At 38.8% G+C, this 115,343-nt stretch carries 78 protein-coding genes, 1 tRNA gene and 2 pseudogenes (1 of these 81 running past the window's edge); 35 read left to right on the forward strand and 46 right to left on the reverse strand.

The window, feature by feature from the left end; genetic code table 11:
* Window positions 1–205: 205 nt before the first annotated feature.
* The 4 genes and pseudogenes from WAA15_RS19055 to WAA15_RS19075 all read right to left on the reverse strand — a co-directional run bounded on the left by WAA15_RS19055 (window position 206) and on the right by WAA15_RS19075 (window position 3,063).
* A pseudogene (locus WAA15_RS19055) lies at window positions 206–1,106 on the reverse strand (IS481 family transposase).
* Between the two features lie 137 nt (window positions 1,107–1,243).
* Window positions 1,244–2,133: pseudogene (locus WAA15_RS24590) on the reverse strand (IS256 family transposase); the annotation flags it as partial.
* 110 nt (window positions 2,134–2,243) lie between these two features.
* Window positions 2,244–2,531: a hypothetical protein gene (locus WAA15_RS19070; RefSeq protein ID WP_337044424.1), complete on the reverse strand. Its 288-nt coding sequence runs from the start codon at window positions 2,529–2,531 to the stop codon at window positions 2,244–2,246.
* A gap of 157 nt (window positions 2,532–2,688) precedes the next feature.
* On the reverse strand, window positions 2,689–3,063 hold the full coding sequence (locus WAA15_RS19075; protein ID WP_337044425.1) for a hypothetical protein: 375 nt from the start codon (window positions 3,061–3,063) through the stop codon (window positions 2,689–2,691).
* Between the two features lie 734 nt (window positions 3,064–3,797).
* On the opposite strand from WAA15_RS19075, the gene WAA15_RS19080 reads away from it, so the two are divergent.
* The 7 genes from WAA15_RS19080 (at window position 3,798) to WAA15_RS24595 (ending at window position 23,552) form a co-directional block, all read left to right on the forward strand.
* Complete coding sequence (locus WAA15_RS19080) at window positions 3,798–5,195, forward strand: hypothetical protein (RefSeq protein WP_337044426.1); 1,398 nt, start codon at window positions 3,798–3,800, stop codon at window positions 5,193–5,195.
* Between the two features lie 49 nt (window positions 5,196–5,244).
* The gene (locus WAA15_RS19085; RefSeq protein ID WP_337044427.1) at window positions 5,245–12,273 is read left to right on the forward strand and encodes a LamG-like jellyroll fold domain-containing protein; all 7,029 of its coding nucleotides are present in this window, start codon (window positions 5,245–5,247) and stop codon (window positions 12,271–12,273) included.
* Window positions 12,274–12,286: 13 nt separating this feature from the next.
* Window positions 12,287–15,793, forward strand: coding sequence for a hypothetical protein (locus tag WAA15_RS19090; protein WP_337044428.1), 3,507 nt, complete (start codon window positions 12,287–12,289; stop codon window positions 15,791–15,793).
* A 4-nt stretch (window positions 15,794–15,797) separates the two neighbouring features.
* A complete protein-coding gene (locus tag WAA15_RS19095) occupies window positions 15,798–16,916 on the forward strand; it encodes an endonuclease V (protein ID WP_337044429.1) in 1,119 nt (372 codons plus the stop codon).
* A gap of 56 nt (window positions 16,917–16,972) precedes the next feature.
* The gene (locus WAA15_RS19100; protein WP_337044430.1) at window positions 16,973–20,401 is read left to right on the forward strand and encodes a hypothetical protein; all 3,429 of its coding nucleotides are present in this window, start codon (window positions 16,973–16,975) and stop codon (window positions 20,399–20,401) included.
* A 20-nt stretch (window positions 20,402–20,421) separates the two neighbouring features.
* A complete protein-coding gene (locus tag WAA15_RS19105; RefSeq protein WP_337044431.1) occupies window positions 20,422–23,088 on the forward strand; it encodes a hypothetical protein in 2,667 nt (888 codons plus the stop codon).
* A 254-nt stretch (window positions 23,089–23,342) separates the two neighbouring features.
* On the forward strand, window positions 23,343–23,552 hold the full coding sequence (locus WAA15_RS24595) for a transposase (protein WP_442892818.1): 210 nt from the start codon (window positions 23,343–23,345) through the stop codon (window positions 23,550–23,552).
* Window positions 23,553–24,022: 470 nt separating this feature from the next.
* Here the strand turns inward: WAA15_RS24595 and WAA15_RS19110 are convergent, their stop codons facing one another.
* Window positions 24,023–24,964, reverse strand: a complete 942-nt coding sequence (locus WAA15_RS19110; RefSeq protein WP_337044432.1) for a ClpXP adapter SpxH family protein — start codon at window positions 24,962–24,964, stop codon at window positions 24,023–24,025.
* Between the two features lie 179 nt (window positions 24,965–25,143).
* Here WAA15_RS19110 and WAA15_RS19115 point away from each other — a divergent pair, with 179 nt between their 5' ends.
* Complete coding sequence (locus tag WAA15_RS19115; RefSeq protein ID WP_337044433.1) at window positions 25,144–25,455, forward strand: winged helix-turn-helix transcriptional regulator; 312 nt, start codon at window positions 25,144–25,146, stop codon at window positions 25,453–25,455.
* A gap of 165 nt (window positions 25,456–25,620) precedes the next feature.
* Here WAA15_RS19115 and WAA15_RS19120 read toward each other — a convergent pair whose 3' ends face one another.
* Entirely contained in the window at window positions 25,621–25,992 is a 372-nt protein-coding gene (locus WAA15_RS19120) for a hypothetical protein (RefSeq protein WP_337044434.1), read from the reverse strand.
* A gap of 213 nt (window positions 25,993–26,205) precedes the next feature.
* Between WAA15_RS19120 and WAA15_RS19125 the strand changes: the two genes are divergently transcribed.
* Window positions 26,206–27,081: a DMT family transporter gene (locus WAA15_RS19125; protein WP_337044435.1), complete on the forward strand. Its 876-nt coding sequence runs from the start codon at window positions 26,206–26,208 to the stop codon at window positions 27,079–27,081.
* 213 nt (window positions 27,082–27,294) lie between these two features.
* On the forward strand, window positions 27,295–29,481 hold the full coding sequence (locus WAA15_RS19130) for a S9 family peptidase (protein WP_442892814.1): 2,187 nt from the start codon (window positions 27,295–27,297) through the stop codon (window positions 29,479–29,481).
* Window positions 29,482–29,517: 36 nt separating this feature from the next.
* On the opposite strand, the gene WAA15_RS19135 is transcribed toward WAA15_RS19130, so the two are convergent.
* Both WAA15_RS19135 and rpe read right to left on the reverse strand, forming a co-directional pair.
* The gene (locus tag WAA15_RS19135; RefSeq protein ID WP_337044436.1) at window positions 29,518–31,260 is read right to left on the reverse strand and encodes a glycosyltransferase family 39 protein; all 1,743 of its coding nucleotides are present in this window, start codon (window positions 31,258–31,260) and stop codon (window positions 29,518–29,520) included.
* Window positions 31,261–31,275: 15 nt separating this feature from the next.
* Entirely contained in the window at window positions 31,276–31,944 is a 669-nt protein-coding gene (gene rpe, locus WAA15_RS19140) for a ribulose-phosphate 3-epimerase (protein ID WP_337044437.1), read from the reverse strand.
* Between the two features lie 169 nt (window positions 31,945–32,113).
* Between rpe and WAA15_RS19145 the strand changes: the two genes are divergently transcribed.
* Both WAA15_RS19145 and chrA read left to right on the forward strand, forming a co-directional pair.
* The gene (locus WAA15_RS19145; protein ID WP_337044438.1) at window positions 32,114–33,070 is read left to right on the forward strand and encodes an isopenicillin N synthase family dioxygenase; all 957 of its coding nucleotides are present in this window, start codon (window positions 32,114–32,116) and stop codon (window positions 33,068–33,070) included.
* A 98-nt stretch (window positions 33,071–33,168) separates the two neighbouring features.
* On the forward strand, window positions 33,169–34,350 hold the full coding sequence (chrA, locus tag WAA15_RS19150; protein WP_337044439.1) for a chromate efflux transporter: 1,182 nt from the start codon (window positions 33,169–33,171) through the stop codon (window positions 34,348–34,350).
* Window positions 34,351–34,377: 27 nt separating this feature from the next.
* Here chrA and WAA15_RS19155 read toward each other — a convergent pair whose 3' ends face one another.
* On the reverse strand, window positions 34,378–34,857 hold the full coding sequence (locus WAA15_RS19155; RefSeq protein ID WP_337044440.1) for a hypothetical protein: 480 nt from the start codon (window positions 34,855–34,857) through the stop codon (window positions 34,378–34,380).
* 287 nt (window positions 34,858–35,144) lie between these two features.
* Between WAA15_RS19155 and WAA15_RS19160 the strand changes: the two genes are divergently transcribed.
* Window positions 35,145–36,122, forward strand: coding sequence for a DUF4382 domain-containing protein (locus WAA15_RS19160; RefSeq protein ID WP_337044441.1), 978 nt, complete (start codon window positions 35,145–35,147; stop codon window positions 36,120–36,122).
* A 156-nt stretch (window positions 36,123–36,278) separates the two neighbouring features.
* On the opposite strand, the gene WAA15_RS19165 is transcribed toward WAA15_RS19160, so the two are convergent.
* Complete coding sequence (locus tag WAA15_RS19165) at window positions 36,279–37,709, reverse strand: sensor histidine kinase (protein WP_337044442.1); 1,431 nt, start codon at window positions 37,707–37,709, stop codon at window positions 36,279–36,281.
* Between the two features lie 300 nt (window positions 37,710–38,009).
* Between WAA15_RS19165 and WAA15_RS19170 the strand changes: the two genes are divergently transcribed.
* The 3 genes from WAA15_RS19170 (at window position 38,010) to WAA15_RS19180 (ending at window position 40,839) form a co-directional block, all read left to right on the forward strand.
* Window positions 38,010–38,975: a hypothetical protein gene (locus tag WAA15_RS19170; protein ID WP_337044443.1), complete on the forward strand. Its 966-nt coding sequence runs from the start codon at window positions 38,010–38,012 to the stop codon at window positions 38,973–38,975.
* Window positions 38,976–39,076: 101 nt separating this feature from the next.
* Window positions 39,077–39,979 carry a helix-turn-helix domain-containing protein gene (locus WAA15_RS19175; RefSeq protein ID WP_337044444.1) on the forward strand — a complete coding sequence of 301 codons (903 nt, stop codon included), beginning with the start codon at window positions 39,077–39,079 and terminating at the stop codon, window positions 39,977–39,979.
* Window positions 39,980–40,074: 95 nt separating this feature from the next.
* A complete protein-coding gene (locus WAA15_RS19180) occupies window positions 40,075–40,839 on the forward strand; it encodes an SDR family NAD(P)-dependent oxidoreductase (protein ID WP_337044445.1) in 765 nt (254 codons plus the stop codon).
* Window positions 40,840–40,891: 52 nt separating this feature from the next.
* On the opposite strand, the gene WAA15_RS19185 is transcribed toward WAA15_RS19180, so the two are convergent.
* Both WAA15_RS19185 and WAA15_RS19190 read right to left on the reverse strand, forming a co-directional pair.
* Window positions 40,892–42,553 (reverse strand): AMP-binding protein, encoded by a 1,662-nt coding sequence (locus WAA15_RS19185; RefSeq protein ID WP_337044446.1) that lies wholly within the window; start codon window positions 42,551–42,553, stop codon window positions 40,892–40,894.
* Between the two features lie 187 nt (window positions 42,554–42,740).
* On the reverse strand, window positions 42,741–44,228 hold the full coding sequence (locus WAA15_RS19190; RefSeq protein ID WP_337044447.1) for a glycine--tRNA ligase: 1,488 nt from the start codon (window positions 44,226–44,228) through the stop codon (window positions 42,741–42,743).
* A 254-nt stretch (window positions 44,229–44,482) separates the two neighbouring features.
* On the opposite strand from WAA15_RS19190, the gene WAA15_RS19195 reads away from it, so the two are divergent.
* Window positions 44,483–45,436, forward strand: a complete 954-nt coding sequence (locus WAA15_RS19195) for a helix-hairpin-helix domain-containing protein (RefSeq protein ID WP_337044448.1) — start codon at window positions 44,483–44,485, stop codon at window positions 45,434–45,436.
* Between the two features lie 26 nt (window positions 45,437–45,462).
* On the opposite strand, the gene WAA15_RS19200 is transcribed toward WAA15_RS19195, so the two are convergent.
* The 7 genes from WAA15_RS19200 to WAA15_RS19230 all read right to left on the reverse strand — a co-directional run bounded on the left by WAA15_RS19200 (window position 45,463) and on the right by WAA15_RS19230 (window position 55,656).
* On the reverse strand, window positions 45,463–45,972 hold the full coding sequence (locus WAA15_RS19200) for a hypothetical protein (protein ID WP_337044449.1): 510 nt from the start codon (window positions 45,970–45,972) through the stop codon (window positions 45,463–45,465).
* Between the two features lie 135 nt (window positions 45,973–46,107).
* A complete protein-coding gene (locus tag WAA15_RS19205) occupies window positions 46,108–48,495 on the reverse strand; it encodes a TonB-dependent receptor (protein WP_337044450.1) in 2,388 nt (795 codons plus the stop codon).
* A gap of 54 nt (window positions 48,496–48,549) precedes the next feature.
* Window positions 48,550–49,698: a DUF4249 domain-containing protein gene (locus WAA15_RS19210; protein ID WP_337044451.1), complete on the reverse strand. Its 1,149-nt coding sequence runs from the start codon at window positions 49,696–49,698 to the stop codon at window positions 48,550–48,552.
* Between the two features lie 27 nt (window positions 49,699–49,725).
* Window positions 49,726–50,859 (reverse strand): DUF4249 domain-containing protein, encoded by a 1,134-nt coding sequence (locus WAA15_RS19215; RefSeq protein WP_337044452.1) that lies wholly within the window; start codon window positions 50,857–50,859, stop codon window positions 49,726–49,728.
* A gap of 21 nt (window positions 50,860–50,880) precedes the next feature.
* Entirely contained in the window at window positions 50,881–52,023 is a 1,143-nt protein-coding gene (locus WAA15_RS19220) for a DUF4249 domain-containing protein (protein ID WP_337044453.1), read from the reverse strand.
* A 49-nt stretch (window positions 52,024–52,072) separates the two neighbouring features.
* On the reverse strand, window positions 52,073–53,113 hold the full coding sequence (locus WAA15_RS19225) for a DUF4249 domain-containing protein (protein WP_337044454.1): 1,041 nt from the start codon (window positions 53,111–53,113) through the stop codon (window positions 52,073–52,075).
* 149 nt (window positions 53,114–53,262) lie between these two features.
* The gene (locus WAA15_RS19230) at window positions 53,263–55,656 is read right to left on the reverse strand and encodes a TonB-dependent receptor (RefSeq protein ID WP_337044455.1); all 2,394 of its coding nucleotides are present in this window, start codon (window positions 55,654–55,656) and stop codon (window positions 53,263–53,265) included.
* A 308-nt stretch (window positions 55,657–55,964) separates the two neighbouring features.
* On the opposite strand from WAA15_RS19230, the gene WAA15_RS19235 reads away from it, so the two are divergent.
* Window positions 55,965–57,317 carry a M24 family metallopeptidase gene (locus WAA15_RS19235; RefSeq protein ID WP_337044456.1) on the forward strand — a complete coding sequence of 451 codons (1,353 nt, stop codon included), beginning with the start codon at window positions 55,965–55,967 and terminating at the stop codon, window positions 57,315–57,317.
* 103 nt (window positions 57,318–57,420) lie between these two features.
* On the opposite strand, the gene WAA15_RS19240 is transcribed toward WAA15_RS19235, so the two are convergent.
* Window positions 57,421–58,332, reverse strand: a complete 912-nt coding sequence (locus WAA15_RS19240; protein WP_337044457.1) for a hypothetical protein — start codon at window positions 58,330–58,332, stop codon at window positions 57,421–57,423.
* 465 nt (window positions 58,333–58,797) lie between these two features.
* On the opposite strand from WAA15_RS19240, the gene WAA15_RS19245 reads away from it, so the two are divergent.
* The 3 genes from WAA15_RS19245 (at window position 58,798) to WAA15_RS19255 (ending at window position 61,308) form a co-directional block, all read left to right on the forward strand.
* Window positions 58,798–59,490 (forward strand): response regulator transcription factor, encoded by a 693-nt coding sequence (locus WAA15_RS19245; RefSeq protein WP_337044458.1) that lies wholly within the window; start codon window positions 58,798–58,800, stop codon window positions 59,488–59,490.
* Window positions 59,487–60,863, forward strand: a complete 1,377-nt coding sequence (locus WAA15_RS19250; protein WP_337044459.1) for a sensor histidine kinase — start codon at window positions 59,487–59,489, stop codon at window positions 60,861–60,863. Before WAA15_RS19245 ends, WAA15_RS19250 begins: the two co-directional genes overlap by 4 nt.
* 226 nt (window positions 60,864–61,089) lie before the next feature.
* Window positions 61,090–61,308, forward strand: coding sequence for a hypothetical protein (locus WAA15_RS19255; RefSeq protein ID WP_337044460.1), 219 nt, complete (start codon window positions 61,090–61,092; stop codon window positions 61,306–61,308).
* Between the two features lie 57 nt (window positions 61,309–61,365).
* Here WAA15_RS19255 and WAA15_RS19260 read toward each other — a convergent pair whose 3' ends face one another.
* Both WAA15_RS19260 and WAA15_RS19265 read right to left on the reverse strand, forming a co-directional pair.
* On the reverse strand, window positions 61,366–62,178 hold the full coding sequence (locus tag WAA15_RS19260; RefSeq protein ID WP_337044461.1) for a mechanosensitive ion channel family protein: 813 nt from the start codon (window positions 62,176–62,178) through the stop codon (window positions 61,366–61,368).
* Window positions 62,179–62,256: 78 nt separating this feature from the next.
* Window positions 62,257–62,757: a molybdopterin-dependent oxidoreductase gene (locus tag WAA15_RS19265; RefSeq protein WP_337044462.1), complete on the reverse strand. Its 501-nt coding sequence runs from the start codon at window positions 62,755–62,757 to the stop codon at window positions 62,257–62,259.
* Window positions 62,758–62,957: 200 nt separating this feature from the next.
* Between WAA15_RS19265 and WAA15_RS19270 the strand changes: the two genes are divergently transcribed.
* The 4 genes from WAA15_RS19270 to WAA15_RS19285 all read left to right on the forward strand — a co-directional run bounded on the left by WAA15_RS19270 (window position 62,958) and on the right by WAA15_RS19285 (window position 70,293).
* Window positions 62,958–63,332: a winged helix-turn-helix domain-containing protein gene (locus WAA15_RS19270; RefSeq protein ID WP_337044463.1), complete on the forward strand. Its 375-nt coding sequence runs from the start codon at window positions 62,958–62,960 to the stop codon at window positions 63,330–63,332.
* A 52-nt stretch (window positions 63,333–63,384) separates the two neighbouring features.
* Window positions 63,385–64,122: a sulfite exporter TauE/SafE family protein gene (locus tag WAA15_RS19275; RefSeq protein WP_337044464.1), complete on the forward strand. Its 738-nt coding sequence runs from the start codon at window positions 63,385–63,387 to the stop codon at window positions 64,120–64,122.
* A 169-nt stretch (window positions 64,123–64,291) separates the two neighbouring features.
* Complete coding sequence (locus tag WAA15_RS19280; protein WP_337044465.1) at window positions 64,292–66,733, forward strand: glycoside hydrolase family 95 protein; 2,442 nt, start codon at window positions 64,292–64,294, stop codon at window positions 66,731–66,733.
* A 206-nt stretch (window positions 66,734–66,939) separates the two neighbouring features.
* A complete protein-coding gene (locus tag WAA15_RS19285) occupies window positions 66,940–70,293 on the forward strand; it encodes a ThuA domain-containing protein (protein ID WP_337044466.1) in 3,354 nt (1,117 codons plus the stop codon).
* A 112-nt stretch (window positions 70,294–70,405) separates the two neighbouring features.
* Here WAA15_RS19285 and WAA15_RS19290 read toward each other — a convergent pair whose 3' ends face one another.
* Entirely contained in the window at window positions 70,406–70,969 is a 564-nt protein-coding gene (locus WAA15_RS19290; RefSeq protein ID WP_337044467.1) for a hypothetical protein, read from the reverse strand.
* A gap of 222 nt (window positions 70,970–71,191) precedes the next feature.
* On the opposite strand from WAA15_RS19290, the gene WAA15_RS19295 reads away from it, so the two are divergent.
* On the forward strand, window positions 71,192–71,803 hold the full coding sequence (locus WAA15_RS19295) for a DUF4230 domain-containing protein (protein WP_337044468.1): 612 nt from the start codon (window positions 71,192–71,194) through the stop codon (window positions 71,801–71,803).
* An 11-nt stretch (window positions 71,804–71,814) separates the two neighbouring features.
* On the opposite strand, the gene WAA15_RS19300 is transcribed toward WAA15_RS19295, so the two are convergent.
* From WAA15_RS19300 to WAA15_RS19325, 6 genes are all read right to left on the reverse strand, one after another.
* Window positions 71,815–73,023 carry an acyl-CoA dehydrogenase family protein gene (locus tag WAA15_RS19300; RefSeq protein WP_337044469.1) on the reverse strand — a complete coding sequence of 403 codons (1,209 nt, stop codon included), beginning with the start codon at window positions 73,021–73,023 and terminating at the stop codon, window positions 71,815–71,817.
* Window positions 73,024–73,062: 39 nt separating this feature from the next.
* Window positions 73,063–74,283 carry a diaminopimelate decarboxylase gene (gene lysA / locus WAA15_RS19305; RefSeq protein ID WP_337044607.1) on the reverse strand — a complete coding sequence of 407 codons (1,221 nt, stop codon included), beginning with the start codon at window positions 74,281–74,283 and terminating at the stop codon, window positions 73,063–73,065.
* Between the two features lie 126 nt (window positions 74,284–74,409).
* On the reverse strand, window positions 74,410–74,793 hold the full coding sequence (locus WAA15_RS19310; protein ID WP_337044470.1) for a DUF3127 domain-containing protein: 384 nt from the start codon (window positions 74,791–74,793) through the stop codon (window positions 74,410–74,412).
* Window positions 74,794–74,889: 96 nt separating this feature from the next.
* Window positions 74,890–75,885 (reverse strand): DUF4249 domain-containing protein, encoded by a 996-nt coding sequence (locus WAA15_RS19315; protein ID WP_337044471.1) that lies wholly within the window; start codon window positions 75,883–75,885, stop codon window positions 74,890–74,892.
* Between the two features lie 11 nt (window positions 75,886–75,896).
* Window positions 75,897–78,290, reverse strand: coding sequence for a TonB-dependent receptor (locus WAA15_RS19320; protein ID WP_337044472.1), 2,394 nt, complete (start codon window positions 78,288–78,290; stop codon window positions 75,897–75,899).
* Window positions 78,291–78,461: 171 nt separating this feature from the next.
* The gene (locus WAA15_RS19325; protein WP_337044473.1) at window positions 78,462–79,340 is read right to left on the reverse strand and encodes a diacylglycerol/lipid kinase family protein; all 879 of its coding nucleotides are present in this window, start codon (window positions 79,338–79,340) and stop codon (window positions 78,462–78,464) included.
* Between the two features lie 82 nt (window positions 79,341–79,422).
* On the opposite strand from WAA15_RS19325, the gene WAA15_RS19330 reads away from it, so the two are divergent.
* A complete protein-coding gene (locus WAA15_RS19330) occupies window positions 79,423–80,742 on the forward strand; it encodes an alkaline phosphatase D family protein (protein ID WP_337044474.1) in 1,320 nt (439 codons plus the stop codon).
* A gap of 235 nt (window positions 80,743–80,977) precedes the next feature.
* Window positions 80,978–82,489 carry an McrB family protein gene (locus WAA15_RS19335; RefSeq protein WP_337044475.1) on the forward strand — a complete coding sequence of 504 codons (1,512 nt, stop codon included), beginning with the start codon at window positions 80,978–80,980 and terminating at the stop codon, window positions 82,487–82,489.
* A 12-nt stretch (window positions 82,490–82,501) separates the two neighbouring features.
* Here WAA15_RS19335 and menC read toward each other — a convergent pair whose 3' ends face one another.
* A complete protein-coding gene (gene menC / locus WAA15_RS19340; RefSeq protein WP_337044476.1) occupies window positions 82,502–83,587 on the reverse strand; it encodes an o-succinylbenzoate synthase in 1,086 nt (361 codons plus the stop codon).
* 119 nt (window positions 83,588–83,706) lie between these two features.
* On the opposite strand from menC, the gene lpxK reads away from it, so the two are divergent.
* Window positions 83,707–84,756, forward strand: a complete 1,050-nt coding sequence (lpxK, locus tag WAA15_RS19345) for a tetraacyldisaccharide 4'-kinase (RefSeq protein ID WP_337044477.1) — start codon at window positions 83,707–83,709, stop codon at window positions 84,754–84,756.
* Here lpxK and WAA15_RS19350 read toward each other — a convergent pair.
* On the reverse strand, window positions 84,746–85,396 hold the full coding sequence (locus WAA15_RS19350; RefSeq protein ID WP_337044478.1) for a hypothetical protein: 651 nt from the start codon (window positions 85,394–85,396) through the stop codon (window positions 84,746–84,748). The genes lpxK and WAA15_RS19350 overlap by 11 nt on opposite strands.
* Before the next feature lie 145 nt (window positions 85,397–85,541).
* Here WAA15_RS19350 and queG point away from each other — a divergent pair, with 145 nt between their 5' ends.
* Complete coding sequence (gene queG, locus WAA15_RS19355) at window positions 85,542–86,480, forward strand: tRNA epoxyqueuosine(34) reductase QueG (protein ID WP_337044479.1); 939 nt, start codon at window positions 85,542–85,544, stop codon at window positions 86,478–86,480.
* Here queG and WAA15_RS19360 read toward each other — a convergent pair.
* From WAA15_RS19360 to WAA15_RS19390, 7 genes are all read right to left on the reverse strand, one after another.
* Window positions 86,473–86,545 (reverse strand) — tRNA-Gly (locus WAA15_RS19360). The genes queG and WAA15_RS19360 overlap by 8 nt on opposite strands.
* 58 nt (window positions 86,546–86,603) lie before the next feature.
* A complete protein-coding gene (locus tag WAA15_RS19365; RefSeq protein ID WP_337044480.1) occupies window positions 86,604–87,227 on the reverse strand; it encodes an ABC transporter ATP-binding protein in 624 nt (207 codons plus the stop codon).
* Complete coding sequence (gene lpxA / locus WAA15_RS19370; protein WP_337044481.1) at window positions 87,217–88,017, reverse strand: acyl-ACP--UDP-N-acetylglucosamine O-acyltransferase; 801 nt, start codon at window positions 88,015–88,017, stop codon at window positions 87,217–87,219. The genes WAA15_RS19365 and lpxA overlap by 11 nt, the downstream gene beginning before the upstream one ends.
* An 85-nt stretch (window positions 88,018–88,102) precedes the next feature.
* On the reverse strand, window positions 88,103–89,494 hold the full coding sequence (locus WAA15_RS19375) for a bifunctional UDP-3-O-[3-hydroxymyristoyl] N-acetylglucosamine deacetylase/3-hydroxyacyl-ACP dehydratase (protein WP_337044482.1): 1,392 nt from the start codon (window positions 89,492–89,494) through the stop codon (window positions 88,103–88,105).
* A 34-nt stretch (window positions 89,495–89,528) separates the two neighbouring features.
* Complete coding sequence (gene lpxD, locus WAA15_RS19380) at window positions 89,529–90,587, reverse strand: UDP-3-O-(3-hydroxymyristoyl)glucosamine N-acyltransferase (protein ID WP_337044483.1); 1,059 nt, start codon at window positions 90,585–90,587, stop codon at window positions 89,529–89,531.
* A 133-nt stretch (window positions 90,588–90,720) separates the two neighbouring features.
* Window positions 90,721–91,956: an HD domain-containing protein gene (locus tag WAA15_RS19385; protein ID WP_337044484.1), complete on the reverse strand. Its 1,236-nt coding sequence runs from the start codon at window positions 91,954–91,956 to the stop codon at window positions 90,721–90,723.
* Window positions 91,957–92,147: 191 nt separating this feature from the next.
* Window positions 92,148–93,236, reverse strand: a complete 1,089-nt coding sequence (locus WAA15_RS19390) for a hypothetical protein (protein ID WP_337044485.1) — start codon at window positions 93,234–93,236, stop codon at window positions 92,148–92,150.
* 550 nt (window positions 93,237–93,786) lie between these two features.
* Between WAA15_RS19390 and WAA15_RS19395 the strand changes: the two genes are divergently transcribed.
* Entirely contained in the window at window positions 93,787–95,154 is a 1,368-nt protein-coding gene (locus tag WAA15_RS19395) for a vanadium-dependent haloperoxidase (RefSeq protein ID WP_337044486.1), read from the forward strand.
* A gap of 57 nt (window positions 95,155–95,211) precedes the next feature.
* On the opposite strand, the gene tsaD is transcribed toward WAA15_RS19395, so the two are convergent.
* A complete protein-coding gene (gene tsaD / locus WAA15_RS19400) occupies window positions 95,212–96,210 on the reverse strand; it encodes a tRNA (adenosine(37)-N6)-threonylcarbamoyltransferase complex transferase subunit TsaD (protein WP_337044487.1) in 999 nt (332 codons plus the stop codon).
* Between the two features lie 108 nt (window positions 96,211–96,318).
* Between tsaD and WAA15_RS19405 the strand changes: the two genes are divergently transcribed.
* Window positions 96,319–100,917, forward strand: coding sequence for a translocation/assembly module TamB domain-containing protein (locus tag WAA15_RS19405; RefSeq protein WP_442892815.1), 4,599 nt, complete (start codon window positions 96,319–96,321; stop codon window positions 100,915–100,917).
* Here the strand turns inward: WAA15_RS19405 and WAA15_RS19410 are convergent.
* The 3 genes from WAA15_RS19410 to WAA15_RS19420 form a co-directional block, all read right to left on the reverse strand.
* Window positions 100,914–102,233, reverse strand: coding sequence for a porin (locus WAA15_RS19410; RefSeq protein WP_337044489.1), 1,320 nt, complete (start codon window positions 102,231–102,233; stop codon window positions 100,914–100,916). The genes WAA15_RS19405 and WAA15_RS19410 overlap by 4 nt on opposite strands.
* 151 nt (window positions 102,234–102,384) lie before the next feature.
* On the reverse strand, window positions 102,385–103,800 hold the full coding sequence (locus tag WAA15_RS19415) for an inorganic phosphate transporter (RefSeq protein WP_337044490.1): 1,416 nt from the start codon (window positions 103,798–103,800) through the stop codon (window positions 102,385–102,387).
* 138 nt (window positions 103,801–103,938) lie between these two features.
* The gene (locus WAA15_RS19420; protein WP_337044491.1) at window positions 103,939–107,106 is read right to left on the reverse strand and encodes a PAS domain S-box protein; all 3,168 of its coding nucleotides are present in this window, start codon (window positions 107,104–107,106) and stop codon (window positions 103,939–103,941) included.
* A 388-nt stretch (window positions 107,107–107,494) separates the two neighbouring features.
* On the opposite strand from WAA15_RS19420, the gene WAA15_RS19425 reads away from it, so the two are divergent.
* Both WAA15_RS19425 and WAA15_RS19430 read left to right on the forward strand, forming a co-directional pair.
* Window positions 107,495–108,190 (forward strand): gamma-glutamyl-gamma-aminobutyrate hydrolase family protein, encoded by a 696-nt coding sequence (locus WAA15_RS19425; RefSeq protein WP_337044492.1) that lies wholly within the window; start codon window positions 107,495–107,497, stop codon window positions 108,188–108,190.
* A 41-nt stretch (window positions 108,191–108,231) separates the two neighbouring features.
* Window positions 108,232–109,794, forward strand: coding sequence for a phytoene desaturase family protein (locus WAA15_RS19430; RefSeq protein WP_337044493.1), 1,563 nt, complete (start codon window positions 108,232–108,234; stop codon window positions 109,792–109,794).
* A gap of 46 nt (window positions 109,795–109,840) precedes the next feature.
* Here the strand turns inward: WAA15_RS19430 and WAA15_RS19435 are convergent, their stop codons facing one another.
* Together WAA15_RS19435 and WAA15_RS19440 are read right to left on the reverse strand one after the other, a co-directional pair.
* Window positions 109,841–111,520 (reverse strand): N-acyl-D-amino-acid deacylase family protein, encoded by a 1,680-nt coding sequence (locus WAA15_RS19435; protein WP_337044494.1) that lies wholly within the window; start codon window positions 111,518–111,520, stop codon window positions 109,841–109,843.
* Between the two features lie 197 nt (window positions 111,521–111,717).
* Window positions 111,718–112,239 (reverse strand): dihydrofolate reductase, encoded by a 522-nt coding sequence (locus tag WAA15_RS19440; protein ID WP_337044495.1) that lies wholly within the window; start codon window positions 112,237–112,239, stop codon window positions 111,718–111,720.
* 189 nt (window positions 112,240–112,428) lie between these two features.
* Between WAA15_RS19440 and WAA15_RS19445 the strand changes: the two genes are divergently transcribed.
* The gene (locus tag WAA15_RS19445) at window positions 112,429–113,310 is read left to right on the forward strand and encodes an EamA family transporter (RefSeq protein WP_337044496.1); all 882 of its coding nucleotides are present in this window, start codon (window positions 112,429–112,431) and stop codon (window positions 113,308–113,310) included.
* 67 nt (window positions 113,311–113,377) lie between these two features.
* On the opposite strand, the gene WAA15_RS19450 is transcribed toward WAA15_RS19445, so the two are convergent.
* Both WAA15_RS19450 and WAA15_RS19455 read right to left on the reverse strand, forming a co-directional pair.
* Window positions 113,378–114,133 (reverse strand): hypothetical protein, encoded by a 756-nt coding sequence (locus tag WAA15_RS19450; protein WP_337044497.1) that lies wholly within the window; start codon window positions 114,131–114,133, stop codon window positions 113,378–113,380.
* A 131-nt stretch (window positions 114,134–114,264) separates the two neighbouring features.
* Window positions 114,265–115,343, reverse strand: the 3' portion of a protein-coding gene (locus WAA15_RS19455) for an iron-containing alcohol dehydrogenase (RefSeq protein ID WP_337044498.1). The gene runs 58 nt beyond the window's last position; 1,079 of the gene's 1,137 nt are visible here — the last part of the coding sequence; its start codon lies beyond the right edge, outside the window — the gene reads right to left on this strand; its stop codon occupies window positions 114,265–114,267.

The following is a 115,343-nucleotide window of genomic DNA, read 5'->3' on the forward strand; positions in this document are numbered from 1 at the left end:
CGGGGTTCTTTTTTTGCGTAATAAGCTGATATTTAATTACTTATCTCTCATAAGGCTTCCCTAAAATAGAAGATGTAAGAAAAAAGCATAAGAAACCTAGAAAATCAGCTTCTACATTAAAATGTGTCAATCAAAAGTAGGGTTGACGAAGAAGTTTTCTTTTTCAAACCCTCCTTTTTTGTGAGGAGGGATTCGAAAAAGAAAATTATTGTGTATAAATAATTAATCTTTCTCTAAGTACTTCATAAGGGGTTTTTCCATTTAATGCTGCATTAGGTCTATGACACAGGTACGCCTGCCGATTATAGAAACTCTCCCATTCTTGAAGCTTCTTTCGAATATCAATATCATCTGTATAATCAATAAGTTGGTAAAATTCCTGAGCATCAGTTTTATGAGAGCGTTCTACCTTTCCATTTAAATGCGGACTTCTGGGCTTAATATAGACATGTTGCATGCCTAAATCTTCGCAATACCACCGCGACGGCGGACCGTTGGAATTTGGCTTGAAACTCATGTCCATTGTCCGTCTGGACTGTATGTATTCTAAAAGGAAAACGCTCACGAACATAATCTATAAATTCGATCGCAGAAGCTTGATTGTGTTTTGGAAAAATCTGTAAAGCCCTGGCTCTGGTAGCATCATCAATAGCTGTGTACTGATATATTTTCTTCAATTTACCAGCAGGGTCTTTAAACGATAAAAACTTAACATCTACCTGAATACGATGCCCAGGAACCTGTTTTTCATATCTTTTAAATGGAACAATTGACCTTTTACGCTGGCTTTTAGGCAATTTATTTAACCCGTTTCTTTTAAGAACATAATAGACTGCTCCCTCTGAAACATGTATGTCATGATAACGGCTTAAATACCACATAATACGTTTTTGCCCCAAATGGTAGGTAGTTCTTAGATGTATTATTTTCTCTTCAATATGTTGAGGTGTACGAAGCTTTAAATTCACAGGACAAGGTTTATTATTAATCAAACCATTTTCTCCATGAGCTTCATAAGCACGTTTCCATTGATAGAAAGTCTCTCTGGAAACACCAAAATACCTACAAGCTTTAGTGATATTACCAATTTCTTTTGCGTAGTTCAACGGTCCGCCGCTGCGGAACTTTTAGTTTCCTACGAATATCAGAATGAGCTTTTGCTCTCATACTAAATCAAGTTTATAATTACTAATTTCTTAAGTTTTAAGTAATTAGTCAACCTTAGTCTTGATTTTCACAAATGTTCTTTATTAACTGCTTGATAGACTGGCTTTAAGTCGGAGATAAATTCTTTCTTTTCTTTTTCAGCGATATAGCGTAGAGAATTACGAATTTGATGCACTACACAGGTTTGAATTTGAGTTAAAGGGAAAACCGTAGCAATAGCTTCAGGGAAGCCTTTTAGCCCATCAATGCAGGCAATTAAAATATCTTCTACTCCTCTGGTTTTGAGGTCAGTAATAACTGATAACCAAAATTTGGAACCCTCTGTTTCAGATATATACATACCTATTAAATTCTTCTTTCCCTCTACATCTACGCCTAAAACGTTGTAAATAGCACGTGTAATTACACGCCCGCTTTCCTTGACTTTATAAGGCATACAGTCTAAATAAACAAAAGTGTAGACTGATTGTAAGGGGCGTGTACGCCATTCATTCATCGCAGGGATTACGGGGACACCTAGTCTTTGTCAATAATAGAAGATAATTGAGTAGCCGAAATCTCCATCTGGTACATCTCTTTAATGTACTCAGTAATATCTCTGGTGGATACACCACGACCGTAGAGGGCAATAACTTTATCTTCTAACTCCTCTGTAATAATAACCTGACGCTTAGGTAGAATCATAGGCTCAAACGTTCCAGCACGGTCACGTGAACCTTCTAAATCAAATTCGCCAGATAAGCTCTTTACTCGCTTGTTCGTTCTTCCATTACGTCGATTATTCTCTCCTAGTGATTTGGAATCCTTTAAATGAGCATCCATCTCACCTTGTAAGGCTGTTTCTAAAAAGTGTTTAAGTAAAGGTGCGAATATCCCTTTTTCGCCATTTAAAGCTTTACCTGCATACATGCCTTTAATAGCGTCTTTTTTGAACTCTTCAAAATTGAATTCTTCTGTAGTTTGCATAAAAAAACTGTGTTTAAAGTAAAATTAACATTTTTGTTAAATCTTTACATTGACACAGTTTAATTTACAGTCTCTATGAAAAAACTACAAAAAGTGCTGAAGCTTGGATTTTATGGGCCAACTGCCAAATAATTCTTAATCGATTGTGAAATATGACCAATATAATTTTTAAACATACTCTTAAAAGCATCTAACCATGCAAATGCTCGCTCTATAACATAACGATTCTGATAAAGTACCTCATCAAAATATTCATTTCTGGCATGAATTGAACCATTTCTTGTATTAAAAGCTATGTTAGCTTCGATTTGAGAATGTTTACAAATCTGTCTGCATTCTTGACTATCAAATCGCAGCGGCGAACCGCCCAGCATCTGCGTTAAGAAATAAACCTTCATTTCTAATATTGGCTTTCCTCAACCAACTTACTAAATGATTAAAATGCTTTCTTATATCTGCTAAATCATGATGTTCACCACTAATGGGATCTGAAATCGCTACTAAAATACCCTGATTATCAGGCAAATACAGAAAGTTTGTAGTTTCATCAGCCTTTCAAAATTGGAAACCTACTTTGCTGCCTCCTCTATTGGCTCTTGTTTGAGAACCATCCAATTGAATACTTGATAAGTCTAAATGACTTTTATGGCTTTCTAAAAGATGAACCCACATTCTTTCCCATGAACCATCCTTACACCATTTATTGAACGGGGTCGCCCGGCGATGATAGAAAACAGATTCATAACTGTAAGGCTCTTTAAAATACTTCTCTAATGGTAACTCTCGCCATTGACAGCCCGTTTTTAAACGATGAAAAATTGATAAAACTATACTTATTCGCTTTTCTTCTGTTAAGTTTTTACCTCGCTTACCAATACTCAGATAAGGCAAGATAAAGTCTTTAATCTTATCTTTGTTCAAGATGCTCATTTGATTTAGACTTTTTGTTCCGCAAAACAAAATTAGCTATTTCTTGAGCATCTATTCTTCTAAGAAAATAATATTAAACAAGTTCTACTTCCCAACTTTTAAGTTTGGTCCAAAAAATATTAAAAATTGCTTGAATCTTCGCTCATATTCAATTTTACAAAGGTTTTAACCATTTACGTTACGGATACATTTCAATGCATAGCCTTTTTTTACAATTGTATTGAACATATATTGCTGACTGATTAACTGAATTTTTGTTTCACAATATTGTGTAATATTTTTTAAGGATTGTCCTTTAAAAAAATCACATCTATTATTGCTTGCAAAGCTTTTTTGTCTTTACTTTGTTTCATCTTAAAATTAACAACACACCCTTTTAAGAAAAGCATTTATGTCTGTTACTATATTTGAAACCTGTAAATACTCTAAAGCTAATGGTTGTGACTAATACCAATCTTATCTTCAGTCATTTATTTATTGCAAAGTTTGATTTTTCTTAAATTCGACTCTTTTATTCGCTGTGATTATCGGTTGCAACTACTTGCACTTATGTTATCTCCAATAGAGTTGAAGTATGTGTTTCATGAAGAATTGTAAAATGTAATTTTTATGTAATCAAGACATTGAAAATAGCTGATAAGCTCGTCAGCGAATTGAAATGCCTGACTTTACATAAGCATTCATTTAAGTAGCTTATCTGTATCCTGAGCTGTGCGTAAGGAGTTGATGAAGCCTTGACAGGCACTGCACAAGTGACTGTGCCATATAGAAACCGATTTAAAAATGAAGTTTTAATTGATGGGAGAGCCAGCGTAAAAAGTGGCTCTTTGGGGGGAATCGGGTTTACAAACACTGCTAATAATTATGTAAATAGTATTGGCTCTATTACTGGTTCAGACAGCACTCAGGCCCATTTAGTTTTCAGAACAGGGACAGCAAACGCAAGCATGAATAGCTTGTCAGAAAGAATGAGAATAGACAAAGATGGTAATGTAGCCATCGGACTAACTACTGCGTTAGCGAAATTACATGTAGCGACCAATGCGACTTCAATAGCCGCCGTCCAGACTATTGAAACAATAGGTACCGGAGGTAGACCTTATACATTATATAGAGCTGAAAGTAGTAATTATGGTTATGTTGGCTACGGAATTAGTTCTTCGAATGTAATGTCTGTTTTTAATTATAAAAATGCAGCTTTACAATTTGGTACTAATTCAGCCCCAAGAATGAGTATAAGCGCAGACGGTAAGGTTGGCGTTGGTACGCTCGCTCCGGCTTACAAGTTAGATGTTAATGGAGATATCAGAGTAAATAAAGGTAGTGCAATAAGGTTTTTTCGTGCGGATAGTGCAACAAATGGACTTAATATATATTCAGCTAAATCAAATAATTTTATCCATTCAGTTACAGGCGGGCTAATTCATATAAGTAGCGCAGCAATAAGTCTTGATGCTACCTCTGGCCATAACTTTAGAAATTATGATGGCTCTAGCACTTTTATGACCATAAGTAATACTGGTAATGTAGGAATAGGGGTGGCGGCACCTACGAAACGTCTTGAATTAGGTGGTTCACGCTCTATTGCTTTTGATACTGGAGTTGGTACGATGAAAATAAAAGCAGATGTTGGATTTTGGGCTATGAATTATGGATTCAAAGGAAGCAGCGACACAGATTGGGGCGGGCTATGGGGGCACGGCAGTGCTGATGCGCTTAGCCATTGGAGTATTGGTAAATCCTATCTTGATAATTTTTTGGTTGTTAAAAATAATGGGCAGATTGGTATAGGAACAACTACTATACCCACCGATTATAAACTAGCCGTAGCCGGAAATATAATAGCCGAAAAAGTAAAGGTAAAAAAACAGGTAAATGGTGCTTGGCCAGACTATGTCTTTAGCCCTACGTATAAACTGCCTAGTCTTGAAGAAATAGAACAATTTACAAAGAAAAACAATCACTTACCCGAAATCCCCTCCGCCAGAGAAATTGAAAACGAAGGCCAAGATTTAGGTGAAATGAATCGACTGCTCTTAAAGAAAGTAGAGGAATTAACGCTGTATATGATAGAGCAGAATAAAGAAATAAAAGCGCTGAAATTAAAAGTAGAACAACTGGAGAAAAAATAAATTTTAGCAAAACAAGAATAAAATTGATTTGATTTTGACTACTAAAAGTATGAAAAACATTAAACCCGGACACTTATTCATTTCTCTTCTGGCTTTCTTATTTATGGCTAGTTTTACACGGCCGCTAAAAGAGCTTAAAGTTTTTGCTGAAGAAAAAATAAATTCTACTAATCAGACTTTGCAGGCCCTCAATTCTACCGGTAGTACATCTACTTCTATCGAATCTGTAACGGCATTTTCAATAGATTCAGAAAGGTTGCCATCTACAAGCAATAGTGCTATCTCAATTAGCAATATCGATTCCGTTTCAAAAAACACCGTCATTGATAATTCCAGAATCGGACAAGGCGTTGGTTCTATTAAACCATTGCCTGTAAAGTCATTACCAATTGCCGCAGATAAAAAAATCCCTCTTAACGAGCTATTAGGGTTAGATGAAAAAGAATATTATAAATATGATTCTGTAGCGCATACTTTCAGGAAAATTGAGAGTAATGAAAAAAACATGGTTTTTGACCCTGTTCGGTTCAGACTAAGTGCTAGCAAGGATTCTATAGCTATTGGTGAAGAATTTGAAATTAAAATAACGGCAGAATTTGTAGACGTGAACCATGCACTAATGTTTCAGTTTGAAGGCTCTAATGAGTTTACCTTAAAAATGCTTTTGCCTGATGGTTTTATACAGACCGGAGGAACCTATTATGATTTTGTACAAGGCAAAGTAACAAAAGAAAACCCAAGACAGGAGTTTGCAATTAGAGGATTCTTCGAAAAAGCTAATGAATTAAATGAGTTTAAGCTTTTAAGAGGTGCAAAAGGTGCAGGCATTAATGCATCATACTATGTAGCATCTAAAATTATTCAAAATGTGAAAACTCCCTCAGGGGTAAATACACTTACGGATAGCACTGTTAATTCTTCTATTGCTGCTACAGATTGTGATGTTTTGACTTTAGATGTATGGCAGCCTTACAGTATTACAGGTTATGAAACCAACAATATCTCTTTAGGATTTGAGGCATTGCAACATAATTCTAATTGTGCGTGGCGCTCTGAAATACGTTATATTTCCTTTGATTTGTATAAAAGAAGAAGCAATAACTCAGAATTGTTTTTGAAAAATGTAGAATATAGTATACCTACTTCGATAGGTACAATGATAGTTCCTGTAATTTTTAATGATAAGGAGTCCCTAAAAGATGGAGAAATAATAGTAGTTAAAAATATTTCCGTTGACAGTAAATATCGTTCAAAAATTTTTTGTAATACTGTAATTGACTCTTGGTGGCATCAATGTGATAACCGAAGTGCAGAAATGAGGTTTTGCCCAATTGTTCCCCAATTTAACTTGGAGGCTACTAAAGCCAGTATATGCAGTGGAGAGTCAACTATTATTACAGTTAAAGAATGTTTAAGTGGAACAATTACATGGAATACTGGACCTTTTGCACCAAATCAAAGAACTATTACTACCTTTAATCCAGGCACATATACAGCCACATGTAATAGAATTTGTACCACCCCCCCGAATGGTACACACGCAACAAGCTCCATTACAATTACCAGTAAAACAACTGCACCTACTCCAACACTATCGGCTACAGGCGTAGGCGCACCATATGCTTGTAATTCTTGGATTCTTTCAGTAAATGGATGTGATTCCTATAATTATGATATCAAATGGGAAAAAAAAGCTACGGATGGTTCTTGGAGTGAAATTATTGGGAAGACTGATTATCAAATGATCTTTAATGGAATAGAGGATCCAAATCCGTCAAGTAAGGCAGGATTCTACAGAGTGTCATGCTATAACGGTAGCAGTTGTAGTGGTAATGCGTCGACAGAATTCGAGGTGAAAACTTTATCTACTCCTGCAGCTCCAACAATTGTAGCTGATAAAACACTTATTTGTAATACTGATATTGCTAACTTAAGAGCAAGTGGATGTACAGGATTAGTCACTTGGAATACGGGAGCGACAGGCAATTTACTTCAAGTTGATAAAATAGGAAATTATACTGCTACTTGTTCTATTTCTTGCGCACCGACGAGTACTTCATCAAATTTAGTAATTATTACCTCTTGTAGGCCCACTATTAAAGCAGGAGAAAACCTACTTTGTTCGACAACATCTACGACGAATCTGACCTCCAAAGGTTGTTCTGGTGTACCGATTTTTGAAAAGTACAATGGTTCAACTTGGGATATGATAACTAATTCAATGAGTGTAGGAGTTGGAATTTATCGGGCAAAATGTAGTGTAAATGCTTCTAATAATGAGATTTCTGAGACAACTACTATAAAAACAGGTTCTTTGCCAGATGCACCTACATTATCTACCACCCAAACAAGTATTTGTGGTACAGGTGGTTCAGCAACTACAATGATTACAGCCCAAGGATGTTCTGAAACCACTAAGTGGTCTACTAAAGAGATTGGACCATTTATTAATATTACTGGCAATTCGGGAACTTATACAGCTCAATGCATACAGACATGTCCTGACGTACCTTTACCTAAAGAAAGTGTTAATTCAAATAGCATAAGTATTACCTATAGCCAGATTTGTGATTGTAATTCTATTGTCATTAAATCAAATGTGCCTGATAATACAATCTTTCGTTTTCAGAACCTTGTTTTAGAGGTACCATATATGACTGGAGTAAATTACTTATGGAATGGGCCGAATATCCCGTCTGGGACAGTACTTAATACTAATAAATTGACCATCCCGGGTATTCAGATAAATCAGGCAGGTGGCTATTCAGTTACAATGACCACTACTATAGCACCGATAACTACTTGTCAGAAAAGTATTTCAATACAGGTTTTAGATATAAATCCTTGCGGTACTACCTTTGAAACGTTTGCTTATGGTAACAGCCCGAGCGGGCAAGTAGGAGTAGGCGAAGAATTGAGATTAACATCAGGAGGTGGAGATAAATACGAATGGTCAGGCCCGAATGGTTTTTATAGTCAGGATCAATTTCCAAAAATACCTTTGGCTACATTGGCTAATAGCGGTCGTTATAACGTAAAAATAAGTAAGTGGATGACGGACCGATATTGTGATGATTTTAAGAATTTTGAAGTAGTAATTGGCGAGTGTAACTTCGCTGTTGGCGCTTCTTTTTCACAAACTACAGATAAATTTAATCTAAGTTTATGGTCAAATAAGTCTCTAAATGGAGCGGAGATTATCTGGAAAAATCAAGCAGGAATAGTCATTAATAATTATCCTGGCTGTACTGGTTGTGGTAATCCAACTATTGATAAAAATAATGATACCAGAGGCACTTACTACCTAACAGTTAAATTGCGTGGATGTGAAATAAATGACCAGATTAATGTACAATTTGTTGCTCCTGCTTCCTATAGCGGTCATCTGGATATTGCTACATGTTCTGAGATAAGAGGCTGGATTATGGATTCTAATAACCAAGGTTTATCACTTGATTACAAATTAACTATAAGAATAGCTGAAGCTAATGGAACAAATTCTACCGATTATTCACTTACAGTAAACGAAAATGGCAGTGGTTCTTATGTCTATTTCAATTATAAACCACTTGAAAAATATAGAAATGGAAAAAAATATATTGTTACTGTACTTGACCCTAACAATAATCCCATCCAGAATACAAGTAGCAGAAGTTTCCGTTGCTGTGCGATTGAGTTTAAAGGTGATTTCATAAACCCTGCTATTGAATGTATAGACGGAAAAAGAAATGTTACTGTTAACATCAAAGACGCGAAAGAGGATGCTTCCTATACCTCTGAATATAGTTTGGAAAAAGTTGTAAGAGACGAAGATGGAAATAGTAGCTATATTTCCTTAATCAATAATCAGGCATCAAATGTATTCAATGCGTTAGAATCCGGAAACTATAGAATCACTTACCGGCAGAGACCTCCTGATGATGCTGAAGGGTGTAAGATTACAACCGGAGTATCAGTAGTTTGTGAAGACCCTACTGTTGAATGCGAACCCCCGGTTATCACTGTTTTTCCGGGAGAAACCATACGGGAAGGAATGGGAATTCAACCTAAATTTTATGCGAGTGTATCAGGCCTACCAGCTACTACACCTGCAACTGCTGCAAAAGTATTACGTTTAGATGGTAGCGGAGCTGTGACAATCCCAGATTTAAGTAATCAGGTAACCAATATAACTGCTGAGATTTTAGTAAAACCAGACCTGGAAGTAGGTATTTCTGTAGGCGATGCCTCTGATGCCTCACGCCAACGGTATCTCTATATGGGCTATAATGCTTCTACAACAGATGCCATATTTCTCCTCTCTGTGGGTTCTAACGGGGTAAACGTAATAGAATTTGCCAATAATTTCCGGCGTGTAGCATGTTCTTACGAAGGAAGAATCACCGACTGGACACATATTGCAGTAGTTTATACTAATAATATTGCCTCTTTATACATCAATGGTGTATTAGTGAAAACCGCTCCTTCTGCTCCAGTCGGTGTACAAGGACCACTCAGGATATTAGGGCCAAATCATATTGGCACAGATAACGACAGAGGTTTTAAAGGATACGTAAAATATGCACGCTTTTGGTTTACATCCCGCACGGCACAGCAAATAAGTAATAATGCAACAAATACTGATTTACCTGGTAATACCACAGGCTTAAAGGGAACTTGGGTTTATGATGCATTTCCTGTGAATGGTGTAATTGCTAAACCAGACTATAACATAAAGCTTGAAGGGGAGGCGGCTATCGTAACCCTTAATGAGGCAGCCTCACCACCTGTTATGCCACAACTTACCTGGTGGCTTGATGGAGAACAGGTTGGCTCAGGCGACACATATACCATGCCTCAATCTTTAGTAAAAGAAGGTAGCTATACCTATACAGTAAAATATACAAAGCCGGATAATATAGTATGCGAAGCCACTAAAGTAATAACCGTAAACAATGCCGAACAATCAGATTTATCAGGATGCTACGTAATTAAAACCACGGCCACCTTTGGTGATTTTGAAAGTGGCCCGGGCTCAGTTTATGCGGCTTATCAACAAGGAGCGAACAACACAGTGAGAATACATGCCAAAGGTGATTTTGATGAGGATATCTGGAAACTGGAACATCAGGGCAGTGGGTATTATAAAATCATTAATAACTATGCCATTGATAAGATACTGGCACATGACAACAATTCTATAGCTCTGCTTAAAGACCGCCGGGTAGTTGATGATACCCAGATATGGAAAATTGTTGAAGAAGGTACCAATACAGGCAAGTTTAAAATTATACCTAAACTAAATGCAGACTACGCACTTGGCTATGCCGTAAACGGAGATTATATCAATGCAGACATGGCAGCTGGTACATATGTAACTAATAGTGCTAGCCAGTTATACAACCTGGAACGTACCGCCTGCCCCACACCGCCTAAACCTTGCGAGGTTGATAATAACATTGCCTACGAACGCTGGCTTAATGTAGGATTGAATAGCCATACCGAAACTACATGGAATGCCCTTGATGTAGCAGCCTATATTAAAACCAATCCGGTGGCAACCTATGCTACCCGGATAGCTCCCTCTTCGGTACAGGTGAGCAATGGTACAACACCTCTGTTTACTTCACCTGCAATACCTACAACTGATTGGCGTGAGTACAAGATCATTGGTAGGATAAGTGGCTATATATGCCCTCCAATAAGCGGACTTTATAGTTTCTACTTAAAAACCAACGAATGGGCCGCTTTATATATGAGTCCAGAAGAAAACCAGAATGCTAAAAAACTTATTAGTACACAAGTTGGCTATACCGAAGACTGGAATTTTGCCACTGCTGTTAAGCTGACACAAGGCAGGATGTATTATTTTGAGATTATTACGAAAGATATAGGCCCGCAGGAGGCAATTAACCATGATGCTTCGCTGGGATGGAGAACGCCGGGTTCAAATACTACAGTAGAAATGCCGCTTACCAATGTATCGTCTATTCCGCGAGATATGAAACCCTTGAAGAAACGAAGCATAGGGGAGTGTGTACCTCCACCACCGGAATTTACGGGTACTGAAAACCTGACGAATCTTTTCCCGAAAGACAAGATTTATGCCAATAACTGGGAGATAACCATCGAAAAAGTGAGCGGCGATAACGGCCTCTTCACAGGTCTTGGTACAACCTATGTAAAAAACAAATACCTGCAGGATACCAAAATAGTAGTGGAGTTCAGCGGCATCACCGTAAACGACGAATACGAATTGGTAAATGGCGTAGTAAAAGCCATCTACGACGAAACCAAAAGCAATATAGTAGACGTAACCGATGAGTTGAAGAAGGTAAAAAGCATGATAGAAGCCCTTGACGAGCTGGCTAAAATCACGTATGACAAAATTGGCGATGCTAAAAAACTGAAGCACTTCTTAGCTGAATTCAGAGAGCAAGCTGAAAAAGAGTTACCTGAAGCCCTACAGATTCAGGCTAATGCCGCTGCACAGGCAGTAGAAGATGCCGCTACTGCAAATCCTTTTAATCCAGCAACCTACACTGCTAAAATGGGTCTATTGCAAGAATTCAGAGACAAAAAGGATAAGTTTTTGAATAGTTATGTGTGTATTATTAAAAAGGCTGTTACACAATTGACCCAATCAGGTACCGATTACAATGAGACTGAAAAATACAACGCGTTTAAAGCTGCAGCTAACGCGCTGCAAATTGACCTTGATGAAATGGAACCAGCCGTTGATGAAACTTATGGGACATCTATTACAAAAATTGAAGGTAGTAATTCTACAACTATAGACGATCCAAGAATCCCAGCTCTTTTTGCAGCGGAAAGGAAATACAATGCATCTTTAATAGCTAAAGCATTCAAAGACGGTATAAATGATAATCCTAGTGAATTTGCTAAGAAAATAATTGCAAATTCTAAGAATCTGACCGAACATGTTTATTCAATCTTACCTGGCAATTGTTACGTAACCAACACGAGTTCTTGTACTTTTTCTACAAACGGTTGTGAAACTGATACAGTAAATTCTGTAAAAGGCGTATTTATAGATGCCATTACCAAAATATTAGACCAACAAATTTATAAACAATAAAGAGCAAAGATTCATGAAAAAAATAGTAAGCCTTATACCTCTATTGTTTTTGATAAACTTTTTATCGTTGGCAAGACCTATCGCCGATAGCCTTGATAATGATATTATTAAAAAGTATGTCGAATATGGTTCAAGTCAATTAAAACAAATGATTCTTCAAAATCATGAGAATGATTTAAGAGGAGAGTCATCTAAAAACAAATATATTATAAGATTTGATGATTTCTGGAAGATAACCTCTGGTGAAGGTTATTTTAAAGCAATTCATCCTATAAGCGGATTTAGAGATATTGAACTTAACATTTCACTGATTCAAAAAAATATAGTATTAAACAGTTTAAGTAAGCCACAAATTTATATTGGCCTTGACGGTTTTTTAGGGAATTTTTATTGGGGGAATGGCATAGTTCCAGGCAAGTATTCTTTTAAGGACTTAGAAAAGTTTGCAAGTGAAAAAAGCAAGCTCAATGTATCTCTTATAAAAGAAAACTATGAAAAAATTTATGAAGATATTTTTCGTCTTGTGGGTGTTACACCCGCCTCAAATAAAGGGATGATTGTAATATACAGCGGACTTGCTGTTGGATACGAATACGATGGAAGTATTACTACTCAGACACAAAGTTGGTTTTGTAACGCTACTCCTCAAAAAACGGTAACTGGTGCCGTAACAGAGTGGAACAAGATAATAAATGGAGTTTTTGATGGAACATTTTCCAGACAAATTAATAAAACAGATGCTATAACAATCTATAATAAACTTGATGAATTTTCAACTAGAATATTTAATGCACTAAATGGTAGTCTGGTAACGCTTGATTGTGAGAATATTAATGACGCGCAACAAAAAATACTTGAATTGCCTATTACCGAACCAGACAAAATGTTAAGTTTACTAAAGAGCATTAAGAGTAAATCTTGCTTTGCAGCATTTAACATTGAAACGAGAAAACATATTCTTAATACATTTAAAAATTCAAAAACACTTACTGACGGAAATACTTTTTATAATATTTTATTTGATGCAGGAGGAGAGGAAAATGTTGTAGTTGCAACACTTCGAACAGCAAAAGTTGATGACTATCAATCGTTAATTGATTACTTTAAAAGTAATAATTATGAAAACTTAAAATATTATTTATCTGAATTAAATAGTGACCATTTCTTTATTGGTGATAATAACTATTTTGAATTTGTAAAATTGCTTAGTGTGATGGTTGCTCAGCGAGCAAGTCTTGAAGATATTCAGGCAATTCCTTATGAAAGGACCTTTTTTTACACAGATGAAGAATTAAAGAGTGCAGGGTTTAATCCTTTTATTTCTACAACAACTACGGAATCAAGTTGTATAACGACTTTAAATAGAAGTTATTCTGAATTTAATGTATCACTTGATTTATTTCGAGATGCAAACGAAATTCCAAATGCACGAGTTATTACAAAAATATATAATGTTACTGAAACAACTTCAACAAACTCTTGCAATTCATCTATTGGTGATGATTCAAATACATCCAGAACTCTATTATCAGAAAGTTCTCCAGATTTTATAGCACCTTTTGATTTGGTATTTTTAACTCCTACTGATGGAACTGTACTGGGCGAGACGTTAAGTGGTGCAGATGAGCAAATATTAATGACAGGTATAATGCTTGCATGCATTAAAGATGGTCAGGATGCTCGATTTTTAAAAAATTACATAGTGAATGTTGCCTCATTTTTTGGAATCAAATCTAACATCAACACTATTACCTCACCTGCAAAATCATTATTTAGAAAATCAATAGCAGCCTTAGAAGCGGCTTGGACTACCTCCCAAACATTTGGGGTTAATTTCCCTTCATACAATACTTTTCTCAAAGATAATTTAGGGAATACGGGCTATAGCTTATATAATGAATTAGGATATATCTTCTTAGGGTATCATGTAGGCAGTTTTGGTGTCTCTAAAATTAGCCAAGCTTTGCCTGCCCAATGGCAAACTAAAGCACAGCAACTAAAGGATATTGCCCGAACGAAATTTAACGGAATGCGAACGGCATCAAAAGGGACACCTTATGAAGTTGCTGTAATGAACTTTTTTAAATTTGTTGAAAAACTCACTGATTATAACTTTAACCTGGGCGCAAACCCAACATTTAGCGTCCGCACAACGATAAACGCGCTTGATGATTTCAAAGCCAATGGCGGTTTTTTTCAGAAAATACCCGATGAAGCACTAAATAATAGTTTTGAGGCTTATTTAAATAAAATTGGTAGAACACTTGATGACGTACTCATAGATCCTAATAAAAAGAGCATTTATAATGCTTTTGCCAATGAAATTGCTATTGATGAATATACTATAAAAGCAATGGTTGGGTATCTTAAAAACCCAGCCACCTACGAAATTCAAATTATTGATAGCTACTTTAAGGCAAGCAAAGAAGCGCAAAGGGCCTACCAACTGAATCGTTGGTTTGCAAAAGGTTGGGAGCACTTAGCAACGAATGGCATGGGGGCGCATAATGCTGAAATTTTGAAAATTGAGTTTACAAGCTTACTCATTGATCATCACAAAATATTAAGTCCGGATCCTGTTAAACTTGAATTGATTTTTGGATCAATTAGTAAAGATTTAACTGGTAGTGGAGATGATTTTTTTAAGTCTTTGGCAAAAAGTGAAAACCGCTTTTTATCTAAAGCAATTTATAATACAGATGATTTAGTTTTACATTTAACCACTTTAAACCGATTCTCAAAGTATCAGGAAATATTTAATGAATTCAGGGTTGCTCTTAATGAATCAGAATTGAATGAATTCATTGCTAATTGTAAAAATATGACAGAATCTGAGCTGAGTATAACAAATTTAGTAAATGATATTCGTAATCAGCCAGTTTCGATTATTAAAACATGGAAAACGGAAAAATTTTTATTCAAAAAGAGTTATGTTGAAAAACCCGCCGAACCTATCAGTAATGTTAGTATAAATGCCCCATATCTTTCCCAGAAAAATGCAATTTTAGCAAAAATGAATGTTTTAACAACTCCTAATACAGCCAATTTACCAGCAGGTTCTGGCACAGCAGTGGCAGTTGGTGCGTATACCGATGACGCTGCGATTACATTAAGAGTAGAGACAAATGGAGCAGGATTTGGTGATAAAATAAACCATCCTGACTATCAAAGTTTAATAAATTCTATAGAATTTAAACCGATTAGAGCTAAAATCAACTTTCTCAATTGGATTAGAGAAGATCATGTGAAAGGCAGTGGAATGATGTTTAAAGATTTCCTAGGAAGTGGTATTACTGAAGGAAAGCTAACAGCAACTGGCTTATCCGGATGGCATGCTGAGGTTAAAACAATGGCAGGTCTTGCTCATGACCATATCATCCCTCAATCACAGTATCAAAAAATTGTAGTTATGGTAGGAAATATTAATAAAAATAATGGCCTCCCTTTTGTTAAATCAACTTTTTGTAGATGCCCGATGTGTTTTTATTTAACTGATGGTATAACCTTAATATGGGAATAATAGTATGAAAATATTCAAACAAGAAGATTTATTTTACGATAAAACAACTTATCAAACTTTATTAGGCGATGAGCCCTTTCATGGTATTAGCTATTACGATTCAAATTTAGACTATTATGAAAACGGGTTTTTAATTTTTTCTAGAAATTACTTTAATAAAAAGCCTATTGAAATGAGCTTTTGGTACGAGGGGAGTTCACAAGTTGGTTATCAGTTCTATTTTTCTCAGGATAAATCAAATGACTTGTACTTATCGAAATTCTTATTTTGGGATTTTAGTGTAGTCATAGAACGATTTACTATTGATTCTAAAGGACAGATAAAGAGTTATGGACATATTGATGATGAAGAAAATAAAATAAGTAAAGGGGAATGGTTGAATTATAGAGAAGATTTTAGTGATCCAAAGATGTTTGATTTTTTACCTTTCTATAATCAGCAAAACAAATTAAGGGAAAGGGTATTAGTTGAGGATGAGCTACCTGATGAAATAAGGCATATAGCTGGTGTAGATGTAGCTTATAATGAGTTTGAAGAAAAATTAGTGATAAGTATTGTAATTTTAAATGCGCAGACATTTCAGGTATTAGAAGAAGTTATTTACGAAGAGAATGTAAACTATCCTTATGTGCCAGGTTTACTCCCTTTTAGAGAGACCCCACCTGTAATAGCTGCATTTAAAAAGCTAACAATTAATCCTGATTTAATTATTTGTGATGGCTATGGTATTGCACATCCCAAAGGTGTTGGCATGGCCACTCAATTGGGTATTGAGTTAAATATCCCCACGATAGCCTGCGCACGAAAACGATTGATAGGCTATCATGATGAACCCGAACGTACAAGATCAAGCAATTCACCTCTGCAATTTGATAATAAGGAAGTTGGTAAAGTTCTGCGGACACAAGATGATAAGGAGCCGCTTTTTGTTTCAATAGGGCATAAAATAAGTATCGAAACAGCTTGCGAATGGATTTTACGTCTTACACCAACTGACCGACTGCCAGAAACAACAAAGGCTGCTTATGCCATGACTAGCAAAATCATGAAAGAGCGTACAGATTGGGATACGCCATTAGAATTTTATTTAGCGAAAATGAAAGAGCAGGAAAATGGAGTTTAGGCGATTAATAATAAAAATAAGCTAAACACTAATACAAAATAATAAGAAACTCGACCATGAGTAAACAATTAAATATATATCATAGCATTAGGCAAAGTATCCTTTGGATAGGGCTTGTTGTAGCATTCTTCAGTAATTCTTATGCAGGGAACAACGATGATTCTAAACCCAAAGACAATCAACCTAATGAAGCTAAAAACGTAAGTTCAGCCTCCCAGGCCGAAGCACTGCGTATGCAAAAAGCCATGAATAAAGCCTTATCCGGCCTTAATCTTGACTTTGCTTACGTAAAACCCGAGGTAATCATGCAGCCGCTTGTGGCTGATGAAACCAACGAAGCCAGAGAGCGGGCCATGACTACCTTTGAGAAGGTAAAATACATGAGTGAGCTAAGTGTGCTCAATACGGTATTGCCTATAGGTATTAAAGAAACCATTGGTAACACATCAGTAGAAGTAGCCATAGCCTCGCTTAATATATACCCTAACTACGCCGAGGTTACCATTTACTGTCGGATGCACTTCAAAGATAAAAATGCGCCTAATGGCGAACGGGATATTTTCTTTGGTGCACAGAATGTTAAAATCGGTAGTGGTGGTCTGATAGACGGTGCAGAGTTGGCATTATTGGGCGATGTAACGCTTCCATTCGGCGATCATTCATTTACATTCAAAGGCGGTTATGATGAAAAAACGGGCGCCTCTAAAAGTCTGACTTACATAAAAGTAGGCTGTAAGGGCTTCGAGTATGTGTCTATCAACGGGGTCATGAAATTCTCTCGTAATCAGGTGTTACCTTATGATGCCGCTAATCGGGTAGCTAAATCAACAGGTAACGTAGAAGTTGCGATACAAACCATAGCCAGCAGTCTGGATGATATTTTTGTAACAGTAAACGTACCAACCTTCTGTTTAAAAGGCAATGAAAAATGGGGCTATGCGGTTAGCCAGGCAACTTTTGATTTCAGCGATATAAGAGCAGTAAGCGGAGGCGTATATCCTAAAGTAGGTGGACAAGACTATTGGCAAGCTGTCGGTGAAGAAAAAATAGAAACATGGAAAGGAATCCATGTCAGAAAATTCGAAGTATTGTTCCCCAAAGAATTTGTCAAGAAAGGTAGCAAACAGATTTCAGCTGCTGCCAACAACCTGATTTTAGATAAAAATGGTATCAGTGCTCTGGCCGAAGTAAAAATAGAGGATGCCACAAAACCCTCTACTCTGGATGATGGACGTGCGGGTAAATGGAAGATGTCTATCAACACTTTCTATCTTGATGTAGTACTGAACAGATTCAACGGTGGCGGCTTAGGCGGAGACATCGTATTACCGGTACAGAATGCAAAGGTTAATCCATCGGGTGATTTAAACACCAATGGCCCCACTGAAGCGCCTGCACCAGATAAATTTCAGTATGCTGCAATTATTTATAAAGGAGGAGACATTGAGTTTTCTTTGAGTACTGCCTCAACTATAGACTTTAAACTGTTTGGGTTTGCGAAGGCCAAAATTGCTCCGGGCTCTGTGGTAAGAATGTCTGTAGAAGGAGGTAAAATTGTACCCTATGCCAAGCTGACAGGTAGCCTTAGTATAAGTACCAAAATAAGCAACGCCAGCGATAATACAGCTGCAGCGGATAATAAATTAGACGGTATTGTATTCAGGGACTTGGTATTACAGGATAAAGTGCCAAAGGTTTCGGTAGCTTATTTCGGATATGAAAAGACCTCCAGTTCTGCTAATTTCCCTATTTCAATAGACCAAATATCTGTTGCGCTTTATCCTCAGAATACAATTCCCACGGGGCAGGTCGTTTGTGGAAATCTGACAGCAACACCTAACAGGAGCTATGCGGTTATTTCTATCGGCAGTAGTGTGAGTCTGGATACGACTTTTGGCGGAAGCGCCTCATTTAATATCGTAGGGCACTTTGACGAAGATGAAGGCGAAGAGGAATCATACGTACAGTTTGATTGTATGAAACTGACGGATATGTGTATAAAGACCAATTTTAGTGTATTTACGCTGCAGGCTGGCTTTAAAATGTATAATGATGGGCCAAATGGTCCGAAAGGTTTTGAAGGGCAGATGGTTTTAGGCATTAAGAAGCCGGAAATGACGATTTGTGCTGCAGGGAGATTTACGAAAGACGCAAGCGGAAAAAGTTATTGGTATATTGATGGTGGTGTAGATGGCCTTAACATTAACATGGGTGCTGCAAAACTGACCAGTATTCAAGGGGGAGTATTTCGTAGAATGATTCAGAAACAGGATGGAACAACAAAGAATAGTGGAGGCTTTGTCTGTGCCGCCTGTAGTATTCCGAACGGAACTGGAAGTAACGGTGCAATCGGAATTCATTATGAGCCCGAGGATAGGATTTCTTTAGGCTTTAGAGCTGCAGTGGGTATTGCTGACGCAACAGGTAAGACATTTAATGGTGTAGCAGGTATTGAGATAATTTTGAACGAGCATTGGGGGTTAAGGAGTGTAGGCATCTATGGAAATGGAGAGTTTGCTCCTGCTAATCCTAAGAATTTACCAAAAGTTGGAGGAGGACTAGCAGATGCTTTAAACAAGGTTGTCAAAGAAGCTGATCTAATAGTCACAAATAGTGACATAGGTAAAAAGATAACAGATAGTGATCTGATAGCTAAAGCCACGAAAACTTTTAGTGACAATAAGCCTAAAGCAAAACCTAACAGAATAAGTTTTGACTTCGGATTTAAATTAGATTTAGATAAAGATAACGGAAGCACCATATTCCATGGTACGGCCAACGTATATGCTGATATAGCGAATGGTACATTAAGAGGTATCGGGCCAAATGGCAAAGCTGGCTGGATGGTGATGCACTTCGAGAAAGACAATTGGTATATTCATATTGGTAGTCCGACCGATAAAATTGGTCTGGCACTCAAGGCGGGGCCAATAGTTGCGAAGGTTGGAGCTTATTTCATGGTAGGGCATCAGATTCCGGCTCTTCCTCCATTACCACCACAATTGGTATCAATGTTATCAGGAGAACAGAAGGGCCAATTAAACAATGGACCAAATAGAGTGAATCCATCAGATCCGGCTTTAACTAGCGGAGAAGGAATAGCATTTGGCGCAGACTTAAGTATATCAACCGGAGATATTCAGGCATTGATTTTCTATGCAAGTTTCGATGCTGGAGTAGGCTTTGACCTGATGATGAAAAAACAAGGTATTTGTAATGTAGCTAACGGCGGAAACGGTTGGTATGCTTATGGCAGAATGTATGCATATATGCAGGGAGAGCTGGGCATAATTGTAAAAGTATTTGGCATAAAGAAAAAGTTTCATCTTATAAAAGGTGGTGCCGGGGTCATTCTTGAAGGTGGATTCCCTAATCCTGCCTGGTTTCAGGGAAGTGTTGCCGGTAGATATTCGGTGTTAGGGGGAGCAGTGAGAGGTAATTTTAATATGGATGTGAAAATAGGCAACAATCAATGCAGACTTTGATTTTAAAAATACAATCAGCAATGAAATCAAAATTTTTAATGGTATTAATTAGCACTTGTTTATGTGTGGGTAATTTATTCGCCCAAATTCAGACAAGCATTATGGCATATCCAAGCCAGTCTAACGGTTCAATTAAACTAAGGTGGGCTACGAATAATCCACAGATCTGGTTAACCGGAAATACAAAGGGGTATTATATAAAGCGTGAAAAGCTGGATAATAGTAACAATGTTTTAGCCACTGTATGGCTTAATGGTGGTGCTGCAATAATGCCATTGGCGAAAGGAGCAGATAGCTTGACAACTCCCTGGAAACCTTATTTTACTTATACGGTTACTAATGGAGATACAACGTATAATTATCCCAACCATGTAACTATGTTTGGGGCAATTTATGGTGAGGTTAGTGCATTTCAGAATAATATCACAAAGGTAACTGCATTGACCGATAGTACATCTACAACTGTACAATCGTCGTCCTACACTGGAAATCAGACAACTGATGATCCTATTGAAAGGCATTTTTCAGCAATTATAGCCTCAGAAATGAGCTTTGAAGCGGCTAAATTAGGTGGATTGGGCTATGAAGACAATACGGCTATATCTACTGAAAAATACAGATATTCATTATATGCTTCAACTGTTATTAATACTGCACCTACAGTAATTCAGACAACTATATGTAATTTCATAACCATTACAAATGTAATTCCGGCCAATGCAAATAGAACTGACAATTGCGAAGAAATAATTCTTGATGAAGGTTTTGAATCTGATCCGGTAAGTGGGAAAGAGTATATTGTTGACCCGATTATAGAAATTAACAACACAACAACATCAACACCTTCTGGTATTGATTCTCAGATTTTAGCAGTATCAGTCCCTGTATCATTTATTACCCCTCCTGAGGCTTTACCCGGTATTACTATAGAAGGAGATTTCAAGGCAGACGGATCAAATGTAATTAAGTGGAGTCTTCCTAGTACTACCCCTTTAAAGAGGTTCGATATACATAGAAAAACTGACTTAGAAGGGACATGGCAAAAGATCAATCCATCTCCTGTGTATAATTTAAATGATACTACTTCTTCAAATACAATATATTATACAGATTATACAATTGTTAATTCATTATCAAAAACTATGATATCAGGAGGGGACACTATAACAACTAAAGCAGGTCTTTCAAAGGATATTTTTAAAACTTATTATTATAAAGTTATAGGATATAATATCTTCGACGAATCAAGTAGTTTTTCTAATGAATCCTATGGCAGAGCTTTAGACGCTATGGAGATTTATCCAAGAATTAAAACTTATGCTTTAAATCAGGGTACTCCTAATTATCGGGTAGATTTGAATATTGATTTCTTTACGGGTATTGATTCTATACCAAATACGTTCAAAGGAGCAATTGTACAAAGCATTGAGTTACAGGTAAGTACAACAGGCCAACCGGATTCTTTTCAAAAAATTGCCGCCCCTGACTCCTCCGCAAATGTTCCCGTGTCAGCATTAACTCATGATTTTTTAATCCCTTCAACTCAAACAAATGTATTTTACTATCGTTTGAAAGCAACTTATAGCGGTGCAAGACAGCCTAATTATTCATCACCGATAATGATACAATTAGTCGATGATACGCCTCCGGCTCTTCCGACTATTAGTATAGTCTCTGGCTATCCTAAAATTGAAAATGGGAAAGTGAAAGTTAAATTGAAATGGACAAAAAATTCAGAAGCAGATTTCTCGGGGTATCGTATTTTTAGGAAAAACATTGCTACAGAAACTGCCATGAATATAACAAAAGAATTTACTGACGAGAGCGATACCCAACTCTATAATCCTGTTGCCATTAATAATGAGGTTTTTTTAGAGAATGAATTAAGCGCAACTTCTTTAAATAAGAAGATTTATTATCAGATAATGACGGTCGACAAACGTTTTAACCAATCGAAATTGTCAGATTCCATAGAAGTAATAAGGCCTAACCTTGTTCCGCCGGTATTACCTGTTTTCAATACGATTATTGACCCCCTTAATAAAACAATCTTTAGAGATAGTAGTGGAATTGCCATTGCAACTATTAAATGGTCTGTTTCTGCGGATCCCGATATTGATAAATACGAATTATTTAGATTTAATACAAAAAACTTTAATTTAACGGGAGCAACTCCAATTGCTACTTTTCTTCCTTCTAGTTTTTTAAATATTGAAGGAGACAATTTATTTCTGAAGTATTCTGACAAAACTATTCAGTTGGGAGCCACTTATGTTTATGTAGTAAGAATAAAAGATAAGTATCTGACAAGTACGGAGTTTATCTCAGAAAGACCTTTAGTTGTAGAAGTACCTATTATTATGAAAAATATTGCCTTAAAGAACCTCACCACATTTACACAAACCAACAGAAAAGACCCTGATTGGATAGAGCTGAAATGGACAATTGCTAATCCGACAGATGTATTGGAATATGAAATTTACAGGGGGGAATTTAAAGGAGATTTTGTGCCTGCTAATGTTGATGACAAAATAAAGGTAAGTTCTTGGAAAATACTTTCGCCAGATTATCTTAGCATCAAAGATAAAAACCTTACTGTTGGAAATTCGTATAGATATAGAATCAGGGCGAAATTTAAAAATGGCACATTTACCGACTGGAAATCAATTGATGAGGTTAATTTTTAGAATATAAATTTGGGTAATCCTAAAAATGTAATGCTATTTTAAGAGCCTGTGTAAAAATGTCTAATAAAAAATAACAAGAGCGTCCAATACTCACCAGAAAGCCCTTTCTTTGAAGCGACCAAACCTAAAAGAAAGATGTAAGTGACTTATAAGACTCTCATCGGATCGCCAAGGGGGTGGCAATTTATCAAAAAACACTAAGCTATACGAATAGAAAGTGAAAACATAGTTTGCTTACTATTTGGAATGCTATTTTGTATGTAGTAAAAACTGAATGTCAGTTACGGATGCTAACCAAGGCTGTTCCTAAATGGCAAATCGTTTACTACTGCTTAAGAAAATGGGTTAATTTGGCGGAATTTGACTTATTATTAAATAAACTCAAGGATAAAATTCGCATTAAAAAAGGTCAGAGTAAAGAGCCTACCATAGGAATGATGGATAGCCAAAGTGTAAGATGGTAATAATCGTTCGTTAAATGTAATTGACGGTAATAAGAAAATCATAGGGATTAAATGACATATACTAATTGATATCAATGGCTTTTTGATTGCTGGGATGGTAATGATAGCTAATATTCATGATTTTCATAACATATTCAAAAAATATTAAACTATACAAATAGGAGGCGAAAATATAGTTTACTTAGGCCATCCTTGATAATTGGTTTAAAGAGAGCAGATACATTAACAATCCAGTCTATAAAAGGTTGGATTCTTTGTTTTTTAGAAAATACAGTCTTTTTTGTACAACTTTTAGTAGCAAGTTTAGCGATTTTGAGGCTATCAGATTTGTGTAGAGAGACTGTAAATTAAAATGTGTTTAAAGTAAAATTAACATTTTTGTTAAATCTTTACCTTGACACAGTTTAATTTACAGTCTCCTAAAAAAAACATCGTTGAATATTCAAACCATCCACTCTAATCAATTAAATTTAATGAGTGCTTAACTCGAACTCACGTTCTTTTAAATGCCATATATTACCATTCTTTGTTTTATAGATGGATAATTTTTGTTCTGCCGTCAGGTTCTCTAGCTGTGTCTGGGTTGTTTCCAAAGTTTGTTCTGAAATTTCTGCCGCTTCTCTGAGTGTAAGCGTAGGATATTTCTGAAAAATTTTAAGGAGGTCTTTATAATAATTACGTTTTTCCACTTCTGGATATACATCTGTGATAGCTTTCTCAAAAACTGCATAGGGTTTAAAACCATAAACTGTTTCTGATTTTTGTTGTGTACCTTTCATAAACATTGTTGGGAAACCTCTTACTCCCATTTCTCTGGCTAATTCAAGGTCAGTTTTAAAAAGTGCGATTGCGTCTGACTCAAAATCTGTTTTTAGCTTTTCTATATCCAGTCCGACAGTTTTGGCAGCATTACTGATATTTTCCCATTTTGTAATATTCTTTTTTTCAAGAAAAACCATTTCTCTTAATTTACGCAAAAAAGCTATCGCTTTTGTTTCATCCTGAATCTGAGCTGCCTTGAAGGCAATAGAAGGCGGATACGAAGAGTGTAAAGGGTCTTCAAGCCACACATCGCCATTAATAGGCATATTGTAATAATGGCTTACTTCATCCCAATGATGGGCTACATCAGAAGGTTTGCTTATACCACCACTATTATAGCTCCAGTCGGGTAATAAGCCCCCCATTCTATATTCTACTTCTACTTCACTGCCATATTCAAGTTTTAGTTTTCTCAACTGCGGCTCAATGCCCCAGCATGTTGAGCAGATCGGGTCAGTAAAATATATTATCTTTACGGGCTTTTTTTGCGTTGCAATATTGATTTTGCTTTTTTCTGTTGTGTCAACGTTCGGAATTTCACATACGCCACTTTCGGGGTCGCACAGTAGGGGGTTATCTTTGTTAGTCATTTTATTATTATTTTGGGCCAGGCAAGTAATAATACCAAGCACGATTAGTATAAAAGAATATAAGTATTTCATTAATTGATTAGGTTTTGAGCATCTTTTTTTAATATTAATTGTTACAAATTTGTAAGTTGGTACAAAATTGAAAACAATTAAATCACCAGTCAATTAGTCAGAAAAACATGACCACCAGAAATATTCCTGAAAGTGAGATTACCTGCCCTGCTGAAGCCTTATTAAAAGCACTAACTGGTAAATGGAAACCCCAGATTTTTCGTCTGGCATTTCAAGGTCCGTTAAGATTTAATACATTGCTTCGGCAAATAGATGGGTCTAACAAGCAATCAATCGCAGTTGCTTTGAAAGAAATGGAAGAACAGGGGATACTGGATAAAAAAGTGATTCAGCTAAAGCCATTACATATAGAATATACGCTCTCGGCTAAAGGAAATTCATATATAGCCGTTTTCAGACAGCTAGAAGGCTTGATGTAAACTATATTCAGATTCTGGATTCTATTTTGTTATAGGAGGTCTACTAAATTTCTTCGTCAGTCCTACTTTTTATTGGTGCAAAAAAGCCTCCTTTAAATAGTACCGGAAGCTTTTCTGGCAACTATGTATCTTCTGTGAGTTGTTTAAATAGATTGTAATTTACTTCTATGGCTCAAATATCAGCCTTTCATCTTTTTCAACTACCGGAATTTCTTTCACAAAATCATCGTATCCTTCTTCACTTTCATGGGTGCTATAAGCACCATAGGCATCAAGTGTGTAGCCAATATGCCCATCATTTGATTCAATGATATAAAGAATTGATGATTCTGACGGACTCGATTCGCCCTCGAAACGATAGGTTTTGATTATTTTCAGTTGTTCGGGTTCATAAAACTTCTCAGAGTCAACAATTGAAAAACCTTTTTCAGTCCAACGGAATTCTTTATCAATACCTTTTTTTCTTAGCTTTTCTAAAATTGTCACCAAAGTGGTCATTTCAGTGCTTTTGTCGGAGTATTCTTTTTTCGGAATCATGTCTGTAATGTTTTATATAGGTAAACATTGCAATTATTATTCCTTGTACGGGTGCCTTGCAAACAGACTTTTTTTATTCAAAAATGTGATAATAAATACACAAGCAGGGCTTTAAGTGTAGAAAATTTTGCCAATACGAACCATTTGGGGAGTCTGTATGTATCTTAATTAATAAGGGTGTTGGTTCGGAGTATTTTTTGAGTTTAATAGCGTATGCGTCTTACATATCTGAAACTAATTATAACTGTATTTTTCTGGGGGTCTAACTTTGCAGCAGGTAAAATAGCTGTACAGTCATTCGGGCCTTATTCTACTGCATTTCTGCGGTTCAGCGTCGGGGCAACAATCCTGATGATTATGCTATATAATAATGAAAAAAAACTACCCAAACTCACCGTTAATCAATGGAAATGGGCAATAGTGTCAGGAGTACTAGGGGTAGTACTATATAATTTATCATTTTTTATTGGCATCCAATATATGCCAACCGTAAGAGCTTCATTGATTGTGGCTTTTTCGCCTATTACTATTACCTTAGGGAGTGCCATGTTTTTTGGTGAGAAGGTTACTGTCTTAAAATGGCTTGGTATTCTGGTTTCTATTGCTGGTGCTATGCTTGTAATTGTAAGGGGAGATTTCCATAATTTACTGGCGCAAGGTACTTGGGGTATCGGCGAATGGTTTATACTTGGGGCAGTTATTTCATGGACAGCCTATACATTGGTTGGTAAACTGGCTTTAAAAGCAATGCCCGCCCTCACACTAAGTGCTTTTTCTGCCTTAGTCGGATGTATTTTATTGTTTTTTCCTGCTCTGCAAAGTAATATTTTTGAGCGTATGGCTGTTGCTCCATGGCAGGCATATCTGGCTGTTATTTATATGGGGGCAGCTGCTACCGCCTTAGGATTCATCTGGTATTATGAGGCCGTCCGGCTAATAGGTGTTACTAAATCTGCTATTATTGGTAATCTTACGCCTGTTTTTGCCGTGCTAATAGCTGTTAGTTTTTTGGGCGAAAAACTAACTATTCCTACTATTATCGGTGGAAGTTTAGTACTTTTGGGGATATTACTCACGAATCGGAAGTAAAAGTAAAAGCGAAGGATATTTGATTTTCAATAATAATTTCACCCATTATGGGTGAGTTGCTGGAGAGTCATTAATTTATACCTTAGCATATTGTTTATCCTAAACTAAATTTTTGATACTTTGTAATAATTGTGACTAGCAAGCAATAGCCGGCAATTAATGCCTGTGTTGATGCCCCTCATTACAGTTATCGCAACTTTCATTCTCCAAACTATGTTCAGAAAACTCTTGTATTTCTGTGCTTCTATGATTATTCTGGAAGCCACAGCCCAGCCAGGGCAATCATCCAAATGGACTAAAGATGGTACGGGCTATTATTCGGCCGAACAACAGCAAATTATCAGATTTGACCTTACCACACAGCAAGCGCATGCCATCGTAAGTAAAGAACTCCTCACACCTAAAGGAGCTACTAAGCCTTTGTATGTTAAAGATTTTAGCTTTACTGACGACCAGAAAAAACTACTAATCTTTACAAATGCCAAACGTGTATGGCGTTACGAAACCAGAGGCGATTACTGGGTGTTAGACCTGACTACCAAAGAGCTAAAAAAGCTGGGAGCATCTCTGCCAGAAGCAACGCTCATGTTTGCCAAAGTTTCTCCCGACGGTAAAAAAGCTGCCTATGTAAGTAAAAATAATATTTATGTAGAAGACCTAGCCACAGGAAAAATTAAAGTTCTGACCTCAACAAATGGGACTAAAAAACTAATTAACGGTACATTCGACTGGGTATATGAAGAGGAATTTGGTTGCAGAGATGGATTCAGGTGGAGCCCCGATAGCAAAACAATTGCTTATTGGCAGATTGACGCGAACACTATCCGCGATTTTTATATGATTAACAATACCGATTCTACCTATTCGTTTGTTGTACCTGTTGAGTACCCTAAGGTAGGAGAAGCTCCTTCTGCTTGCAGAATAGGCGTAGTAGATATTGCTACGGCAAAGACTATCTGGATGAAAGTACCCGGCGATAACCGTCAGCACTATATTCCACGTATGGAGTGGGCGGGCAATGCTAATGAACTTATCTTACAGCAGTTGAACCGTAAGCAAAATCAGAGCAAAATTATGTATGCCAATGCTAAAACAGGCGCGGTTACGGGTATTTATGAAGAATCGGACGAGGCATGGATTGATATTCGCTCACGATGGACAGACGATAATCCGGCTGGTTGGGAGTGGCTCAACGGTGGAAAAGAATTTTTATGGGTAAGCGAAAAAGATGGCTGGCGGCATTTATATCGGATTTCAAGAGATGGCAAGAAAGAAACACTTATTACCAAAGGGAATTATGATGTTATTACTCCCGAACAGATAGACGAAGCAACAGGTTATATCTATTTTACGGCCTCACCAACCAATGCCACTCAAAAATATTTGTACCGTATCAAACTTGACGGCTCAGAAGAGGCACAAAAAGTGTCTCCAGCAATTGAGGAAGGCACACACGAATACCAGATTTCACCTACGGGTAAGTACGCTTTTCATAGTTTTTCAAACTATTATACGCCTCCCGCTACTGAATGGGTTTCATTACCAGAGCATCAGGTTTTAGACCCTAAAGATGATATTTTAAAAAGAATTGATGCTGAAAAGAAGAAAAAATCAACCATAGAATTCTTTAAAATAACTACTGAAGAAGGTATTGAAATGGATGGGTGGATGGTAAAGCCTAAAAACTTTGACCCATCGAAAAAGTATCCGATTGTTTTTAATGTATATAGCGAACCAGCTGCCCAAACGGTTGTAGACCGCTTTGGAGTAGGATATAACAGCCTTTACCGCGGAAACATGGCTGAAGATGGGTATATTTATTTATCGCTCGATAACCGCGGAACGCCTGCTCCTAAAGGTCGTCAATGGAGGAAGTCTATTTACAGAAAAATAGGAATTATTAATACACGTGACCAAGCATTGGCAGCTAAAAAAATTCTGGAGTGGCCTTTTGTAGATGCTGAGCGCGTGGCTGTGCATGGTTGGAGTGGGGGAGGGTCTTGCACCCTGAACCTGATGTTTCAGTACCCCGAAATATACAAAACAGGTATTGCCGTAGCTGCCGTGGGAAATCAACTCAGCTATGATAATATTTATCAGGAACGTTACATGGGCTTGCCGCAAGAGAACAAAGAAGATTTTGTTAACGGCTCGCCTATTACTTACGCTAAAAACCTGAAAGGGAATCTGCTTTATATTCATGGAACAGGTGATGATAACGTTCATTACCAGAATGCAGAATTATTACTGAACGAATTGATTAAACATAATCGCCAGTTTCAGTTTATGGCCTATCCAAATCGTTCACATGGTATTTATGAAGGTGCAGGAACCCGAACACACCTTAATACGCTCTTTACGAATTACCTGAAACAGTATTGCCCGCCGGGAGCAAAATAAATTAAAAACTCCCTCGACATTTCGTCGAGGGAGTTTTTAATATCGGTATGTAATTCCTTTGAAATCAAAAATCAGTTTTTCGCTACCGTCGGCCTTTTTTAATATGATTTTATCAGGCTCTTTGGGATTAACCCGCTGTATAATCTCAGAATCTCGTGGTAAATAGAAATTAGTAAGCTGGGCATCTACTACCGAAAAAGCTGGTGTATCTTGCCCGCCCGGCATGGCATCCTTGTGCGCGCAATAAATAACAGTATCACCTTTGGTATATAACTGTTGGATTCTGGAAGCTGCGAGCGTATAAGGATTGGCTACACGAGGGGCTGCAAAACTCATAAAGTATCTGGGCGGATTATCTTGCCAGATGTCCTGAATAATTCCGGTTATCAGGTATAATTGTACAGCCAGCAAACCTAACAATACATATTTTATTTGTGTGCCTAATAGCCATATTTGCCTGATAACATAAGCTACAAGGATAATTCCGAAGGCATAAGAATACCCGACATAACGCGGAATAATTCTGAATGTATTACCATCTTTCCATGAAAAAAGTATCAGAAAAACAAAAGGCAATACAACCAATAACACATGAAAAATTAATAGCGATGAAGTAGCCGATGTTTTATTCTTGAAAAGAAAAACTACCAGTAAAATCAAAAGACTCACATTGAGCGAAAGCACAAGAAACTGTAATCGGGCAGTTGAATAGACCACACCCGAAAGTATTACAAGTGTAATAATTGCTGCAAGTTTTATTTTCTCTGAACGTATCCATCTGAAACAAACAAAGCCGAGCAGAGGGCTGGCAAGAGCTATAAGTGTATTTTTCAGCCCTGACAAATGTAAATAAAGCCCTTCGCTGGTAATAAAAGCCGACGAAACCACATGCCTGAGTTGTTTAAGCATATTGGGTATTGTGGCTACTGATAGATAATCGTCAGGAGCGGTTTGTGCTAAATAATTATAAACTTTAACGCTGTTTTGTACGTAATCGAATAGCCATTGTCCGCCCTCTGATTTTAGCCATGCTATTACGCCTGCTACCGGAATCAACATAGAAAGACTAAGCCCTACCCACACCCTTATTTGGCGCACATAAATTAGTACATAGAGGCCATGAATGAGAAAAAGCGGAAATGTTGAAATATGGCAAAGCTCGCAGGCCAAAGCTGAAAGCCCATAATAAACATAAGTAGAAAAATATTTTTTGTTTGCCTTTTCGTTACTGATAATTTTCAGGAAAAAATGAGTAGCCAGTAACGCAAAGAAAAAAAGCATGGCGTAGTTACGCGCCACCTGAGAGTAATTGATATAAAATGGTGATACAGCAGCAAGAAAAGCCGATAATAAAGCTAACGAAACCGATTGAAAATGAGTACTGACAAACAAAAAAATCAGCCCAATAGTAAGTAAGTTAAATACTAATGACAAGATTCTGAGGTTTTGGTCATCAAGACCGAAAATTTTTGTCCAGTAGTGTAACGTATAAGTATACAAAGCACCATTACCAGTATCAACACGGGCAATGGAGTCAAAAAAGTCATGAATATTTTTTTCTGACCAGAACTCTTTTGGTGTAAAATAAGGGTTATCAGGTTTCCTGACAGAATTCTTCTGATTATTACCTTCATAACTCACAAACTGGCTTACAAAGAGCGAGTATTTTTCGTCACCGGCAAGCCCATGCGCACCTATATGATGAAAGCGTAACAAAAAGGCAAGTATTAATATACCTGCCAGAATAATATAACTAAATGTTTTGGTGAGCCTTGGCATAAGTTATAGCGCGAGTCAGAGGCTTGTCTCACAGATATTTTTTAAATCCTGAATGGTTTGAGTCGGGTTTGCCGAGCCAAATACAAAACTTCCTGCTACTAAAGCGTTAGCGCCTGCTTCAACCAATGCCTGCGCGTTGCTGGTAGAAACGCCGCCATCAATTTCTATAATGGTGTTTAAACCTTTTTCGGTTGCCATTGCACGAAGTTTTCGCACCTTTTCGTAAGTGTGGTTAATGAACTTCTGCCCGCCAAAACCAGGGTTTACCGACATAATAAGTACCATATCAATATCATGTAGAATATCTTCAAGTACATTTACAGGGGTATGCGGATTAAGCGCAACTCCGGCCTTGCAGCCTAAATCTTTTATTTGTTGCAAATTTCTGTGTAAATGTGGGCAAGCCTCATAGTGGATTGTAATAATTTCTGCCCCAAGTTTTTTGAAAGTCTCCACATAACGTTCGGGTTGCACAATCATGAGGTGTACGTCCAAAGGCTTTTTTGCATGGCGTTGAATGGCTTCCAGTACAGGCATACCAAAAGAAATATTGGGTACAAATACCCCATCCATAATATCGATATGAAACCAGTCTGCTGCCGAATTATTTACTAATTCTATGTCTCTCTGTAAGTTAGCGAAGTCAGCCGCTAACACCGAAGGGGCTATAATCGTATTTTTCATGCCACAAAGGTAGGTGATTTTTTATGAAAAAAATACTTTTGCCAGAAAGCTCTATTTAGCTGACGCATATAATAACAGGGCAGAATTAACAGTTTTTAAGAGAAACCAATGAAGTTTTTCAATTTGAACGCTAAAAAATACGTACTTTTGCCAAAAAATACTTCATCTCATGGAACAAGCATTGCTTGACGAAATACCGTCGTTAGACTTAGCCGATTTTACCTCAGGTGACCCTGAGCGTAAAGCTAAATTTGTACAAGAAATAGGAAAAGCCTTTAACAATATTGGTTTTGTTGCTATTAAAAATCATGGACTTACAGAAGAACTGAGAGGGAAACTATACGAGGCTGTACAGAAGTTTTTTTATCAGCCCGACGAACTGAAAACAAAATATGAATTTCCCGAACTGGCAGGGCAGAGAGGCTATGTTGGTAAAGGTAAAGAAACAGCAAAAGGTCATAACAGACCCGACCTGAAAGAGTTTTTTCATGTTGGTCAGCCCATTACGGAAGGTGATATGCCTAAGAATATATTTCCGGCAGAAGTACCCGAATTTGAAAAATATACCAGCGAAGTTTATCAGACGTTTGAGCAAACCGGAAAGACACTCCTCAGAGCTATTGCCCTATATCTGGGCTTATCAGAAGACTATTTTGAAGAAAAAGTAAAAAATGGCGATAGTATTCTGCGAGCCTTGCATTATTTTCCTATCGAAAACCCCGATGCCTTACCTGAAGGTGCCGTACGCGCGGCAGCACACGGAGACATTAACCTGATTACCTTATTGATGGGGGCTTCGGCCGAAGGCTTGGAAGTTTTAAGATTAGATGGAAAATGGATTCCGGTTACAGCCTTGCCCGAACAGATTATTATCAATGTAGGTGATATGCTCGACCGCCTCACTAACCACAAACTTAAATCTACCATTCATAGGGTAGTAAACCCGCCACGCGAGAAAATGAAAACCTCTAGGTTTTCTATCCCTTTCTTTATGCACGCTCGCCCTGAAACAGACCTTACCTGTCTGGAGAGTTGTATAGATGCTAACAATCCCCGACGCTACGAGAGTATGACCGCCGGTGAGTTCCTCGACGAAAGATTAAGAGAGTTGGGCTTGAAAAAATAAGGGTTCATAGCCAAAAAATTGCGTGTAGCACAGAAAGTGTAGTTTTTCTGTGCTATATTTATTTTCTTTACTATACGAAAACATATCATGTACATTTAATGAGCAAAACCCGCCAGATTCGATACCTCATTTTCCTGAAAGATGTTCTGATTCTTGCTTTGACTTGTTTCGGTGGGCCTCAAGTGCATTTAACTATGTTTTTGGAGAGATTTGTAAAAAAGAGAAACTATCTCACAGAAGCCGAATTGCTCGAATTACAGGCTCTCTGCCAGATTCTACCCGGGCCTACCTCAACACAAACCATCACGGCATTGGGCTTTCGCCTCGGCGGGGCTAATCTGGCTTATATTACACTATTTATATGGGTTTTACCCGGGGCAGTATTGATGACACTAGCGGCTTTGGGTGTAACCTATATTGAAAAAGGTCAGCTTGCAAACCTTACCCGATTCATAAAACCTATGGGAGTAGCTTTTATTATTTTTGCTGCTTTTTCGATAGGCATGAAAGTAATAAAAACCCACGTTAGTGTTTTATTAATGATTTTGGCTGCCGTTGCAGGGTATTTTTTTCCATCACCATATATTACACCTATCTGGATATTGCTGGGGGGGCTGGCTACTGCATTAAAATTTAATGAACATGAAAAAATGCAGAAAGAGCCAATTAAAATACAGTGGGGAAACTTCTTTTTATGGCTAGGCGTATTACTGTTTTCGGCTTCTTTAGGTGCTATTACACATTCATTGCCTATACGCCTTTTCGAGAACTTTTATCGGAATGGTAGTTTAACATTTGGGGGTGGGCATATATTAAAACCTCTACTTTACAATGAATTTGTAAAGTTTAAGCATTATTTGTCGGCCGATGAGTTTCTGTCAGGCCTGGCTATTGTAGAAGTAGTGCCGGGGCCTGTGTTCTCGATTGCTTCCTTTGTAGGAACGTTATCTATGCGTAACTGGGGAATCGGTGGCGAACTCATCGGAAGTTTTGTGTCAACAACCGGTATTTTTCTGCCCGGTACTTTTCTGATATTTTTTGTAATCAGATTCTGGAATCAGCTAAAAAAATACAGAGGCATACGGGCATCGCTGGAAGGCATAAATGCCGCTAGTACCGGCCTTACAGCCGCAGCGGCATTCTCTTTGTTTCAACCTATGTATGTGGATTTAGTTTCAGTTCTGACAATCATACTCACGTTTATATTACTGCAAACGCGTTATGTGCCAGTTTACCTGATTATTCTTGGTGGTTTATTCATGGGCTGGGCCAGTGCCTGAAAATGGTTGTGAAAGCCCCTGTGATACCTACTTAATGGCAAAACGAGCGGTAAAGGCTACGTCATCGAGCCATAAGCCCTGATACCCTATTAGGTTAATGGCAGGTTTCCAGTCAAGGCTTAGGTTGAGCGGTATTTCTTTAAATGTATATTCTAATCCTAAAACCCCATCTGCCCCGATAACCGTATTAGAGTTATAATTATCAAACCACGGATTTCCGTATCTGGCACCATCGCCCCAGACACCCACGTGCCCGCCAATACCATAATACCATCGCCAGCCGGCCGTCTGGAAAGCAGGAGCATGAATCTGGTATAAGCCTGTAATATTAATGCCTCGCCAACGTGAGTAAAGAATCCCCTCTACCGATTTTTTTTGCGTCATATTATATTTAACGCTTAGCCCATAGCCATAATTCAGACGTACACCTACACCTAGCTTATATTGTGCCGAAGCCCCCAAAACCGAAAAAATAATAAGCCCTGCTAGCAAAAAAATCTTCTTCATAAAACTGTTTACTGGTTAATAAATTAGTAATTAAAACAACGATTGTCGTATATAAACGTTAAAATCCTGTTCCATTTGTGGCTTCTTTGTATGTCATTCGTTTTTTGTAGAAGTTTTTTGAAATTTTGGGGAATAAAATCTACATCTGCCATTTAGGTAACCGGCTTATAGAAATGGTATAAAGTTTTTGCCTTTGAAGCCAGCTAACCTTATCAGATACATAATACATGAAGCATACTTGTACTTTTCATTAATTCTATTTTATTTACTAATTTTTTTTATTTGTTATGAAAACTTCAAGAATGTTTTTTGGAATGTTGCTTATTGGCGCATTAGGTTTTTTTCAGATGTCATGCGATGACTCGACAACCGACCCAGACCCAAATTCGCCCAAAGGCACACTCCGAATTGGTATTACTGACGCGCCTATTGATGCACCCGATGTTAAAGGTGCTTTTGTAACAGTGACAGAGGTAAAAATTGACGGCAAAACATTTGAGGGTTTTAAAGGGCCTAAAACTGTAAATCTTTTAGAACTACAAAACGGAAATTCTGCTAGCTTGTGCGATGGTGATTTTAGTGCGGGTACTTTCAATAAAATTACGTTAGTACTAGACTACGAAAAAGACCAGTCAGGAAATGCCCCAGGATGTTATATCCAAAAGACTGATAACACAAAACAAAAACTTCAGTTATCGGGCAGTACACAAAATTCAATTGACTTAAATACAAAAGAATTTATTGTGAAAGAAGGCACTGCAACAGACCTCATGCTTGACTTTGACCTTAGAAAAGCCATTAAGGCAGATAATAGCGGTAGCCAGACAACCTATTCTTTTGTAAGCTATAACGAGCTTCAATCTTCTATACGAATGGTTGAACGTACCTCAGCCAGTAATATAACAGGCAAAATAGATAACTATAATGCCACTACTATGGGTAATGTAGTTGTGTATGTATACAAAAAAGGAACTTTTAATCAGTCTACCGAAACTCAGGGGCAAGGTACAAGTCAGGTTCAATTCAAGAATGCCGTAACAAGCACAAAAGTGGACGCGAATGGCAACTTTAAAGCCGCATTTTTAGAACAGGGCGATTACGAAGTACATTGTGCCTCTTATAATAAACCATCGGGTGGTTTATTTGGGCTGATAGCTTTATTAGACCTTAACAGTAAAAATAGTATTGATTTAAAAAGTATCTCTGTGAAATCAGGTGCTGACGTAAATCTGGCTATATCAGTGAGTACTTTATTAGGTCTCTGATAAATAGCTGAGATATACTTTATAGCCATGAAAAAAATAAAACGTGTTACGCTGTTCGGAATTGTAACATATTAAAATCGAGAAGTAGTAAAGTCAGGTCTTTTAATGAGACCTGATTTTTTTATGTTATAGCCAACCATTTTTTGAACATATCTATCAATAAAGTAATTTCTGAATTTCTTCGTTTTTAACCACATGAGATGTTTTCGGAAAGAAAAGGTGAAATCTGGCTCCTTTGTCGAGCTGCCCTTCGGCAAATATAAAGCCGTTATGGTTGCCCATCACTCTTTTGCAGATGGCTAACCCAATACCTGTGCCGTCGTAGTCTTTGCGGCTGTGCAAGCGTTGAAAAATAACAAAAATGCGCTCGGCATAATTAGATTCAAACCCAATACCGTTATCCTGAAAACAAAGGTGGTAAAAAGTACTTTCCTCTCTTATACCTTCAATAAAATAAATGTCTTTACCAAGCATTTCTTCCGACGTAATTTCAATAAGTGGAGCAGTATCAGGCTTGGCAAATTTGATAGAGTTACTTATTAAGTTATAAAAGAGTTGCTTTAACTGAAAAGAGAAACCATGCACAATGGGGAGTTGTTCGTTAATAATGCGGGCATTTTTTTCTTCAATCAATACCGACATATCACTTTCTACTTCTTCCAGTATTTTATTCAAATCAATGGTGTCAAACTCTTGGTCATGGTGGTTAACCGTTCGTGAGAAAGTCAGTAAATCATCAATCAGTAGTTGCATACGTTCAGCCGATTTCTCAATTTTATCAAGCGAATCCTGCCCGTCCTGATTCAGCGTGCTGTAATGCTTTTTTAATAATATGCCGCTAAAGGCACGTATTTTACGTAAAGGTTCTTTTAAATCGTGCGAAGCCACATACGCAAATTGTTCCAGTTCTGAATTAGAGCGTTGTAGTTTGTCAAGGTTATTTTCCAAAGCCCGTTGAAAATTAATTCTTTTCCGAAGCTCATAAAGCAAAAACCCGAACGAAACTATCAGAAGCAAAGTTGAAAACAAAGAAAGAACAATAATATAAGCAGGCAGATTTTTGTCATTTTTTATTTTTAAAGCATACTTGTTATTGAGAATTTGTTTTTCGGCTAGTTGAAACAGGTTCATGCTGTTTCTTATTTCATCCATCTTTAATTTATCTTGTCTCAATATTTCGAGGTCAATCGGTTGTTTATCTCTGGCTAACTTAATGTTAGCATCTGTCATTTTTACTTTATCAGAAATAAGTTTTTTTATCTGATTAAGCCTTTTAACCTGTTTTTCGTTATGCTCCACTAAATCTTCGAGGTCATTAATGATTTTTCCGACCGAGCGATAAGCATCAAAGTAAGGGCTTAGAAATAGATTCCGGTTGGTCAGTAAGTAACCTCTCTGCCCTGTTTCCATGTCTTTCATTCTGGAAATCAGTTCTTCTCCTTTCATCATTACCTTGTAGTTCTTTTCAATTTCATCCATGTAAGCTAAAGTCTGATGAACTTTCACATAAGAGACAATTGTAAGTATCAGAAGTAAGATAATACAGGAGATAAACGAAATCGTTACGTATCTGAACGGTTTACGCATAAATATACAGGTTTATGTAGCAATGTAACGTTGTTAGGTATTAGAACGTAAAATATAAACTTTTAGTAAGTCAAAGTTAAACTTATGTCCTGTAATTTTCTGACAAATTTCTACAAAAAATCCTGAAACACCCTACTCTTAAGGAGATTAAACACACCTTTTGGGGAGAAATATCCCCACTTTGCTTGTCTAATTGCTACTTTTTTACGCTAAAAACCATTAAATCTACAATGGTACGCTTATTTTTTATTTAACAGCGTAGAAAAGATTTAAGTAAGTATACACACAAATATTATGGATATGGAACATTTAACAGAGTCACGGAAAAGAGCTTTTACAGGCGCATTGGTTGGAGCCTTAGCCCTAGCTACGGCGTTTGGGGTATATCAGGCGTATCGCTCAAGCGAAATATCTGACGAAAGAGATAAATTTACTATACAGGTAGATTCTTTATCGACAGTTAAGAAAAATCTGGAAGAAGAAATCAGCGGATTGACAAAAGATTTGAACGATGAAAGAGATGAAAATGCTGAATTAACTACCAAAACTGAATATATTAATGGTTTGCTGGCACAAAAAGAGCAGGTTTTAACAAAAATGAATAGAGAAACTGCCTCTTTGAGAAATCAGAACAAATCTAAGTCTGAGCAGCTAGCCATGCTCAATAACCAGATTATTGAACTGAATGACGTTAAAGCCTTGATGGAGAGAAATCTTGCTGACTTACAGGCTAACAATGCTACTTTAATTGCAGAAAATACTGAATGGAAAGCTAAATACGATGAGCTTCGGAATCAAAGCGAAATACTGAATACGCACATTGCTTCGCTAAACAAGAAAGTAGATGACATAATATATAGCGCACCAGCCGATAACTTTAGGGTAGAGGTACTGAAACCCAACTCTAAGGTAACAGCAAAGGCTAAAAAAGCGCACACACTTAAAGTTTCTTTCGTAGTACCAGAAATGGTTAAAACTAGCACCGAAAGTATGCAGACACTTTATCTGACGATTCTGGACGATAAAAATATGCCTGTAAAAGGAGCTGAAAAAGAAGTGAGTGTAATGCAAGGCGAAAAACTAATGCCAATTGCAGTACATGCTACACAAACAGTTGATTTTTCTAAGAATCCTCAAAACACAACTTTTATGTTTGATGTAAAAGAAAAATTAGCACCGGGTACTTATAAAGCAACAGTTTATACTAATAACGATTATTTGGGAACGGTTGAGTTCAAAGTAAGAAATAGTTTCTTGTTTTTCTAGTTCTTACTATATATTTAAAAGAGGCGATAGTTTCAAAATTATCGCCTCTTTTGTTTTATACTGTTGCCAGTGTGTCTATATTTGTATTTTGCAACATATACATGGAAATTGTTACGCTAGAAGATTTTTATAAAGATACTTCACAGCTAATACCTGAGGGTATTAATAAGGAAATAGGACATTTTAATATATTCAAGATTGATGAGCTTAATAAGTCACCTAAGAAGAATGGAATGCCTTATAATCGGAGGGCTTATTTTAAAATAAGTATTATTAGTGGCAGAAATAAAGCCGAATATGCCGATAAGGTGATTGATATAGAAAAGAATGCTTTATTGTTTGCTACTCCTAAAATACCATATCACTGGTTACCACAAGATGAAAACCAGTCAGGGTATTTTTGCATTTTTACAACTGAATTTCTGGCCCCTAGCAAGAGCGGGATGGTACTTGACGACCTGCCGATTTTTAAACCAGGAGGGTATCCGGTTTTTCAGTTAACTGATAAAGCCGCTGAGGAAATTACGGCTATATTCAAAAAAATGTATGACGAAATATCGTCTAACTATGCCTATAAATACGATTTACTACGAAATTACGTAATTGAATTAATCCATTATGGGCAAAAACTTCAGCCTTTGTCGGTATTATATCCGACCCATAATGCTTCAGCCCGTATGACTTCCTTGTTTATCGAGCTTCTCGAACGTCAGTTCCCTATTGAATCGCCACACCAGAAATTATCTTTACGTACCGCTAAAGATTATGCCACTCAACTGGCTGTGCATGTAAATCATCTGAATAAAGTTTTGAAAGAAAGTACTGGCAAAACAACAACCGATATTATTACCAGCCGAATAGTACAAGAAGCTAAAATACTGCTTAAGCAAACCGACTGGAATATATCTGAAATTGCTTATTCGCTCGGATTTGAAGAGATTGCTCATTTTTCTAATTTCTTTAGGAAACAAACTGGTTTTTCGCCCTTGAGTTTTCGTGCCTGAAACGAATGATTGATATTTGCAAATTTTAGATTGATGCTTGCAAACACACATTAAGGCATTGGCTATACCTTTGTGCCATTAATTTTAAATAATAAATGACACAAATGAACAAAATAGCTTTAGTTACCGGAGGGAGCCGTGGGCTAGGAAAAAACATGGCTTTAAGTATTGCAAAAAAGGGTATTGATGTAATTTTAACGTATCATAGTAAAAAAGAAGAAGCCGAAGCCGTGGTGAAAGAGATTGAATCGATAGGCCAGCAAGCGAGTGCGTTACAATTAAACACAGCCGATATTAGTAGTTTTGATACCTTTTTGGCCGAGCTAAAATCAGCACTACAAAATAAATTCAATGCCGAAAATTTTAACTTTTTAGTAAACAATGCGGGCGTAGGACTTCATGCCTCATTTGCGGAAACTACCGAAGAGCAATTCGATTATTTATTGAATATTCATTTCAAGGGGGTATTTTTCTTAACCCAGAAGGCACTGCCTTTCATGGCTGACGGTGGTGGAATTGTAAATATTTCAACCGGACTGGCTCGTTTTTCTTTTCCCGGATATGCAGCTTATGCTTCCATGAAAGGTGCAATTGAAACCTTAACAAGCTATCAGGCAAAAGAATTAGGTGCCAGAAAAATCAGGGTAAACATAGTTGCTCCGGGTGCTATTGAAACCGATTTCGGTGGCGGAGCAGTTAGAGATAATGCTAGCCTTAACGCACAACTATCGGCCCTGACAGCTTTGGGGCGTGTAGGCTTGCCTGATGATATTGGTGGGGTAGTTGCCTTTTTGTGTTCGGAAGAAGCCAAATGGGTAAATGACCAACGAATCGAAGTTTCTGGTGGAATATTTTTATAAAAAAGGGCTTGTTTCAGGGTTGTGTTGATAGATACCAACCCTGAAATATAGCTCATTCCCATATAATAGTTTCCATTTTATTATACCACGGTTCTAGTTTTGAAGCAAAGTCTTTCTCGATATTACTTCGTTTAATTTTCATGGTAGGGGTAAGTTTATTATTTTCTACTGTCCATGGGTCTTTCAAAATAACAATTCTTTTTACCCGCTCATAAGGCTTCAATTGAGGATTAAGACTATTCAAGGTGGCTTCCAGACTTCCTTCTATGGTCTTCGTAGGTGTTTCTTTTCCCAAATCTGATAATACTACCAACGCAACAGGTTGGGGTAAATGATTACCTACTACACAAATCTGTTCTATGAAATTATTGTTAGCAAAGCCAGCCTCAATTTGTGCAGGAGCTACGTACTCGCCTTTCGAGGTTTTGTACATTTCCTTTACACGGCCTGTTATTTTTAAATAGCCTTCTTCATCTACTTCGCCAACATCTCCGGTATGAATCCAGCCTTCCGAATCAATTGTTTCGGCCGTCATTGCTGGTTCCTTATAATAACCTGTCATGTTCCACTCAGAGCGAGTGCATATTTCATTGGTTGCGGGTAAAAGTTTTACCTCCATACCCGGATACAGCTTTCCTACCGTGCCATCTTTAATTTTCTCGCGGGGCATCATACTTACCGCACCCAGATTCTCCGTCATGCCGTATGCTTCCTGAATAATAATCCCGATATTTCTGAACCAACGAATAAGTTCTGCGGGCATTGGTGCTGCCGATGTCAAAATAATAACTGTATCGTTCAGCCCTAGCCCTTTTCGTATTTTGGTTTTAATAAAATTATTAAGCAAAGGTATTTTTAAAAGTAAATCCAGTTTTTTCTGCGATAGTTTTGATAATACACCCAATTGAAACTTTGTCCAGATACGAGGAACAGCCAGAAAATGGGTAGGTCGGGCAGCCGCTAAATTCCGAGGGAAACTTTCGAGCGTTTCAGCGAAGTAAACCGTAGCCCCCGAAATTGTTGCTGCTGATTCGATTACGTTACGTTCGGCAATATGGCAGAGAGGTAGATACGAAAAAAAACGAGGGTTAGGGTAATCAAGTTTGGTATAATTACGTGTGCTATATACCCCTGTGGCTACGGCTTTATAGGTAAGCATCACACCTTTAGGATTTCCGGTAGTACCAGAGGTATAAATAATGCAGGATAATTCGTCCATTTGTGGAATATAATCTTCTTCTTGGGGAGCGTAATTTTCCATGATATAATCCCACTGAATGTGTTGCGACTGTGGGTTATATGTGGGGAACGAAATACATTTTACTTCATGAGGAATCCCACCTTCTATGCTTGGAGCGTTATCTAGCTTACCTACAAACAAAACACTACAACCACTGTGGGTCATAACCTGATTGAGTTGCTCGGCCGTTAAAGTGGCATAGAATGGAACAGAAACATGGCCTGACATTAAAATGCCAAAGTCGGCGATGAGCCACTCGGCACAATTTTTTGAAATTAGGCCAATATTACTTTTAGGCGGAAGATTCAGAGATTTCAGGTAAGAGGCTATTTTTTTGGACTGAATGCCTACTTCTTTCCATGAAAAATCTTTATAAGTATCACCAAAGGGTTGTTTGAGGTAAATTTTATCGGGTTGGTTTGTTTCCCTGAAATAAAAATATTCTAACAGGGTTTTGTCTGGAGACAGTTCCATAGTAGTGTTTAGTTAACAGGTATGTGATAGAGGTTCTTTAAAAATAATATAAAAAAACGAGATTATACTCATTGCAAGAACTTATCAATAATTTTATTTACAGCAAGCCTCCGGTTAACAAAAACGGCATGAAAACATTGGTTGTTTCATGCCATTTACACTGTTACACTCACTCTTAATGAGCCAATTATATTTTCTCCAGTATGCGTTCCATTGATACTTCGTATCCGATTTTCTCTTTTAACTGGCTGATAGCCACACGCTCTTGCGTCATGGTATCACGGTAACGGATAGTAACGGTGTCGTCTTCCATTGTCTGGTAATCAACGGCAATACAGTAAGGAGTACCAATTAAATCCTGACGTGTGTAACGTTTACCAATAGCCCCACCATCGTCATAAATCGTTTTGAACGAAGATTGTAACGATTTTGCTATCTGTTCGCCTTTTTCGGCTAAGCCATCTTTTTTTACTAATGGTAGTATAGCTGCCTTAATAGGGGCAAGAGCCGGATGTAGTTTCAGATACGTACGTTCTTTTTCATTTTCTCCTTCGCCAACTATTTCTCTTGTAAAAGCATTACAGAAAACAGCTAGAAATAGGCGGTCGGCACCCACCGAAGTTTCGACTACATACGGGATATAATTACCATAAGGCTTGCCGTTAGCATCAAGGTCGGCATCGAAATACTGTTGTTTTTTCTTTGAAAGTTCCTGATGGTTACGAAGGTCAAAGTCGGTTCTTGAATGGATACCCTCAATTTCACGGAAACCGAAAGGGAATTCAAATTCAATATCTACGGCAGCATTTGCATAATGAGCCAGTTTTTCGTGGTCATGGAATTTAAGTTTTTCAACAGGTAAACCCACTGCCTTATGAAATTGCAAACGGGTTTCTTTCCAGTTTTTGTACCATTCCATTTCAGTGCCAGGGCGCACAAAAAACTGCATTTCCATTTGTTCAAACTCACGCATACGGAAAGTAAACTGGCGGGCTACAATTTCGTTTCTGAACGCCTTACCAATTTGTGCAATACCAAAAGGCACTTTCATACGGCCTGTTTTCTGCACATTCAAGAAGTTAACAAAAATACCCTGTGCAGTTTCGGGGCGTAAATAAATAAGGCTGGCATCTTCAGCCACCGAACCTACCTGTGTAGAAAACATCAGGTTAAACTGGCGTACTTCTGTCCAGTTGGCTGTTTTTGAAATAGGACAAACAATGTTTTCGGCAATAATTAAATCGCGTACGCCTGATAAATCTTCTGCACTTAACAGCCTTCCCATTTCAGCCAACAAAGCCTCAGCTTTTTCGGTTTGTCCGGCAAGTGTATATTCCTCTGCTTTTCCTTCCAGTAGTTGGTCGGCCCGATAACGTTTTTTGCTATCTTTGTTATCAATCATAGGGTCGTTGAAACCATCTACGTGGCCCGATGCCTTCCATGTAAGCGGGTGCATAAAAATGGCGGCATCTATACCCACAATATTATCATGCAGTTGAGTCATGGCTTTCCACCATGCAGCTTTAATATTGTTTTTTAACTCTACACCGTTCTGGCCATAATCATATACCGCTTGAAGTCCGTCATAAATCTCAGACGAAGGGAATACAAAGCCATATTCTTTGGCATGAGAAATAATATCTTGTAATGAATTTGTTAGTGCTGGTTTACTCATTTACGTATTTTATAAATTGTCCGTTTTACTATTTAGCTGGCAATAAACTTAAGTATTAAGATGATTAAACCCGTTAATCGTTTGGCTTAAACTGTTTATATGCCTAATTACCTACTACATAATTAGCTGTATTGAATAGCTATTTTGTATCATTATCAGGTAGTAGCAATTATATTTTTGCAAAATTAGCAAATACCTTGCAAATACATCGGCTATCTTGTTATTTTTGGAATATTTCCCAGAAACTTCTCTCAATGCAACGATTGCTAAAATTTATTCGTGACTCTTTAAGTATGTCGGCCGCTGAGGCCAAAGGTGTAGTTACAGCTTTTGTTTTAATTTTTATAGCTTTACTACTTATGTGGGGGGCTGATTATTTTTTTAGTCAGAAACAACCAAGCCTCACTATATCGTCGCCCAAATTACTGGATAGCCTTACTCTTAGCCTTGATAAACAAATAAGTACCCATCAGGAAAAGCGCAAGGCAGAATACACGACCGATAACCATAAAAATTATAAACTTTTTAATTTTGACCCCAATACCGCTACTGTTGCGCAGTTGCAGGAGTTAGGATTGCCTCAGTTTATTGCTGAGCGAATTGAAAAATATAGAAATAAGGGCGGGAAGTTCAGAAAAAAAGAAGATTTAGCCAAGATTTACGGGCTTTATCCTGAAACGTATGAAAGGTTAGAGCCTTTTATTATGTTACCATCGGCCGAAGAAGAGGCTGGCCGTACTCCACAAACTGAGGCAACATCACAGTCATTGGCTAACGAGAAAACTATTGTTGCTCCAGTTAAAAAGGCAGAAACAATAATAAAATTTGATTTGAATACGGCTGATACTACTCAGCTAAAAACAATACGTGGCATAGGCTCTGGATTTGCTAAAAGAATTGTCAAGTTCAGAGATGCTCTGGGCGGATTTGCTAACCCAGAGCAAGTAAGAGATACCTACGGCTTGCCACAGGAAACTGCCGATGAGTTATTGAAATATGCGTATATCAAAGAAAGTGTAAAGAAACTCAGGGTAAATCAGTTATCTATTACAGAATTTAAACACCCTTATCTGAAATTTTTTCAGGCAAAGGCTATTATTGCCTATCGTGAGCAGCATGGTAACTTTAAATCAATAGAGGATTTGAAGCAGATAAAAGTGCTGGATGAAGCCACTATTCAAAAAATTGAGCCTTATCTGGAATACTAAAATATAAAAGGGGCGAAGCCCCTTTGTTACCTTGTATTTTTACAAATCCTGACTGACTCTTCAAATTTCTGCACTATTTCTTTTACCAGACTTTCGTCGCGGGTGTGTAAGGTAAAATTAGTTTTACTGTCGTTGTCATCGTCTTTCAGGTTGAACGAGCCACTCAGCCCATTATCGTTGCCAAAGCCTAATTTCATTTTTAGCCTGTCGGCGGGTACTGCCAACCTTAGCTCGTAGCCGTCTTTTTCGGGTGTATATGAAATTCTTTGTACGTCTTTCAGAAGCCACGAGAGTGTCATGCCAAAATCAACGTCTTTATCATGGGCATCAATATTCATGTTCATCTGGCAACCTTTAAACTTGAAAGAGGGTACACTTTCTTTGTCATTGACTTTAAGGTTTTTGCTTTTCTCTTCTTTTACAAGTTTGTCTAATTGCTGGCTGAGCCATTGGGTGTTGCGTTCAAGTGTTTGTGCAGAAACCATATTTGCGCCCATTAGAAGAAAGGCAATAATTAATAACTGAGGCTTTTTCATAATTATAAGAAGATTAAAAGTGTTTCTTGATTACTAGATGCAAATACTTGCAAGATGGTTGCGCAGCAAAAAAATAAGTTCTCTGTTTCCAGAGAACTTATCAATAAATATTGCTAATTAATATGTTGTATTTGCTTACATGAATCTGAAATTGTATGATAATGATACAATTGGCGCACCAAATACCACCAATTTATAGGCCGAAACAGCCGTGCCTTGTGTACGGATAAATACTGAGTAGGCGTTTTTCTTCCCATAAATATTATAAACGGTAAAGGTCCAGTTGCCTTTAAAGCGTTTGTCTTTCATACTTGGCTGATAAATGTTCCATGCAAAGTCAAGGCGGTGGTAATCAGGCAGGCGGGCATTGTTACGTACGCCATAGTAAGGATAACTGGTTCCCTGATAAATAATGAATCCTTCTGGCATAGTAAACGGCCGGCCTGTGCTATATGAGAAGTTAAACGAGAAATCGTGGTGCTTGCCTTGATTGATAATAACCGAGGCATTGAACGAGTGCGGACGGTCATAGTTAGCAGCGTACCATTTGCCGAAGTTAATTTGCTCACCAACAGTATTACCCTCCGAAACAAGGTTCATTGAGCGAGAATAAGTATAGTTAACCCAACCTGTAAGTTCCCCTTTTTTCTTCGAGAACATCATTTCTATCCCATACGAGCGGTTTTTACCTTGTAGTAACTGGGTTTCTGGATTACCATTTAGCAGGAAATCGGCCCCTGGTTTATAATCAATAATATTGTTGGTTAAGCGGTAGTAGCCTTCCAGTGAAACCTCAAATATATTACCCGGAAAGTTATGGAATATACCTGCGGCCATTAATGAACTTACCTGCGGACGAATATTTATGTCGGAGGTTTTCCAGCGTGAAGTGGGTAGGGGAGTAGTAGTATTAGTAACCACCTGCATATACTGGCGCATGATATTATAGCCTACTTTGATAGAGGTTTTATCATCAAGCGAATATTTTAGGCCCACTCTAGGCTCAAAACCACCATACGACTTGATAACTTTTCCTTTGGCATAAAACACAGTATCGCGTACCGACAAGGCATCTTTTGGCTCGCCCGGGGCATAAGTTTGTACATCGGCAGGGCCTAATGCAAAGAATTGCGAGTAACGCACACCTACCGAGAATGTAGTTTTAGGCGATAAAGTAATTTCGTCTTCTATGTGTACGGCTGTTTCGAGAGAATGTTCTTTTGGTGTTTTTAAGGCTAACACACTGCGGCTTGTTCCGGGTTGAAGTTCGCCGGGTGATATGTTATATACAGTGCCGCTGATACCTGCTTCAATGTTATGTTTATTAGAATAATAATTAATGTTTGACTTAACCTGTTTGTAGTTAATATCTGATAGAAGCACTACTTTATTATCTGTATTAAGCTCTGGAAGCAAGGTCTTGGGAATATAATAAGCCGATACGGCCGTAGTTTGCAAGTTTAATTTTGGATTGATGGCATAAAACCAACGCGCCGAAAAACTTCTGCTTCGGTAATCGTATTGGGTTGAGGTAGCGTTAATATTCCCGATTCCACCAAGTAATTCAGTCTGGAAGAAATCTTTGCTATAATAGCTTGAAGCCGTAAAAGTATTTTTATTATTGATTCGCCAGAATACTTTACCCACTAAATCGGCAAAGTTAGCTTTGATGTCGTCTAGCTTGGGAGAGGCAAGGGGCAACAAAAAATCATTGTATGAAGCTCGCCCCGACAACATAACTCCGAGTTTGTCTTTAATAACCGGAATATCGAGGGTAAGGCGGTTAGATACCAGACTGATACCGCCGTTCATCTTGAATTTATCGAGCGAAGGCTGGGTTAAAGTCACATCCATCACGGCAGCGGCTCTTCCGCCAAAACGTGCAGGTGTATTCCCTTTATAAACTTCAACACCCGAGGCTGCTTCCGACGGGAAAGCCGTAAACAAACCAAACATGTGTGTGGGGTTAAAAATCGGAATGTCGTCAAGCAGAAGCAAGTTTTGGTCGGTAGTACCTCCTCTGATATTAACACCGTTCGAGGCTTCTCCGACGCTAGTTACACCCGGCAGCATTTGTAAGCCTCTTAAAATATCAATTTCGCCAATAGCGGCCGGTAATTTCCGAAGGGTTTTTACATTTAGCTGATTTACACCCAGTAGTGGTCGTTGCACATTGGCTTCGACTCCTTTGCTGGAAACGATAACTTCTTCAAGTTCGTTTTCGAGCCTGCCTAACGAATAATTGCGCTTAATGTCGGCATTTACTTTGAAACCATCTCTTAACGGCCGATAGCCCACAAACTTGATGGTTACGGCGTGGTCGCCATAAGGAATTGCCAAATCGAAAAAGCCGTTTTCGTCCGTCACTGCTCCGAACTTCCCGAAGTCAACGTTTATTGATGCTTTTACAAGCGGCTTACCATCAATTGTATCGCGCACGTATCCGCTAAAACGATAATACACCTGTGCTTGTGAGGCGATACTTAAGAGTAGAAATGAACTTATAATATAAAGTTTTTTCATTGTTAAGAATGATATCAATTGATGGTGATAAATAATGTTTTATTATAGTTTGTTTTATCTTACTGTGTCGACCCAACCCTCTGGTTTAATCTTTGTGCGGGTGTTACTTTCAATACACGGCACCAAAGGCGGGCGGTCTAGCTCGCCAGTACCCGAGGGTTCAAGCACAATAGTGTGGTCCAGAAGGCCAACAGGCATTGCCTTGTTATAGGCATTGTTGCGGCTAATCCAGTATTTAACTTTTTTGATACTGGTTACCATAAAAAAACCCGCAACAGCTTCATTGTCGTCGCTCATATTTTTAACATTACCGATTAAGGCCGCCGGAGGAGTATCTACCAGCCCCCCGCTGTTCTGTACTTGGTCGGCAATTAGTTTCATATACCTATAAGCCTCCGGCGAAATAGATTGTTGCTTTATTTCTATCAGGCTGCCATCTACCTGATAATAAGGTATTTTGGCTACCAGTTTTCCGGTTATGGTATTGCCATTTGAGTAAATATCGCTAAATACATTCAGGTCTCTGTTAAAGAATAAGTCCCAGCAGTTGCCATCACAGTAATAATCAAACTGGGTATTTTCATAGCCTTTTTCTTCTCTGCAACCCGGAGGTTGTTTGGAAGTTCCTGTTTTCTGATACCTTCCATTCTGGCAGGTAGTGCATACACTCTGTTTTTCCCATAACTTCCAGCTCCACATATAATTGTTTTTCTCGTTAGCGGGGTCAGGGGTATCAATATATACATAATTGGCAGGGTCGTAGTCGTTACCTCTCGGAACCCCCTTCAATACAAACTCATCATACACCTTTGTAATGTCAGCTACTTTAATCAATGTTTCTTTCCCTGACTGATACTGGCGACCGTCGGCACGCTGAATAAATAGCTGATAGCTGCTGCCCTGCTTCGTACGGAACGAGGCCGGCAACGAATACACACCACCAGTGCCTTCTGTGAACGCAATTTTATCCTTATTATCTACTAGTAATTCAACTTTAGCTTTTAATACCGGATTCGCGTAAGTACTTCCTGAATAGCTCGTCGATTCAAATATCTTGATTGTCTGTTGTTCGTCAAGGTCTGTTAGGGTTGCATCTACTGTCAGAATAATACTATTTTTATCGAACGACGCCGAAAAAGGTTCTACACAGGAGCAAACCCACAGAAACATGGCTAGTATTAACAAACTTTTGGCTTTGGTCATAGACTTTCAATATAATAGGGTAATAAGTTAATTTAACCATCCTTCGGGTTTGGTAGGGGTGCGGGTTTTGCTTTCGTCACATGTGACCATTGGTGGGCGGCTGATATCAGCACCCATTGGCTCGTAATTGACAGGATGCCCTAGTAACCCTATCGGGCTAGCTTTACCTTCTCCGTTTTCGCGGCCTAGCCAATAACGTTGTGTAACTACGCTTGTTACCATAAAGAAACCAGCTACTGGTTCGTCAGAATCGTTCATATTCTTTACATTCCCGACAATAGCAGCCGGAGGGGTATCAACCAAACTGCCGTTGCTTTGTACCTGTTCGGCTAGTAATTTTAAATATTTATAAGCATCTGAAGAGATGGATTGTTGTTTTATTTCTACTAATGCTCCATTTGCCGAGTAATAGGGTATCTTGGCTACAAGCCTGCCAATGAGGGGTTTCCCGTTTGTGAAGATATCGCTGAAAACATTCAGGTCGGGGTTATAAAAAATATCCCAGCAAGCACCTTTACAGGCATAGTCATAAATTACTTCGGAGTAATTAACCTCGCTTCGGCATCCGGGGGTGGGTGTAGTAAAATACCTGCCTCCGGTGCAGGTAGCACAGATAGCCTGCCGTTCCCAGAGTTTCCATGACCACATATAGAAGTTTTGCTCATTGGCTGGGTCATCGGTATCAAGATAAATATAATTGCCCGGATAATTACCATTGATGGTTGAAATACCATCGGTCTTGAACTCGTCATAAAGTTTTTTTATAGCCGGAATACGAACCAGACGTTCTATATTTGACTGATATTGTTTGCCATCGGATTTTTGAAAAACTAACTGATACGTGTTGCCAACCTGCGCATGAAAAGAAATAGGCAAAATATATACCCCTGCTGTTTTTTCGGTCAGCGTAACCCGTTCAGTACCATTAACCACAATTTCAACTTTAGCTTTGGTTATAGGCAAAGAGTACACCAAGTCTTCAGTACTGATAGATTCCGTCAGTTTAACGCTTTGTTCGCCAGCCAAATCAGTAATCGTAGATTCAACAGTTAAGATTTTATTGCCAAGCCGTTGACCTAAATCATAAGGTTCAACACAGGAATAAAAGAACAGACCGATACTTAATAATATAAACAGACTTTTAGCTTTAAGCATTTTCATAATTTTCTTATAAATTGTTTTTTAATCAACCCATCCGGCAGGCTTCACGTTTGTACGATACTTGCTTGGCACACAAGGTGCTTGTGGTGGTCTTGGCGGTTCTGGTGGTTCAGAATTAGGTTCATAATGGAGTTTATGCCCCAAAATTCCGATAGGAACAGCGTTTGTAACTTTGGCGTTTTCTCGGCTTAACCAATACCTGAAAGTTCGTACACCCGATACCATGAAAAAACCGGCAACAGGCTCTTCAGGGTTTGTCAGGTTTTTAATATTTCCAATAACTGCTGCTGGTGGAGTATCTACAAGGCTTCCGGTATTCTGAGTTTGGTCAGCTAATAATTTTAAATATCTGTAAGCCGATTCACTAACCGATTGTTGCTTTATTTCGAGCAATGCACCGTCTTGTGCGTAATACGGAATCTTGGCTACAAGCCGCCCTGTAATTGTTTTACCATTACTGAATACGTCGCTGAAAACGTTCAGCGTAGTGTTATAAAAGATATCCCAGCAATTACCATTACAGGCATAATCGAAAAAGGGAATTTCTTTAAAATTATCTTCTCTTACACAATCTCCATAAGGCGGAGGTGAAACATAATATCGGCCTCCAGAACATGATTTACAGATAATCTGTCTTTCCCACAACCGCCATGACCATACATAATTGTTTTGCTCGTTGGCGGGGTCTTGTGTATCCAGATATACATAACTGGCGGCATCATAACCTATATTGGTTTTCTGTCCGTCAAGCCGAAACTCATCATAAACCTTTGTAATTTGGGGTACGCTGGTCATGACTTCTTTTGCTGATTCATAAGCAGTACCATCTGCTTTTTTAAAAACGAGCTGATAGCTATTACCTACTTTTGCCTGAAAACTCAGGGGCAACGCATAAACGCCCGGATTTTTTTCGGTAAGCAAAACCCGTTCTGAGCCATTGACTATAACTTCTACTATTGCCGCCTTTACAGGAAAAGAATACGTGACGCTATTTCTTGTAACCGATTCGGTAATATTGAATGTTTGTTCGTCGGTAGTATTAATTATTGTAGCGTCAACGGTAAGAATTTGTTTTTCACCAGAAAACCCTATCTCAAAAGGCTCTATACAAGAACACACCCACAAACCAATAGCAACAATAAACCAGATTCTTTTAAATTTCATTATTAAATACGGATAATTAAAGCTATGTGCTGTTGCTCAAGTTAGTTTTTTATTCAATCCAGCCGTCTGGCATATTTGGTGTACGGGTTGGTCCATCAATACACGGGTACCTAATGCTTAAAGTGGTTGTTATAGGTGTACGGCCTAAAAGGTTCACTGGTATAGCCTTGCCAATGCCATTGGTTCGGCTCAGCCAATATTTCAGCCTTACTGCACTTGTTACCGAGAATATACCTGTCACAGGTTCGCTTGGGTTACTTATATTTTTTATGTTTCCGATGAGAGGAGCCGGAGGTGTATCTACCAACGTACCTGAAGTTTGCGTTTGTTCGCTCATCAGCTTAAAATATCGATACGCCTGTGCCGATACACTTTGTTGAGTAATCTCAAGCAAGGCTCCATCGAACGAATAATAAGGTATTTTGCCAATTAGTTTTCCATAAACAGGTTTCCCGTTCGAATACACATCACTAAAGACATTAAAGTTTTTATTAGTCAATATTTCCCAGCATTTGCTATCACAATAAAAATCGTAATAGTCGGTGTGGCAAATGGTCTGCTTCTCCCAGAGCTTCCATGTCCACACATAATTATTGTCTTCGTCAGGGTTATCTTTAAAGTCTACGTATACATAATTGGCTGCTAGCCTTTTTTCTCCTTCTTTTATACCTTCTGCTTCAAACTCGTCAAATATTTTATCAATTGCCGGAGCGCGAGTGGTTTTTTCTTCTGTCGATTCATAAATTGTTCCGTCTTGTTTCTGAAACCTTAACTTGTAAGTAGTTCCTGGCTGCACACGAAACATAAAAGGGAGGGCATAAACGCCTGCCCGTGTTTCATTCAGGCCAATAGTTTCTTTTCCATCAATAATTATTTGGACGTTCAGATTAGAGACCGGAGTGTTATAAATATTTTTAAAAAAATTGTTGGTTTCGCTTATTCTGATGGTTTGTGTGTCGTCGATGTCTGTTAAGGAAGCGTCTACTACCATTATTTTCAGGTTACTGGGCAGGTTCACTTCATAGGGGCTCACACAGGAGCCTATTACCAGTCCTGTTACAATGGCAAGTATTTTTACGAATTTAAGCATTGTAATATATAGACACAGACTAAATAAAAGGTAATTATGACAAATATAATTATTCAAAGAGAGTTTTGAAATTAATAATGTCACGCATACACATTTAATAGATGAAACCCCACAATGAGCCGTTAAAAACCCAGATTTGTACTTTTATATTAAAAATCTATCTGGAAACTTAGCACAGGCACAAAGCCGTTGCCTGTTTTGCGGGTTTCTAGCTGATTTGAAACGCTATTGTATTGTACGCTTGTTACGTTGATGCGATTAGTGGCATTTTGTACATCCAACGATACAACAGTAGCATATTTATTGCGGTTAGTTCTGTAAGATACCCGCCCGTCTATTCTGAAATAGGCAGGAGCCTGAGCCGCGTAGCTTTCTTCTTTAAGCATCACATACTTTTTTTGTTCTGCCGATTTAGCTACATCTAAAGGCGTATACCTGAACCCGCCGTTATAAATAGACCTTGCTCCAACCTGAAACACCGAGCCATTTTTAAAAGTAAACTCACGCCCAAAAGTGAGTGCCGTGCTGAAAATATCGTTGAAAGATGAATTGTAGGTTTTGCCGTCAATAGTCTGATATTTAGCATCGAACAGGGAGCCTGTCATTAACAAGTAGTACTTTTTTGAAAAAAATCTTTCGACAGAAACATCAATACCATAATTTCTGCCTTTGCCTTTGCTGACTGTGGGAGTTTCGGGGAAGTTCTCGGCATAGTTGAGCATCCAGTAATTAGACCCACTCATAGGCTCAACAGGAATTTTATTCAGGAACTGGTAATAAACCTCGGTTGAGAATTTCCATAGGCTGGGGGTAATATAGTTATAGCTCAGAATGAAGTGGTTCGACCGTGGTAATGATAGCTTTTTATTAGGCTGTGAAGTACTGATTACACCTGCAATTGTATCTTTTTTAGTATAAAAATAAGCACTCATGGGTAATAACTGGCTATATAAGCCATAGGCAAAACTGATGGTATGTGCATTAGCCGAACGATATTGCAAAGAAAAACGAGGCTCCAGTGAAGATGTATTATTCAAAAACAGATGCATAAAATGAAGCCCGGTGTTCAGGGTTAGCCCTTTAGCTAAATTATGTACTATCTGTGCATAAGCCTGCGCAGTTTGAGTGGTGCCATTTCCACTGATTGAAACCTGCCTGCCCGCGTTAAGTTGATTAATATCAGTAACCGAATTACGTGGTGCAGTTTCTTTAAAAAAATCGAAATCAATATAATTAAAGATAGCTCCTGCTTTCAGGCGTGTTTTGTTGGTAAACTTGTAATTATAAGCTACCGAACCTGCCAGACGAAACTCCTTGTATTGTTGTGTTTCGTATCTGAACCGTACGTCCTGTAAATTAAGGGTATCAGAGCTACGTTTGATTAAACTTCCGATAACCGCAACCACATATTTTAAGGATGATTTCTCGTTAATATTACTGGTGTGCGTGAGACCGAAAGACCCCATATTGGCAGGTCTTACGCGGTCTTCCCAATTATCAGACTTCCCCAGTACACGTTTTTCGGGGTCTTCAACCGGAAAATAGTGTTCTGTGCTTAGCCCGCCCAAACCAAAAAGTGTCGTGGTTTTTTTGCCGTCTTTACTATGAAAAGCCACATTAAACGATAAATCCTGAAACAGATTGGTTACCCGTTCGCCTACCAGATAAAAACCCATCTGGCTAAGTAAACCCAGTGTTGAATATCTGTAATTAAGCAGGTAGGATGACCGACCCTTAGTGATAGGCCCTTCGGTTGAAAAATCAAGACCCAATAAACCTATTTTGGTGCGATACTCTCTTTTTTGCTGGTTACCTTCTCTGAACCTGATGTCGAAAGCTCCAGTAATGGCGTTGCCATATTCGGCGGGCATTCCACCTGTAAAAAAATCGGAGCGGCTCAGAAGTTGCGCACTGAAAACCGTGATTCCACCACCTCCAGACCCGGGCTGAGCAAAATGGTTAGGGTTCGGGATGTCGATTCCTTCCAAACGCCATAAAATACCAAACGGAGAGTTACCGCGGACAATAATTTTATTCTCGTTTTCGTCGCGACCGGGTTTTACGCCGGGATACGCCAGTGCCATGCGCCCGGGGTCATTAACCGACGCCGGAATACGCTCTGTTTCTTCTACCGTAAACGAGCGCGCACTTACAAACGCCAGATCATTTACCGGACGGCTGGTATTTTGTGAGGCCGTTACTTTTACTTCCTGAAGGTCGCCGGTAGTTTCGTTTAATTCAATGGTTAGTACCACTTCTTTGGCAGAGTTAAGAATAAACTCTTCGCTTGAGTAAGCCTCATAGCCAATAGAGGTACACTTTACCGAACGGCGGCCAATGGCAACGTTCGGAATAGAAAAAGTACCTGATGCATCGGTAATGGCCCCCTGAGTTGTGCCTGCAACCTGTACAGAAGCACCCACAATAGGCTGGCGGGTGATACGGTCAATTACACTACCCCTGACCGACTGGGTTTTGTTTTGCGCCAGAAGTGTCGATAAACTGATAAACAAGCAAAAAAAGGTACTTAAAAGTCTTATCATAGTTTTGTTAGGTTTTCTCAGGGTTATTGTATTGGGTTTTTATGAATAGAAGTTAAATGTAATAAATATTAGAAGTTTATGAAAAAGACATAACCCCATAAGACAAAAAAAAAGATTTATTTAGAAGGGTTTCTGAAAAAACGAATACCATTCAGGGTCTTTGAAATACTTTTGTGAGCGGAATAAAAAACAAAGCAATCATGAGCTAGAACCTATCTCAAAGATATTTTGGTGGTATTTAATCAAAATAGTGTGAAACCTCTTTGAAGAAACTTATCTTTAGCCCTCTAAACCAATCTACCTTCATCATGAAAAAAATTCTATGTTTATTATTAACTTATTTTGTGTTTCTGGATGTGTTTGCCCAACAGAGTGGTGCGCATATTTTGTCAGAACGTGAACGAGCTACTGTGATTGACGAAATACTGGAAGACAGAATGACAAACCTCCTGCCGCAATTAATGAGAAAAGAAGGCATTGATATGTGGATACTTATTTCAAGAGAATATAATGAAGACCCCGTGATGAAAACCATGTTGCCATCGGTATGGTTATCGGCTCGCCGGCGAACTATTATGGTGTTTTTTGATAAAGGCGTAAAAGAAGGAGTGGAGCGGTTTGCCATTGCCCGATACGATGTAGGCAACTTGCTAAAAGGAGCGTGGGATTTAGATACAAACCCCGACCAGTGGGATGCACTCGTGAAGGTAATCAAAGAAAAGAATCCTAAAAAAATCGGGTTGAATTTTTCAAAGTATTATGCACACGCCGATGGGCTTACTTATACCGAGCATGAGGAGTTTATGGAAAAGTTACCCGCCGACTTACAAAACAGGATTGTTTCGGCCTCTAATCTGGCTGTGAACTGGCTTGAAACCCGAACCGAAAGAGAAATGACAATATACCAACAGATTTGCCGGATTTCTCATGAAATTATACAAGAAGCCTTCTCCGATAAAGTCATTCAGCCCGGAATTACTACAACCGATGATGTTGTGTGGTGGATGCGCCAGAGAGTAACAGATTTGGGGCTGGATACATGGTTTCATCCGACGGTTGATATTCAACGGAGTGATAACGATGGCTTTGACCACCTACGCACTTTCTCGAAGCGCCCACAAAAACAGATAATCATGCCCGGCGATTTGCTCCACTGTGATTTTGGTATTACGTATTTACGGCTGAACACCGACCAGCAGCAACACGCCTATGTACTCAGGCCAGACGAAGCAGACGTACCTGAATACCTAAAAAAAGCCTTTAAGCAAGGTAACCAGTTGCAAGATAACCTTACCTACAACTTTAAAGCCGGCCTGACGGGTAACGAAATTCTGGCTAATGCCTTAGCCCAGTCGAAAAAAGATGGTTTGAAAGGAACCATATACACGCATCCTATCGGAAACCACGGGCATGCCGCAGGGCCAACCATTGGTATGTGGGATAATCAGGGGAAAACCATCGGTAGTGGCGATTATCCGCTTAATTTGCGAACGGCTTATTCAATAGAATTAAATGTTTCGGTTGATTTACCTGAATGGAAAAAACCTATCAGGATAATGCTTGAAGAAGATGGTTTTTTTGATGAAAAAGGATTCCGCTACATTGATGGTCGTCAGACAGAGATTATTCCAGTTCCGCGGCCTTTGAGGGGTGTAAAATAACCTCTTCATAAAAGAAATTGGTAAAGATAATTGCAATCTTTACCAATTTTGTCAATATGAATCCCAAAGCTAAAATACGCTGTTTTTTAAATTGCCAGAACTCTTATTTTAAACGGAACTCAACCTTTCCAACAAATACTTTTTCCGTAAAAAGCTCGGCTATATATACACCTGATTTCAGTTTTTCATCCAGTTTATATCTTAATGTTACACGTTGAGGGTTATTAGTAAAATCAACGGCTTTTGCCAAGTGTACTGTAACAGGGTTCATGACACCTTTTAAATCTACATTAACCAATTTAGCCTTTGCGTCCTTCAGGGGCTGTTGCGTAATATCTTTCAGGCTTAGGTAAACAATTTCGTCTGCGCTTCCTTTGGCTCCTTCGGGCAGGTCAAACATAATAGCTATTTCGCGCGCCCTGCGCCCTTTAACGGTCAGATTTTCCTTTCTTCGCATCACATCGACCCGAAAGGCATTGGCACCTAATAAGGTTGTGGTAGCCCCTGACTCTTTGGGTAAATAACTATTAGCGGTTCTATCGTCGTTCTGCCGTTTCAGGTCTTCATTTTCTCTTGTTAGCCTGTTGTTGTCAGCCCTGAGTTGTGCATTTTCCTGCTTTACGAGAGCTAATTCGTTACTCAAGGATTCTCTCAGTTTTTTCAGTTCGGTTACCTGATTTCTAAGGCTATTTAACGACTGATTATCTTTTTGTAAGCGACCTATTACCCTGTCTTTTTCTGCCAGTTTCTCATTGATGCTATTTAACGAAGCCGAAAGAGACTGGTTATTGGCTGTGGCTGCTTCAAGTTCTGCCGAAATGCTCTGTAATTCTTTCTGAAGATTATCGCGTACTACTTTAAGCGAGTCGGTACGCTTGCTAAGTACCTCATTTTCTTTTTTTAACGAACCTCCCAAGCGCCAATGGTAACCACCCCATAGTAGCGAAAGCAAGAACAAAATGCTAATAGCAGCGGCATAGGTTTTGGTCTGATGTTCTGATGGTTGTTGATTCATTTTTTTATAGATTTAGGAAAGCTGAATAATAAACGTATAGCGCTGCGAAGTTAAGTATTTTGTAAAAAAGCAAGTAAATAAAATAATGATTTATACCTGTTTTTTTCTTAACGGAAATCGTTTATTATCAAAAAGTAGTTTCAGTAGCGGGATATTCTTAACCGCATTACAATTTTAAGGCATAATTCTTTTCAGACCTGAAAATGTACCTTAATTCTTCGTTAGAAAAAAATTAAAAAAAAATAAACAGTTAAAATAAGACTTCAAGGCGTTGTATCTTTGGCTAAGAGTAATTCGTATATGAGTCCTGTAAAATAGTTCCAGATTCAATATCAGGTAGTTTTTTTACTCAACAGCACACTTTTAAGGCCACTTTGTTGACTGATATTAATAAAAAATTTATATATTGGAACATAAAGCAGGGCTTGCTCTGAAACTGAATAATAATAAAGCTTGTGAATGGAAATGTCGGCAAAAAAAATTCTGGTCATTGAAGATGACCAACGTATAGCACAATTATTAACGCGTGGACTGACTAACAAAGGATTTGAAATTGAGGTAGCTTATAACGGTACACTCGGGTTAAGACGTGCAGAAGCAGTTGATTTCGACTTGATTATTCTGGATATTAACCTTCCTGAAATGAACGGGTTTGAAGTATGTAAAAGCATTAGGTCGTTCAAACCTACCCTCCCGATACTTATGTTAACAGCCATGAGTGAAATTGAGGATAAAATTGAAGGTTTTGAAGCTGGGGCCGACGATTATATTGTGAAGCCTTTTGATTTCAGAGAACTATACCATAGAGTTCTTGTGGCTTTAAGACATAATAATACAGAGCCTGAAAACATAGGTAACTCGGTACGCATTGCCGATTTGGAGATTTTTCTGGATAGTAAACTTGTGAAAAGGGCAGGTAAAGAAATAAGGCTTACCGCACGCGAGTATGACTTCTTGTTGTTTTTAGTCAGAAATCAAGGCAGGATTATTTCTAAGCCAGAAATTGCAACCAATGTGTGGGATATTCATTTCGATACAGGTACTAATGTGATAGAAGTGTATATTAATATTCTGCGTCGTAAAATTGACAAAGGTTTTGAACCTAAACTGATTCATACCCGCCCCGGATTAGGGTACATGATTAGAGAGAGCGCATGAAAATACAAACAAAAATAGCCATTCAGTTTTCGATAATTGTAGCTAGTTTATTGTCATTGTTTTCATGGATAATCTATGAGCAGTCTGCCATGTATCGCGAAGAAGAGTTTTTCGAGCGGCTCAAAAATAAAGCACTTACTACGGCTTCGTTTTTTATTAAAGTTGATGAGATTGACCGTGCCTTACTTCGCATTATCGATAAGAATACGCTTACTACCTTAAATGAGGAAAAAATCCTGATTTTTTCTGATACAAATGAATTGCTTTATAGCAATATCGATGATATTGTGATTAATTATGATGCAAAACTTCTGGATGAAGTAAGAAAGGCAAAATATATTGAATTTACTGACAAACCCGAAAACGAATCGTTGGGGTTGGTTTATGACCTGAACGACCAGCATTATGTAGTGTTGGCTTCAGCATACGACAAATTCGGAAGAAGTAAGTTAAGGAACCTTCGTGATACCTTAATTACTGGTCTTATTATCGGGATTCTGATTACGATATTATTAGGGATTTTCTTTGCCGGAAACGCATTGAAACCAGTTAATATGTTTATCAGTAAATTAAGTACGATTACGGCAAATAATTTGCGTCAGCGCATTGAAGGGCATGATAGCAAAAACGAGATAGGTTTGCTGGCTTCGGCGTTTAACAAGATGCTGTCGCGGCTCGAACAATCTTTTGAATTGCAGAAAAGTTTTGTCTCGCACGCATCGCATGAACTTCGTACGCCACTTGCAGCCTTAAAATCGGAAGTAGAAATTAGTCTTGAAGAAAACCTAAGCATAGAACAACACAAAGGCATACTACGCAATATCCGTCAGGATATTAATCGTCTTATTAATCTTTCAAATGACCTTTTGCAAATTGTCAGGCCCTTTAAATCGCCATTGATTAATTTTGCAGAGGTTCGTATTGATGACATTATTTTTCAGGCACAAGATGAGCTAAGCCTTAGTAAACCCGATTACCGTATTATTGTAGAGTATGCGCAGGAACCTGAAAACGAATATTCGATTATTGTTTTTGGTAATGAGGCATTACTGAAAACGACCTTTATTAACCTGATAGATAATGCCTGTAAGTATTCGCCTATGCAACAGGCTGTAGTTATAATTGACTTCACTAAAACTCATACACTTGTGAGTATCAAGGATGAAGGAATCGGGATTCCGGCAGAAGATATTTCTAATATTTTCGAGCCTTTTTATCGTTCAAAAAATGCGCTTAATATTTCAGGTTTTGGCATAGGACTTTCGGTCTGTAATAAAATTGTAGAATTGCACAAAGGCAAAATAAGTATTGATAGTAAGCTGAATGAAGGAACAAAAGTTGTAGTGCAGTTGCCTAATGCCGATAATAACTGAGAATCACCTTTAATAAGGCTAAATACAATAATATTGTAGGTAATAGAAGATACTTTGGCCTTGCCCGACGGAATACCATTCCGTCATACGCTTGCACCAGTTTTTTATAAAAAAATCTTTAATTCCCATTTAATTTCTGTTTATGATGGTTTTAATGAACAGTGCTGACCTTTGATGCAGAAAGTTCGCCAAACAGGAGAACACATCCATTTAAACTACTAAGCACATGAAAAAATCAGTTTTGTTAGCAGCATTAGCAGTTGCTACACTTTTTGCACCAGCACTTACCTTTGCTAAAGGAGGAAACAAAAAACAAACCCCTAAAGCAGAAAAACAACACGAGAAATCAGCAGCTAAAGTAGAAAAGAAAGAAGCGAATAATGAGCAGAAAATGGCAGATGGCTCGAAAAAACACCATCATAAAAAAGGTAAAAAAGCAGCATAAGGTTTTTTGAAACGCAATAATAGGGGGTGCCTCACAGTAGGGCAGCCCCTATTATTTTTATATTCTGATACCTTTAGCATCAAACTGTTTTTTGATAGAGAAAAGCAGGTCCGACTTCATGGAAAACGCCTTAGTAGAAGATTTGCACCAGACACTGAGGCGCAGTGTAACCCAGTTGTCAGCCAAGTCAACCACCTGAACCTGCGCAGGAACAATATTTCTGGCCTTAACTTCAGAAATATCAGATTGTTGCGGGTCATAAAAATCAGGATGGCTCATAGCAATTTGCTTGAGCAAATCCATAGCAGCTTCAAGGTCTTGCGTAATAATTTTTATGTCGATCTGATTACAAACCTTATCGTCAATAATAGTTGAGTTTATCACGTAGTCGCGGGTGATAACAGCATTAGGCACTATGATGTGCCTGTTTTCAGCATTATTAATGACTGTGTACTGAAGCGTGATGTCGGCCACTATGCCATGATTCCCGTTTGGTAACTGAATGGTGTCACCGATGCGAAAAGGCTTGTAGATAACAATAAAAATACCGCTCACAATGTTTCCGAAAGTTTGCTGAGTAGCCAAGCCAATCACAACCGATAAAATTCCTGCGCTGGCCCACAAGGTAGTAGCCAGTTTCTCAAGACCCGGAATCAGGTGTAAGATAACAATAATAGCTAAGCCAAAAATAACAAAGCTAATAGCATTTTTAAGAAAACTAAAAGTAGTAGGATTGATACGGATATTAGCCGAAGTGATTCTTGCATAGCGGTTCAAGCCCTTGCGCGATAGCTGCGACAAAACCAGCGCGCCAATCAAAATCAGAACAATGCTTACCGAATGGAAGAAGTCAAGAAAGAAACCTTGCATAGTATTTGTGGATGTTTTTGATGCCACAAAAATAAACTAACCCTCCATAAATTACTAATATCTACTACTTTATAGTGCTTATTCTTTCGCCGAAACCACTTTTATTGATACAACTTCCCGTATCCAGCGGGCGTGTTTTTTATCTTTTGGTACTACCAGACGGAAAGGCCCCTCACCCTTAGGCAAAGGTTTGCCATCAACTTTATCAGCCAGCAAAATAATCTGGTCAGTAAATTCAGAGTCAAGTTCAGGCAATGCAAACACCACCTCATACCCATCATTTGCTTTTATAAGCAAGTATTTAGTCAGGTTTTTGCCTCTTAACTGGCCCCCAAGCGGAGTACCAGCCTGTTTCAGAATTTCAGCTACCAGCACACCACTGTAAAGGTGTTCTTTGCCGTCTTTATCTTTACCCGTTACTTCTGTTCTTGGTAAGTTCATTAAATCTTTTTCAGAAAGTGTCAGAGGTTTTTCAACTTCGCCCTCAACTTTTAGCATAGAAGCCGTCTGAGCAAAAACAGCGTTAGCTAGAAATATAAAAGTTAAAAATGATGCTAATAAGCAGAAGTGTTTTTTCATGAATCTTTGAATTTAATGATTGAAAAGTATATGAAAGAGATTTTTGTAAGGATTTGAATCGTTATGTTTTTTAAAATATAACGATTCAAATATAAATGGTTTTGCAGTAAAGACCATAAGTGCCGAAGTTTTTAATTCATGTCTGTTCACTTTCCGTTATTTTTGCCAGAGCCATTCATATATTATTTATCTTGAACAATATGCAAAATCTGGTGGAAAATCCTGAAAATATCAGAGTTGCCGGAACAATCTGGATTGAACGGGCCGACGGTTCGGAGCGTTTTCTGGGGAAAGGACGTATTCAGTTATTAGAGCTAATTATTGAGCAAGGTTCTATTTCAAAGGCGGCACAAGCCATGAATATGTCATATAAAAGAGCTTGGGATTTAATTACCTCCATGAATACGCAGGCAGCAAAGCCATTGGTGGTTACTCAAGTAGGCGGAAAGCAAGGTGGTGGAGCTTCGGTAACAGACGAAGGGGTTCGGGCTATAAACGAATACAAAGCCTTGCAACAACGCTTTCAGGAGTTTATGGCACTGGAAACTGAAAAATTAACTAATCGCCGCCAGTAGAAAGGGGTCAGATATAGATATTGCGCTATATTTGTAAAAACATAACGATACGATGGATTACACTTTTCTACTTTTACTGCTTGCGCTAGCTCTTGTAGCATTTCTTTATTCATCCGTAGGACATGGAGGAGCAAGCGGGTATCTGGCAGTAATGGCACTGGTAGGCATAGCCCCCTCCATGATGAAATCGTCAGCGTTGGTCATGAATCTGGCAGTTTCCTTATTTTCATTCATAGGGTTTTATCGTGCAGGGCATTTTAAGTTTAATTTGTTTCTTCCGTTTGCATTGGCTAGCATACCTATGGCCTATTTGGGCGGTACAATGGTATTGCCCGATAGTATCTACAAAAAAATTCTGGGCGTTTGTATTCTTATTTCAATAGCACGATTGCTTTACCAGTTTAAGGGAGAAGAAGCCTCTAACAGACCCATTCCTTTGTGGGCTGGCTTGGTTTCGGGTATGCTCATAGGGCTGGTTTCGGGAATGATAGGCATTGGTGGAGGTATTATTTTAAGTCCGCTCATGTTACTGATGCGATGGGCAAAATTAAAAGAAACAGCCGCGGTATCGGCATTGTTTATATTTGTTAACTCTTTGTCGGGTTTATATGGGCAGTTGTCAAAAGGCGGAATCCACCTAACACCAGATTTACAATGGGCGGTAGGAGCCACTATTATTGGCGGTTTACTAGGCTCGTATTTTGGTAGCCAGCGTTTTAATGTTCCTACACTTCGGTATTTATTGGCAATAGGCTTGACAATAGCTTGTCTGAAACTATTTTTAACCTGAAAGCCCGTTAAATTCCTTCCATAGCAGATGAAAAATATTGGATAAATAAGAAAAATCTAATTTCGTATTACTATCTTTCAATAGGAATACTATCTTTGTTCGCGAATGTTGTGTTATTCTGACACATAATAAAGCGTTTTTCATTCCTCAACCCCCTTTAGCCACTCGTATGAAAAAAATTATTGTGCTGCTATTGATGCTTTCTACGGCACTGCAAGCCCAACAAGGAAACCTTAAATTATGGTACAAACAACCTGCAAATACTGTCTGGACGAAAGCATTACCTATTGGAAACGGTCGGATAGGGGCCATGGTTTACGGAAATGTAACAAATGAAACCCTGCAATTAAATGAGTCATCGTTTTGGTCGGGTAGCCCTAGCCGGAATGATAACCCCGATGCATTAGCTGCATTACCGGCGATTCGTCAGCTTATTTTTGAAGGTAAAAGTCAGGAAGCTCAGGATTTGGCACAGAAATCTATTATTGCCAAACGCGACCACGGCCAAATGTTTCTGCCAGTTGGGGCTGTAAAATTAGCATTTCCTACACACGAAAAATATACCGATTATAGGAGAGAACTGGATATTGAGCAGGCTATTCAAACCACCACCTATCAGTCAAATGGCGTAAAATACACCCGTACAACCTTTGTTTCTATTCCTGATCAGGTAATGGTTATTCGGTTGAATGCCAATAAACCTAAAAGTTTGTCGTTCAGTGTAGCCATGAGTAGCCCCTTTAAAAAAGATGTAAAGGCTACAAAAAACGCTGTCTGGATGTCGGGCTTAGGTAAAGACCACGAAGGTGTAAAAGGAGAAGTCCGTTTTCGGACCATTACAAAAATATTGGCTAACGACGGAAAAACAATTAAAAATGATACCAGCCTGACTGTTGAAAATGCTTCGGCAGTTACGTTGTTAGTATCAGTGGCTACAAACTTCGTGAATTATCATGACATCAGTGCTGATGAAACAAAAAGAGCCGAGGCTTATATGGCTAAAGCCGAAAAAATACCCTACACTATTTTATTTAATAACCATATTAAAGAGTACCAACGTTTGTTTAAGCGTGTAAAGCTCGATTTAGGTACAACAGAGGCCGCAAAGCTACCTACCGACGAGCGTCTTAGTGCCTTTGCAAAAGGCAACGACCCCGCGCTGGTATCGCTGTATTTCCAGTTTGGCAGGTATTTACTCATATCTTCTTCACGCGCAGGAGGGCAACCAGCCAATTTGCAAGGGATCTGGAATGGCTCTGTGAATCCGCCGTGGGATAGTAAATATACTATCAATATTAATACTGAGATGAACTACTGGCCGGCCGAACTGACTAATCTGGCTGAAACCCACGAACCTTTGTTTGAGATGGTACGTGAACTTGCAGAGACGGGGGTTACAACTGCTCGCACTATGTATGGAGCCAGAGGTTGGGTTGCACACCATAATACCGACTTATGGCGTATAAATGGTGCGGTCGACGGTGCTTTCTGGGGAATGTGGCCTATGGGAGGAGCATGGCTGAGCCAGCATTTATGGCAACATTATTTATATAGTGGCGATAAAGCCTTTTTGCAAAAAAATTATCCTATTCTAAAAGGTATTGCCACTTTTTACCACGATTTTCTGGTAGAAGAACCCACTAATCACTGGTTAGTTGTTACCCCTAGTACTTCACCCGAAAACTCACCGGCGGGCCGTCCGAAATCTTCAATTACTGCCGGAGCTACTATGGATAACCAACTGGTATTTGATGTATTCTCTAATTTTATACAGGCTGCAAAAATTTTAAAGACAGATGCAGAGTTTGCAAATCAGGTACAAGATAAACTGCAAAAAATGCCTCCTATGCAGATAGGACAGCACGGGCAATTACAGGAATGGCTCGAAGACCTCGACGACCCTAAAGACCAGCATCGGCATATATCGCATTTGTATGGTTTATACCCGTCAAACCAGATTTCTCCTTATCAACACCCCGATTTGTTTGCCGCAGCGCATACCTCACTTGTTTTCAGAGGCGATGTTTCCACCGGTTGGTCAATGGGCTGGAAAGTAAACTGGTGGGCCAGATTAATGAACGGAAACAGAGCATATAAACTTATTACCGACCAGTTATCGCCTGCCGAAGTGCCGGGCCGACAGGGTGGAGGAACTTATGATAACCTTTTTGATGCGCACCCACCGTTTCAGATTGATGGTAATTTTGGTTGTACTGCTGGCATTGCCGAAATGCTTATGCAGAGCCATGATGGAGCAATTGAATTGCTACCTGCCTTGCCAAATGTATGGGCCGCGGGCAGCATTAGCGGCTTAAAAGCCAGAGGGGGCTTTGAAATTGTAAAAATGGTTTGGAAGAATGGCAAGCTGTCGGAGTTAGTTATTAAATCAAACATAGGCGGAAACTGCCGCTTACGTGTACATAATACGCTTACATCGACCACACCTTTGAAAAAAGCCAAAGGCAAAAACCTTAACCCTTTCTATCAGACTGCGGCTATTAAAGAGCCTATAATTAAAGTCAAAAATGATGTGAGCATGACAGGAGAGGTGCTTACTTATGATTTCGCTACACAGGCCGGAAAAACATATACCTTCAAAGCTGGCAAATAGCATATTGCTACAAGCTGATTAAAACTTTATAAACTCGTACAGAGGTTTATCCCGACAACGACCATAAATTGTCGGGGTAAACCTTTCGTGTTACGTCAATAGAATCTTATATTTTATCCCCAAAAAATACTTTTTAATGTACTAATGACGCTTATTTTTGGCTTTTTGATTACATTTGCTTTCCATAAAAAATATGAGTAATTCTAATGAAAAGACAGTTTAATCCTATCCTTACGCTGGTGTTCTTGCTGGTTAGTGCATTTACTTTTGCACAACAGAAACGAATACTGGTTTTTTCTCTTACAAAAGGTTTTCATCATGCTTCAATTAAAGAAGGAAATCAGTTTTTTCTTGATTTAGGTAAAAAACAAGGTATTGTTGTTGACACAACTACCGATGCTACCAAATTTAATGAAGCTAACCTGAAAAACTACAATGCGGTTGTGTTTCTAAGTACAACCGGCGATGTGCTGAATCCTGCCCAACAAGCTGATTTTGAACGTTATATTCAAGCAGGTGGTGGATACTTCGGTATTCATGCTGCCTCTGATACTGAATATAACTGGCCGTGGTATAACGACCTGATGGGCGGCTATTTCGCCAGCCATCCGGGTGGTCGGGTATCAAATGTGCAAAAAGGGAAAATGATTACCCTCGACAAAACTTTTCCAGCGTCGGCGCATTTTCCTGACACTTTCGAGAAAACCGATGAGTTTTATGATTTCAAATCTTTGAAAAAAGATATTCTGAAATTTATTGTAAGAGTTGATGAAAGCAGTTACGAGATGGGTAAAATGGGTGACTTCCACCCAATGGCATGGTATCATGAGTTTGATGGTGGTAAAGCTTTTTACTCAAACTTTGGCCATACGCCTGAAACTTTCAGCGAGCCATTAATTACCGAGCATTTCTGGCAAGGTTTAAAATGGGTAATGGCTAATAAACTCGATTACTCAAAAGCTCGTTCGGTTCGCGCTCCTGAAGAAAACCGTTTTGAGCGTATTACTTTGGCAAGTAACCTTAACGAGCCAACCGAGCTAGCCGTATTACCTAACGGTAAAGTAATTTTTGTAGAGCGTAAAGGTGCGGTAAAAGTTTGGAATCCGGCCACTAAAAAAGTGAAAGTTGCAGGGCAAATGCCTGTTTATACAAAATTTGAATATGGTTTGATGGGCGTAGGTGCTGACCCCGACTATGAGAAAAACCATTGGATTTATATGTACTATACTCCTGACGAAACACGTGAAGCTACCAAAGATAATTTCTTGTCGAGATTCGTCTATGACGACAAGAAAGATACAGTAGTGATGTCGTCAGAGAAAGTTTTATTGAGAGTATTCGTGAAACGTGATGAATGCTGCCATACGGGTGGTTCTATCGATTGGGACAATAAAGGAAATCTGTTCCTTTCGACAGGTGATGATACCAACCCTTTTGCTTCGGATGGATATGCTCCTATTGATTTTCAACAAGGCCGTGAGGGGTGGGACGCGCTTCGTTCGTCGGGTAATACCAACGATTTACGCGGGAAAGTGCTAAGAATTAAACCAGAAGATAACGGTACTTACAGCATTCCTGAAGGTAACTTGTATCCGGTAGGAACCGACAAAACACGCCCTGAAATTTATGCTATGGGTATGCGTAACCCTTACAGAATTTCAGTCGATAAACGCAATGGTTATTTGTACTGGGGTGATGTAGGCCCTGATGCCGGAAAAGGTAACGATAAACGAGGCCCCGAAGGCATTGTTGAGTTTAATCAGGCGCGTAAACCGGGTTTCTTTGGCTGGCCAATCTTTACAGGTGATAACTTTGCTTATAACCACTATAATTTTGCTACCAAAGAATCAGGCGAAAAATACGATGCTGCCAAGCCTATCAACGATTCGCCTAATAATACAGGTCTGAAAGAGTTAATGCCTGCTACTAAAGCATGGATTTATTATGGATATGGTCCTTCAAAACAATATCCTGAATTTGGTAAAGGCGGTTGTAACCCAATGGCTGGCCCTGTTTATTATTCAGAAGACTACACTAATAATCCGAAGAGATTCCCAAGTTATTTTGATGGTAAATTCTTTGCTTACGAATGGATGCGTGACTGGATTTATCTGATTGATATGGATAAAGACGGAAATTACAGAGGAATGGAAAGATTCATGCCTAGTACACGTTTTTACCATCCGATGGATATGGCTTTCTCAAAAGATGGTCGGCTGTTTGTGCTTGATTATGGTATGAACTGGTTTGCTCAGAACGAAGATGCAACACTTTCAGTAATTGAGTATAATCCGGGTAACAGAAAACCTGTAATTAGCTTATCAGCCGATAAAAAAGCAGGAGCCGCTCCGTTAACTGTGGCTTTCTCGTCGGCCGGAACACTCGATTACGATAAAGATGCCCTGAAATATTCTTGGAATTTTGGTAAAGGCTTACCTGTTAATACACAGCCGAATCCGAAATTTACTTTTACCAAACCGGGTGAATATAATGTCGTGCTGACAGTAACTGATGCCGCTGGTAACAAATCGTCGCAGACTACTATTATTAAAGTAGGTAATGCTGAACCAAAAGTTAATATTGCCGTAAACGGTAACAAGACTTTCTTCTTCGATAACCAAAAAATCAATTATGATGTAAAAGTGACTGATAAAGAAGATGGTACACTAAGCAAAGGTATTGACCCTGAAGATGTAGTAGTAAATATTAATTATCTGGAAGGTTATGACAAAACCATGCTGGAACAAGGCCACAAAGAGAATATGAATTTTGCCGCTGGCAAACGTCTTATTGATTTAAGTGACTGTAAAGCCTGCCACTCGGTTGATAAAAAATCAATTGGGCCTGCTTATATGGACGTAGCGAAAAAATACCGTCGCGGCCAAACCGCTATTAATCAGTTAGCCGAAAAGGTTATCAAAGGTGGTGGTGGTGTATGGGGAGAACAAGCAATGGCTGCTCACCCTCAGTTATCGATGTCTGATGCCAGAGATATGGTTGACTATATTCTTTCATTGAACGATACCAGAAGGGCTTCTCAACCTGTTTCGGGTGCTTATGATGCCGCAGCACACAAAGGCAAAAAAGAAGGTGCTTACATTATTCAGGCTACTTATACCGATAAAGGTGGTAAAGTAATTGGCCCATTAACTACTTCTGAATCAATTGCTTTGCGTAGCCCTAAACTAAAAGCTGTAACTTATGATGAAGCAAAAGCTGTATCGAAGTTTACAGTTGAACAATTAGGGGGCGATGTTGCCGTTGCTACCGACAACGATAGTTACCTGGCCTTTAAAGGTATTGACCTGACAGGTGTCAAAACTATTATTATCGGAGCATTCTCGCAAAAAGGTATGACCGTCGGCGGAAACATTGAAGTAAGACTTGGCTCACCTACGGGAACCGTAGTAGGCACAGCCGAGGTGCAGGAAGCAAGTATGGCACCAATCAAAATAAAAGTAGATACTGCCGGAGAACAAAATATCTATTTTGTATTCAAGAACGCCAAGCCTGAAGGCAAACCTTTATTTGCAGTAAATACCATTGAATTTGTAAACTAATTGGTTTTAAAAGTTATAAAGAAGGGAAGTGCCTGCAAAGACACTTCCCTTTTTGTATAATTCAAATGAGCTTTTGTAGATAGAAATAGCTAAGATTAATTATACCAGATGCCTATATTTTGTTAGTTCCAGCGAATGAATCAATAATCTGTAAAATAGATACAAATACAGTTACATAAGAAGCAATACTGTAAACAAATCTCATATACCATTTATCGTAGAGAAGATAATCTTTGAATTTTAGCCAGACAAGATAAACCGTTGCAGCTAAAGTTAGAATCCCCAGATAAGAATTATAGTCGGCTATTTTTTCAAGTACAAAACAATATCCATAGCATAGTGCTGTCAGAATTAACGTATATTTTACACTTCTTCGCAAGGGGGTTGAAAGTTTAGAGTAATAATCACTCCTGATTACGTCACCATATTCATTAACGGTATCTACTCTGCCATGATGTACAAATGTATTTCGTTCTCTGTACTCTTCCCATTTCTGGTCAACTTCTTCCCTGAAAGCCCGTTCGTTTTCATTAAACTTTCTTCTTTTATCTTTATTAAACCTGAATCCGGTTACCCACATGAGCCAGATTGCCCATACTGTAAGGCCCAGCCCCCAATTTAAAATGGTTTGCAGAGCCAGAAGAAAAAAATTATCGCTGTGGAAGTTAAAGTTCATATTTGTAATAGGGTTATAGTTAGTAAGAATCTTTTATAAACTTGTGTCAATAATAAAAATAGATTTGTAGCTAATCAAAAAAACTTATTATAAGGTAGGTTATATATAAAATACTGATAGTAAGTTAAATAATATAGTTTTTGGATATTAAATATTTTTATCTTTGATTACGAAACCAGCGGGCTTTAGTTTCGTCTTAACCTAAACAAGTTTATTCAGAAGATGGATTTTGTGTTATTTATATTGGCTCTTGTAGTTGGAAGCATTGCTGCATGGCAGGTTTTTAACTGGATTTACGGAAAGAAGATTCGTGATAACAGGGAGCAACTACGCCGTGAGTCGACGCTTTTGCTGGAGCGTATAGAAAAAGTATTTAAAGTAGTTGTTGCTGAAGGATACTTTACAGAGATTTATGACCATAGTAGCAGGAAGGATTTCTGGGGATTATTTAAAATCAATAAAAAAGCCTTGGTAGTAGTAAGGGCAAAAGTATCGGTTGGGTTCGATTTTGGCAAAATGAAAGTAAGGCGTGACGAAACCACCCGAAAGTTATTGGTAGAAGCATTTCCGGTAGCCGAGGTGTTGTCAATAGATACTGACTACAAATTTTATGACATTGACCATGGCTGGCTTAATAAATTCAGCCATGAAGATTATACCAATATTCTGAACGAAGCAAAAAAGCTAATGCAGGAAAAAGCGATGGAAAGCGATTTACCCAAAATTGCTAATCGGCAGGTAGAACTTATGATGAGCCAACTGGCAGCAGCCGTAAACTGGGAAATAGAGTTTAAGCTCTTGGGTGTTTCGAGTATGGGTGCATTAGCAGAGTAAATGAATGAAAGTTAAAAAGCCGAAATACCTGTAATAGCATTTCCTAGAATAAGCAAATGGATGTCGTGCGTGCCTTCGTAAGTAACAACCGACTCGAGGTTCATCTGATGACGCATAATCGGATACTCGCCTGTAATACCTAGCCCACCATGTATTTGTCTTGCTTCGCGGGCAATGTCGAGAGCCATAGCTACATTATTACGTTTGGCTAATGATATATGTGCAGAAGATGCTTTGCCTTGCTGTTTTAAAGTACCCAAACGCCAGCAAACAAGTTGTGCTTTGGTAATTTCTGTCAGCATTTCGGCTAGTTTCTTTTGTGTAAGCTGAAAGCCCCCGATAGGCTTACCAAACTGTATGCGTTCAAGCGAGTACTTACGGGCCGACTCATAGCAGTCCATTGCGGCCCCTAATGCGCCCCATGCAATACCATAGCGGGCATTATCCAGACACGAAAGTGGTGCTTTAAGCCCATCAGCGTCGGGCAATATATTGCTTTTAGGAACCCTCACATTATCAAATACAAGTTCGCCGGTAATACTTGCCCTTAACGACCATTTACCATGAATTTCAGGTGTACTAAAACCCTCCATGCCCCGTTCTACCAGTAAGCCTTTAATGCGGCCTTGTTCATTTTTAGCCCATACCACTGCTACATCGGCTTTAGGGGCATTCGATATCCACATTTTAGAACCATTCAGAATCACGTGGTCGCCATCGTCTTTAAAATTACTAAGCATCCCACTCGGATTTGAACCAAAATCAGGTTCGGTCAAACCGAAACATCCCAGAAATTCGCCGCTGGCAAGTTTAGGCAAAAATTTACGTTTTTGTTCTTCACTACCATACTTGTAAATAGGAAACATCACTAAAGAGCCCTGAACCGAAGCCGTAGAACGCATGCCAGAATCGCCTCGTTCTATTTCCTGCATCATTAAGCCATACGAAATGTAATCAAGCCCTTGCCCACCATATTCAACCGGAATTGTCGGGCCAAATACACCAAGCTCACCAAACTTCTTTACTATATGCTCAGGAAAAACACAACGTTGGGCAGCATCTTCAATGATAGGCGAAATTTCACGTTTAACAAATTCCCTAACGGCCGAACGAATCATTTTATGTTCTTCGGTCAGCAGGTCATCAATACTGTAAAAGTCCGGCGACTCGAAGTCGTCCTGCTTGTTTGAGCGATGGAAAGTTTGTTCAGAAGCGGTCATGATGAAGCGTCAATAATTACAGTTTCAAATGTAGAGAATCTATACTTCAACTACAACCTGATTTTTTAAAATATCTTCCATTGTTTCTCGCTTCCGAATCAGTTGGGCGTTGCCATTATAAATCATTACCTCAGCCGGACGAAAACGTGAGTTATAGTTAGAAGCCATAGAGAAACCATAAGCTCCGGCGTTTTTAATCACGATAATATCGCCTTCATGTACAACTGGCAGGTCACGGTCTTTTCCAAGTGTATCTGTTTCGCAAATGTAACCTACAATATCATACTTTTCTTTTTCGGTTCCGTCAGGGTTAGAGCCATTCAGAATTTCATGATAAGCATCGTACATCATGGGTCTAATCAGGTGGTTTAATCCTGAATCAACCCCAACAAAATTACGTGCCGGATTATGTTTCACTACCGTAGCACTAGTAAGCAAATACCCACACTCACTCACCAGAAACTTACCCGGCTCGAACCACAATTGCACGTCTTTACCGTATTGTTGGCAAAAATCATTAAATACCTTTACTACTCCTTTACCTAGTTTTTCCATATCGGTTACGTGGTCATCTTCTCTGTAAGCCACTTTAAAGCCAGAACCCAAGTCGATAAATTCAAGATTCGGGAAGTATTGAAAAGCCAGGCCGAACAACTTTTCGGCAGCCTCAATAATAACATGAGCATTCTTGAAATCAGAGCCTGTATGTTGGTGCAACCCTACTACCTGTAAATCATATTTCTGTACAATGTCGTAGATTTCGTTTGCTTGCTCAATCGAAATACCAAACTTGGAATCTTTATGGCCTGTTGAAATTTTCAGTGTGCCTCCTTCCATGATATGCGGGTTAATGCGCAAGCAGATAGGAAACGTATTGCCATAGGTTTGTCCGAATTTTTCGAGCAAAGGCAACGAGTCCAAATTCATTCGTAAGCCCATCGTTACAGCCTCCTGCACTTCTGAAAAAGCTACGCCGCTGGGTGTATACTGAATTTGGTTGGGTTCGTATCCAGCCAGAATCGCCAAATGAGCCTCTTGTATCGAAACCACATCAATATCTACTCCATTCTTACGCATTAGTTTCATGATATTGATATTGGTTAATGCTTTACAGGCATATTTTATTTTGAGGTTTGTACCTGCAAATGCTTCACGCATGGTGCTGATTTGTGCCTCAATTTTATTGCCATCATACACATACAGAGGGGTTCCGAATTGCTGGGCTAATGACTCAACTGTAAAATTCTGGATAGAGAACATAGGTGTTTCTGTAAAAACAGGTGTTTGAAATTGAAATAAAGAAGTATATCTGATTTTAAGCATACTAGCGAGTTAGCAGAAGCACTTGAAGGTTTTATTTGCTAATTCGCTAGTAAAAGAGTGGTATTAAAAGGGGAGGTCGTCCTTACTATCGCCGCCAGAAGCAAGAAACTCAGAAGAAACTGCTCTGGAATTTGTTTCAGGGGCAGCAGGAGGGGCATAGTAAGGAGTTTCGGCTGTTGATGCCGATGCCTCATCTACTCTCCATGCTCTTACATCGGTATACCAACGCCCGTTAAACTCACGGCTTTCAATATCGAACGATACCGTAACTTCTTTACCTACTGTTAGCATATTTTCACTGATTTTATCACCCCATGCCGAAATACAAACTTTTTTAGGGTATTGTCCGTCGGTTTCGATAACAAAATCCTGTTTTTTCCAGACACCATTTTTTCCTTGTCCGGTTTGTAAAGGTAATAGCTGTATAATTTTACCTGTGATTTCCATCTTTGATAAGTTTAATTAATATAATTCATTGCTTGCTGTGGCAAGTTTTGGGGGGCAAAGATACAAATCATAGGGCATAAATAAAACCGGAGTTGTTTAATAAACTACCTTTAAAACCGATTTATTTGATGCTGCAAAACAACCTAATCCGTTTTTGACATTCGAGAAGATAGGTACGGGTTCGGCAAAGGGGTTGTCGTCCTGACGGTTGTTGTTTCTTACAGACCGATGATAGTTATAGTAGTTCTTGTCGGTGTTAAGTACCTCAAGTGTAACAATACTTTTCTGACCTCCGAATTTTACAGGATATGTTTGCCCGTTTGCCCGCACAATTTCCGAATAAAGGCTTACAATTCCTTTAGGTGACTCAATGGTTTTGCCATCTCGGTTGAGGTCGCTCTGATAAAGCTCATGCGCCACATCTTCTGTCCAATAGCCGTTATACCTGATAAGTCGGGGGTTGTAAACATACTGATTTCCACGTGCTTCTGGTACTAACATTGTTGCCAGTACATTTATTTTGGTAGAGTAGTAGTTAGGCTGGTCAGTAATATCCTGCCATTTAAAATTTATATTAAAAGTTTTTACTACTCCTTCGCCTTGCCCAACAGATGTTGTGTCAATCTGATATTCCGTAATCGGAGCTACCTCAACAGGAACAGTGCAATTGGCTTCTATTTTGCCAAGTGTTGCTTCGGCTGTTAGGGTGTAGGTTTCACCTGCTTTAATCGGAAACCTGCGGGCATCAATCATATATACCGCATCGGTTTTATTGTAAGGAATTACAACTGAATTCTGCTTGGAGTCAGACAAAACTACTCTGGCATTATCAACAGGCCCACCAGTATAAAAAATAGTGTCTTTGCCAACAATGGTGTAGCCAAAACCATTGTTTGTGTATACACCCAGTAACGGGCTTGAGGTGGTTAGTTTTACAAGAATTACGGTATCTTGTGGCGTAATATAAGAGTGCATAACCAGTTTTTGTGCGCCTCGTGGGAGCTTACTTTCAGGCACAGTTGTAATGAGGCTATCACAGGCCAATAAGCCTGTTAGCATTCCTATCAATAATATTTGAATACAGTATCTCATAGTATGTATTGTCAGAATTTAAAGTTGTAGGAAAAAGCCGGCACTATCGGAAACAACGAATATTTTTTCAGAACCATTTTGGTTTGCGTAGTAGTACCAGTAGTTGATACCTCCGAATCGATGTTATAAAAGAAAGGATTTTTTCGGTTATAGGCATTATAAACACTAAATTCCCATGTGCGTTCGTGGCGTTTCAGTTTCTTATGAAACTGTATGCCCAAATCGAGCCGATGGTAAGCCTCTGCTCTGAAAGAGTTTTTGTCTCCATATTCGTTTACCCGCTGGCTACCCCATGTAATGCGGTCTACTATGGTAGGCGGCCTCCTCGAATTATTAAAGCGGTCAACGTAAGCATTATAACTCGATACTGGTAATGTAAGAGCATTGCCAGTACCATAAACCCATGTGCCTGATAGGGTAATTTTCGGGCTGATTTCATAGATGCCAACTACTGAAATATCGTGTCGGCGGTCATATTTAGGGTAGTATTTTTTGCCGAAATTCAACTCTGGAAACTGCCATTGTGTCCACGAAAGTGTATAACCTACCCAACCCGAAAACGTTCCTACCTTGCGCTGTAATAAAAATTCTCCTCCGTACGACCAGCCTTTTCCGGCCGTTACGTTGTCTTCCCAGCTTACTTCTTGCGCCCCTAATCCATCCAGACTCAAAAAAGTAGAGCCTTCTTTATAGGCCAGGATATTATGCATAATTTTATAATATCCCTCAATGGTTAAAGTAAGGTTTTGCTTGGGTAGGTCTTTGGCTATTCCGGCAGCTATCTGCCGCGAATTCTGTGGGGCTACTTTTCGGGTGGTAGGTACCCAGAGGTCGGTTGGTAAGCCAATGCCCGTATTAGAGAGTAAATGCACAAACTGGTTCATTTCGGCATAAGATACTTTTGCCGAAAGGTCTTCGGCCAGTTTGAGTGCTGCCGAAAAACGTGGTTCGGGCCTGAAATAGCTTTTTTGCTGAGCCAGAAAATAACTAAGCCGTAAGCCCAAATTCACTTTAAATTTATCGGTTATCTTCCAAGTGTCTTCACCGTAAACTCCTGACTCCAGTACATCAATCGGGTTTGCGGCTTTATCCAGATTGAGCTGGTTGCTTCTGAGTACAATAGCCGACGGAATAAACCTGTGCCTTGTAGCGGCTATTCCCATTCGGATTGAGTGCCTGTGGTCAGGGAAAAAATCAAAATCGCTTTTCAGACCTATGTCATTAATAATAGAATTGTATTTAAGCGTAAAGTTATCGCTCGATTGTTGGGTATCACTAAAAAAACTACCAATACCGAATTGATACCGGCTCAGGATAAAAGAGGTATTGGCAAAAAGTTTTTCATTAAACAAATGGTTCCAGCGAAGTGTTGCAGAGCTGTTCCCCCAGTTGAGTTTTGATTCGTTATTGCTGGTAGCATCTTTTGATTCGGCATAGAAACGGTCTTGCCCAAAATAGCCACTGATATAAACTTTATCTTTTCGTCCGAAATCATAATTGAGTTTGGCATTAAGGTCATAAAAATAGTAGCCGCCCATATCTCGGCTTTCCCCGCTCGACTGAGACGCAATAAAAGGTTTGGCAATTACATCGAGGTAAGTTCTACGGGCTGAAATCAGAAAAGACGATTTCCCTTTTTTTATTGGTCCTTCGAGTGTCAGTCGGGAAGAAATCAAGCCAATTCCCCCTTCGCCATGTAGTTTTTCTTTATTGCCTTCTTTCATATTAAGGTCAATAACTGAAGACAAACGCCCGCCGTATCGGGCAGGGAAACCACCTTTGGTTAGTTCTACGCTTTTGAGGGCATCGCCATTGAAGGTAGAAAAGAAACCAAATAAATGGCTGGCGTTATAAACAATGGCATCGTCCAGAATAATCAGGTTCTGGTCGGCACCACCACCTCTTACATAAATGCCCGACTGCCCTTCGGAACCTTTTTGTACACCGGGCATGAGTTGCAATACTTTTAGTACATCTTTTTCCCCAAGAAATGCAGGTATTTTTTTTATTTGTTGCACAGGTAAATCAATCTGGCTCATCTGGGCGGTTTCACTCACTTTTTCTTCCTGTTTTCTGGCCGATACAACTATTTCCTGTAATTGGTTAGCTGGCTCAAGTATTATATTAAGCTCAGTACTTTGCCTGAAACCGATTCTTTTTTCAATGCGCTGGTACCCCACAAAAGAAAAAATAAGCGTAACAGAATCTTGTGCCGGAAGCGTAAGAGAGTAAAACCCATAAGTATTGGACGTAGTAGCTACCGAAGAATTAGGTAAATAGACATTTACGCCAATGAGTTGTTCCTGACTACCTTTTTCGCGGATGTATCCGCTTACTGTAAAACGAGTCTGAGCAAAAATACTGAATGAAACACAGAAGAAAAGCAAAGTATATAGTAACTTCATAAGAGTGTCTGTCAATTAGAAACGGCAGTTCCGATTTCATTGCATAACGTTTAAACAAGAAATATTATTGAGTTTTAAAAGGAATTATGGGCTTTACAGGCAAATCAACAGGAAATAAAAAGCCTGTAAGCTAGAAAAATTATAATCAAAAAGTTTATGCGCAGCCTTTAATCAAACAATCATTCTGAGTTTATTTGCCATTACTTCTATCGTTAGCGGAGTCTGGCATTTTATTTCGCCATCGACCACGAGTACCGACGGATTCGCATCAATACGTATTTGTTTGGCCTTACGGTAAATAACCAACGAGGAATGAATATGCTTGCCTGAAAAAATAAGCGGAAACAACCTGAGAAGATGATAGAACCGAACGTGCTTGATAACCAGCACATCCAACAGGCCGTCATCCAGCAAAGCCAGTGGAGCAATTTTCATGCTTTTACCTGTGTGTTGCGTATTGCAGGCAAGCACAAAGCTGAAATTGCCAGTAAATAGTTCGCCATCTACCTGAACGTTTCCTTTAAAAACAGGGTTTCGGAACAAGTGAATCAACGCCGCTATTGTATAACGGGCTGTACCAAGCCACCTGAGTTTTTCAGCACTCTGATTTATAGCCGACACTAGCCCCCAACCCATAACATTAAAGCCATATATTGGCTGAGTGTCGGAAAAAAACATCCTGAAAATATCAATGTCTTTGCTGGAGCCTTCTTGTAGTTTTTGTAGTGAAGTAGCCCAATCAAGGCTATCAATATCATGATTAAAAGCATTGCCACTACCACACGGAAACAACATAACCGGAGGTAGGTTTATCTGAGTACCTATGGCATTGGTTATTTCGTGCATGGTGCCATCGCCACCCAAAACAACAATTTTTTCAAACAATGAAAGGTCAGTATTTTGTAAAAAGTCACTCAGATGACCCTTATACTGACTGATAACAGAAGTATACTCGTAGCCTTGAAGGTGTTGTCTTAAATAATCGCTTGCAGCAAGGCTTTTGCCCGAACCCGAATAGGGGTTAATGAGCAAAAGAATCTTTTTAGGCATTTTTACAAAAGTTTAATATAGGGTTTGTTTAGAATAGATTAAATTTGTTGGCTTGTACTCTTCATCTTTAACACCTAATATTATGATAAAAAAATTACATCTACTATTATTCCTTAGTATAATTAGCGTTTCGGTTGGTTGGGCGCAAATACAGTCGGGGCCTATGTTGGGGTACTCCGAAATGCGCGAAGTGTTACTTTGGGTACAAACCAAAAAAGAAGCATCCGTAAAATTTGTTTACTGGGATAAAGAAAAACCTAATGTAAAATATTCGACAGACGAGTTCAGAACCCAAAAAGCCGACGCGTATGTGGCCAGACTAATAGCAGACGAAGTACTACCCGGTAAAAAATATGGCTATGAGGTATGGGTCGATAAAAAGAAAATAGCAATCAGTTATCCGCTCGAATTTCAGACTCAAAGCCTTTGGCAATGGCGTACAGACCCACCTGCCTTTAAGTTTGCAGTTGGTAGCTGTGCATACATTAATGAGCCAGAGTTTGACCGCCCCGGCACACCCTATGGCTCTGAATATGAGATTTTTACCAGTATCTATAAATCAAAACCTGATTTTATGCTCTGGGGAGGCGACAACCTCTATTTAAGAGAACCCGACTGGAACACCAAGTCAGGAATTCTGAAACGTTATACACACACACGCTCATTGCCTGAAATGCAGCCCCTGCTGGCTAGCATACATAACTATGCGATTTGGGACGACCACGATTTTGGCCCAAATGATGCCGACAGAGGCTTCGTAAGTAAAAAGCAAACCCTTGATGCCTTTAAACTTTTCTGGGGAAATCTGAATTATACCTTTCAGGACGAAGGCGTAACAGGCTCGTTCCAATGGGCTGATTGCCAGTTTTTTCTGATGGACGACCGCTGGTGGCGAACACCTAATGACCGTATTACTGGTAACAGAGAATATTTTGGGCAAAAACAGATTCAGTGGTTAGTTGATGCCCTTAAGTTTTCGAATGCTCCGTTTAAATTTGTTGTAGTAGGGGGGCAGGTTGGTAATCCGGCCAAAATATTCGAGAACTTTGCCAATTATGAAGAAGAAAGAAACCAACTGTTCGACCTGATTGCCAAAGAGAAAATACCGGGTGTTATCTTTATCAGTGGTGACCGCCACTGGACGTCTCTTTGCAAAATTGAGCGGCCGGGTACTTATCCTATCTATGACTTAACTGTTTCGGCATTAACGTCGGGGCCATCAAAACCTGTAACAGAAGAAGCAAATACACCGTATGTGGAAGGCACAAGCGTAACAAAACATAATTATGGCTTGTTGGAAATTTCAGGAAAACGTACCGATAGGGTCTTAAAAATTAACGTATTGGATAAAGATGGCAAGGAACTCTGGACAAAAGAAATTAAAGCCAGTGAGCTAAAATAAGTTATTTGCTATAAAGTACAGGCATCTCTGACGGACACTCTTCTGTGTTGGTCAGAGATGCTTGTTTTTTTATGCTGCTCTTGAAACATAAAGCCATTATTTCGTTAAAATCTTTGTTTTGGGTATATGGTGGCACAGAATATTTATTTTATCGATAATCTTCTTAACTTGTGCCGATAACACAAAATCAGGAAATTATATTGATTGACGCACCGCCTTTAAAAGGATTTAAAAAATGAGCACACAAACAGAAAATAAAGATTTACTCATAAAGAAACTTCAGGAAATTGATAATAAAGAAGCCTTTCTGAGATTTTTTGTGCTTTTACAGGAGCTTATCGAAGTAACAAATCTGGGTATTGATGACCCCCGAATTGCCTTTACTACCCGAAAAGATAAGGCCATTACGGCCAATATTAATAATTACGTGGCTTTACATTTACGTCGTAAAAAAGGAATCTGGTTTGATATGCTTTTTTGTAAACGGCACGAACAACTCTTTACCAAGTACAAACTCATTCAGTTATCAAGCCTGAATAACCCTGAATATTTCTACGCCAATATCCCTTTTGAGCAAAAGCATATTATTGATGATATTAAAATAAGAAGTGCATGGCAGGAGTGTCTGGAAGAACTGAAATCAATGGCTGTTTCAAGCCCCAGAAAAGAAAGGCATAACCCCTATATTTATCAGATTGCTGAAGACGAAAATCTCAGGAATGAGTTGTTCTGGGAGGTTGACCACCCTGACAAACCATATATCCCTGCCGACATTCCCATGCAGGAACTAAATGAGGATACACCCATTTACGTTACCAGACCTGATATTCCGTTGAATCTGGTATATTATGGCCCTCCGGGTACGGGCAAAACTTTCGAAGCGCAAAAACTGGCTAATCAGTTCGGTTCAACATTTATTACCTTTCATCAATCGTATAGCTACGAAGAATTTATGGAGGGGCTGAGGCCATCAACCCGAAACGGACAGGTATATTATGAAGTGGTTAAAGGTGTTTTCTATAAATCATGTCTTGAGGCACTGAAAAAGGCTGGTTATCAAAGTTTTTCAGCTTGTATGGATGATACAAAAGAGAATCGGACCAAAAAATTCAATAAAGCCGAATGCCAGCTACTAATTATTGATGAGCTAAACAGGGCCAATATCTCAAAAGTGTTTGGCGAACTTATAACGCTGATTGAGTCAGACAAACGTTTGGGTAATAGCAACGAACTTTCAGTTGTTTTGCCATATTCGCAAGAGCGGTTTGGCATTCCGGCAAATCTGTATATTGTGGGCACCATGAATACCACCGACCGTTCGATTGCCTTGCTTGATTTAGCTCTTCGCCGGAGGTTCGAGTTTCAGGAACTTATACCACAACCTTATATTTTAAAAGAACACGACGGCATAGACTTTGAAAAACTGCTTAATAAAATAAACCAACGTATTGAGTTTTTACTAGACCGTAACCATACAATAGGGCATGCTTATTTTATAGATATATATTCAGGCGAAGCTCTGGTGAGGGTTTTCATTAGCAAAATTATTCCACTATTGCAGGAGTATTTCTACAACGACTGGGAAAAAATACGGCTTATTCTAGGGCCGGAGATTATTCTTCGCGAAACAATAAGAACGAAAGATGTATTCGGAACTAACCTCGATAATTTTGAAGATGAAAGTTTTAAGTATAGAGTTAATCAGGATATTCAGCCCGAGATGCTTAAAAAGCTGTATATAGAGTAGATATTTAGATTTTTATTCTATCAGGCTTAAATCCCATGCCTTGCTGGTATCGTACCGTAGGGAGCCATTTGCCATTACTAAGGGGCTGTCAATATTGTTATGATACAAGCCTCCAGTTCCTAAACCCTGAGGCAGCGTATTTTTATATTCGGCAGTAAACTGGGCAATCGCATTGAGGCCTATGTTCGATTCAAGGGCCGAGGTTATCCACCAGCCTATTTGTAAGCGTGAAGCAATCTCAATCCATTCGCGGCAATGCTGCAAGCCACCCAGAAGTGTAGGTTTCAGGATAATATATTGCGGGCGTATTTTTTTCAGTAGCTGCATTTTTTGTACATAATCGCTCACGCCAATAAGTTCTTCGTCGAGCGCAATAGGTACAGGGCTACTTTTGCTCAGATTTTCCATTACCTCAACCTGATTCGCTCTAATGGGCTGTTCAATACTATGTAGCCTGTATTCGGCTAATTGTGCCAGCTTTTGAGGGGCTTCTTCTGACGAAAAAGCTCCGTTAGCATCAACCCGTAAGCTGATTTGTTCAGGACTGAAACGTTCTCTGATAGAAGCCAGAATGCTTAATTCATCCTGAAAATTAATAGCCCCTATTTTTAGTTTAAGAGTATTAAAGCCAGACTCCAGTTTTTCTTCGACCTGATGCACCATAAAATCTTTAGTTCCCATCCAGATAAGCCCATTGATAGGAATAGATTTTCTTCCGTTTACAAAGTCATTATCAAAAATGATACGCTTACCTCCGTTCATAATATCAAGTAAGGCTGTTTCAAACCCAAATTTGACGGCAGGAAAACGGTCATCGATAAGCTGTGAAAGAATAATGTTCAGATTCCACGGAAAAACCTCTAAATCGAGGCTGTTAAAGTCTTCACAGATTTGATTGAGTATATCTGCTAGGTCTGGAGTGTAATCAATACTCAGGCCGTGCAATGGGGCAATTTCTCCCAAGCCAAAAACCGTCGGATTTTCGGTATCAACTATTTTCAGGAAGAAAGTCTCTTTTTCAGTATAAACCCCTCTGGAAGTTCCGGCTTCAAACCTGAACTTTAGTAAGTGTTTAGACCATTTAGCTTTTAGCCCCATCGAAAAATGCTTAATTTTGGCAAAAGTACAGAAAGTTTTATTTTTTATGTTACAGATAAATCAATTTGTGCTATTTTCTTAATAGAAAGTCTAAAAATTGATGATTTAAAAGCTAGCTCATGCGTTTGGTATTTAGTAGGATTTTAAAAATCGTATTGTTTCCACTTACAGCGTTGCTTACTGGCATAGTATATGTCAGAAACTGGCTTTACGATACTGGTTTACTGAAAAGTAGCCAGCCTGAAGTTTTTACAATTAATGTAGGTAACCTTAATCTGGGTGGTACAGGTAAAACCCCTCACGTAGAATATCTGGTTAAATTATTGGCCGATTCCTTCAAAACAAGCATACTAAGCAGAGGGTACAAACGCAGTACAAAAGGTTTTCTGATTGCCGATAATACAGCTACTGCCCACAGCATTGGTGATGAACCCATGCAATATTATCAGAAATTTAGTAATAAAGTTAATGTAGTAGTATGTGAAGACCGTGTGGCAGGTGTGGCTGGGATTCAAGCAAAATTCCCTGACAATCAGTTGGTTATATTAGATGATGCCTTTCAGCATCGTAGAATTGCCCCGCATTTTAATATACTTCTTTCTGATTATTCACGTCCCTTCTATCAGGATTATCTGGTGCCTGTGGGCAAGCTCAGAGATATTCGCCAAAGTGCGAAAAGAGCAAATGTAGTTATTATAACAAAGTGTCCTGAGTATGTTTCTTCGCAGATTATACAGGAAATGATTGCTAATATTAAGGTATATACTACTGAAAATACGCCTGTATTTTTCTCAAAGATTCGGTATAATGCCATTTGTGGCTATAACCATGCAGAAGTTTTTGAGAAAAAAAGCCCCTGCATGGTTGTAACAGCTATTGCCAAGCCAGAAGTGTTTTGGCAGTACTTGAATGCACAAAGTTTAACGATTGAAAAAACAGTCGATTTTCCCGACCATTTTGCCTTTACCCGCAATGAGGTTGACAATCTTTTGAATCAGGCTTTGGGCAAACAGATTATTACCACCGAAAAAGATATGGTAAAACTTAAACCCTTGCTAAATGAGGTTGAAATCAGACGCTTTTTTTATGTGCCTATCGAAATAACGCTCGAAAACACCGAAAAATTTAACCAGTTAGTGCTTGAAAACATCACTACTTTTATTTCATGAAATATCTGATTCCTATACCCAAAGACGGACTTGCACTAGCACCTGTATTAATATTAAAACCGTTAAAGGTTTTTCCCCAACTGTACATAGCATTCAGGTTTATCAAAGAGGTATTGCCTTCAATGGCGAATCTGTCGCTAATCAGATAAATAACTCCTGGCCCTACCCCCAGATTTAAGCCAACAGTGCTTGGCCCTTCTTGTTTAATATCCATATCTGGTAAATCTCTTTTATAGCGTGTACTACTAAAGCCTGTACTTATGCTACCGCCATATTGTATCGAAATCCCTAGTTTTTCGGTAAGCATTTTATAGTTTGTCAGAAATAAACTAGCTGAAATATTATTTGAAAACATTCTGGTAGAAGATGATATATCTGCCGAGCTCTTATAATTGTAATAGGTTGTCGAAATACCATAGCTTAAAGAATAAGTAATTGAGAAATTATCTTTTTTAAAATAAGTAATCGATGGAGCTATGCTTACCTGAAAGCTAGTTGCTTCTCCTTCATTCTTTTCTGCTTGTGTTTGAAGACTAAAATAGAAGCCCCCACCAATAAAACGTGTACCTTGTGGAATAACCTGTGCAGAAGTTGTCAGTGCGAATAATGAGACACAGAAAAAAGATAGTAATTTTTTCATAAAATAAGTTGTTTATTGTACGTATATATGGTAATAATGCTTAGCAAAAGTAATTATTATATTTTACTACGCTAATTTATTTTAAGGCTTGTTGCGGATGTAAGAGCCTTAATGCCCATAAAAACAATTTATTGTATATTTGTATATGCTTCCATCTTATGCAGAAAAATACGCCCACCTGATTAAAACCAAAGCTAAGGAATTAGGATTTGATTTTTGTGGTATCTCTAAAGCTGATTTTCTTGAAGAAGAAGCTCCGCGGCTAGAGGCTTGGCTAAACAGAAATTACCACGGAAAGATGGCTTACATGGCTAATCATTTTGATAAACGCCTCGACCCTCGTAAACTGGTCGAGGGGGCAAAATCTGTTATTACGCTCATTCTGAATTATTACCCCGATAAAAAACTGCCCGAAACGCCAGACTCTCTCAAGTTATCGAAATATGCTTATGGCAAAGATTACCATTTTGTAATAAAAGATAAGCTCAAAGACCTGATGGATACTATCTCAGAGGAAATAGGGGAGGTAAACGGAAGAATATTTGTCGACTCGGCACCTGTGATGGATAAGGTTTGGGCCAAGAAAAGTGGAGTGGGGTGGGTAGGTAAGCACACAAACCTGATTAATAGGCAAATTGGGAGTTTCTTTTTTATTGGTGAAATTATATGTGACCTTGACTTGCAGGCCGATACCGCTATAAAAGATTATTGCGGAACCTGTACCCGTTGTATTGACGCTTGCCCTACCGATGCAATTATTGAACCTTATGTGGTAGATGGAAGTAAATGTATTAGCTATTTCACGATTGAGTTAAAAGAGGCTATACCCGATGAAGTTAAAGGCAAGTTTGAAAACTGGATTTTTGGCTGTGATATTTGTCAGGATGTTTGCCCATGGAACTCATTTGCGAGGCCACATCGTACCCCTGAATTTGAATTGAACCCTTTATTAGAAAACTTCAGCAAAAACGATTGGGAAGAAATTACAGAAGAGGTTTTTCAGGAAATTTTTCGGAGGTCGGCTGTAAAAAGAACCAAACTAGAAGGTTTAAAACGGAATATGGCTTTTGTAAAAGAGCGATAGACGAGATTCGAACTCGCGACCTTCGGCTTGGGAAGCGGACGCTCTACCAACTGAGCTACTATCGCTTATCTTATGCAAATATATTGACCAACATTTATTTTGTCAAGACTTTGCATTGGGCATTTATTGCTTCAAATCACGTATATCAATAATATTTTTGCAAAAAGCGTATTCGTTGGGCTGGTTAGAACAAATAATTAGCAGGCGGTCTGGTGTATGTTGCTCAACTTGCTTTAAATACCATTCGCTAGCTTGGGCATCAAGGTTTGAAGTTGGCTCATCAAGCATAATAATAGCACTGTCAGAGTAAAATGCTAGCCCTAGCTTTAGCCGTTGTTTCATGCCCGAAGAGAAATTTTTTACTTGTTTATGCTGGTGAGGGGCAAGCTGTATTTGTTCAAGAAACTGTGAGGAGGACAATTGATTTTTCAGTGGTTTGAATTTCTGATGAAACTCAACTGTTTCTAAGAGTGTAAATTCTTCTACCAACTCAAGATACGGAGCAGCAATGACAATTTCTTTGTAAATATCGTCAATCTGAATTTCCTGAGCAGCAGCAGAACTGTAAGTTATTTTCCCTTCGGTTTGTGGTAATACCCCCGCAATAACCTGTAAAAGAGTGGATTTTCCGCTACCATTAGGGCCAACAAAAGTGTAACTGTTATTAGCCGAAAAGGATAAATTTGTATTGCGAAAAATCCATTCGTTACGGAACTTCTTACCAATATTAGCAAGCTCAATTTTCACTATCTACTACTTTTTTTGCAGGACTTCTGATGATTCCTCTTTCAGAGTTAGAAATAAAGTTCAGAATTTCATCACGTTCAGGTGTAGCCGGAAACTCCAGCTCTACTTGTGTGATGGCATCGCTATTATTTAAGCCTTTCAGATAAATATAACGGTAAATATCTTGTATTTCGGCAATTTTTTCGTCGGTATGGCCACGTCTTCTTAGCCCTACTGAGTTAATACCTGCATAAGAAAGCGGCTCACGTGCTGCCTTAATGTAAGGAGGTACGTCTTTTCTGATTTGCGAACAGCCACCAATATAGGTGTGTTTGCCTATTTTTACAAACTGTTGCACGGCCGACATCCCACCGATATTGGCGTAGTCGCCTACGGTAATATGCCCTGCTAATTGCACACAGTTTGCCAGAATTACGTTGTTTCCTACAATACAGTCATGTGCAATGTGGGCGTAGGCCATAATAAGGCAGTTAGAACCAATTTCAGTACGGTATTTGTCTACCGTTCCACGGTTTACGGTAACGCATTCGCGTATGGTTGTGTTGTCACCGATGATAGTTACGGTTTCTTCACCTTTGAATTTTAAATCCTGAGGCACGGCAGAAATAACTGCCCCCGGAAATATCTTACAGTTTTTTCCGATTCTGGCTCCTTCCATAATAATGACGTGGGAGCCAATCCATGTTCCTTCTCCTATTTCAACGTCTTTATTTATTACAGCAAAAGGCTCAACAACAACGTTATGCGCAATTTTAGCGTCAGGATGTATGAAAGCTAATGGTTGATTCATATTTTAGAGATAGCTTTGTAAATGGTAAGCTAAAAACAAAAACACGCAGACTTACAGCTTTTGCTCGTGGTTTGTAGCTTTGGAATTATTTTGCTTTTTTAACTAATCTGGCTGTCATGTTTACATCGCATACCAGTTTTTTCCCTACCCATGCTTCGCCGTGCATTTTAGCTACACCCAATTTCATAGGTATAAGTAGCGAGCATCTGATAATCAGGGTATCACCCGGTACAACATTATGGTAAAAACGACAGTTATCAATACTTACCAGATAAGGCCAGTATGATTCTGGATTTCCGGTAGAAGTAAGTACCAGAACACCGCCAGTTTGGGCAATAGCTTCAATTTGCAACACACCGGGCATAACAGGGTTGTCGGGGAAGTGTCCTGTAAACTGAGGTTCGTTCATGGTAATATTTTTTATACCCACTACTGTTTGGCCATCGAGATAAACGATTTTATCAACAAGCGCAAACGGGTAGCGGTGGGGCAAAAGCTTAGCTACTTCGGTTAAAGTATATACAGGTGGCAGGTTGGGGTCATATTGCGGCGCACTTTTAGCTGAGTCGAGCATTTGTTTTTTAATTTTCTTGGCTAACTCAACATTAGGGGTGTGTCCTGGGCGTGCTGCCAGAATATGCGCTTTAAGCGGGCGCCCTACCAGCGCAAGGTCACCCATTACATCAAGTAACTTGTGTCTTGCCGGCTCATTAGGGAAACGAAGCGGAGTATCGTTCAGAATACCCGTTTGGCCTACCTTAATTTTAGGTTTATTCAGTAATTTTGATAGATTTTCTACTTCTTCCTCAGTAACTTCTCTATCAACAATTACCACCGCATTATCAATGTTTCCACCTTTAATTAATCCTGCATGAAATAAGGCCTCCAGTTCATGTAAGAACACGAAGGTGCGGCAAGGAGCAATCTGCTCTTTGAATAGCTCAATGGCATGTAGCTGTGCATGCTGGCTATGCAAAATAGATGAATTGTAATCAACCATTGCCGTGAGCCGGTAATCATTTAGTGGCAAAGCTGCCAGTTCAATGTTGCGTTCATCATTACGATAATGAATGGCTTCTGTTACTTCATAGTAATTTCTTAGGGATTGTTGTTCTTCAATTCCGGCTTCTTCCAGCATTTCAACAAATTTAATGGCGCTACCATCCAGAATCGGAATTTCGGGGCCATCAATCTGTATGATAACGTTGTCAATCTGAAGCCCTACCAATGCTGCCAGAATATGCTCTGTTGTATGTACGCGCACACCTTCTTTTTCCAGAACAGTACCGCGCGAGGTATCAACTACATAGTCAACATCGGCTTCTATAATAGGTTTATTATCTAGGTCGATTCTTTGAAATTTATAACCATGATTAATAGGTGCGGGTAGTATAGTAAGCGACACGGTTTTACCTGTGTGCAAACCTACACCTGTAATTGAAACTTTCTTTTGAATGGTTTGTTGTTTAACGTTCATTGGCAAATGGTCTTATTTTCCGGTTTTCAGCTATTTATACATCTGATAATACGCCCTCTGTGAAAAGCTCTTCAAGGCGTTTCTCAAGTTCCCTGACTTGTTTTTCTAATTGTGGGAGTTTCCTGAAAATAGCAACTGACCTTAAATAGTCGTTTAGTTCAAAGGCTGGAGTGCCCGATATAGAAGTATTTTCTTTTTTTATACCTTTCGTAACGCCTGCTTGTGCGCCAACTTTTGTGCCATTGGCTACTGAAATATGGCCTACTACACCCACTTGGCCCCCAATCACACAGTTTTCGCCAACGATAGTTGAGCCAGCCACACCAGTCTGCGAAGCAATAACGGTGTTTTTACCTATTTCAACATTATGGGCAATCTGAACAAGGTTATCAATTTTGACACCCTGACGAATAATTGTTGAACCCATTGTGGCGCAGTCAATAGTAGTATTAGCTCCTACGCTTACGTTATCTTCAATAATTACGTTTCCTAACTGCGGAATAGTTTTGTAAGTGCCATCTGCTTGGGGCGCAAAGCCAAAACCATCGCTACCAATTACCGCTCCGGCATGTATGGTGCAATGCTTACCAATAACTGTATTACTATATATTTTTACACCAGCATAGATAATGGTATTATCGCCTATTGTTACGTTTTCGCCAATATAAGCCTGCGGGTAAATCTTTACGTTATGGCCTATTTTTGTGCCTTTCCCGATATATGAAAAAGCACCCTGATATAGTCCTTCGCCGAGTTCTACGTTTTCGCCTACAAAAACGGGCTGTTCAACCCCCTTCTTGGAAAAATTCAAAATCTTCTGGTACTCTTCAAGAAGTTGCGTAAAAGAATTATAGGCATTTTCTACAACAATAAGTGTAGTAGAAATTTCTTTTTTTGGTACAAAATCACGCCCGACAATTACAGCCGAAGCCTTTGTTGTATAGATGAAAGGCTCATATTTAGGGTTTGCAAGGAACGAAATATCTCCATCATTTCCTTGTTCAATCTTTTCTAACTTGCTGATTGTCAAGGATTCATTACCTCGAATTTCACCATTTAATAAATGAGCTATTTGCTTTACCGTAAATTGCATAGGATACTTAACTGTTGTTTCAGCTTTGGGTGAGTTACTATTATTGCACTTTAAACTCTATAAAGTTTCGGCAAATAATTTTTGTCGAAAATATTCTTGAAATAATGCAAAAATACTCTGTAATATGGCAAATTCATTGCAAATATACATTTTTGCCCCAACATACATAGTATTTTTTCACGATGTTGCTTAATGCCTTAATGGCCGGTAAATCGGAGGCATCGGCAATATCAACCACTTCTTTATTTTTTGTACAGATATAAATGGTTTCGTCGCCGCGCACATAGCCTTTATTGCTTACATCGCCTTCTGTAATAAAATAACTTAATTCTGTTTCAGAAATGCCTTTTTCAAGGAGTGCCTGTTTTAATGAACTAATGAGTGGCTCTTCAATTGGTTTGTTAGAGATTTTAATTTTGAACAAATTCCTGTTCAATAAATCCTCACAGATGGTTGATAAAATTTTATCAGAATGAAACCGCCAGTTTTTTACACATGCCCAAATGTCGTAATCGTCTAAAAGTGTAAACGATTGCAAATAACTATCATTGTTCTGAAAAGCGGATAAGCTGACGTTTTCCTTTAAAAAAACTGATAAAGCCGGCCCTGCAAACAATTCTTGCCCCTGGCTCATTAATTCGCGTGCCCTTCTGATAATCTGAATCAGCATGGTTTCGGCACAAATGGCAGTTTTGTGTAAGTAAACCTGCCAGTACATTAAGCGGCGCGCATTCAGAAAATTCTCGACACTTAACAAGCCTTTTTCTTCAACTACTAACTGGTTATCAACTACATTAAGCATTTTAATGATTCTGTCCACACCAATGGTTCCTTCGGCTACCCCTGTAAAGAAGCAGTCACGGGTAAGATAATCCATCCGGTCCATATCTAACTGGCTTGAAATAAGCTGATGGAAAAAATCACGCCCATAAGTACCATTAAACATTTCCAGAGCCATCGACAAACGCCCGTTAAACTCATAGTTGAGTTTTTGCATAATCAATGATGAAATATGCTCATGATGCACATCTTCCAGAATAGTATATTCAAGCACATGCGAGAAAGGGCCATGGCCAATGTCATGCAGAAGAATTGCTATTTGTGCGGCTTCAAATTCATCTTCTGATATAGCATGCCCTTTTGACTGTAACACCTGCAAAGCCTGATACATCAGATGCATGGCTCCCAAGGCATGATGAAAACGAGTATGCAATGCACCGGGGTATACATACTCGGCCATCCCTAATTGTTTTATACGACGTAAACGCTGAAAAAAAGGATGCTCGATTAAGTCATAAATTAAGTCAGAATGGATTGTAACAAACCCATAAACGGGGTCGTTAAAAATCTTTCGTTTGTTGACAGTCATTGAGGTACTTTGGTAGAACGTTGTTTTAACGCTATACTTTATTTTGGGTGAATTTACTAATTAAAATTCAATAGTGTTTGAACAAACAACATAAACAAGACGTAATTAGTTATCAAATGGATGGAAATATTGATGAAATTTTTTAGAACGGTTAAATATTCATCTGGAAGGGATAGAAAGAATAACTTAGCCTATAAAAAATATCTTTGGTAGCACTTGGCTATTAATGCAGTAGTGTAAGCATCAGACTGCCATATTAGCAAATTTCTGAGTAGAGTGCCTCCAGAAAAATATACCCCACCCTCCCAATAGCAAGTGTTATCTTTTTTGATACGCTTCGACTCCAGAAAAGTAAAAGCTTTTTTGATGTTTTCATCAGGAATTGCAAGACCTTTTAATTTTAAATCGAGCATTGCATGTAGTGCATAGGCAGTAGACTGAATAATATCTTTGTTGTTTAACCACGCGTTACTTTCAAAACTGCCGTCAGGCTTCTGAGTATTTATTATATATGTAGCTGTTTGTTTTGAGGCTTCCTGAAGTTCGTTAACCCCGTTATAATATGCCTTTGCAATAGCAAAAGCAATATGATAATTATTCGGATAATAAACTCCAGCACTATGCCATTGTTTGTTTTTTATGCAATGCTCAATAATTTTTAAAGCTCCTTTTTTGCCGATACTTTCATTAAGTTGATTGGTAATTGCCAGATAACTCAGTACATTACTATTAACAACCACATCGACATCGTTGGCTCCAAAGGGAATCCAAGGTTGGTAAGCAACAGGATACCCTGAACTAAATGGTGTAAAAATGAGCATTAATGAAAAATAAGAGGTAACAGGATTCCAGAAATTATATTCATATTCAGGATAATGCCATGTAAGATACGCCCCTGAATTTTTAGGAGAAGGTAAGAGAAAGTTATACCAGTTTCGGTTTTTTCGTTTAAAATCAAGGTATTCATCAAATCCGGCATAAGAAATTGCTTTTACAGAATCTTTAAAAATTTTATTGTGGTAAAATACGGCTGAATTAGCTAGTGCGGTATCGTCGGCATCTTCAGGAACATTAGCTGTTTTATTGATAAACCTTGAGCCTAACCGATAAGTTGTAGGTCGGCGTACCAATAACTTAGGGTCTTTGCCTATTAACTTAAGTTTTCGGTTAGGGGGAAGTAGTTTCCAGAAGTTGTAACGATTATTTGTTTCATAACTTTGAATTTCATGAAAGGCTTTAATTAAAGTGGGCTTTAATATATATAGAGATGTATCTTTCAAGTAAATTTCTGATAGAAAATTATGAACAGCAGATATATTAAAACAATTTGAATCACGGGCTTTTTGTTTTCGGCCAATAAAAAAATAAGGTTCTGTTAAGTTCATATAAATGGGCCACTCGCCAGAATATTGTTTGCCAGCAATAGTTGAGTCACACTGGTTCTGAATAAGGAAATTAAGCGACTCTTGAAAAATCTGCTGAGGCGTTGTTTTTTGAGCAAGGCTAATTATTGAACTAAGCAATAAAAAAAAAAAAATATTATATACTTTTTTGGTAGTTGCTATGTGTATCATTCGAGAAATTATAGCCAAAGCATTAGATATTTGACATACTAAAAAACTGATTAGCATTTTAAGCAAAACTGGAGTAAGTTAAAAATATTTCTTGTTTTTTATATTTAAAGGAGCATTATTATTTGTTACATGGGTTTTGTTAAAAATTAACTCAGATTAAAAACTAAAAAATATGCATTATTTAATGGGCTTATTTTGTAAATTTGCGTTTAATAAATTGTGTTTTTTCGAGTTGTGTTTCATACTACCCACCCTTATGTTTAATAAATCTTTCCTCTTGATAAGCGTAGCCGTGGTTGGCTTGCTTATAAATGCCTGCAAACCTAAAGGTAATGGTGCTGATGCTAAAGTATATAATGCTAAAGCCGCCGACCCTGAATTGTATCACCAGTCAGTTGAATTATTAACCGATGTTATTATTCATGATATTTTCAAGCCACCAGTAGCCAGCCGTATTTACGCCTATTCAAATTTGGCCGGATACGAGGCCATGGTTCCTGGTTTTCCAGACTATGAGTCGCTTGGAGGTAAATTAAAAGGTTTTTCAGCAGGCCCACAACCTGAGAAAGGTCAGGATTATTGTTTCCCGCTGGCTAGTACCAGAGCTTTCCTGAAAGTAGCACGTACACTTACGTTTTCTGGAGATTTTTTTGATAAGTATGAAAAAACTTTCTATGCCAAATACAAGGAAATGGGTGTTCCTGAAGACGTAATGGAACGTTCGATGGCCTATGGCGATAGCGTAGCTGCCCATGTAATACGTTACTCTGGCAAAGATAAATACAAACAAACACGTGGTATTCGGTTTACTGTAACCAACCTGCCAGGTACTTGGGTTCCTACACCACCCGCTTATGCCGATGCCTGCGAACCTGAGTGGAACAAAATCCGTGCATTAACGTTAGACTCTGCCTCACAGTTTATGCCGCCGCGCCCTCCGATGTACAACCATGATAAAAACAGTGAGTTCTGGAAAGAAACCAGAGAAGTATATGAAATAGGTAAAAAACTGACTGAAGAACAAAAACGCATTGCATGGTTCTGGGATGATAACCCCTTTGTGATGAACGTAATGGGCCATGTGATGTTTGCTAATAAAAAAATGACACCCGGAGGCCACTGGCTGGCTATTCATACCACGGTTTCACGTAAAACCAAAGCATCGTTCGAGAAAAGTGTGGAAGGCTACGCGCTGGGTTCAATTGCCCTGCTTGATGCCTTTATTTGTAGCTGGGATGAAAAATACCGTAGTGTGAAAGTACGCCCTGAAACTGTAATTAATGCAGAACTTGACCCTAAATGGCAACCATTCTTGCAGACACCGCCATTCCCTGAATATACTAGCGGGCATAGTACTATTTCTGCAGCAGCAGCCGAGGTATTCAGTTTTGTACATGGTGATAACGTTACCTTTACTGACTCAACTGAATATAAACATGGGCATGGAGTTATGTCGTTTAACTCGTTCAGAGAAGCAGCCTTAATGGCAAATATAAGCCGCCTTTACGGAGGTATTCATTACCGTTCAGGTTGTTTTGAAGGTAATAAATGTGGTGTTAAAATAGGGCAGCAAGTTTTAAGAATTGCCCAGACCAGAAGAAAAGAAAAAGTAGCAGCCAACTAAAATAGAAGCCCTCTGGAAAATACTTACCAGAGGGCTTCTATTTTTAAAACCAGCACATTACCAATCCATGCGCGGAAGTGGGCTTACCTCTTGCGAAGTAAATTCGCCTTTCTGATATTTAAAATATGCAGCCATGGCAATCATGCCAGCGTTATCAGTACAATATTGAAACTGAGGTATATAAACCCGCCAGTTTTCTTTCTCTCCTAAATCTTGCAAGGCTTTTCTTAAACCCGAATTGGCCGAAACCCCTCCGGCAATAGCAACATCTTTTATGTTTAGCTCACGAGCGGCACGGCGCAATTTCTGGAGTAACATTTTAATTAATGTTTGCTGCACACTAGCACAAATATCAGCTATGTTTTGCTCAATAAAATCAGGGTTCTTTTCAAGATTACTCTTTAAAAAGTACAAAATAGAAGTTTTAATTCCGCTGAACGAAAAATTATATTTAGGCATTTCCGACAAAGGAAACTGAAATGCCTCAGGGTTACCTTGCTGTGCATATTTATCAATCAATGGCCCACCCGGATACGGAAGCCCCAGAAGTTTGGCTGTTTTGTCAAACGCCTCACCTACGGCATCATCCTGTGTTTCTCCGATTACCTCCATGTCCAGATAATCTCTGACAAGTACAATCTGGGTATGCCCGCCACTCACGGTCAGGCAAAGAAAAGGAAACCTTGGAGCAGGAGCATCAATAAAATGTGCCAGTACATGCGCTTGTATGTGGTTTACCTCAATAAGCGGAATACTAAGCCCAAGAGCCATGGCTTTGGCAAACGAAGTACCCACCAATAATGAGCCTAAAAGGCCGGGACCACGTGTAAAAGCTATGGCATTTAGTTGATTTTTTGCTATATTTGCTTTTTTTAAGGCATTTTCAACTACTGGTAAGATGTGTTGTTGGTGGGCGCGTGAGGCCAATTCAGGCACAACACCTCCAAAACGCTCATGAATTAGCTGTCCGGCTACAATGTTAGAGCATATTTTACCGTTAGAAATAACAGCTGCTGACGTTTCGTCACACGAGGATTCGATGGCTAAAATATTCAAAACCTAAGATTAAAATTTTGTGTTTTTAAATTTTCAATAAACTTCTGTTGTATTAAAACACAAAATTAGTGTTCAGTAATTCACTAATTCATTAATTAAGCAATTATTTTGCATCGGGCAGTTAAAATATCGGCCAGAATATTACTTAATCTTATTCTCGTTTTATTTATGGGAGTAATGATAGTATTTTATGCCCTGCAATTGCCTTTCATTCAAACCCGCACCATTCAGAGGGCTACTGAGTATCTTTCTACAAAATTAGGGTCAAAAGTAACCATAGGCAAAGCCAAACTTACATGGTTCGATGAAATTACGCTCGAAGATGTAACTATATATGACCACAAAAACCGTGAAATGATTTTTGTAGAAGAACTATATGTAAACTCTAAGTCGAATTTTAATTTTGACTGGAACACTTTTCTGACTTTTGATAACAACCTCGACTATGTGATGGTGTTAAGCCCACGGGTAAAATTAATCTATGAACCTGACGGCGACCTGAATATCGATAAGTGGATTGCCAAAATAGAAGAACTTACTTCGTCGAGCCCGCCTGATACTACCAAGCCCCGTATAGAACATAATATTCCGTTTACCATAGACGAAGCCTACATTCAGGGTGGAACCTTCACGTTGCAAGACCCCGAAGAGGAGCGTTTCCCGAAAGAGGAGTTTGACTACAACAATTTTACTGTGCATGAGGTCAGAGGTACAGTAAAGAATTTCTTTATTCAGGGCGATACCATCACTTTTGGTCTTAATAGCCTGAAAGGTATTGAAAAACGTAGTAATCTGGAAATAAAAGAGCTAAATACCAATTTTTTCTATTCAAGGCAGCACCTTCGTTTCGATGACCTATATGCCAAGATTAATAATTCTACATTAAAGAAATCGGTACATTTTAATTATCGTACCCCGCGCGATTTTAAAGATTTTAATGAAAAAGTAGAAATGATTGGCGACCTCTATAACTGTGAGATTGATGCGCAGGATTTAGCTCGTTTTGCTACTGATATGTATGAATACCATGAGAACTATCTGCTCAATGGTGGCTTTAAGGGAACTGTTCATGATTTCAGAGTGAAAAATTTTAACCTGAAATTTGGGAAAAACAGTTATCTGGATGGAGAAATAGCCTTTAAAAATATGCCCGACCTCAGAAAGGCCGTTATGGATTTGAACTGGAAACCTTCACAGATTGATGCCCTTGACGCACGCCAGTATGTGGGCGATTCTCTTTTTACAAAGCATGTGTATAAGTTCGGAGTAGTGAATTTTGCAGGTATTTTTAAAGGGCTTTATAATGATTTCATGACCGATGCCTTTGTGAAATCGGACATGGGTATTGCCGCGGGAAACATCTCTATGAAAATTCCGGCTAGTAAGGCAAAGGCTACTTATTCGGGGTCTTTAATGGTTGATGAATTTGATTTGGGCAGACTGGTAAATGAAGATAAAATTTTGCAGAAAATGTCCTTTTCGGGTGAAATCAAAGGTAAAGGTTTAACCATAAAGGATGCTCTGCTGAATTTCGATGGTAAAGTGCAGCATATATGGTTCAATGGATACGATTTTAAGAATATTGCGGTTAATGGTGCTATGAGCCAATCTCTTTTTGATGGGCGCATAAGTGTAAAAGATACAAACCTGACCTTTGATATAGGAGGCAAGATTGATTTCGCTAAGGAACTTAATAAGTTTGATATTTATGGTGTTGTTCAGAATGCCAATCTGAGGGCCTTAGGCTATGCCAAAAACGATGTAAAATTACGCTCGGAAATCAATCTTGATTTTCAGGGAAATGAATTAGACAACTGGATAGGGCGGGCGCAGTTATTACACACTGTTTTGCAGTATGACAAACGCCTGCTAGGCATTGATTCCGTTTTTGTTACGTCCGAGTTGGTTGATAATACCCGTAAAATAAGCCTTTTATCAGAGTTTTTCAATATTGATGTAACAGGCAATTTTACGCCTAGTCGTGTAATTAATGATGTAACACGTTTCTCGGATGAATACGTGCAGTATTTCGTTGACAGCGAGGCCGAACGCCTGAGTTATTATGAGGGTATGCCCTACAAATACTTACCAGAAAAATATAGCCTCGATTATAAAATTCTGTTTAAAAAATCAGACCCATTCTTCGCTTACTTTTATCCTGACTTATATATTTCGCCTAATACAGAGCTTGGAGGGCAGCTTAATGTCAGAAATACAGTTGAGCTTTCGCTTGGGGGCAAAATAGATACCCTAAGGCATGGGAGTATGGCTTTCTATAAAAACGAACTGGATTTTAATACTTCAAAAGAAACAACTTCGCCAAAAATTCTGGCTTCTCTTGTTTTTAACTCCGAAAAACAGAAACTCGGTTCTATGGCACCTACCGAAAAACTACAAATAGGAGGTGATTGGGGGCAGTCGAACCTGATTGAATTTGATGCCAGAATCAAACAGCAGAATAGTTCTGATAAAGCACAGGTATTTGGTAAACTTGCTTTTTTGAAAGATGAAATCGAACTTACCTTTAACCCGAAAAATACAAGACTCGATTTATTGGGCGAAACTTGGTTATTAAGTAAAAACAACCTGATAAACTTCTATAATAACGATATATGTTTTCAGGATGTAGCCATTTCAAACAAAAAGCAAAGTATCTCTTTAAATGGCTATTTTTCGCCTGATAGCGTGAAAGAAGCCTATGTAAAGGTGCATGATTTTGATTTACAAACCCTCAAGCCTTTGTCGGATGTTGATTTGAAAGGGATTGTAAACGGGCAGCTAATGTTGACCGATATTTACCACGATGGGCTTGTGACCAGTCAGTTTGAAATTGATACCCTTATATACAAAAGTAGCCTGATAGGAGCCGTAGCAGGGAAAGCACTGTGGGATAATCTGGAAGAAAAACTTAAAATAAACGGTAATATACTCAGGAAGGGGAACGAGATTTTTAAACTTTCAGGTACCTACGACCCCAAAAACGAACGTAATTCGTTAAGCCTGAAAGCTAATTTTAAGAAAGCGAATCTGGAAATTTTCCAGTCGTTTGTCGATGATATTTTTTCAGATTTAGGCGGTTTCGGTTCAGGAACCCTCAATGTTAGCGGAACCCCCGGCGACCCACATATCAGAGGCGCAATTGCCATAGAAAAAGGAGTTTTGCGTATTAATGAACTAAATTCATTTCTTTATTTTGACGATGAACTGAATTTTAATGAAGAAGGCTTCGTAGTAAGAAAAGGCTTTAAAGTACGAGATGCCTTAATGAATGGGAATGAAGCCGAAATTGAAGGAGGTATTTTTAATGGTGGTGGCGGAAACTTCATGTTAGGCATTCATGCTTATATGCGTGGCCGTGAAGGTTTTAAAATCATGAATACAACCATTGAAAATAATGAAGATTTTTATGGCGTAGGTATGGCTACCGGAGACTTACACATCACGGGTAGTTTAAAGCATGTGGCTATTACAGGGAACCTGACTAGTAAAAAAGACACCAAAATTACTATACCGCTCGACGGAGCTACCAGTGTAAGTGCCGAAGCCGAAGGAATAACCTTTGTAAGCCGTAATACACAAGGCAATAAAAATAAAGAAGCCAAAAAAGATTCAATAAATACGGTTGAAAAAGGAAGCCTTACCATGGCTTTTAACTTTACTATTACACCCGATGCCGAATGTGAGGTAATATTTGACCGAATTAATAAAGATAAACTTACAGCCGTAGGAAACGGTCGAATAAGCATTGAATATGATACCCGCGGTGATTTTACGATGTCGGGGCCATATACAATCAAGAGTGGTAAATATGATTTCAGTTTGCAGAATATATCTTCTTTAAGGAAATTCGATATTGCCGACGGAAGCTGGATTCGGTGGTCGGGTGACCCATACAATGCCGACATCAGCATTAATGCCAGTTATACGGCTAACAATATCTTATTGCCCGAAGGCGTAGTTACAAGTTCTAATACTACCGAATTGCGTAACCCTTACCCTGTAAGTGCTTACATAATACTGACCGATAAACTACTGACCCCAAGTATTAAGTACGACATTAAATTCGATTTACGCCGGATTCCACTTAATCTTCAACCGCAGGTAATTGCTTTTGAGCAAAGACTTCGGAATGATGAACAGCTTTTGTCTAATAACTTTGTAGGTATTACGGCACTTAACCGGCTTTTCTCGGATAACAGTTTCAGAGATGCCGTCGATTCTCAGCTATTGCTCGATAACGTAAGCGGATTATTGACCAATCAGCTAGGTAATATTGCTTCTAAAATAAATCCTAATCTTGAAGTAGGGGTGCAGCTTGGGGTTTTAAGTACCTTACGCCAGAATCTTTTTAATAATATGCAACTGAATTTCTCGTATCGGTTTAGTAATAACCGCCTGAAACTCAGTGTGAACAATACCATTTTGCAAAATATTGACCAGACCGCCAGTAATTATTTTTACGGAGGCGAGGTTGAATGGATGCTCAATGAAGATGGTACTTGGCGTTTAAAAGCATATAGCCGTAACGTTCCGAACTACTTCTATAATTTTAATAATAACGTAACAGTAAATGGTGTGAGCCTTCAGCATACACGCAATTTTAACACTATTTTCAAACGTAAAACGCCGAAAAACATTCCGATAGCTCCTATTCCTACGGTTCGTAAAAACAACAATTTCAAGCCTATTCCCTTTCAGGGTAGTTAAAAACGATACTGGACACGACAAGTAAAGTTATTATCTTTAATGTCAGTAGTGTAGTCGGTTAGTGCAGTTTTTTCGTTTTGTGGCATCTCATACCATAGCATTACTCTTACGTTTTCGTTCAGGTAAGTTAAATAACCCATGCCAAAAGTGTTAAAGCGGATGTCGGCCGCCGAAAAAGTTTTGCCTATTTCTCCAGCCTTTACTTTTTTATTTGGGTCATACCAGTCGTATTTCAAGACAAGCTGATGCTTTCTGCTGCCCAGATGTTGAAGAAAATAAAAATAGGCCCCATCAAAGTTACGGATGTATAACGGTGCTGGTTTGCCGTTTTCCAGCGGAATTACTGATGGCGTTTCGCTAGTACTTTGTACGGCTGTTTGTATACCACGAATATATTCTGCTCTGAATTCGGTATCGCCTTTTCGTCCAGGAATCTTTATCTGTACATCCGCACCGAAATATTTTCTTGGGGCAATTTTACCCACATTGCTCTGAGACGAATCTGCGACAAAACGCTTAGTACCACTATTATTTACCCGATAAATCTGATTTGTGAACTGCTCCATTCCCCCTATAAAACCAGAAATGCTGCCACTCACAATAATTTTTGGCGTAATTGAATAGTGTTTTACAGAAAGCCTTGTTATCAGGTCTTTATGGTTGTCAAAATCGGCTACGGCTGTTAAACCTTGCCCATTAAACAAACCTGCATCGAAACGGATGTATTTCAGGAAATTGGTTTTGGTTCGTGGTTCAAAAGTACCCATAAAACCAAAATCCCTTTCGACTTTCATCAGAATCTGTGACATCCTCCCTCGCTCGGGTGATTCCCTGTCTGGCGAGCCATAGTTTACCTCAAAGCCAAATGGGCGGGCAAACATTCCGGTAGTGAGGTAAAAAGCGTTGAGTTTATTTTCATAAATACGCCCCCAGAAATCTCTGATAACTACCCCTCTTTCGGTTCCGTCAAACTGGAAAATAAAATAAAGACGGGGCATATTGTTTTTATCGAATCGGGCGTAATCAAAACGAAAACGACCCCGACGCATCATAAACCGATTACTGGCATTGGGCTGAAAATCACCTCCGTTAAAATTCTTGGCTCCTTTAGTTTGTATCCACTGAAACTGTGGTTGAATATAGCCACTTATACCAATGTATTCGTACTTTTTGAAAGTAGATAATAGTTTACGGGCTGTTGTGGTGTCAATATCCATCAAAGAGCCGTGGTCTTGCCCATACGATTTTGAAGCACCTATAACAAATATAATACAGATTATGCCTGCTAAATAAGATAAGCCGGAATGAGGTTTCATATTGGTGTTTTAAAGCATACGTAGTGTATGGAAAATTTTATTACCTGATAATATTCCGGCGCAATCTGATAGATGCACCGGAATATTATGAAATAATCTTATATTTTTATTGAGGGAGATGTGTCAATTTTTGCTTCTTCGCTAGTCCTGACTACAATAACCAGCGGAAGAACACAAACAAGCTAGCTGAAAGAATGATAGCTACCGGCAAGGTTAGTACCCATGCCAGTGCAATATTTTTAATTGTACCCGACTGAAGGTTTTTAATACCTTTACTAGCAACCATTGTACCTGCAATACCCGACGAAAGCGAGTGAGTAGTACTTACAGGTAATTTAAACCAAGAGGCCATTCCGATGGTAGCTGCGGCCACTAATTCGGCAGAAGCTCCCTGCGCATAAGTTAAGTGAGATTTACCTATTTTTTCGCCTACGGTAACCACAATTCTTTTCCATCCAATCATGGTTCCTAAGCCTAACGACAGTGAAATCATCAGAATAACCCACATAGGTGCGTGGTCGGTGTATTTCCTGATACCTTTTTCTTCTTGTACTGCGGCTGCTTTGAGCGCGTCTTTATCGGTTGCACTTAATACAATATCGGAGTCTTCAACCAGTTTTTTAGTGTTGCCACTAATAGTAAGCAAGGCTTTGCGGGCATCTAAAGCATTTGTTTTATTTACTCTGTTGCTATCGGCAAGTGAGTTCAGGAAACTAACACTCTGATTGATTTTGGCAATTCTTGCTTTTTCAATATCCGAAACCTTAGTAGTATCAATTAAGGCAATCTTTTCAGAAATAACCGCAAGGTCAGGTTTAATTTTATTGAAGTCGATAGTATTATTGATAGCGAAATAAGCGGGTAAAATCCCTATCAGGATGAGCATTACCAAACCTATACCTTTTTGCCCGTCGTTACGGCCATGAAAGAAACTCACAAGTGTACAGGTAGTAATTAATATAGCTCTTACCCAGAAAGGAGGTTCTTCGTTTTTCTTAGGCTCATCAAAAATCTGCTTTCTTACATCTTTGCTAAGTAACCGACGTAACGAAAACATTAATATTACTGCCAAGCTGAAACCAACCAGTGGCGATAGAAAAAGCGCGTAAAATATTTCTTTTGCTTTGTCCCAGTTAACTGCTGCTACCCCTGTGGTATTGTCGGGTAAAAGGGCGTATCCGAGGCCAACACCCAGAATAGCACCAATCAAGGTATGAGAGCTAGAGGCCGGAATACCAAAATACCAAGTTCCGAAGTTCCAGATAATGGCACTAAAAAGTAAGGCCAGTACCATGGCGATACTATGGTAGACGTTCTGGTCGATTAGTAATTCAACAGGTAGTAAGTTTACGATACTCATGCCTACACCCACGCCACCTGTTACTACCCCCACAAAGTTGATTAAACCTGACCAAACAACTGCTTGCGTAGGTTTTAGTGAGTTGGTGTAAATAACGGTTGCAACAGCGTTGGCAGTATCATGAAAACCATTGATGAATTCGAATGCACAGGCAGCCAGAAGGCAGAAAGAAAGTAGGAAAAAAATGTCGGTTTGTAAATCAAACATGAGCTTTTGGGCTTAATTATAAGTACAGTATGATTATATTGGTGTTTATATTTTGGATACAAAAATCCTAAACTTTCTAAGATAGTAGAAAGAATTAATGTTAAGAAATTGTAAAGACTTTTAATATAAAACCTTAAATTAAACAAAACTGGTTATTTTCTCAAAAAGCTCTTTCTGGTGGAACGGCTTTGTAATGTATTCATCCATGCCAATCTCCATACATTTATCTTTTTCGCCAACCAGCGAGTGGGCTGTCATGGCAATGATGGGGGTCTGTTTTTTTAGTTCTTGTCTGATATTAATAGTTGCCTGATACCCATCCATTTCGGGCATTTGTAAATCCATCAGAATCACATCATAATGCGCCTGTTTTACTTTTTCAATGGCAATCAGCCCATTTTGTGCAAGGTCAGTTTCAAAACCAAATTTTTCGAGTACCCTTAAAGCCAGTTTCTGATTCATGAGGTTATCTTCAACCAGCAATACTTTTACTTGTTTGTCGCTAACAAGAGCCGTGTTGCTCTCGGTATTCCGTTTTGTTTCGGTTTCTACTTTCTTGTAGGGAATAGTAACCGTAAAAGAAGAGCCTTTATCAATGGTACTTTCGACTTTAATTTTTCCGTTTTGTAGTTCAACCAAAGATTTTGAAATACTTAGCCCTAAGCCTGTTCCGCCATATTTTCGTGTAGTGTCTGAGTTTGCTTGTGTAAATCGGTCAAAAATCATATCCATTTTTTCCTGAGAAATACCTATACCCGTATCTGTTACTTTGAACGAAACAGAGCACTCGGCTGGTTGATTTGTGACTACCTCGGCTACTATTTTTACAGAACCCTGTGGGGTAAATTTAATAGCATTATTAACAAGATTGAGCAATATCTGGTGTAACCTTGTAGGGTCGCCGAGCAGCAATTCAGGTATATTATCATCCAGTTTGCAGTCTAGTTCTAGCCCTTTCTCATTGGCTTTCCCTTTCAGGATAGTTTTGATATTTTTTACAATTTCTTTCACATTGAAAGGAATCTCCTCAATAGCAATATGCCCTGATTCTATTTTTGAAATATCCAGAATGTCATTAATAATGCCAAGGAGATTTTCGGTTGAAGTGCTTATGTACGACAAATATTCTGCCTGTTCTTCGGTAAGCGGAGTATCTTTCAGTAAATTGGCAAAACCCACAATTGCGTTCATTGGAGTACGAATCTCGTGGCTCATATTCGCCAGAAATACGTCTTTTGCATGGGCATTCTGTTCGGCTTGCACTTTAGCCTTTATTAGCTCTTTTTCCATCAGAATGCGTTCTGTCATATCTACCGCATTGCCAATTACATACTTTTGCCCATCAATTAGTTCTGAAAGTATATTATTATACATCCATGTTTTGATTGAGCCATCCTGATGCCTCACTTTCATTAAGCCTTTGAAATGTCCCTTTTTCTCTATTTCAGCCAGATATTCTTTTACAATATCGCTATATTCTAACGGAACTAGGTCGAATAACGATTTTTGAAGGAAATGTTCTACTGAATAACCCAGCAACTCGGCTCCAGCCGGATTTACGGTCAGAAAATTACCTCGAAGGTCATGGGTGCACATCAAGCCTTGAGCGTGTTCAAAAAAGCCTCTATGCCTTTCTTCACTGAGTAATATTTTGCGTTCCCATATTTTCTTGGCAGTAATATCTTTTGCAATGCCCAGATACCCTGTTATTTCACCTGTTTCATTTCTGAGAGGGGTCAACGACAACTCGACTGTAATTCTGGAACCACCTTTGGTAATGTAAGTCCACTCTCTGGTATGCGTAGCACCAAGGCGAGCTTTGGCAATAATAGCCTCTTCTTCTACTCTTAGCCTGATATTTAATTCTTTTGATACTTCTTCGGCATAAGTTTTTATCTCTTCAGGGTCATGAAAAATAGCCGCATATTGTTTATCAACCATTTCTTCTGCCCTATACCCCAGCATTAATTCGGAACCTTTATTGAAAGTTCTGATTTTACCCAGTTCGTCGGCAGTAATGATAGATATGCCCGAATCAGCATCCATTATTGCCTGTAACTGTGTATAGAGGCGGTCACGTTCAATTCTTGTTTGCTTTTCTTTATCAATATCCTGTAATGTACCGTATACCGAGTTTATTTCACCGTTTTTAAATTCGGCTTGCCCCATGACTCTCACCCACTTTTTGCTACCTTTTTCAGTGTCAATCTGTAATTCGGTATCAAATGGCTGCCCTGTTTTAATAGCGTTTCTGATAAGAGCTACAAAAACATTATCGTTGTTGTTTTGCAGTAATGTATCGAGGTTGTGTAAAGAAGTGAAGTCAGTATCTGATTCATAAATATCTTTACATATTGAAGAGAAGAAGACTGTGCGGGTTTCAAGGTCAACTTTCCAGCCTCCAATCTGGGCCACCCTATTAGTCGACTCCAGCATATTTTTGGTTTCCCGAAGTTCCTGTTCTATCTGGTTTTGCTGGGTAATATCACGGCCTATGCCATAACGGTTTCCGGTGCTTGAGTCATACGTAACAACCCACTGTACTAACTTAAAGCCCCCATCGGCAGTTCTGAATCGATTAGTGAAGCTAGCTGTCTTTAGCTTAGAGGTAAGGTCGTTTAAAAAGTTGGTTGAAGCCTGAATATCGTCAGGATGTATAAAGTCAAAAATAGAGTTTTCGAGTAGTTGTTTTTCTGACCACCCCAATGTTGTTGTAAAAGCAGGATTAATGGTTTTGAAATAACTATTTTCGATCATGCAAATCATGTCCTGCGACAACTGGAACAACGTTTCATAGCTTTTTAACTCAGCTTTTTCTTTACGGGCTACAATTTGAGAAATAACCTCCTGTGCCAGTATTCTGAGTGCGAGCCTTTGGTTCTGGTCTAGTTTATTAGCTTTGTTATCGAGTACACACAAAGAGCCTAAGGCATAACCGTTAGGGTCAATCAGCGGGTATCCTGCATAAAAACGTATATGCGAGCTTCCTGTTACAAAAGGATTATTTTTGAAACGTTCGTCTTTTGTAGCATCTTCTACTTCAAAAATAGCTTCTTCAAGAATTGTATACCTACAAAAGGCTATATCTCTGCTTGATTCGTCACCTTCTAAGCCTATTTTAGATTTATACCATTGTCTTTCTTCATCAACTAGGGTAACCAATGATATAGGCACGCCACAAATAGCAGATGCCAGTTCGGTAAGTCTGTCAAATTCTATCTCATTTTTGGTATCAAGTATGTTGTAATACTTGAGTGCTTTTATTCGCTCTTCTTCGTTAGCCGGAACAGGTAGTGAATCTGCCATGTAATTTGATTAGTAAATGCCTGCCAATAATTTAGATTCTAAACGATTAAATTGTAAGAATCTTGTTTCAGGTTAAATAAAACGCTTTTATTAGGGTAGACACGCATCAAGTATCGAAAAAAGAAAACTGAAGAATACAATTTTCGTGAAAAAACATGCAAACGTTATATCTCTCAATGCAATGGCTATAATACATCATTAACCAAACAATTTGGTTTTAGTTCGATTAATTACAATTTTTGTATAATTATTGCCTTAATTTAGGTCAAAAATCGTACCATACACTTAGTTCCGATAAAGTAAAGTTTATATTTATTATATGATAAATTTCTTTGTTATTGAACGGATACGTCTTTACCAAAACTATTTTTTTTTATAATACCGACGAATGAAAATAACAATTGGCATTACAGATTGTGGCGAAAAACACCCTATTTATGAACAATGGATTTTGTGCCAAAGTGACAATATTCAGATTATTAAACTTGGGTACAGGCAGCAAAACCTGCATGAAATAGAAAAATGTAATGGAATTTTGCTTACTGGTGGCGAAGACGTTCACCCCAGATTTTATAACAAACCCGAAAATCTGTCGCTTTGTAACCCTGATTTTATGGATGAGCAACGCGATGTTTTTGAATGGAATGTTTGCGAATATGTATTTAAGCATAAAATACCATTGCTCGGCATTTGTAGAGGGTTACAGTTTGTAAATGTTTTTCTAGGCGGTACACTTGTGGGAGATATTCCGAGTATAGGTAAAAATAATCATTCAAAATACTACGAAGGGAAAGACCGTTATCATGCCATTGAGGTTTTACCAGATACCAGCCTTGCCCATATTGTGGGTGAAACAGCGGGTGAAATTAACTCGGCTCATCATCAATCGGTTGAGAAACCAGCCGAATCTCTCCGAATAAATGCTTTTTCGGATGATGGTATTGTAGAAGGGCTGGAATGGAAAACGCCACAAAGCCATTCGCTGACCTTGGTACAATGGCATCCTGAACGCATAGAAAATGAGAATAATCCTTTTAACAGATGTATCAGAGAACATTTCATACAGGCGGTATCAGCTTCATGATTTTATCAGAAATCTATTGAATTATTTCTATTTTAATAAACATGGTGTACGATTCAATTATTGTGGGTAGTGGGCATAACGGCCTGATAGCTGCGTGTTATCTGGCTAAGGCTGGTAAAAAGGTGTTAGTATTAGAAAAAAATGACTATATAGGTGGTGGAACAACTTCTCAGAAGGTTTTCTCCGACTACGAGGCTTATCTTTCGAGATACTCTTATCTGGTAAGTCTTTTACCGGAAACCATTTTTAATGATTTGGGCCTTTCTGTAAAACTGCTTAAAAGAGACGTAGCTTCGTATACGCCATATATACACAACAATGTGCCTAAGGGCTTGATACTTAGCAATATAGACCCTGAGGTGTCGAAGGAGTCGGTAATGGCACTTGGATACGGAGAGGCAGAATGGAAGGGGTATCAGGCAATTTTACAAAAGCAACAGGCTTTTGCAGAATTAATATGGGACTCGTTCTTATTGCCTTTGAAAAGCAAGGCCGATTGGAAACAGTATTTTCTGGACTGTGGCCACCAAGACCTCTGGAATGCCTTTGTGGAAGAACCTATCGGAAAACTGATAGAAAGCCATGTGCAGTCGGATATTTTACGAGGGGTATTACTGACAGATGCCAAAATTGGCTCTTATACACACGCATACGACACTGCCTTGCTTCAAAATAAAACGTTTATTTACCATGTAGTGGGTAATAAAACCGGAGAATGGCGCGTACCACAGGGAGGTATGGGAAACCTTGTGGCGCAATTGTCGGCAAAGGCATTAGCCTTAGGCGTTGAAATAAAAACTCAGGCAGAAGTAAAAAAAATTACTACGGCCGAATTGCCCGAAGTAATGTATGTTTTTGAAGGTAAAGAAGAAACAGTTGCAGGAAAAAACATTTTAATAAATGCCGCACCAAGCGTTTTGGAAAAACTACTTGGTAATTTGCCTGTACCAGCTAAGCAAACAGAAGAAGGTACTGCATTTAAAATAAACCTGCTATTAAAAAAATTACCACAGTTAAAAGATAAAACCATAAAACCTGAACAAGCCTTTGCTGGTACGTTCCACATTAACCAGTCTTATACTCAGTTACAAAAATCATTTCAGGAAGTAGAAGCAGGAAAAATCCCATCTGTTATTCCTTGCGAGATATATTGCCATACGTTAACTGACCCCTCAATTTTATCGGAAGAATTACAACAACAAGGATATCATACCCTGACTGTATTCGGACTAGACTTACCTTATGAGCTTTTCATTCATCATAATGAAGCTGCAAAAAAAGATGTAGTTGAAAAGTTTCTTACAGGTATTAATGAATATCTTGCCGAGCCATTAGAGGACTGTCTGGCCAGAGATAAAAACGGAAATGTATGTCTGGAAGCTAAAAGCTCGGTAGATTTAGAAAAAGAGTTGGCAATGCCACGGGGTAATATTTTTCATAATGGTTTGTCGTGGTTTTATGCCGAAAACGAAAGTCAGGTTAATCAATGGGGTGTAGAAACCCCCTATAAGCATATTTACATTTGTGGCTCAGGAGCAAGCAGGGGAGGGGCCGTGAGCGGAATACCCGGGCGTAACGTTACAAAGCTATTGCTTGAGGAATAGCTCGGCATGGCTTAGTTTTGATTCTAAACCATGCCAGATTTATTTTTTACGGTCGCCAACCCGGGCCCTTTACAAACCTGCCGGGTTTAGCTCCGGTATGCGCGCCGTCGTTTAAAACTTGCTGGCCATTTACCCATACATGAACCATGCCTTCTGAGAGTTGGTGTGGCTGCTCGAAGGTTGCTTTATCCTGCATTTTGTTTAAGTCAAATGCCAGAATATCGGCATAATAGCCTACTTTTAAACGACCCCTTTTCTGAATTTTCAGGTTATCGCAGGGCAAGGAACTAAGTTTTCTGATAGCTTCCTGCAAGGAAATAACTTTTTCATCGCGTACGTATTTTCCAATCAGGCGGGTAAAGTTACCATAAGCTCTTGGATGTACACTTGATTTTAAAAATACTCCCTCAGGAGCCATTGATGCAGCATCTGAACAGAAGGTCATATAAGGCAATCTGAGTTGTTTTTTTACATTCTCTTCGCTCATTAAAAAGTACACAACATCAACGCGTGAGTCGTCGTCTATTACTAAGTCCATTGCGGTTTCGTACCATGTTTTGTGTCTGATAGCCGCTACTTCTGCCAGTGTTTTGCCAATATATTTTTTCAGCGAATCTTGTTTAAACCCAATAAGCAGAGTTTTATCGGCTCCTGCGGCAAGGCATAGGTTCTCCCAGTTTTTTTGTTTGGTTTGCATTTCTTCACCAACTTGCCTTCTGATGGTTTCAGCCTTTAGCCGTCTTTTCCATTGTGGTAACCCGCCTTCCTGCACCCACGGTGGCATGGCGGCATCCAGCCCCGTAGCACCGGCAATGTAATTATACATGTCGGTAGTAATATTGATACCGGCATTTCTGGCACTATCTATTTTGGTTATGGCTGTATCAAGTTTAGACCAGTTATCTTTTCCGGCTGCTTTCAGGTGGTAAATTTCGGCGTGTACATTAGCTGCTTTAGCGATACTGATAATTTCGTCGACTGCTTCTTCCAGCCTGTTACCCTCACTTCTGATATGAGAAATGTACGTACCGCCATATTCTGCTACTACTTTCGACAACTCGGTTAACTCATAGGTAGTAGCATAAGTACCCGGCACATAAATTAAAGCTGAGCCAAGCCCCATGGCTCCTTCCTGCATGGCTTTTCTAACCTGCTGTTTCATTCGCTCCAGTTCTTCTGGCTTGGGTGGTCTGTTGGCATAACCTAACTCATTGGCTCTTACGGTGGCCGCTCCTACAAAAGATGCCACATTGGTTGATACGCCGCGTTTTTCCAGATAATTCAGGTATTCGCCCAGGGTAGTCCATTCAATTTTATATTTGATGTCGCCCTGCATCCTTTGAGAGTATGCTTTCACAGAATCAGTCATAGGTCCCATTGAATCGCCCTCGCCCATTACTTCTAACGTAACACCCTGTTTAATTTCACCTAACGAACGCCCATCCTGAATGAGGCTTTCGGTACTCCAGCTTAGCATATTTACAAAACCCGGCGAAATAATCAAACCTGTTGCGTCGATAGTAGCTTTGCTGCCAGATTCTCCCGATAAATTGCCTATAAATGCAATGGTGTCGGCAGTAATGGCGATATCCGTTTTTTGGGGTTCTCCTCCATTGCCATCGTAAACAAGGCCATTTTTAATAACAATATCATAAGAGGTTTTTTGGTGGCAGGCACTTGTAAACAAAACAGCCAGTAAACAGAGTATGATGTGGGTACGCTTCATCAGTGAAAACAGTTAATAAAGTACAGGTAATCTTAAAGAACATTGATAGCTCTTCGGGGCGACAAATTACAATTTTTAACCCTATTAACTGTTCTGAAATACAAATAAAAAAACGGTGGCAGGGTTCTGATACAGATTTTTGTAGGTTATTAAAGCACACAGGGCTATTTTTTCATTACGGTAGAAAATTTTGCTTGCTAATCCTGCTTTTCTGTAAATGAAAAATCTTTCCTTTGGTATGTTAGAATAGTAATATCGTAAGGAGTATTCTGGCCTGCTTTAAACTCTTTGCGTTCAATAATGTTGAAATCTGTTTCTTCAAAAACCGGAAAAAAAGCATCTCCCTCAAAGATTTCATGCACAACTGTAAGATAAATCATATCGGCCATAGGTAAAGCCAACCTAAAAATTTCCTCACCTCCTAAGACAAAAACCTCAGAGTCGTTCTGGCACTGGTCAATGGCTGCCTCAAGGCTATTGACTACCACAAAGCCTTCGTCAACAGCATAATTTAGCTGGCGTGTAATAACAAAATTACCGGCATCTGACCATATTCGGTGTGGGTTATCATAGCTTTTACGACCCATAATCATTTTTTTTCCTTTAGTAACCTGTTTCAGATTGTCCCAGTCGGCAGGTATAGGATTCCACGGCAAAGCATTGTTTAAGCCAATAGCGCGATTTTCGCTCATAGCAGCAATTAAAGAAATAACGGGCATAGTATTACAAAATAGTGTTCAGATACAATTTTGATAAAAGAATAAAAGTATCAATTTTCTGTAAATCAGCAAGGTTTTATGCCTGAGTTTTCCCTAAAAGCCTGTATTAGTATTGATTGAATATTATCAGAAACACAGATATCATTCAGGAATAAGCACTAATTTTGCAGCACAAAAACTGAACATTTATTGATTACCGATTTACTATTGCTAACAGGGGCTATTATTTTAAGGATTCTTGCAAATCCGTTAGCTAATGTGTTCCAGAAGCAATTAACTGCAAAAGGGTTATCGCCTTTATTTGTTAACTTCCTCACTTATTTTTTGTTAGGAATTATCTGTCTTATTTTTAGTTTTAGCCTTTCATGGCAGCAAATTCCGGTTTCGTTTTGGGTTTACTCCATTATTATGGGTATTTTAGGAGCCTTAGGAAACCTATTTCTGGTGAAAGCCTTACAGTCTGGCGATTTATCAGTTTTGGGGCCAATCAATGCCTACAAGGCTGTTATTAGTATGTTAATTGGTCTTTTCTGGCTTCATGAAATTCCGAGTTTGTGGGGCGTAATAGGGGTGATTTTTATTATTGCCGGAAGCTATTTTGTTTTAAATACTACCGACACAGGTTTTACGTGGCAGCTATTTAAACGAAAAGAAATTCAATACAGACTCTGGGCTATGGTACTTACAGCCACCGAAGCTATTTTTGTTAAACAGGTAATTCTGGTGTCATCAACTGCTCATTCTTTTTTTGGGTGGTGCTGGTTTGGGTCTGTTTTTTCGTTGGGGTTATTATTGGTAAGCAAAGAGAACATTGGCAACGAAATAAAAAAAATAAGACAACGAAGTGCTATTATGCTGGTATCTCTTGTTGGCTCCATTGGACTTATGCAGTTTTCGACGGCCTTTATTTTTCAACGGATGCCCGTAGGATACGCTTTATCACTCTTTCAGTTATCGGTTCTGGTAAATATTTTTCTGGGCTACAAGATTTTTAAAGAACAAGAAATCTACAAAAAACTTATAGGGGCATTAATCATGATTGCAGGCTCTGTACTCATTATTTTGTTTTGATGCCCACCAAAAAAGGCCTATGTATCTGACAAACACATAAGCCTTTCGGTATTACTTTAAAATGTTATTACAGCGTATCGTAATAGCGGAAAACTGCTACTAACCCCTCTTCTGTTTTGAGGTTAATTCCGTTTTCTTTCACGTATCTTTGCAAGGCTCCTCTTTTGGCTCTTGGAAATGTCTGTAATGCCTTTTTGCCTATTGAGACAGCCCTGAGTAAATCGTCCTGAATGGTGAAGTATTTATATGACTTCCTGAATTCGCCCTGATACGCAAACTCGCCCCCTTGTGCTTCATAGCCTGTTTTTTCAAAAAAGCCATCGGCACTTAGTACACATTCATAGCTTTTCAGAAGAATATTCTTTTGCATATAGAGGGTTTCCAGAAAAATGTTTTCATACTTCCTGAAAGTATGCCCGGCAATAGTAAATTCATCTGGTCTGACGGGCGTGGCATCGGCATCGGGTTTTTCTACAATATATACCACTTGTTTCTGGAGATTATAAGCCATCAGAAAACTTAAATCTTTGCCACTTTCGGAGCCAATTTTACCATTATACCACCCATTCTTAAAATAGGGGGTTCCTTTATAAACCTTCGTAAACTCCTGATGCGTTTTATTTACCACATCCTGAGATTTATACTCGGCTACTAAAGTTGTATCACCTTTATCGGTGATAACGATGCGGGTATTATTATTGTCAGCAATTTTGGTTTCTCTCAAGAAATAGTTATAGTCTTTCGAATAATTTTTAGCCAGTTGCTGCCCAACAAGTAAAAGCGGCGAAGCCACTAATGCAGATAGAAGTACCAGAGTTTTCATAGGTGTAATAACGAATAAATATCTATAACAAAAATAATGGAAAAATATGGATTTTTCTTATAATTTTTTGAAATATTATAAGCTCTTATATTGCCTGTTAATCGTTAAACCTATTACGCTCTGAACCTGCCTTACAAGGCTTCGAGATACAACGCTTTGAAATTCTCCCTACTCACAGGTTTAGGATTATTCGGATGAGCGAAATCAGCTATTGCCAAGTCCGCTAGGGTTTCAATATGCTCTTCTTTTACGCCGATTTCTCGTAAACGATGCGGAATGTTAATTCGGCTGTTAAGGTCAAACAGATAATTGACTACTGCTTCGCCTGTTTCTTCTTTCAGGTCTAAGGTGCGGGCAATCCGGCGGAATTTATCTTCAAAACCTTCAATGTTGAAGCGCATACCATACGGTATATTTACGGCATTAGCCAGCCCGTGGTGGGTATCTAGTAATGACGAAAGCGGATGTGCCAGCGAGTGTACAACCCCTAAACCTTTCTGAAATGCAATTGCGCCCATCATTGAACCTAATAACATTTTGCTACGTGCTTCTACATCAGGTTTTTTAACGGCTGTTTCTAACGACTGATGAATTAAAGAAATACCTTCCAGCGCAATGCCATCACAGATAGGATGATACATTTTGGCTAAAAATGCCTCCATATTATGTGTTAAGGCATCCATACCAGTAGCTGCTGTTACAAATGGAGGTAAGTCCATTGTGAGTAATGGGTCGGCAAAAACAATACGGGCCAATAGTTTGGGCGAAAAAAGAATTTTTTTCTGGTGGGTTTCGTCATCAGCAATTATCGCACTGCGGCCCACTTCGCTACCAGTACCTGAGGTTGTCGGAATTGTAATAAAATGTGGAACATCGTTAGTCACGTATATGTCGCCACCAATTAAATCATCGTATTTAAAAAGGTCTTCTCTATGATTTATACGAAGTACAATAGCTCTGGCAACATCCATGGCGGCTCCTCCTCCAATACCAATGATACTATCGCGGTTAGTGGCGTAAAAAGCCTCGTCACCTTTGTATACATCCGATTTTACCGGATTTTTATGAATGTCAGAGAAAACTTCAACGCTTATACCATTAAGACGTAAGTTTTCAACAATTCGCTTTAAAAAAGGCAAGTCTGCCACTATGGGGTCGGTCACGATAAGTGGTTTTGAAAGATTATTATCTTTCAGGTAAGCAGGTAGTT

Origin of the sequence: Emticicia sp. 17c (assembly GCF_037153985.1) — a bacterium.
GTDB lineage: Bacteria > Bacteroidota > Bacteroidia > Cytophagales > Spirosomataceae > Emticicia.

Excerpts from the sequence above, each read along its gene's own strand:
- WAA15_RS19070 (WP_337044424.1), bottom strand. The coding sequence starts at position 2,531 with ATGAAGGTTTATTTCTTAACGCAGATGCTGGGCGGTTCGCCGCTGCGA.
- WAA15_RS19075 (WP_337044425.1), bottom strand. The coding sequence starts at position 3,063 with ATGAGCATCTTGAACAAAGATAAGATTAAAGACTTTATCTTGCCTTAT.
- WAA15_RS19085 (WP_337044427.1), top strand. The coding sequence starts at position 5,245 with ATGAAAAACATTAAACCCGGACACTTATTCATTTCTCTTCTGGCTTTC.
- WAA15_RS19090 (WP_337044428.1), top strand. The coding sequence starts at position 12,287 with ATGAAAAAAATAGTAAGCCTTATACCTCTATTGTTTTTGATAAACTTT.
- WAA15_RS19095 (WP_337044429.1), top strand. The coding sequence starts at position 15,798 with ATGAAAATATTCAAACAAGAAGATTTATTTTACGATAAAACAACTTAT.
- WAA15_RS19100 (WP_337044430.1), top strand. The coding sequence starts at position 16,973 with ATGAGTAAACAATTAAATATATATCATAGCATTAGGCAAAGTATCCTT.
- WAA15_RS19105 (WP_337044431.1), top strand. The coding sequence starts at position 20,422 with ATGAAATCAAAATTTTTAATGGTATTAATTAGCACTTGTTTATGTGTG.
- WAA15_RS19110 (WP_337044432.1), bottom strand. The coding sequence starts at position 24,964 with ATGACTAACAAAGATAACCCCCTACTGTGCGACCCCGAAAGTGGCGTA.
- WAA15_RS19115 (WP_337044433.1), top strand. The coding sequence starts at position 25,144 with ATGACCACCAGAAATATTCCTGAAAGTGAGATTACCTGCCCTGCTGAA.
- WAA15_RS19120 (WP_337044434.1), bottom strand. The coding sequence starts at position 25,992 with ATGATTCCGAAAAAAGAATACTCCGACAAAAGCACTGAAATGACCACT.
- WAA15_RS19125 (WP_337044435.1), top strand. The coding sequence starts at position 26,206 with ATGCGTCTTACATATCTGAAACTAATTATAACTGTATTTTTCTGGGGG.
- WAA15_RS19130 (WP_442892814.1), top strand. The coding sequence starts at position 27,295 with ATGTTCAGAAAACTCTTGTATTTCTGTGCTTCTATGATTATTCTGGAA.
- WAA15_RS19135 (WP_337044436.1), bottom strand. The coding sequence starts at position 31,260 with ATGCCAAGGCTCACCAAAACATTTAGTTATATTATTCTGGCAGGTATA.
- rpe (WP_337044437.1), bottom strand. The coding sequence starts at position 31,944 with ATGAAAAATACGATTATAGCCCCTTCGGTGTTAGCGGCTGACTTCGCT.
- WAA15_RS19145 (WP_337044438.1), top strand. The coding sequence starts at position 32,114 with ATGGAACAAGCATTGCTTGACGAAATACCGTCGTTAGACTTAGCCGAT.
- chrA (WP_337044439.1), top strand. The coding sequence starts at position 33,169 with ATGAGCAAAACCCGCCAGATTCGATACCTCATTTTCCTGAAAGATGTT.
- WAA15_RS19155 (WP_337044440.1), bottom strand. The coding sequence starts at position 34,857 with ATGAAGAAGATTTTTTTGCTAGCAGGGCTTATTATTTTTTCGGTTTTG.
- WAA15_RS19160 (WP_337044441.1), top strand. The coding sequence starts at position 35,145 with ATGAAAACTTCAAGAATGTTTTTTGGAATGTTGCTTATTGGCGCATTA.
- WAA15_RS19165 (WP_337044442.1), bottom strand. The coding sequence starts at position 37,709 with ATGCGTAAACCGTTCAGATACGTAACGATTTCGTTTATCTCCTGTATT.
- WAA15_RS19170 (WP_337044443.1), top strand. The coding sequence starts at position 38,010 with ATGGAACATTTAACAGAGTCACGGAAAAGAGCTTTTACAGGCGCATTG.
- WAA15_RS19175 (WP_337044444.1), top strand. The coding sequence starts at position 39,077 with ATGGAAATTGTTACGCTAGAAGATTTTTATAAAGATACTTCACAGCTA.
- WAA15_RS19180 (WP_337044445.1), top strand. The coding sequence starts at position 40,075 with ATGACACAAATGAACAAAATAGCTTTAGTTACCGGAGGGAGCCGTGGG.
- WAA15_RS19185 (WP_337044446.1), bottom strand. The coding sequence starts at position 42,553 with ATGGAACTGTCTCCAGACAAAACCCTGTTAGAATATTTTTATTTCAGG.
- WAA15_RS19190 (WP_337044447.1), bottom strand. The coding sequence starts at position 44,228 with ATGAGTAAACCAGCACTAACAAATTCATTACAAGATATTATTTCTCAT.
- WAA15_RS19195 (WP_337044448.1), top strand. The coding sequence starts at position 44,483 with ATGCAACGATTGCTAAAATTTATTCGTGACTCTTTAAGTATGTCGGCC.
- WAA15_RS19200 (WP_337044449.1), bottom strand. The coding sequence starts at position 45,972 with ATGAAAAAGCCTCAGTTATTAATTATTGCCTTTCTTCTAATGGGCGCA.
- WAA15_RS19205 (WP_337044450.1), bottom strand. The coding sequence starts at position 48,495 with ATGAAAAAACTTTATATTATAAGTTCATTTCTACTCTTAAGTATCGCC.
- WAA15_RS19210 (WP_337044451.1), bottom strand. The coding sequence starts at position 49,698 with ATGACCAAAGCCAAAAGTTTGTTAATACTAGCCATGTTTCTGTGGGTT.
- WAA15_RS19215 (WP_337044452.1), bottom strand. The coding sequence starts at position 50,859 with ATGAAAATGCTTAAAGCTAAAAGTCTGTTTATATTATTAAGTATCGGT.
- WAA15_RS19220 (WP_337044453.1), bottom strand. The coding sequence starts at position 52,023 with ATGAAATTTAAAAGAATCTGGTTTATTGTTGCTATTGGTTTGTGGGTG.
- WAA15_RS19225 (WP_337044454.1), bottom strand. The coding sequence starts at position 53,113 with ATGCTTAAATTCGTAAAAATACTTGCCATTGTAACAGGACTGGTAATA.
- WAA15_RS19230 (WP_337044455.1), bottom strand. The coding sequence starts at position 55,656 with ATGATAAGACTTTTAAGTACCTTTTTTTGCTTGTTTATCAGTTTATCG.
- WAA15_RS19235 (WP_337044456.1), top strand. The coding sequence starts at position 55,965 with ATGAAAAAAATTCTATGTTTATTATTAACTTATTTTGTGTTTCTGGAT.
- WAA15_RS19240 (WP_337044457.1), bottom strand. The coding sequence starts at position 58,332 with ATGAATCAACAACCATCAGAACATCAGACCAAAACCTATGCCGCTGCT.
- WAA15_RS19245 (WP_337044458.1), top strand. The coding sequence starts at position 58,798 with ATGTCGGCAAAAAAAATTCTGGTCATTGAAGATGACCAACGTATAGCA.
- WAA15_RS19250 (WP_337044459.1), top strand. The coding sequence starts at position 59,487 with ATGAAAATACAAACAAAAATAGCCATTCAGTTTTCGATAATTGTAGCT.
- WAA15_RS19255 (WP_337044460.1), top strand. The coding sequence starts at position 61,090 with ATGAAAAAATCAGTTTTGTTAGCAGCATTAGCAGTTGCTACACTTTTT.
- WAA15_RS19260 (WP_337044461.1), bottom strand. The coding sequence starts at position 62,178 with ATGCAAGGTTTCTTTCTTGACTTCTTCCATTCGGTAAGCATTGTTCTG.
- WAA15_RS19265 (WP_337044462.1), bottom strand. The coding sequence starts at position 62,757 with ATGAAAAAACACTTCTGCTTATTAGCATCATTTTTAACTTTTATATTT.
- WAA15_RS19270 (WP_337044463.1), top strand. The coding sequence starts at position 62,958 with ATGCAAAATCTGGTGGAAAATCCTGAAAATATCAGAGTTGCCGGAACA.
- WAA15_RS19275 (WP_337044464.1), top strand. The coding sequence starts at position 63,385 with ATGGATTACACTTTTCTACTTTTACTGCTTGCGCTAGCTCTTGTAGCA.
- WAA15_RS19280 (WP_337044465.1), top strand. The coding sequence starts at position 64,292 with ATGAAAAAAATTATTGTGCTGCTATTGATGCTTTCTACGGCACTGCAA.
- WAA15_RS19285 (WP_337044466.1), top strand. The coding sequence starts at position 66,940 with ATGAAAAGACAGTTTAATCCTATCCTTACGCTGGTGTTCTTGCTGGTT.
- WAA15_RS19290 (WP_337044467.1), bottom strand. The coding sequence starts at position 70,969 with ATGAACTTTAACTTCCACAGCGATAATTTTTTTCTTCTGGCTCTGCAA.
- WAA15_RS19295 (WP_337044468.1), top strand. The coding sequence starts at position 71,192 with ATGGATTTTGTGTTATTTATATTGGCTCTTGTAGTTGGAAGCATTGCT.
- WAA15_RS19300 (WP_337044469.1), bottom strand. The coding sequence starts at position 73,023 with ATGACCGCTTCTGAACAAACTTTCCATCGCTCAAACAAGCAGGACGAC.
- lysA (WP_337044607.1), bottom strand. The coding sequence starts at position 74,283 with ATGTTCTCTATCCAGAATTTTACAGTTGAGTCATTAGCCCAGCAATTC.
- WAA15_RS19310 (WP_337044470.1), bottom strand. The coding sequence starts at position 74,793 with ATGGAAATCACAGGTAAAATTATACAGCTATTACCTTTACAAACCGGA.
- WAA15_RS19315 (WP_337044471.1), bottom strand. The coding sequence starts at position 75,885 with ATGAGATACTGTATTCAAATATTATTGATAGGAATGCTAACAGGCTTA.
- WAA15_RS19320 (WP_337044472.1), bottom strand. The coding sequence starts at position 78,290 with ATGAAGTTACTATATACTTTGCTTTTCTTCTGTGTTTCATTCAGTATT.
- WAA15_RS19325 (WP_337044473.1), bottom strand. The coding sequence starts at position 79,340 with ATGCCTAAAAAGATTCTTTTGCTCATTAACCCCTATTCGGGTTCGGGC.
- WAA15_RS19330 (WP_337044474.1), top strand. The coding sequence starts at position 79,423 with ATGATAAAAAAATTACATCTACTATTATTCCTTAGTATAATTAGCGTT.
- WAA15_RS19335 (WP_337044475.1), top strand. The coding sequence starts at position 80,978 with ATGAGCACACAAACAGAAAATAAAGATTTACTCATAAAGAAACTTCAG.
- menC (WP_337044476.1), bottom strand. The coding sequence starts at position 83,587 with ATGGGGCTAAAAGCTAAATGGTCTAAACACTTACTAAAGTTCAGGTTT.
- lpxK (WP_337044477.1), top strand. The coding sequence starts at position 83,707 with ATGCGTTTGGTATTTAGTAGGATTTTAAAAATCGTATTGTTTCCACTT.
- WAA15_RS19350 (WP_337044478.1), bottom strand. The coding sequence starts at position 85,396 with ATGAAAAAATTACTATCTTTTTTCTGTGTCTCATTATTCGCACTGACA.
- queG (WP_337044479.1), top strand. The coding sequence starts at position 85,542 with ATGCTTCCATCTTATGCAGAAAAATACGCCCACCTGATTAAAACCAAA.
- lpxA (WP_337044481.1), bottom strand. The coding sequence starts at position 88,017 with ATGAATCAACCATTAGCTTTCATACATCCTGACGCTAAAATTGCGCAT.
- WAA15_RS19375 (WP_337044482.1), bottom strand. The coding sequence starts at position 89,494 with ATGAACGTTAAACAACAAACCATTCAAAAGAAAGTTTCAATTACAGGT.
- lpxD (WP_337044483.1), bottom strand. The coding sequence starts at position 90,587 with ATGCAATTTACGGTAAAGCAAATAGCTCATTTATTAAATGGTGAAATT.
- WAA15_RS19385 (WP_337044484.1), bottom strand. The coding sequence starts at position 91,956 with ATGACTGTCAACAAACGAAAGATTTTTAACGACCCCGTTTATGGGTTT.
- WAA15_RS19395 (WP_337044486.1), top strand. The coding sequence starts at position 93,787 with ATGTTTAATAAATCTTTCCTCTTGATAAGCGTAGCCGTGGTTGGCTTG.
- WAA15_RS19410 (WP_337044489.1), bottom strand. The coding sequence starts at position 102,233 with ATGAAACCTCATTCCGGCTTATCTTATTTAGCAGGCATAATCTGTATT.
- WAA15_RS19415 (WP_337044490.1), bottom strand. The coding sequence starts at position 103,800 with ATGTTTGATTTACAAACCGACATTTTTTTCCTACTTTCTTTCTGCCTT.
- WAA15_RS19420 (WP_337044491.1), bottom strand. The coding sequence starts at position 107,106 with ATGGCAGATTCACTACCTGTTCCGGCTAACGAAGAAGAGCGAATAAAA.
- WAA15_RS19425 (WP_337044492.1), top strand. The coding sequence starts at position 107,495 with ATGAAAATAACAATTGGCATTACAGATTGTGGCGAAAAACACCCTATT.
- WAA15_RS19430 (WP_337044493.1), top strand. The coding sequence starts at position 108,232 with ATGGTGTACGATTCAATTATTGTGGGTAGTGGGCATAACGGCCTGATA.
- WAA15_RS19435 (WP_337044494.1), bottom strand. The coding sequence starts at position 111,520 with ATGAAGCGTACCCACATCATACTCTGTTTACTGGCTGTTTTGTTTACA.
- WAA15_RS19440 (WP_337044495.1), bottom strand. The coding sequence starts at position 112,239 with ATGCCCGTTATTTCTTTAATTGCTGCTATGAGCGAAAATCGCGCTATT.
- WAA15_RS19450 (WP_337044497.1), bottom strand. The coding sequence starts at position 114,133 with ATGAAAACTCTGGTACTTCTATCTGCATTAGTGGCTTCGCCGCTTTTA.